Annotated in this window: 114 protein-coding genes and 1 tRNA gene (2 of these 115 running past the window's edge); 65 read left to right on the top strand and 50 right to left on the bottom strand. The window is 63.2% G+C overall.

Annotation, left to right across the window (positions count from 1 at the left end; translation table 11 throughout):
* Positions 1-221 carry the final stretch of an NAD-dependent succinate-semialdehyde dehydrogenase gene (locus tag QM716_RS02275; protein ID WP_283302116.1) on the top strand. 1,234 nt of this gene lie to the left of the window's left edge, so the window shows 221 of its 1,455 coding nt (coding positions 1,235-1,455); the start codon falls outside the window, past its left edge; the stop codon is at positions 219-221.
* A gap of 74 nt (positions 222-295) precedes the next feature.
* On the opposite strand, the gene QM716_RS02270 is transcribed toward QM716_RS02275, so the two are convergent.
* Positions 296-622, bottom strand: coding sequence for a chorismate mutase (locus QM716_RS02270; RefSeq protein WP_019744757.1), 327 nt, complete (start codon positions 620-622; stop codon positions 296-298).
* A 316-nt stretch (positions 623-938) separates the two neighbouring features.
* Here QM716_RS02270 and pcrA point away from each other — a divergent pair, with 316 nt between their 5' ends.
* A complete protein-coding gene (gene pcrA, locus QM716_RS02265) occupies positions 939-3,449 on the top strand; it encodes a DNA helicase PcrA (RefSeq protein ID WP_283302113.1) in 2,511 nt (836 codons plus the stop codon).
* A gap of 75 nt (positions 3,450-3,524) precedes the next feature.
* Here the strand turns inward: pcrA and QM716_RS02260 are convergent, their stop codons facing one another.
* Positions 3,525-4,415, bottom strand: a complete 891-nt coding sequence (locus QM716_RS02260; protein WP_502941934.1) for a M23 family metallopeptidase — start codon at positions 4,413-4,415, stop codon at positions 3,525-3,527.
* 361 nt (positions 4,416-4,776) lie between these two features.
* Here QM716_RS02260 and QM716_RS02255 point away from each other — a divergent pair, with 361 nt between their 5' ends.
* From QM716_RS02255 to sucD, 3 genes are all read left to right on the top strand, one after another.
* Positions 4,777-6,618 carry a hypothetical protein gene (locus tag QM716_RS02255; RefSeq protein WP_283302109.1) on the top strand — a complete coding sequence of 614 codons (1,842 nt, stop codon included), beginning with the start codon at positions 4,777-4,779 and terminating at the stop codon, positions 6,616-6,618.
* Positions 6,619-6,797: 179 nt separating this feature from the next.
* The gene (gene sucC / locus QM716_RS02250) at positions 6,798-7,967 is read left to right on the top strand and encodes an ADP-forming succinate--CoA ligase subunit beta (protein WP_003946426.1); all 1,170 of its coding nucleotides are present in this window, start codon (positions 6,798-6,800) and stop codon (positions 7,965-7,967) included.
* Positions 7,968-7,982: 15 nt separating this feature from the next.
* On the top strand, positions 7,983-8,885 hold the full coding sequence (gene sucD, locus QM716_RS02245) for a succinate--CoA ligase subunit alpha (RefSeq protein ID WP_283302108.1): 903 nt from the start codon (positions 7,983-7,985) through the stop codon (positions 8,883-8,885).
* A 42-nt stretch (positions 8,886-8,927) separates the two neighbouring features.
* Here the strand turns inward: sucD and QM716_RS02240 are convergent, their stop codons facing one another.
* Complete coding sequence (locus tag QM716_RS02240; protein WP_283302106.1) at positions 8,928-9,563, bottom strand: IMPACT family protein; 636 nt, start codon at positions 9,561-9,563, stop codon at positions 8,928-8,930.
* Positions 9,564-9,649: 86 nt separating this feature from the next.
* Here QM716_RS02240 and QM716_RS02235 point away from each other — a divergent pair, with 86 nt between their 5' ends.
* From QM716_RS02235 to purH, 4 genes are all read left to right on the top strand, one after another.
* Entirely contained in the window at positions 9,650-10,723 is a 1,074-nt protein-coding gene (locus QM716_RS02235) for a DUF5336 domain-containing protein (protein ID WP_283302104.1), read from the top strand.
* 121 nt (positions 10,724-10,844) lie between these two features.
* Positions 10,845-12,386: a cell division protein PerM gene (locus QM716_RS02230; protein ID WP_283302102.1), complete on the top strand. Its 1,542-nt coding sequence runs from the start codon at positions 10,845-10,847 to the stop codon at positions 12,384-12,386.
* Positions 12,387-12,392: 6 nt separating this feature from the next.
* Complete coding sequence (purN, locus tag QM716_RS02225) at positions 12,393-13,112, top strand: phosphoribosylglycinamide formyltransferase (RefSeq protein ID WP_502941933.1); 720 nt, start codon at positions 12,393-12,395, stop codon at positions 13,110-13,112.
* Entirely contained in the window at positions 13,105-14,664 is a 1,560-nt protein-coding gene (gene purH / locus QM716_RS02220; RefSeq protein WP_283302098.1) for a bifunctional phosphoribosylaminoimidazolecarboxamide formyltransferase/IMP cyclohydrolase, read from the top strand. The genes purN and purH overlap by 8 nt, the downstream gene beginning before the upstream one ends.
* Before the next feature lie 61 nt (positions 14,665-14,725).
* Here purH and QM716_RS02215 read toward each other — a convergent pair whose 3' ends face one another.
* The 3 genes from QM716_RS02215 to QM716_RS02205 form a co-directional block, all read right to left on the bottom strand.
* Entirely contained in the window at positions 14,726-14,947 is a 222-nt protein-coding gene (locus QM716_RS02215) for a hypothetical protein (protein WP_003946391.1), read from the bottom strand.
* A gap of 451 nt (positions 14,948-15,398) precedes the next feature.
* Positions 15,399-16,367, bottom strand: coding sequence for an alpha/beta hydrolase family protein (locus tag QM716_RS02210; protein WP_283302096.1), 969 nt, complete (start codon positions 16,365-16,367; stop codon positions 15,399-15,401).
* 27 nt (positions 16,368-16,394) lie between these two features.
* Entirely contained in the window at positions 16,395-16,967 is a 573-nt protein-coding gene (locus tag QM716_RS02205) for a DUF4126 domain-containing protein (protein ID WP_283302094.1), read from the bottom strand.
* An 84-nt stretch (positions 16,968-17,051) separates the two neighbouring features.
* On the opposite strand from QM716_RS02205, the gene QM716_RS02200 reads away from it, so the two are divergent.
* From QM716_RS02200 to QM716_RS02190, 3 genes are read left to right on the top strand one after another with little or no spacing between them, the layout of a single operon-like run.
* Positions 17,052-17,468 (top strand): VOC family protein, encoded by a 417-nt coding sequence (locus QM716_RS02200; RefSeq protein ID WP_283302091.1) that lies wholly within the window; start codon positions 17,052-17,054, stop codon positions 17,466-17,468.
* Between the two features lie 54 nt (positions 17,469-17,522).
* Positions 17,523-18,899, top strand: coding sequence for an ATP-binding protein (locus QM716_RS02195; RefSeq protein ID WP_283302089.1), 1,377 nt, complete (start codon positions 17,523-17,525; stop codon positions 18,897-18,899).
* A gap of 9 nt (positions 18,900-18,908) precedes the next feature.
* Positions 18,909-20,846, top strand: coding sequence for a VWA domain-containing protein (locus tag QM716_RS02190; protein WP_283302086.1), 1,938 nt, complete (start codon positions 18,909-18,911; stop codon positions 20,844-20,846).
* Positions 20,847-20,857: 11 nt separating this feature from the next.
* Here the strand turns inward: QM716_RS02190 and QM716_RS02185 are convergent, their stop codons facing one another.
* Both QM716_RS02185 and QM716_RS02180 read right to left on the bottom strand, forming a co-directional pair.
* Entirely contained in the window at positions 20,858-21,883 is a 1,026-nt protein-coding gene (locus QM716_RS02185) for an agmatine deiminase family protein (RefSeq protein ID WP_283302084.1), read from the bottom strand.
* Positions 21,880-22,827, bottom strand: a complete 948-nt coding sequence (locus tag QM716_RS02180; RefSeq protein WP_283302082.1) for a nitrilase-related carbon-nitrogen hydrolase — start codon at positions 22,825-22,827, stop codon at positions 21,880-21,882. Before QM716_RS02180 ends, QM716_RS02185 begins: the two co-directional genes overlap by 4 nt.
* A gap of 164 nt (positions 22,828-22,991) precedes the next feature.
* Here QM716_RS02180 and QM716_RS02175 point away from each other — a divergent pair, with 164 nt between their 5' ends.
* Positions 22,992-23,609 carry a TetR/AcrR family transcriptional regulator C-terminal domain-containing protein gene (locus tag QM716_RS02175; RefSeq protein WP_283302081.1) on the top strand — a complete coding sequence of 206 codons (618 nt, stop codon included), beginning with the start codon at positions 22,992-22,994 and terminating at the stop codon, positions 23,607-23,609.
* Here QM716_RS02175 and QM716_RS02170 read toward each other — a convergent pair.
* The 3 genes from QM716_RS02170 to QM716_RS02160 all read right to left on the bottom strand — a co-directional run bounded on the left by QM716_RS02170 (position 23,606) and on the right by QM716_RS02160 (position 27,547).
* Complete coding sequence (locus QM716_RS02170) at positions 23,606-25,132, bottom strand: APC family permease (protein WP_283302079.1); 1,527 nt, start codon at positions 25,130-25,132, stop codon at positions 23,606-23,608. The genes QM716_RS02175 and QM716_RS02170 overlap by 4 nt on opposite strands.
* Positions 25,129-26,028, bottom strand: a complete 900-nt coding sequence (locus QM716_RS02165) for a universal stress protein (RefSeq protein ID WP_283302077.1) — start codon at positions 26,026-26,028, stop codon at positions 25,129-25,131. Before QM716_RS02165 ends, QM716_RS02170 begins: the two co-directional genes overlap by 4 nt.
* An 88-nt stretch (positions 26,029-26,116) precedes the next feature.
* Positions 26,117-27,547 (bottom strand): gamma-aminobutyraldehyde dehydrogenase, encoded by a 1,431-nt coding sequence (locus QM716_RS02160; protein WP_283302075.1) that lies wholly within the window; start codon positions 27,545-27,547, stop codon positions 26,117-26,119.
* Between the two features lie 169 nt (positions 27,548-27,716).
* Between QM716_RS02160 and QM716_RS02155 the strand changes: the two genes are divergently transcribed.
* Positions 27,717-29,234, top strand: coding sequence for a PucR family transcriptional regulator (locus QM716_RS02155; RefSeq protein ID WP_283302072.1), 1,518 nt, complete (start codon positions 27,717-27,719; stop codon positions 29,232-29,234).
* 36 nt (positions 29,235-29,270) lie between these two features.
* Here the strand turns inward: QM716_RS02155 and QM716_RS02150 are convergent, their stop codons facing one another.
* The 7 genes from QM716_RS02150 to rpmB all read right to left on the bottom strand — a co-directional run bounded on the left by QM716_RS02150 (position 29,271) and on the right by rpmB (position 33,303).
* Positions 29,271-30,632 carry a flavin monoamine oxidase family protein gene (locus QM716_RS02150; RefSeq protein WP_283302071.1) on the bottom strand — a complete coding sequence of 454 codons (1,362 nt, stop codon included), beginning with the start codon at positions 30,630-30,632 and terminating at the stop codon, positions 29,271-29,273.
* A gap of 155 nt (positions 30,633-30,787) precedes the next feature.
* Entirely contained in the window at positions 30,788-31,252 is a 465-nt protein-coding gene (locus QM716_RS02145) for a hypothetical protein (protein WP_283302069.1), read from the bottom strand.
* Positions 31,253-31,271: 19 nt separating this feature from the next.
* A complete protein-coding gene (locus tag QM716_RS02140) occupies positions 31,272-32,210 on the bottom strand; it encodes an AEC family transporter (RefSeq protein WP_283302067.1) in 939 nt (312 codons plus the stop codon).
* A 112-nt stretch (positions 32,211-32,322) separates the two neighbouring features.
* Entirely contained in the window at positions 32,323-32,580 is a 258-nt protein-coding gene (gene rpsR / locus QM716_RS02135; RefSeq protein ID WP_003946414.1) for a 30S ribosomal protein S18, read from the bottom strand.
* 9 nt (positions 32,581-32,589) lie between these two features.
* Entirely contained in the window at positions 32,590-32,895 is a 306-nt protein-coding gene (gene rpsN / locus QM716_RS02130; RefSeq protein ID WP_283302065.1) for a 30S ribosomal protein S14, read from the bottom strand.
* A 2-nt stretch (positions 32,896-32,897) separates the two neighbouring features.
* Positions 32,898-33,062 carry a 50S ribosomal protein L33 gene (gene rpmG / locus QM716_RS02125; protein ID WP_283302063.1) on the bottom strand — a complete coding sequence of 55 codons (165 nt, stop codon included), beginning with the start codon at positions 33,060-33,062 and terminating at the stop codon, positions 32,898-32,900.
* A 4-nt stretch (positions 33,063-33,066) separates the two neighbouring features.
* Positions 33,067-33,303 (bottom strand): 50S ribosomal protein L28, encoded by a 237-nt coding sequence (gene rpmB / locus QM716_RS02120; protein ID WP_020908631.1) that lies wholly within the window; start codon positions 33,301-33,303, stop codon positions 33,067-33,069.
* 104 nt (positions 33,304-33,407) lie between these two features.
* Here rpmB and mrf point away from each other — a divergent pair, with 104 nt between their 5' ends.
* From mrf to QM716_RS02080, 8 genes are all read left to right on the top strand, one after another.
* Positions 33,408-34,649, top strand: coding sequence for a ribosome hibernation factor-recruiting GTPase MRF (gene mrf, locus QM716_RS02115; RefSeq protein WP_283302061.1), 1,242 nt, complete (start codon positions 33,408-33,410; stop codon positions 34,647-34,649).
* The gene (locus QM716_RS02110) at positions 34,646-34,900 is read left to right on the top strand and encodes a type B 50S ribosomal protein L31 (protein WP_019744731.1); all 255 of its coding nucleotides are present in this window, start codon (positions 34,646-34,648) and stop codon (positions 34,898-34,900) included. Before mrf ends, QM716_RS02110 begins: the two co-directional genes overlap by 4 nt.
* Positions 34,900-35,073 carry a 50S ribosomal protein L32 gene (gene rpmF / locus QM716_RS02105; RefSeq protein ID WP_283302059.1) on the top strand — a complete coding sequence of 58 codons (174 nt, stop codon included), beginning with the start codon at positions 34,900-34,902 and terminating at the stop codon, positions 35,071-35,073. Before QM716_RS02110 ends, rpmF begins: the two co-directional genes overlap by 1 nt.
* An 18-nt stretch (positions 35,074-35,091) precedes the next feature.
* Entirely contained in the window at positions 35,092-35,703 is a 612-nt protein-coding gene (locus QM716_RS02100; RefSeq protein ID WP_283302057.1) for a trimeric intracellular cation channel family protein, read from the top strand.
* Between the two features lie 70 nt (positions 35,704-35,773).
* Positions 35,774-36,460 carry a response regulator transcription factor gene (locus tag QM716_RS02095; RefSeq protein ID WP_283302055.1) on the top strand — a complete coding sequence of 229 codons (687 nt, stop codon included), beginning with the start codon at positions 35,774-35,776 and terminating at the stop codon, positions 36,458-36,460.
* 65 nt (positions 36,461-36,525) lie between these two features.
* Positions 36,526-37,905: a HAMP domain-containing sensor histidine kinase gene (locus QM716_RS02090; protein WP_283303022.1), complete on the top strand. Its 1,380-nt coding sequence runs from the start codon at positions 36,526-36,528 to the stop codon at positions 37,903-37,905.
* Between the two features lie 235 nt (positions 37,906-38,140).
* A complete protein-coding gene (locus QM716_RS02085) occupies positions 38,141-39,625 on the top strand; it encodes a S1C family serine protease (RefSeq protein ID WP_283302053.1) in 1,485 nt (494 codons plus the stop codon).
* An 80-nt stretch (positions 39,626-39,705) separates the two neighbouring features.
* On the top strand, positions 39,706-40,203 hold the full coding sequence (locus QM716_RS02080; RefSeq protein ID WP_283303020.1) for a MogA/MoaB family molybdenum cofactor biosynthesis protein: 498 nt from the start codon (positions 39,706-39,708) through the stop codon (positions 40,201-40,203).
* A gap of 252 nt (positions 40,204-40,455) precedes the next feature.
* Here QM716_RS02080 and mscL read toward each other — a convergent pair whose 3' ends face one another.
* The 4 genes from mscL to QM716_RS02060 form a co-directional block, all read right to left on the bottom strand.
* Complete coding sequence (mscL, locus tag QM716_RS02075; RefSeq protein WP_283302051.1) at positions 40,456-40,878, bottom strand: large conductance mechanosensitive channel protein MscL; 423 nt, start codon at positions 40,876-40,878, stop codon at positions 40,456-40,458.
* Between the two features lie 99 nt (positions 40,879-40,977).
* The gene (locus tag QM716_RS02070) at positions 40,978-41,709 is read right to left on the bottom strand and encodes an SAF domain-containing protein (RefSeq protein WP_283302049.1); all 732 of its coding nucleotides are present in this window, start codon (positions 41,707-41,709) and stop codon (positions 40,978-40,980) included.
* 77 nt (positions 41,710-41,786) lie between these two features.
* On the bottom strand, positions 41,787-42,098 hold the full coding sequence (locus QM716_RS02065) for an FmdB family zinc ribbon protein (protein WP_003946378.1): 312 nt from the start codon (positions 42,096-42,098) through the stop codon (positions 41,787-41,789).
* Positions 42,099-42,210: 112 nt separating this feature from the next.
* Positions 42,211-42,789, bottom strand: coding sequence for a 5-formyltetrahydrofolate cyclo-ligase (locus QM716_RS02060; RefSeq protein WP_283302046.1), 579 nt, complete (start codon positions 42,787-42,789; stop codon positions 42,211-42,213).
* Positions 42,790-42,848: 59 nt separating this feature from the next.
* Between QM716_RS02060 and QM716_RS02055 the strand changes: the two genes are divergently transcribed.
* The 5 genes from QM716_RS02055 (at position 42,849) to QM716_RS02035 (ending at position 46,981) form a co-directional block, all read left to right on the top strand.
* Positions 42,849-43,760 (top strand): UTP--glucose-1-phosphate uridylyltransferase, encoded by a 912-nt coding sequence (locus tag QM716_RS02055; RefSeq protein WP_019744725.1) that lies wholly within the window; start codon positions 42,849-42,851, stop codon positions 43,758-43,760.
* A gap of 124 nt (positions 43,761-43,884) precedes the next feature.
* Positions 43,885-45,144 carry a molybdotransferase-like divisome protein Glp gene (glp, locus tag QM716_RS02050; protein ID WP_283302043.1) on the top strand — a complete coding sequence of 420 codons (1,260 nt, stop codon included), beginning with the start codon at positions 43,885-43,887 and terminating at the stop codon, positions 45,142-45,144.
* Positions 45,145-45,165: 21 nt separating this feature from the next.
* A complete protein-coding gene (locus QM716_RS02045) occupies positions 45,166-45,801 on the top strand; it encodes a GNAT family N-acetyltransferase (RefSeq protein WP_283302041.1) in 636 nt (211 codons plus the stop codon).
* 267 nt (positions 45,802-46,068) lie between these two features.
* Complete coding sequence (gene sepX / locus QM716_RS02040; protein WP_095971057.1) at positions 46,069-46,803, top strand: divisome protein SepX/GlpR; 735 nt, start codon at positions 46,069-46,071, stop codon at positions 46,801-46,803.
* A gap of 102 nt (positions 46,804-46,905) precedes the next feature.
* A tRNA-Ala gene (locus QM716_RS02035) sits at positions 46,906-46,981 on the top strand.
* A gap of 290 nt (positions 46,982-47,271) precedes the next feature.
* Here the strand turns inward: QM716_RS02035 and QM716_RS02030 are convergent.
* Complete coding sequence (locus QM716_RS02030; RefSeq protein ID WP_283302039.1) at positions 47,272-47,469, bottom strand: hypothetical protein; 198 nt, start codon at positions 47,467-47,469, stop codon at positions 47,272-47,274.
* A gap of 2 nt (positions 47,470-47,471) precedes the next feature.
* Positions 47,472-48,116 (bottom strand): hypothetical protein, encoded by a 645-nt coding sequence (locus tag QM716_RS02025; protein ID WP_283302036.1) that lies wholly within the window; start codon positions 48,114-48,116, stop codon positions 47,472-47,474.
* Positions 48,117-48,294: 178 nt separating this feature from the next.
* On the opposite strand from QM716_RS02025, the gene QM716_RS02020 reads away from it, so the two are divergent.
* Together QM716_RS02020 and QM716_RS02015 are read left to right on the top strand one after the other, a co-directional pair.
* On the top strand, positions 48,295-48,795 hold the full coding sequence (locus tag QM716_RS02020) for a M78 family metallopeptidase domain-containing protein (RefSeq protein WP_283302033.1): 501 nt from the start codon (positions 48,295-48,297) through the stop codon (positions 48,793-48,795).
* Positions 48,792-49,793, top strand: a complete 1,002-nt coding sequence (locus QM716_RS02015; RefSeq protein ID WP_283302031.1) for a hypothetical protein — start codon at positions 48,792-48,794, stop codon at positions 49,791-49,793. The genes QM716_RS02020 and QM716_RS02015 overlap by 4 nt, the downstream gene beginning before the upstream one ends.
* Before the next feature lie 59 nt (positions 49,794-49,852).
* Here the strand turns inward: QM716_RS02015 and QM716_RS02010 are convergent, their stop codons facing one another.
* Positions 49,853-50,269, bottom strand: a complete 417-nt coding sequence (locus QM716_RS02010) for a helix-turn-helix domain-containing protein (protein WP_003946231.1) — start codon at positions 50,267-50,269, stop codon at positions 49,853-49,855.
* Positions 50,270-50,748: 479 nt separating this feature from the next.
* Between QM716_RS02010 and QM716_RS02005 the strand changes: the two genes are divergently transcribed.
* The 3 genes from QM716_RS02005 (at position 50,749) to QM716_RS01995 (ending at position 52,423) form a co-directional block, all read left to right on the top strand.
* Positions 50,749-50,904, top strand: a complete 156-nt coding sequence (locus tag QM716_RS02005) for a hypothetical protein (RefSeq protein WP_166813907.1) — start codon at positions 50,749-50,751, stop codon at positions 50,902-50,904.
* A 142-nt stretch (positions 50,905-51,046) separates the two neighbouring features.
* A complete protein-coding gene (locus tag QM716_RS02000; protein ID WP_283302027.1) occupies positions 51,047-51,892 on the top strand; it encodes an SDR family oxidoreductase in 846 nt (281 codons plus the stop codon).
* A gap of 48 nt (positions 51,893-51,940) precedes the next feature.
* Positions 51,941-52,423, top strand: a complete 483-nt coding sequence (locus QM716_RS01995; RefSeq protein ID WP_283302024.1) for a DUF2505 domain-containing protein — start codon at positions 51,941-51,943, stop codon at positions 52,421-52,423.
* Here QM716_RS01995 and soxR read toward each other — a convergent pair.
* Positions 52,409-52,888, bottom strand: coding sequence for a redox-sensitive transcriptional activator SoxR (gene soxR / locus QM716_RS01990; RefSeq protein WP_050654499.1), 480 nt, complete (start codon positions 52,886-52,888; stop codon positions 52,409-52,411). The genes QM716_RS01995 and soxR overlap by 15 nt on opposite strands.
* 5 nt (positions 52,889-52,893) lie before the next feature.
* Positions 52,894-53,382: a heme-binding beta-barrel domain-containing protein gene (locus tag QM716_RS01985; protein ID WP_283302021.1), complete on the bottom strand. Its 489-nt coding sequence runs from the start codon at positions 53,380-53,382 to the stop codon at positions 52,894-52,896.
* A 99-nt stretch (positions 53,383-53,481) separates the two neighbouring features.
* Between QM716_RS01985 and arcA the strand changes: the two genes are divergently transcribed.
* Positions 53,482-54,699: an arginine deiminase gene (gene arcA / locus QM716_RS01980; protein ID WP_283302019.1), complete on the top strand. Its 1,218-nt coding sequence runs from the start codon at positions 53,482-53,484 to the stop codon at positions 54,697-54,699.
* Positions 54,700-54,712: 13 nt separating this feature from the next.
* Here the strand turns inward: arcA and arsC are convergent, their stop codons facing one another.
* Complete coding sequence (gene arsC, locus QM716_RS01975; protein ID WP_283302017.1) at positions 54,713-55,066, bottom strand: arsenate reductase (glutaredoxin); 354 nt, start codon at positions 55,064-55,066, stop codon at positions 54,713-54,715.
* Between the two features lie 94 nt (positions 55,067-55,160).
* Between arsC and QM716_RS01970 the strand changes: the two genes are divergently transcribed.
* From QM716_RS01970 to QM716_RS01955, 4 genes are all read left to right on the top strand, one after another.
* A complete protein-coding gene (locus tag QM716_RS01970; protein ID WP_283302015.1) occupies positions 55,161-55,844 on the top strand; it encodes an SDR family oxidoreductase in 684 nt (227 codons plus the stop codon).
* A 40-nt stretch (positions 55,845-55,884) separates the two neighbouring features.
* Complete coding sequence (locus QM716_RS01965; RefSeq protein WP_283302013.1) at positions 55,885-56,244, top strand: GntR family transcriptional regulator; 360 nt, start codon at positions 55,885-55,887, stop codon at positions 56,242-56,244.
* A gap of 48 nt (positions 56,245-56,292) precedes the next feature.
* Entirely contained in the window at positions 56,293-56,724 is a 432-nt protein-coding gene (locus QM716_RS01960) for a DoxX family protein (RefSeq protein ID WP_283302011.1), read from the top strand.
* A gap of 84 nt (positions 56,725-56,808) precedes the next feature.
* Positions 56,809-58,443 carry a BCCT family transporter gene (locus QM716_RS01955; protein ID WP_283302009.1) on the top strand — a complete coding sequence of 545 codons (1,635 nt, stop codon included), beginning with the start codon at positions 56,809-56,811 and terminating at the stop codon, positions 58,441-58,443.
* A gap of 54 nt (positions 58,444-58,497) precedes the next feature.
* Here the strand turns inward: QM716_RS01955 and QM716_RS01950 are convergent, their stop codons facing one another.
* Positions 58,498-60,057 (bottom strand): dolichyl-phosphate-mannose--protein mannosyltransferase, encoded by a 1,560-nt coding sequence (locus QM716_RS01950; RefSeq protein ID WP_283302007.1) that lies wholly within the window; start codon positions 60,055-60,057, stop codon positions 58,498-58,500.
* Positions 60,058-60,080: 23 nt separating this feature from the next.
* On the opposite strand from QM716_RS01950, the gene rsmI reads away from it, so the two are divergent.
* The gene (gene rsmI, locus QM716_RS01945; protein ID WP_283302006.1) at positions 60,081-60,911 is read left to right on the top strand and encodes a 16S rRNA (cytidine(1402)-2'-O)-methyltransferase; all 831 of its coding nucleotides are present in this window, start codon (positions 60,081-60,083) and stop codon (positions 60,909-60,911) included.
* Here the strand turns inward: rsmI and QM716_RS01940 are convergent.
* Positions 60,908-62,155, bottom strand: coding sequence for a DUF2786 domain-containing protein (locus tag QM716_RS01940; RefSeq protein WP_283302004.1), 1,248 nt, complete (start codon positions 62,153-62,155; stop codon positions 60,908-60,910). The two genes, rsmI and QM716_RS01940, sit on opposite strands and share 4 nt — an antisense overlap.
* Positions 62,156-62,235: 80 nt before the next feature.
* On the bottom strand, positions 62,236-63,834 hold the full coding sequence (gene metG, locus QM716_RS01935; RefSeq protein WP_283302002.1) for a methionine--tRNA ligase: 1,599 nt from the start codon (positions 63,832-63,834) through the stop codon (positions 62,236-62,238).
* Between the two features lie 21 nt (positions 63,835-63,855).
* Here metG and QM716_RS01930 point away from each other — a divergent pair, with 21 nt between their 5' ends.
* Positions 63,856-64,683 (top strand): TatD family hydrolase, encoded by an 828-nt coding sequence (locus QM716_RS01930; RefSeq protein ID WP_283302000.1) that lies wholly within the window; start codon positions 63,856-63,858, stop codon positions 64,681-64,683.
* Positions 64,684-64,759: 76 nt separating this feature from the next.
* Positions 64,760-65,149, top strand: a complete 390-nt coding sequence (locus QM716_RS01925) for a DUF6578 domain-containing protein (protein WP_283301998.1) — start codon at positions 64,760-64,762, stop codon at positions 65,147-65,149.
* A gap of 37 nt (positions 65,150-65,186) precedes the next feature.
* Here QM716_RS01925 and QM716_RS01920 read toward each other — a convergent pair whose 3' ends face one another.
* A complete protein-coding gene (locus QM716_RS01920) occupies positions 65,187-65,954 on the bottom strand; it encodes an amino acid ABC transporter ATP-binding protein (protein WP_283301997.1) in 768 nt (255 codons plus the stop codon).
* The gene (locus QM716_RS01915) at positions 65,951-67,399 is read right to left on the bottom strand and encodes an amino acid ABC transporter substrate-binding protein/permease (RefSeq protein WP_283301995.1); all 1,449 of its coding nucleotides are present in this window, start codon (positions 67,397-67,399) and stop codon (positions 65,951-65,953) included. The genes QM716_RS01920 and QM716_RS01915 overlap by 4 nt, the downstream gene beginning before the upstream one ends.
* Before the next feature lie 236 nt (positions 67,400-67,635).
* Between QM716_RS01915 and QM716_RS01910 the strand changes: the two genes are divergently transcribed.
* From QM716_RS01910 to rsmA, 3 genes are read left to right on the top strand one after another with little or no spacing between them, the layout of a single operon-like run.
* Positions 67,636-68,760 (top strand): resuscitation-promoting factor, encoded by a 1,125-nt coding sequence (locus tag QM716_RS01910; RefSeq protein WP_283301993.1) that lies wholly within the window; start codon positions 67,636-67,638, stop codon positions 68,758-68,760.
* 33 nt (positions 68,761-68,793) lie between these two features.
* Positions 68,794-69,921, top strand: a complete 1,128-nt coding sequence (locus QM716_RS01905; protein ID WP_283301991.1) for a resuscitation-promoting factor — start codon at positions 68,794-68,796, stop codon at positions 69,919-69,921.
* A gap of 9 nt (positions 69,922-69,930) precedes the next feature.
* Positions 69,931-70,830, top strand: coding sequence for a 16S rRNA (adenine(1518)-N(6)/adenine(1519)-N(6))-dimethyltransferase RsmA (gene rsmA / locus QM716_RS01900; protein ID WP_283301989.1), 900 nt, complete (start codon positions 69,931-69,933; stop codon positions 70,828-70,830).
* A gap of 59 nt (positions 70,831-70,889) precedes the next feature.
* Here the strand turns inward: rsmA and QM716_RS01895 are convergent, their stop codons facing one another.
* From QM716_RS01895 to QM716_RS01885, 3 genes are read right to left on the bottom strand one after another with little or no spacing between them, the layout of a single operon-like run.
* Positions 70,890-73,151 carry a heavy metal translocating P-type ATPase gene (locus tag QM716_RS01895; RefSeq protein ID WP_283301987.1) on the bottom strand — a complete coding sequence of 754 codons (2,262 nt, stop codon included), beginning with the start codon at positions 73,149-73,151 and terminating at the stop codon, positions 70,890-70,892.
* The gene (locus QM716_RS01890) at positions 73,151-74,065 is read right to left on the bottom strand and encodes a DUF8832 domain-containing protein (RefSeq protein ID WP_283301985.1); all 915 of its coding nucleotides are present in this window, start codon (positions 74,063-74,065) and stop codon (positions 73,151-73,153) included. The genes QM716_RS01895 and QM716_RS01890 overlap by 1 nt, the downstream gene beginning before the upstream one ends.
* A 7-nt stretch (positions 74,066-74,072) precedes the next feature.
* Positions 74,073-74,282 carry a heavy-metal-associated domain-containing protein gene (locus tag QM716_RS01885; protein ID WP_003946267.1) on the bottom strand — a complete coding sequence of 70 codons (210 nt, stop codon included), beginning with the start codon at positions 74,280-74,282 and terminating at the stop codon, positions 74,073-74,075.
* 314 nt (positions 74,283-74,596) lie between these two features.
* Between QM716_RS01885 and QM716_RS01880 the strand changes: the two genes are divergently transcribed.
* Positions 74,597-74,800, top strand: a complete 204-nt coding sequence (locus QM716_RS01880; RefSeq protein WP_003946232.1) for a cold-shock protein — start codon at positions 74,597-74,599, stop codon at positions 74,798-74,800.
* 96 nt (positions 74,801-74,896) lie between these two features.
* Here the strand turns inward: QM716_RS01880 and QM716_RS01875 are convergent, their stop codons facing one another.
* Positions 74,897-75,865: a helix-turn-helix transcriptional regulator gene (locus tag QM716_RS01875; RefSeq protein ID WP_283301982.1), complete on the bottom strand. Its 969-nt coding sequence runs from the start codon at positions 75,863-75,865 to the stop codon at positions 74,897-74,899.
* Between the two features lie 97 nt (positions 75,866-75,962).
* Here QM716_RS01875 and QM716_RS01870 point away from each other — a divergent pair, with 97 nt between their 5' ends.
* The 4 genes from QM716_RS01870 to QM716_RS01855 all read left to right on the top strand — a co-directional run bounded on the left by QM716_RS01870 (position 75,963) and on the right by QM716_RS01855 (position 80,610).
* The gene (locus tag QM716_RS01870) at positions 75,963-76,958 is read left to right on the top strand and encodes an ATP-binding cassette domain-containing protein (protein ID WP_283301980.1); all 996 of its coding nucleotides are present in this window, start codon (positions 75,963-75,965) and stop codon (positions 76,956-76,958) included.
* Positions 76,959-76,996: 38 nt separating this feature from the next.
* Entirely contained in the window at positions 76,997-77,773 is a 777-nt protein-coding gene (locus QM716_RS01865; RefSeq protein WP_283301978.1) for an ABC transporter permease, read from the top strand.
* A gap of 93 nt (positions 77,774-77,866) precedes the next feature.
* Positions 77,867-78,802, top strand: a complete 936-nt coding sequence (locus QM716_RS01860) for a 4-(cytidine 5'-diphospho)-2-C-methyl-D-erythritol kinase (RefSeq protein WP_283301976.1) — start codon at positions 77,867-77,869, stop codon at positions 78,800-78,802.
* Positions 78,802-80,610 (top strand): ABC-F family ATP-binding cassette domain-containing protein, encoded by a 1,809-nt coding sequence (locus QM716_RS01855; protein WP_283301974.1) that lies wholly within the window; start codon positions 78,802-78,804, stop codon positions 80,608-80,610. The genes QM716_RS01860 and QM716_RS01855 overlap by 1 nt, the downstream gene beginning before the upstream one ends.
* Here the strand turns inward: QM716_RS01855 and QM716_RS01850 are convergent.
* Positions 80,607-81,026 (bottom strand): TetR/AcrR family transcriptional regulator, encoded by a 420-nt coding sequence (locus QM716_RS01850; RefSeq protein ID WP_283301972.1) that lies wholly within the window; start codon positions 81,024-81,026, stop codon positions 80,607-80,609. The genes QM716_RS01855 and QM716_RS01850 overlap by 4 nt on opposite strands.
* A 219-nt stretch (positions 81,027-81,245) precedes the next feature.
* On the opposite strand from QM716_RS01850, the gene QM716_RS01845 reads away from it, so the two are divergent.
* Positions 81,246-82,484, top strand: coding sequence for an HNH endonuclease signature motif containing protein (locus QM716_RS01845; RefSeq protein ID WP_283301970.1), 1,239 nt, complete (start codon positions 81,246-81,248; stop codon positions 82,482-82,484).
* A gap of 64 nt (positions 82,485-82,548) precedes the next feature.
* Here QM716_RS01845 and QM716_RS01840 read toward each other — a convergent pair whose 3' ends face one another.
* Complete coding sequence (locus QM716_RS01840; protein WP_283301968.1) at positions 82,549-84,039, bottom strand: acetyl-CoA acetyltransferase; 1,491 nt, start codon at positions 84,037-84,039, stop codon at positions 82,549-82,551.
* A gap of 139 nt (positions 84,040-84,178) precedes the next feature.
* Here QM716_RS01840 and QM716_RS01835 point away from each other — a divergent pair, with 139 nt between their 5' ends.
* Entirely contained in the window at positions 84,179-85,003 is an 825-nt protein-coding gene (locus QM716_RS01835; RefSeq protein ID WP_283301967.1) for an AraC family transcriptional regulator, read from the top strand.
* Between the two features lie 43 nt (positions 85,004-85,046).
* On the opposite strand, the gene QM716_RS01830 is transcribed toward QM716_RS01835, so the two are convergent.
* Together QM716_RS01830 and QM716_RS01825 are read right to left on the bottom strand one after the other, a co-directional pair.
* Positions 85,047-86,804, bottom strand: a complete 1,758-nt coding sequence (locus tag QM716_RS01830; protein ID WP_283301965.1) for an ABC transporter ATP-binding protein — start codon at positions 86,802-86,804, stop codon at positions 85,047-85,049.
* A complete protein-coding gene (locus QM716_RS01825) occupies positions 86,801-88,459 on the bottom strand; it encodes an ABC transporter ATP-binding protein (protein WP_283301963.1) in 1,659 nt (552 codons plus the stop codon). The genes QM716_RS01830 and QM716_RS01825 overlap by 4 nt, the downstream gene beginning before the upstream one ends.
* A gap of 258 nt (positions 88,460-88,717) precedes the next feature.
* On the opposite strand from QM716_RS01825, the gene QM716_RS01820 reads away from it, so the two are divergent.
* From QM716_RS01820 to QM716_RS01800, 5 genes are read left to right on the top strand one after another with little or no spacing between them, the layout of a single operon-like run.
* Positions 88,718-89,605 carry a siderophore-interacting protein gene (locus QM716_RS01820; protein WP_283301961.1) on the top strand — a complete coding sequence of 296 codons (888 nt, stop codon included), beginning with the start codon at positions 88,718-88,720 and terminating at the stop codon, positions 89,603-89,605.
* Positions 89,602-90,744, top strand: coding sequence for a Fe(3+)-siderophore ABC transporter permease (locus QM716_RS01815; protein WP_283301959.1), 1,143 nt, complete (start codon positions 89,602-89,604; stop codon positions 90,742-90,744). The genes QM716_RS01820 and QM716_RS01815 overlap by 4 nt, the downstream gene beginning before the upstream one ends.
* The gene (gene fepG / locus QM716_RS01810) at positions 90,741-91,790 is read left to right on the top strand and encodes an iron-enterobactin ABC transporter permease (RefSeq protein ID WP_283301957.1); all 1,050 of its coding nucleotides are present in this window, start codon (positions 90,741-90,743) and stop codon (positions 91,788-91,790) included. The genes QM716_RS01815 and fepG overlap by 4 nt, the downstream gene beginning before the upstream one ends.
* A gap of 23 nt (positions 91,791-91,813) precedes the next feature.
* Entirely contained in the window at positions 91,814-92,665 is an 852-nt protein-coding gene (locus QM716_RS01805; protein WP_283301955.1) for an ABC transporter ATP-binding protein, read from the top strand.
* Positions 92,662-93,702, top strand: coding sequence for an ABC transporter substrate-binding protein (locus tag QM716_RS01800; protein WP_283301953.1), 1,041 nt, complete (start codon positions 92,662-92,664; stop codon positions 93,700-93,702). Before QM716_RS01805 ends, QM716_RS01800 begins: the two co-directional genes overlap by 4 nt.
* A 1-nt stretch (position 93,703) precedes the next feature.
* Here the strand turns inward: QM716_RS01800 and QM716_RS01795 are convergent, their stop codons facing one another.
* Positions 93,704-94,678 (bottom strand): ABC transporter substrate-binding protein, encoded by a 975-nt coding sequence (locus QM716_RS01795; RefSeq protein WP_283301951.1) that lies wholly within the window; start codon positions 94,676-94,678, stop codon positions 93,704-93,706.
* 71 nt (positions 94,679-94,749) lie between these two features.
* A complete protein-coding gene (locus QM716_RS01790; RefSeq protein ID WP_283301949.1) occupies positions 94,750-95,388 on the bottom strand; it encodes a TetR/AcrR family transcriptional regulator in 639 nt (212 codons plus the stop codon).
* Between the two features lie 84 nt (positions 95,389-95,472).
* Between QM716_RS01790 and QM716_RS01785 the strand changes: the two genes are divergently transcribed.
* The 7 genes from QM716_RS01785 (at position 95,473) to QM716_RS01755 (ending at position 102,754) form a co-directional block, all read left to right on the top strand.
* The gene (locus QM716_RS01785; RefSeq protein ID WP_283301948.1) at positions 95,473-96,855 is read left to right on the top strand and encodes an MFS transporter; all 1,383 of its coding nucleotides are present in this window, start codon (positions 95,473-95,475) and stop codon (positions 96,853-96,855) included.
* A gap of 55 nt (positions 96,856-96,910) precedes the next feature.
* Positions 96,911-97,126: a hypothetical protein gene (locus tag QM716_RS01780; protein WP_283301946.1), complete on the top strand. Its 216-nt coding sequence runs from the start codon at positions 96,911-96,913 to the stop codon at positions 97,124-97,126.
* Positions 97,123-99,060, top strand: coding sequence for an ABC transporter ATP-binding protein (locus tag QM716_RS01775; protein WP_283301944.1), 1,938 nt, complete (start codon positions 97,123-97,125; stop codon positions 99,058-99,060). The genes QM716_RS01780 and QM716_RS01775 overlap by 4 nt, the downstream gene beginning before the upstream one ends.
* Positions 99,057-100,793 (top strand): ABC transporter ATP-binding protein, encoded by a 1,737-nt coding sequence (locus QM716_RS01770; RefSeq protein ID WP_283301942.1) that lies wholly within the window; start codon positions 99,057-99,059, stop codon positions 100,791-100,793. Before QM716_RS01775 ends, QM716_RS01770 begins: the two co-directional genes overlap by 4 nt.
* 21 nt (positions 100,794-100,814) lie before the next feature.
* The gene (locus QM716_RS01765) at positions 100,815-101,456 is read left to right on the top strand and encodes a TetR/AcrR family transcriptional regulator (protein ID WP_283301940.1); all 642 of its coding nucleotides are present in this window, start codon (positions 100,815-100,817) and stop codon (positions 101,454-101,456) included.
* A gap of 97 nt (positions 101,457-101,553) precedes the next feature.
* Positions 101,554-102,054 (top strand): nuclear transport factor 2 family protein, encoded by a 501-nt coding sequence (locus QM716_RS01760; protein WP_283301938.1) that lies wholly within the window; start codon positions 101,554-101,556, stop codon positions 102,052-102,054.
* Positions 102,055-102,079: 25 nt separating this feature from the next.
* A complete protein-coding gene (locus QM716_RS01755) occupies positions 102,080-102,754 on the top strand; it encodes a pyridoxine/pyridoxamine 5'-phosphate oxidase (protein WP_283301936.1) in 675 nt (224 codons plus the stop codon).
* Positions 102,755-102,832: 78 nt separating this feature from the next.
* Here QM716_RS01755 and QM716_RS01750 read toward each other — a convergent pair whose 3' ends face one another.
* The 3 genes from QM716_RS01750 to QM716_RS01740 form a co-directional block, all read right to left on the bottom strand.
* On the bottom strand, positions 102,833-103,141 hold the full coding sequence (locus QM716_RS01750) for a hypothetical protein (RefSeq protein WP_283301934.1): 309 nt from the start codon (positions 103,139-103,141) through the stop codon (positions 102,833-102,835).
* 355 nt (positions 103,142-103,496) lie between these two features.
* Positions 103,497-104,147, bottom strand: coding sequence for a nicotinamide riboside transporter PnuC (pnuC, locus tag QM716_RS01745; protein WP_283301932.1), 651 nt, complete (start codon positions 104,145-104,147; stop codon positions 103,497-103,499).
* A complete protein-coding gene (locus QM716_RS01740; protein ID WP_502941955.1) occupies positions 104,147-105,751 on the bottom strand; it encodes a peptide chain release factor 3 in 1,605 nt (534 codons plus the stop codon). Before QM716_RS01740 ends, pnuC begins: the two co-directional genes overlap by 1 nt.
* A gap of 355 nt (positions 105,752-106,106) precedes the next feature.
* Here QM716_RS01740 and QM716_RS01735 point away from each other — a divergent pair, with 355 nt between their 5' ends.
* Positions 106,107-107,741: a fatty acyl-AMP ligase gene (locus QM716_RS01735; RefSeq protein WP_283301928.1), complete on the top strand. Its 1,635-nt coding sequence runs from the start codon at positions 106,107-106,109 to the stop codon at positions 107,739-107,741.
* Positions 107,742-107,744: 3 nt separating this feature from the next.
* Here the strand turns inward: QM716_RS01735 and pth are convergent, their stop codons facing one another.
* Both pth and QM716_RS01725 read right to left on the bottom strand, forming a co-directional pair.
* Positions 107,745-108,317, bottom strand: a complete 573-nt coding sequence (pth, locus tag QM716_RS01730; protein ID WP_283301926.1) for an aminoacyl-tRNA hydrolase — start codon at positions 108,315-108,317, stop codon at positions 107,745-107,747.
* Positions 108,318-108,423: 106 nt separating this feature from the next.
* Positions 108,424-109,032: a 50S ribosomal protein L25/general stress protein Ctc gene (locus QM716_RS01725; protein WP_019744667.1), complete on the bottom strand. Its 609-nt coding sequence runs from the start codon at positions 109,030-109,032 to the stop codon at positions 108,424-108,426.
* Positions 109,033-109,322: 290 nt separating this feature from the next.
* Here QM716_RS01725 and QM716_RS01720 point away from each other — a divergent pair, with 290 nt between their 5' ends.
* Complete coding sequence (locus QM716_RS01720; protein ID WP_283301923.1) at positions 109,323-110,528, top strand: GAF domain-containing protein; 1,206 nt, start codon at positions 109,323-109,325, stop codon at positions 110,526-110,528.
* On the opposite strand, the gene QM716_RS01715 is transcribed toward QM716_RS01720, so the two are convergent.
* Positions 110,525-111,985, bottom strand: coding sequence for an FAD-dependent oxidoreductase (locus tag QM716_RS01715; protein ID WP_283301922.1), 1,461 nt, complete (start codon positions 111,983-111,985; stop codon positions 110,525-110,527). The genes QM716_RS01720 and QM716_RS01715 overlap by 4 nt on opposite strands.
* A gap of 82 nt (positions 111,986-112,067) precedes the next feature.
* On the bottom strand, positions 112,068-113,249 hold the full coding sequence (locus QM716_RS01710; RefSeq protein ID WP_283301921.1) for an aminotransferase class V-fold PLP-dependent enzyme: 1,182 nt from the start codon (positions 113,247-113,249) through the stop codon (positions 112,068-112,070).
* A gap of 14 nt (positions 113,250-113,263) precedes the next feature.
* Here QM716_RS01710 and QM716_RS01705 point away from each other — a divergent pair, with 14 nt between their 5' ends.
* Positions 113,264-113,674 carry the beginning of an APC family permease gene (locus QM716_RS01705; protein WP_283301920.1) on the top strand. Its footprint extends 864 nt past the window's final position, so 411 of the gene's 1,275 nt are visible here — the first part of the coding sequence; the start codon lies at positions 113,264-113,266; its stop codon lies beyond the right edge, outside the window.

Genomic DNA, 113,674 nt, shown 5'->3' with positions numbered 1-113,674 from the left:
CCGAATTCGGATTGGCCGCGTACATCTTCACGAAGGATCTCGACCGTGCACTTCGCGTTTCCGACGCTCTGGAATCAGGAATGATCGGCGTCAACCGCGGAGTGATCTCGGACGCGGCAGCGCCCTTCGGTGGTGTGAAGGAATCCGGATTCGGCCGCGAGGGCGGGACCGAGGGGATCGAGGAATACCTGAACACGAAATACATCGCGCTCGAGAGCTGATACACACGCGAACGGCCACATCGGGACTACCAGAGGCGTCCGATGTGGCCGTTCGTGAATGATCGACGTGTGCGCTAGTGGCCCAGGCGTCCGCGGCCCAGGCGCAGGAGCAGCATCGCGAGAGTATGGCCTTCTTGGCCGAGCTCGTTGAACCGTTCGAGGACCTTCATCTCCCGGCTGTGCACCAGACGCGGACCACCCGATGCCATCCGGGTGCGGCCGATGATCTGGGAAACCTCGGAGCGGCGTTTGATGGCCGCGAGGATCTCGGCGTCGAGACGGTCGATTTCTTTCCGGAGTTCGTCGATCTCCGCCTCACTCTGAGGGATCTCGACGTCTGTCGGAGCAGTATTTACAGTATTTACAGTATTTCCATTGGGTGCTGCGGCCTGGGTGCTCATTGCTATTCGTCTCCTCTTCCTACTGCGTGGATCGTGGTCTCGGCTCGGGTCGTTACCGATCCAGGCACACTGACGAAAATGCCCCGGATCCGATTCGGACCAGGGGCGGGTGAGCTGTTCAGATCACGTGCACCGAGGTCCGGGGCACGTAAAGTAACGCCACAGCGGACCGACGTGGTCGGCCGTGTTGTCGCGAACGGAAATGCTGAACATAGCGTCCAGTTTGCCATGTTCGACACGAGGAATCCAAGTGCCTCTACCAGCAGGTGGACGCACTGACGACCGTGTCGGTGGACGCCGGTAGCGTGGACAGGCGATGAACACGTACCCAGCACTCGGTGAGCACGACGGACATTCCCATCACGACGGGGGCGGCGCGCGGGGACACGACGCGGGTTCGGACGCCCTCCTCGAGGGGCTCAACCCGCAGCAACGCGAGGCCGTGGTCCATACCGGTTCGCCGTTGCTGATCGTTGCGGGTGCCGGCTCGGGCAAGACGGCAGTGCTGACGCGTCGCATCGCCTATCTGTTGGCCGAACGGGGCGTCACTCCTGGTCAGATCTTGGCCATCACCTTCACCAACAAGGCTGCAGCCGAGATGCGTGAGCGTGTGGCCGCGCTTGTCGGACCGCGCGCAAACGCCATGTGGGTATCGACGTTCCACTCGAGTTGTGTTCGCATCCTGCGGGCACAGGCGGCGCTCCTGCCCGGTCTCAACTCGAACTTCTCGATCTACGATTCCGACGACTCGCGTCGACTGCTGACGATGATCTCGAAGGACCTCGAGCTCGACACCAAACGATTCTCCGCGCGGCTTCTCGCCACGCACATCTCCAACCTCAAGAACGAACTTGTCGGACCGGAAGAAGCGGTTGTCGCGGCCGATCAGGATCCGGCGGAACTGCCGCGACTGATCGCCAAGGTCTACGGCCACTACCAACAGCGACTGCGTGCTGCGAACGCACTCGACTTCGACGACCTCATCGGTGAGACCGTTGCGCTTTTGCAGGCGTTTCCGCAGATCGCCGAGTACTACCGCCGCCGCTTCCGTCACGTGCTCGTCGACGAGTACCAGGACACCAACCACGCGCAGTACATGCTGGTGCGTGAACTGGTCGGTGGAGCCGGAGAGTCCGACCACGCGGTTGCCCCGGCCGAGCTGTGTGTCGTCGGTGACGCCGATCAGTCGATCTACGCATTCCGCGGAGCCACCATCCGCAACATCGAAGAGTTCGAACGCGACTACCCGGACGCCCGAACCATCCTGCTCGAACAGAACTACCGTTCGACCCAGAACATCCTCTCGGCCGCAAACTCCGTGATCTCCAAGAACACCGGACGACGAGAAAAGCGACTGTGGACCGATTCCGGTGAGGGCGAACTGATCGTCGGCTACGTTGCGGACAACGAACACGACGAAGCGTCCTTTGTCGCCTCGGAAATCGATCGCCTGGTGGACCAGGGCGAGACCAAGTTCGCCGACATCGCGGTCTTCTACCGAACCAACAACTCCTCGCGCGCGCTCGAGGAAATCTTCATCCGACTCGGTGTGCCGTACAAGGTGGTCGGCGGCGTTCGCTTCTACGAGCGCAAGGAAGTTCGTGACGTCGTCGCGTACCTGCGCGTCCTCGCCAACGAAGACGACACCGTGAGCCTGCGACGCATTCTCAACACACCACGACGCGGTATCGGTGATCGAGCCGAAGCCTGCGTCGCCGTGCACTCCGAGCACCGCAACATCAGCTTCGCCGCCGCACTGCGCGACGGCGCGGAAGGCAAAGTGGCGCTGCTCAATACGCGTTCACAGAAGGCCATCGCGTCGTTCCTCGAGATGATGGACGGACTGCGGGCCCTGCTGCCGACAGCGGCTGCCGACGAGGACGAACCCTTCGAGCTCGGTGACGTCGGTGAGGTCGCCGAGGCGGTGCTCGAGCGAACCGGCTATCGAGCCGAACTCGCGGCGAGCAGCGATCCGCAGGACGGCGCTCGGCTCGACAACTTGAACGAACTCGTCAGCGTGGCAAGAGAATTCAGTTCCGACGCACGAAACGCGGCGGGGCTGATAGATCCAGACGACGAGGAAACCGCAGCCATGCGTGAAGGTGAACCCGATCCGGGGTCGCTCGCCGCGTTCCTCGAACGCGTATCGCTTGTCGCCGACGCCGATCAACTGCCGGACTCCGACGACGGCGTCGTGACCATGATGACGCTTCACACTGCCAAGGGCCTCGAGTTCCCGGTCGTATTCGTCACCGGCTGGGAGGACGGGCAGTTCCCGCACATGCGCGCCCTCGGCGATCCTGCAGAGCTGTCCGAAGAGCGTCGACTTGCCTACGTCGGCATCACCCGAGCCAGGCAGCGCCTGTACCTGACGCGCGCGATCATGCGTTCGGCATGGGGGCAACCGATCCAGAACCCGGCGTCACGGTTCATCCAGGAGATCCCGGAGGACCTGATCAACTGGCGCCGCGAAGATCCGGGCACCGGTGGTGGATTCGGAAGTGGCAGGCCGGGTTACGGCAGCGGAAGCCGCTACGGCAGCCAGGGCGGCCAGGGCTATGGCGGCGGACAAGGCTATGGCGGCGGACAGAACTACGGGGGTGGGTCAGGCAAGGCTGCGTCGACTCCCAGTTTCGGAGCCGCGCGCGGCCGCAACAACGTTCTGGTCCTCACCACGGGTGACCGCGTCAGTCACGACAAGTACGGTCTGGGTACCGTTCTCGAAACCAAGGGCACCGGACCCACTGCGACAGTCACCATCGACTTCGGTAGCGCGGGCAAGGTGCGGTTGATGCTCATCGGCGGTGTGCCGATGGTCAAGCTGTAAAAGGCAGACAAAAACTTCCGGCCCGCACCTGAAAAGGTGCGGGCCGGAAGTTTTTCAGAAGTGTTGGGCTTGCGATCAGTCCTGCTCGATACCGAGGCTGATGCCGCGCGAGGCGAGCCAGGGGAGAGGATCGATCTTGTTCTCGCCGGCGAGGTGAACCTCGAAGTGAAGGTGCGGGCCGGTGGAGAAGCCGCGGTTGCCGACAGTGGCGATCTGGTCGCCGGCCATGACCTGCTGACCCACGGTGACGGTCGACGTGTCGATGTGGCCGTAGACGGTGATCGTTCCGTCCGCGTGCTGCAGGCGGACCCACATGCCGAATCCGGAAGCCGGGCCCGAATCGATGACCTTGCCGTCGGCGACTGCGACGATGGGCGTCCCGATCGGGGCAGCGATGTCGACGCCCGCGTGCAGGGTGCCCCAGCGGGTACCGAAGTTGGATGTGAAGGTTCCGACTGCGGGCAGGACGAACAGCGGGCGACGGGCAGCGGCTTCGCGTGCAGCGCGCTCGTCACTGAAACGCTGGCCCTTGGCAAGCAGATTGCTGAACTGGGAAAGATCGGTCGGCGCTGCGACGTTGAGGACCTGGGGAGCGTCGGCCTCGGTGGTGGCTGCCGTGGAGGTGGCCGGAGCGAATTGAGCGGCCTGCGGTTCTGCGGTGGTGCCGATCGCGGAGGACTCGTTGGCGAGTGCAACTTCCGAGTGGTCGGCGGCGGACGAGGAACCGTCGTTGATGACTGCCTGGCCCGCAGCGACAACTGCGCCGGCTGCAACGGCCAGAACGGCGGCGCGGCCCTTGAGAGCAGAGGGAGGAGTGGGGAGTCGGTGGGCACCGCTGCGGCGAACCGGAGATTCGACATCGACTGTCGGTGCGGAAGAGAAAGTGGGAGCGCTGATCACGTCGGACTCGACGAACTCGTGAGAGTCGGATTCTGACGACGTGGAGGATGAATTTCGAATGAACATATCGGTAGAGATCTCAGAACTTTTAGTCTCGGTGTAACGCCTGGCCGAGTGCGTTGGATAAGTGGTCGTGACCTCGTCTCGGGCTGGGTTCGAGAACCTACTAGCGGTGAACTGGCTGCGGTGATGCATATGCCGGTTCTCTCCTCGAGTTCGTGATCAGCCCGTGACTTAGACTGACTGACGGTAACGAAATGATTGCGATGGGCGCAAGCCGTAGCGGAAACCTGTCCGATTATGTGACGTGCCTCACAGCTTGACCTGGGAATATGTCGATACGGGCAAAACGGACGAATCATCTCGTTTCGTGATCAAGCGTGTCACAACCGGATCACCGGTCCACACAGGCACTACCGTCGATCGAGTGTCCACAACACCTGGAACTACGTCGCAGGCGCGTTTCGACGACCCCCGAGTGAAGTCCGGGGCGCCCCTCGCGGCGGCAACCGGACTGCTCGGAGCTGTCGCAGTGGCGGCCACTCCCGTCGTCGGAGTCGGGAGTGGCCGTGGGATCGACACGACGGGGGCTCTTGCTTCTGCAGCTCTCTTCGCCGCTGTCTGCACGATCATCGTGCCGCTGGTGGCAGTACTTGCTTCGGGTCGCAGGCCCGCTTTTGCCGGTGGACTCCTGGCAGGTATCGGCGCGGTGTCGCTCGGGGCGGCAATTCTGGACGTCCAGTTGTTCGTCGACGCAATCGATGCAAACCGCTTGGACCTTTTCCGTCCGGTTTCTGCGGGTTCGATCGATGCGGGTCCGGGTGCCTACCTCGCGCTCGCGGGCCACGGACTTCTTGTCGTGTCCGGTGTCCTCGGGCTCATGGTCGTCCATCGGGAATCGGAACGAGACGGATACGGCAGTGCTCGCGCCGCAGAATTCGACGGGCGATCGGTTGGCGGGCGGATCGGTGGGTGGCCGACAGCGCTACTGATTCTGGCCGCAGTGGTGTTCGTGCTCTCCCTGTTCGGTCCTTCCTTCAGCTCGCAGGATCCGATCTTCCTGGTGAAACCACTCGTCGACTCGGCGGCGGCCACCGCTGTCGGTATGGGTTTGGTTGGCGTCGCGGTACTCGTGGCGGTCGCGGCGGCATTGACGTCCATCTCGCTGCCGGTTGGCTGCGGCGCGCTGATCGGTGTCGGTCTCGGCGCACTGGCAGTCAGCGGCACCCGGGTGGTGGCGGGGTTCGCGGCAGGTGATCGGATCGGGGTCGGCTCGGGTTCCGTGGTCGGGGCGCTGGCAGCAGTGCTCATTGTCGTCATCGGAGTTTCGGCGCACTATCTGGCGGCCAGACGCGAAGCTGACGCGATTCCCGCCGCCAGCGCGGTCCGCGCTCCTGCGAAGACGACGAAGGGGGCCCTCAAAGCAGCCATGGCGGCTCAGTCCCGGGCAGCGCAGGCACGGGTGAACAGACTTCACAGCGTTGCCGGAACCGGCGCAGTTGTCACGGCAGCAGTGGCAGCCTTGGGCGCGGCCCTTCCGGTCCTGTCGTTGCCCGAGGGCATCCCGGAACCGTCCATGCTTTCGTCTCGACTTGTCCTGCTCGCCGCTGCCGTCCTGCTGGTCGCCGCGCTGGGTCTCTTTGTTCCGAGTCGCGCCGCCGTGGTGCGTCCGGCCGTCGGAGTGTTGTGGACCACGGTCGTGATGGGAGTCGCCGCGGTCATGCAGTCGGCGATCATCGCGACGGACGTACCGGGCGTCGGGTTGGGGTCCGGCGCCTTCGTCCTCTGCGGGGCGGCTCTCCTCGCTGCGGCCACGGGACTGCTCGTCTGGTTGGCGGGTAGCGCCGAACGTGAGGACGTCGACACGTCGGCAGACGGCGGTTCGAGAGGGCTGGTACTGATCGTCGGTGGGATCGGCGGCATCGCGGTCCTGATCGGAACCGCGCTTCCGCTTTATCAAGGCGACACGTACACCGCGGCGTCAGTTCTGGAGTGGCCGTGGGGAATTGACGTCTGGGGTCAACTGCTCGTCGGCGTCGCCGTCGTGATCGCCGCGGTGATCTCCGCGTCTGCGAGGCCGACACAGGGTGCAGTACTGCTGATCGGATCTGCCGTGGCAGCGCTGGTGTACGTCAGTGAGTGGCCGCTCACGTCATCGCGCATATCGGACGCAACCGTGGGGGTGGGTGCGATCACAGCAGCCACGGGCATAGTGTTGCTTCTCGTTGCAGCGTTCTCGAGCGCAAGAGTCAGTGAGACTGATGCTTGACAAATTCGGTGTGGTCACCTTGCTTAATCGGTGAGGTGTGCCTCAGTGGACATTTGCGCGTGACTTGGGCCACATAGCATCAATGCGGGCGCAAACCGAACGCGGCAACTGGCTAAAGTCCAGAACAGACCCGCTCCTACCCCTCGAGCGGGTGACAACGCAGACGAGACGGTGAGCAGATGGATCTCTTCGAATACCAGGCGAAGGAACTCTTCGCCAAGCACGGAGTGCCGACTTCGGCTGGACGTGTTACAGACACAGTCGCCGGCGCACGCGAGATTGCCGAAGAAATCGGTAAGCCCGTGATGGTGAAGGCACAGGTCAAGGTAGGCGGCCGCGGCAAGGCCGGTGGCGTCAAGTACTCGCCCGACGTGGATGCCGCAGTGGCAAACGCCGAGGCAATCCTGGGCCTGGACATCAAGGGCCATGTCGTCAAGAAGCTGCTGGTCGCAGAGGCAAGTGACATTGCCGAGGAGTACTACATCTCCTTCCTGCTCGACCGCACCAACCGCACCTACCTGGCCATGTGCTCGGTAGAGGGTGGCGTCGAGATCGAGGTCACCGCCGAGGAGAACCCCGACGCTCTCGCCAAGATCCCCGTCGACGCAGTCAAGGGCGTCGACCTCGCGTTCGCGCGCAGCATCGCCGAGGCAGGAAAGCTGCCCGCAGAGGTGCTCGACGCAGCGGCCGTGACGATCCAGAAGCTGTGGGAGGTCTTCATTGGCGAAGACGCACTCCTCGTCGAGGTCAACCCCCTCGTTCGCACGCCTGACGATCAGATCCTCGCCCTCGACGGCAAGGTCACCCTGGACGAGAACGCAGCCTTCCGTCAGCCCGGCCACGAGGCATTCGAGGATCGCGACGCTACCGATCCCCTCGAGCTCAAGGCCAAGGAAAACGACCTCAACTACGTCAAGCTCGACGGTGAGGTCGGAATCATCGGCAACGGCGCAGGCCTGGTCATGTCCACCCTGGATGTCGTCGCATACGCCGGCGAGAACCACGGTGGCGTCAAGCCCGCCAACTTCCTCGACATCGGCGGCGGAGCTTCGGCTGCCGTCATGGCTGCCGGCCTCGATGTCATCCTGAACGACGCGCAGGTCAAGAGCGTGTTCGTCAACGTCTTCGGCGGAATCACCGCATGTGACGCAGTTGCCAACGGCATCGTCGGCGCACTGAAGACCCTGGGCGACGAGGCCAACAAGCCGCTCGTCGTGCGCCTGGACGGAAACAACGTCGAAGAGGGTCGCCGCATCCTCGCCGAGGCCAACCACCCGCTGGTCACGGTCGTCGCAACCATGGACGAGGCCGCCGACAAGGCCGCCGAACTCGCTCACGCAGCGAAGTAAGGGACTCACAGAACAATGGCAATCTTCCTCACCAAGGATTCAAAGGTCATCGTCCAGGGCATCACCGGCGGCGAGGGCACCAAGCACACCGCCCTCATGCTCAAGGCCGGCACCCAGGTCGTCGGCGGCGTCAACGCACGCAAGGCCGGCACCACGGTCTCGCACGTTGCTGCTGACGGTTCCCCTGTCGAACTCCCCGTCTTCGCGACGGTCGAAGAGGCAATCAAGGAGACCGGCGCAGACGTCTCCATCGCATTCGTTCCCCCGGCCTTCTCGAAGGACGCCATCGTCGAGGCCATCGACGCGGAGATCCCGCTCCTCGTGGTCATCACCGAGGGCATCCCGGTTCAGGACTCCGCTTACGCTTGGGCGTACAACGAGTCCAAGGGCAAGAAGACGCGCATCATCGGACCGAACTGCCCCGGCATCATCACCCCGGGTGAGGCCCTCGTCGGCATCACGCCCGCCAACATTGCAGGCACGGGCCCCATCGGCCTGGTCTCCAAGTCGGGCACCCTGACTTACCAGATGATGTACGAACTCCGTGACTTCGGCTTCTCCACCGCCATCGGCATCGGCGGCGACCCGGTCATCGGAACCACCCACATCGACGCCATCGAGGCGTTCGAGAACGATCCCGAGACCAAGGTCATCGTGATGATCGGTGAAATCGGTGGCGACGCTGAAGAGCGTGCAGCCGATTACATCAAGGCCAACGTCACCAAGCCGGTCGTCGGCTACGTGGCAGGCTTCACCGCTCCCGAAGGCAAGACCATGGGCCACGCAGGCGCCATCGTCTCCGGTTCCTCGGGAACGGCTCAGGCCAAGCAGGAAGCTCTCGAAGCTGCAGGCGTGAAGGTCGGCAAGACGCCGTCCGCCACTGCTGCTCTCGCCCGCGAGATTCTTCAGAGCCTGTAAGGGGCTTCGCCCCCGTGCGTGGTTAGGGAGTCTCCGGACTCCTTAACCACGCACAGTGGTATCGACCCACATCGACCCGGCAGGTTCCAACTGCCCGGCACCGGATGTGATGGATGCGACGACCGATTCGAGATCGTCGGCATCACCGGCGGCGAGAGTCATGACCGCCTTTGATCCATACGTAGTTCCGAGCACCGAGACGCCCCGCGCTCTCAGTTCCGCTTCCACCCGACCGGCCTCTGAGTGTCGGATCGCCAAAGTGCGCAGGATCTTCCGCTCCCTGGCCACCAGTTCGGCCGAATCGAGAGCAACCGAGACTGCTCCCGAATACGCGCGAACTAACCCGCCGGCGCCGAGCTTGATTCCGCCGAAATAGCGCGTGACGACCACAATCACATCGACCAGATCTCGAGACTTGAGAACCTGAAGCATCGGCACCCCCGCAGTGCCGCCCGGTTCGCCGTCGTCGTGTGCACGCTCGACGCGCGAGTTCGCGTCGTGTCCGATCACGAAAGCCGAACAATGGTGGCGCGCATCGGGATACAGCGACTTCTGCTCCGCGACGAACTCCATGGCGGCTTCGGTGTCGTCGATCCGGCGAAGCGCGGCGATGAATCGTGAGTGCTTCACCTCGGTTTCGACGACATGGTCGGCGCCGGGCTTGAGGGTGAAGGGCATCTGCCCATTGTCTCCCGTCGGTGTTAGCGTGCGAAGTCGAGACACATACGCTGGTAACCATCGAAGACCGTCTACGAGGAGAAGTCATGACGTTCACGCCGCAAGGGCCCAACTTCGGGCCACCGAATCAGCCGGCAGCGGGCGGTGGAACCAAGAATCTCGGATTCATCCTGCTCATCGCCGTCGCGGCGCTCGGCCTGATCAACTTCCTACTCGGTTTTGCGCCCTTCACCACGATCAGTGGAAGCAGCAGCGGAATCGGCAGCGATCTGGACACCAGTTCGAGCTTCTTCGAATCGAGCATCTACGGCCTCGGATTCATCTTCGCCGGCGGTGTTGTCGCCGGGATCACGCTGCTCCCGAAGCAGTCGTATGCAGGCATTGCCGCAGCGCTCTCACTCACGGGTTTCTTCTCTTTGGTGTTCGCAGCGTTCTCGGTCGGTACCAGCGACTACATCGAGATCGGGCTCGGTTGGGGCCTGATCATCGTGCTGATTCTCTCGTTCGTGCAGACCGTCGTCGCAGTTGCCGCGTTGCTGTTCGAGATCGGAATCCTGAAGGCTCCCGCGCCGCGTCCGGTAGCCCAGCAGTACGGTCAGCCGCAGGGCTATGGTCAGCCCCAGGGGCAGCAGCAGGGTCAGCCCCAGGGCTATGGACAGGGCCAGTACGGTCAGCCCCAGCAGGCTCAGCAGCAGCCTCAGCAGGGTCAGTACCAGCAGAATCCTCAGTACGGGCAGGCGCAGCAGCAGGGATACGGGGGAGCGCACGCCGCCCCCGCCGACCCGACTGCTTCGCAGCAGCCTTATGGACAGAGCGCATCTCCCTACGGCCAGAACCCGGTGCAGAATCCCACGCAGACCCCGACCGACTCGTCGTCCGCAACGACGTCGTCTTACTATCCGCTGACCTCGCAGCCCGGTGGCCAGCCGAACCCGAGCTACTCGTCGGACCAGTTCACGGCTCCGCGTGGTTACGGCCAGCCGTACAACCAGCAGCAGACCGGCTCGACGGAGCAGCCGACGGGCTTCGAGCCCCCGACTTTCGAGCCCCCGACTTTCGAATCGCCGACGCCGCCCGTGGAACCTGACCAGGGAAGCAGCGATTCCGCGGCCGAGACCAAGGTCTTCGGTTCCCAGAATCCTGAAGAGCGTCAGCAGTAGTACTTCTTCGTTTCACGAGCATGAATGTGGCCTCCGACCCGCTGCGGGTGGAGGCCACATTCCGTGAGCCCGACGGCGCGCCTGAGTGCGCGGCGCACTATCGAGTGAAACCCTCGAGGGGATGAGTTCTTTGATTGATGGCACCCGGTCCCGTCCCGCGTCCGCACGACCCGGACGTGGTCGTACCGGCGGCGGCCGCGCTGGCGGCGGTCGCCCGGCACCCAACCCGGACCTGGCACGCAAGCTGCTGACTGTCGCGTTCCGACCGTCGGGCCTGACGATGCTGCTGATCGCGGCCGTCGTTGTGGTCACCTTGGTATCGGCGAGCAGCGACTTGACCGGAACCTTCGGCGCCATTGCCACCACATGGTTGGTCATCCACCAAGTGCCGGCGACTGTCAGCGGCGTCCAGCTCGGTGTACTGCCATTGCTTCCGACGGCCGTCATGATGTGGGTGGTCGCACGCCGATGCGCGTCGACTGCGGTGCACACCGACTCCCGTGACGACACCCTCCGCCTGGTGGGGGCAGCGATCGCCGGACCGTTGACGATCACGGCGATCGCGCTCGCTGTGGTCGCCGACGCTTCCGCGGCGATTCCGCTGTCGAGCCCCAACACGTTGGCCGCTTTCGGCTGGGTCGCCGGGATTCATCTGATCGCCGCGTCCGTCGGTGTTGCTGCGGCGCACTGGGATCGCGTCGTCGCCGAGATTCCGCCGTGGGCATCTGCCGCTGTTCGACCGGCAACGGCTGCGTCGGCAGCGCTGTTGGCTGCGGGCGCCGTGGCCGTTGTGGTGTCACTGCTCGTGTCGTGGTCGACGGTCGGTGACCTACTCGCGCGCGGCAACGGGTTTGTCGGCGTTCTGGGATTGACAGTGTTGTCGCTCCTCTATCTACCGAACCTGGTTGTCGGTGCTGCCGCGGTGATGACGGGATCGACGGCCGATTTCGGCAACGTCTCCATCAGTGTGTTCGGCAACATCGGCGGAGACCTGCCACCGCTGCCCCTTCTCGGTGCGATTCCGGAAGGCGTCGCCGGCGGAATCTGGCCGGTGTTGTTGATCGTTCCGGCGGCGGTGGGGGTGATGCTCGGCCGCGATTGCGCTCGACGCATCCCCGGGCAGGACAGTGTCCTCGCGGTGCTGACGGCAGCTGCCGGTGCCGGCGTCGTCATGGCGCTACTTGCCCTTGCTGCCGGGGGAGACCTCGGGCAGTTCGGCACCGTCGAGGTCCTGTGGTGGGGCTTCGGTCTTCTGACTTTTGCGTGGCTGGGATTGTTCGGAACCGTCTCGGCGCTGATCGCGATGTGGTTCTCACATCGCGGACACATGAGGGACGAAGTTGCGCCGCCGGCGTCTGAACCGGCTCGAGCATCCGAGCCCGAACTCGAAATCACGGCCGCGGCCACTCCGGAAGAGGCAGACGAGAACATCGGCGAAGTGCTTGCCCAGGAATCTGCGGTAGTTGTCACCAAGGTCGTCGAAGCCGAAATCGTCGAGGAATCAGGCGAGCCTGTGCCGGTCGTGACAGAGGAAATCGTCGAAATCGAAGTAGTCGACGCCGAGGTTGTCGCAGCACCCGAGACCGACCCCGCAGCCGGACCCGAGACAGAGTCCGAGCCGGAGACCGACCTGCCCTCGAAGCCGCAGGAGTCCAGCGACTAGGCTGTCATGCGGCCGATACTCCGGCCGCATCATCTTCCAGTTCTCAGGAGTAGTGCGCTGACTGCCTCGGCCGACAATCCGCAGCCGACAATGCCCGACAGGGTCCAATTTCGCGACTCGATCGCGCGGGTAGTCGTACTCGCTTCCGGCGTGGGAACCCTGTTGACTTCGCTGATCGACGCTTCGCATGCCAACGGATACCCGGCCGAGATCGTTGCCGTCGGTGTAGATCGTGACTGCCTCGCTGCCGAGCACGCCGCGGATTCGAAGATTCCGTCCTTCAAGGTGTCGATCAAGGCCTACGAAGATCGCGCCACTTGGGACGACGCGCTGACGGCAGCGGTAGCCGAGCACGAACCCGACCTGGTGGTCAGTGCCGGTTTCATGAAGATCCTCGGCCCCACCTTTCTCGCGCGTTTCGGCGGCCGAATCATCAACACTCATCCCGCGTTGCTGCCTGCCTTCCCCGGCGCGCACGCGGTTCCCGACGCTCTGGCGTACGGCGTGAAGGTCACCGGTTCCACGGTGCATCTCGTCGACGGCGGAGTTGATACCGGGCCGATCTTGGCGCAGGAAGCTGTGCCGGTGCATGACGACGACACCGAGTCGTCGTTGCATGAACGCATCAAAATTGTGGAGCGACGGTTGTTGGCGGACGTCATCGCCGCTGTTGCTACGCGCGGAGTGGTTTCCGATGGACGAAAGGCCGTGATCCCCAGTGAGTGAACGCAAGGCTGTGCGCCGTGCACTTGTCAGCGTCTACGACAAGAGTGGTCTGATCGAGCTGGCCACCGGCCTGCACGAGGCCGGTGTCGAGTTGGTCTCGACCGGTTCGACCGCGTCGAAGATCGCCGACGCCGGAATCCCTGTGACCCCGGTCGAGGCTCTGACCGGATTCCCGGAATGCCTCGAAGGCCGTGTGAAGACGCTGCATCCGCGCGTCCACGCCGGTGTTCTCGCCGATACCCGCAAGCCGGATCACCTCGCTCAGCTCGAGGAACTCGGTATCGCGACTTTCGAATTGGTCGTTGTGAACCTGTACCCCTTCACGGAGACGGTTGCCTCGGGCGCGAGCCCGGACGAGTGCGTCGAGCAGATCGACATCGGTGGCCCGTCGATGGTGCGCGCTGCAGCCAAGAACCATCCGTCGGTTGCCGTCGTGGTCGATCCGGCTCGTTACGCCGATGTTCTGACTGCCGTCGCCGGTGGCGGATTTACCTTGCGTGAGCGCACTGTGCTTGCGGCGCAGGCGTTCCAGCACACTGCGTCGTACGACGTCGCTGTTGCAAGCTGGATGACGAGCACGATTGCCGCCGACGAAGACGGTTCGCTGTTCCCGGCCTGGGTCGGTGCCACGTGGAACCGCAGCGCTGTCCTGCGCTACGGCGAGAACCCGCACCAGGACGCTGCGTTGTACGAAAACCCCGCAGCGCCTGCAGGTTTGGCTCAGGCAGAGCAGTTGCACGGCAAGGAGATGTCGTACAACAACTACACGGACTCCGACGCCGCGTGGCGCGCAGCGTACGACTTCACTGATCCGGCAGTGGCAATCATCAAGCACGCCAACCCGTGTGGCATCGCCATCGGCACCGACATCGCCGACGCTCACCGCAAGGCGCATGCGTGCGATCCGGTCAGTGCTTTCGGTGGTGTGATCGCAGCCAACCGTGAGGTCAGTGTCGAACTGGCAGAGCAGATCGCCGATATCTTCACCGAGGTTGTCATCGCACCCTCGTACGAAGACGGAGCTGTCGAGGTTCTGCAGCGTAAGAAGAACATTCGTGTTCTGAAGGCTGCCGCTCCGACCGCTACCGGAATCGAACTTCGTCCGATCTCCGGCGGCACTTTGCTCCAGCAGCGCGACGTCCTGGACGCTGACGGGGACAACCCGGCCAACTGGACTCTCGCCAACGGTGAGGCTGCCGATGCCGAGACTCTCGCAGACCTCGAATTTGCTTGGCGCGCCAGCCGTTCGGTGAAGTCCAACGCGATCCTGCTGGCCTCCGGCGGCGCCTCTGTCGGTGTCGGCATGGGCCAGGTCAACCGCGTCGATGCAGCGCATCTTGCGGTCCAGCGAGCCGGTGACCGCGTCGTAGGTTCGGTTGCGGCCTCGGACGCGTTCTTCCCGTTCCCCGACGGTTTGCAGGTACTGCTCAACGCCGGCGTCAAGGCTGTTGTGCAGCCGGGTGGTTCGGTTCGCGACAACGAAGTGATTGCTGCGGCCAAGGAAGCCGGCGTCACTCTCTATCTGACCGGTGCGCGCCACTTCGCGCACTGATTCCTGCTTCGGTAGCGGGCCTCGACTTCCTCTTCGTAAGGTTGTCGGGGCCCGTTCTGCTTCAGGCAGCGCTGCTGTGGGTGCCCTGGAGTTCGCGTGGTGAGCCGGTGATGACGACGCGTGAGGCTCCGCGACTGCGGATCTCGCTGATCAGTGCGCCGAGGGTGGCTTCGTGGGCAGCATCGGAGTGCGAAAGATCCAGGGTGACGGCGTATCCGGTGAGGTCACCGGGCAGATCGACATACGGCGGCGCGATGGACAGTTGGTTGACTCGAAGTTTCATGTGGTGCTCCTGCGTGTGAAAGGTAAAAGAAAAGGCACCCGAGGCGTTTGCCCTGGGTGCCCGAGAACGAATCCGGTGAAACTGGGGATCATTCTCGGGGTACACCGCGCTTGTTGCCCATGTGCTTGGCCGACATTGCGGCCGAAAAAATGTGCTTGCCTGCGGTGCAGCTGCGCCACGAAAGTACGGATACGACGTTCGGGTGTAGCGACATGATGTCCGTTCCTTTCTGTGTGGCGTTGCTGGTTAATGGATGACCGTACAGCACGGATCGAGGGTTCGCACCAATAAAAAGCGCCACGAACGTAAACTCCGCGTGACTTCTGTCCCCGGATTCGTGGGATGGAAAGAGCCTGCGTTGCAGGTCAGGCGTAGAAAGCAGAAGTCCCTCCGTGATGCTTCGCGGAGGGAACTTTCTACCTCGAGAAAAGGACGTTCGGTCTGTACGTGATCAGGAAAACGATCGGACCCATGCTGTGAAGGGCTCCGAGAACTCTGCCGAGTACGGGAGCGGCGCGACGTAGTCGGCTCCGGTCGACTGTTCGTCGCCGATGTCCTTGAGTACGAAGTTGGCGTTGCGCATCCGCACGGAAGTCAGCGCGGTATGCGAGAGCGCGGAGTCGAGTGCCGCGACATCGGCGGGAATGACTTGGATGTCCTTGTCCGAGCAGCTGGTGAGAACGGGCATGCCCGCCGGCAGCGCCGCCACGAGTGCAACCGGGTCCAATGCGTCTTCCTCGGCGAGTGCCTTGGCGTTGGCGTGCACGAGTCCCGCATTCTGCAGTGGCTCGGGCAGATCATCCGGAACTGTGCCCTCGGATCGCAGGGACTCGACGGCGTCGGCGAGCGCGACGCGCAGTTCGTCAGCCAGTTCGACCGGCAACTGGCCGGCGCTGACGACGGTTTCGAGCTGGCGGTGAATCTGCGTCGTGAGTAGATCGAGAAGCCTGACGCTCAGTGGCTCGAGCAGCGCGAGGGCGCTGACTCTTGTGCCCTCGTTCGCAGTGGCGAGAGCCAGTGCGACGACGGCGCCGTCGCTGTGTCCGACCACGAACAAGCGCTCGGGATCAACACCGGGTTGCTCGGCGAGGTAGTCCAGTCCGTCGGAGGCGGCGTCGACAAATGTGTTGAAGCCGAGATCGGCGATGTCTTCGATATCGTAGTCGCCGAGTGCGGTTTCGCCGCTGCCGAGCTTGTCGTAACGCAGACTTGAAATGCCCTGATTCTCAAGGAGATCCGCGACGAAGCGGAGGGTTCCGATATCACCTTCGAGGAGTGCGCTGTCGCCGTTGCGGTCGGTGGGGCCGCTGCCGGCCAGAATCAGCGCGGCGGGGGCAGGGGCGTCGGGTGAGGCGGCCAGGCGAAGACTCCCGTACAGGGTGACGTCGCCGGATTGGAACGAGATCTCGGTGTCGGACATGACGACTTGTCTACCAGGTCCGTACGTTCAGGCGGTGCGCAGACTCCGTACACGGCGCCAGCCACGCCAACTGAACCACAAGAGTGCGGCGAGCAGCGGAATGATCAGGAACGGCAAGATCATCGCGATCAACGAGGTGAAGAAAGTCAGTACATCCTCGATGACGGAAACGACGGGATTTGCCAGCCCACCGGTAGTGGCCGTACTGACAGCGCGAGTACCGGTCTGGGCGGCGCTGAACGTCAGTGCTGTCGGTGCACCGACGATGATGCCCGCGAGCGCGGCTATCGCAGGATCGAGATGGCTGAAAGCCGCCCAGGCTGCGATCACTCCGGCGATGGGTCCGGTGACGTTCCCGATCACCGACAAAGCGTTGTCCACGAAGGGAATGAGGTCGGCACCCAGTTCGACCACGGCGGCGATTCCCAATGCGACCAGTGCGCCGGTGGATCCGATCCACCGCATCGACTCGCCGACGGTGACCCCGAACAGTTCGAAATGCACCGCAGCGCTCAGCATCAACAGCGGCAAGAAGGTTCGCATTCCGGACGCTGCGGCGAGTCCGAGGCCGAGCATGGCGGGCAACACCCAGGTATCCATGGGTGGAGTTTAGGTCTACTGTGCGCCTTTATTAACCGCCGGCGGTTAACAAAGGCGCACAGCAAGCACTCGGAAGGGCCTTCCATGGCGACAAACCCGCAGCCGATGTTCTTCCTCAACCTGCCCGTCAAGGACCTGGGCAAGGCCACCACCTTCTACGAGGGCCTCGGATACTCCAAGAACACGCAGTTCTCCGACGAGAACGCGTCGTCGATGGTCATCAGTGACACCATCGTCGTGATGCTGTTGGCCGAGCCCTTCTTCCAGACCTTCACCACCAAGGGCATCGCCGACACCTCGACGTCGACGGAAGCACTTCTGGGACTCTCGGCCGAGACGCGCGAGGCAGTCGACACCCTCGTCGACAAGGCGCTCGCGAGCGGCGGTTCCGAAGGAAACGCGACGCAGGATCACGGCTTCATGTACAGCCGCAGTTTCCAGGATCCCGACGGCCACATCTGGGAAATCATCTGGATGAATCCCGAGAACATCGAGGGCTGAGCGACCGAACTTCCTCGGCGAGAGGCGAAACCCCGCAAACACTCGTAGCGTGGAGTGGTGACTGTCGCAAAAACCCTCGGAGAGCTACGCGCCTCCGGACACGTACAGCGAAGTGTCAAGGAAGAACTACGAGAGAACCTTCTCGCCGCGTTGCGGGACGGCCGTGACCCCTGGCCCGGAATCGTCGGGTTCGAGGACACGGTCGCCCCGCAACTCGAGCGGGCGCTGATCGCCGGCCACGACGTGGTTCTGCTCGGCGAACGAGGTCAAGGAAAGACGAGGTTGCTTCGCACTCTCGGGCTCCTGCTCGACGAGTGGACGCCCGTCATCGAAGGCTCCGAATTGGGGGAGCACCCGTACGAGCCGATCACACCGGCATCGATTCGCCGGGCCCGCGAACTGGGGGACGACCTTCCGATCGCCTGGCGACACCGCAGCGAGCGGTACTCCGAGAAGCTGGCGACGCCGGACACCTCGGTCGCCGACCTGATCGGCGACGTCGACCCCGTCAAGGTGGCCGAAGGTCGGAGCCTCGGTGATCCGGAGACCATTCACTTCGGTCTCGTGCCCCGCGCGCATCGCGGAATCGTGGCCATCAACGAGCTCCCCGACCTGGCCGAGCGCATCCAGGTCTCGCTGCTCAACGTGATGGAGGAGCGAGACATCCAGGTCCGCGGATACACGCTTCGGCTTCCGTTGGACGTCCTTCTGGTCGCGAGCGCGAACCCCGAGGACTACACCAACCGTGGACGCATCATCACACCGCTCAAGGACCGCTTCGGCGCCGAGATCCGCACTCACTATCCGGTCGAGTTGGCGGGCGAGATCGCGGTGATCGAGCAGGAAGCGCATCTGGCCGCCGAGGTGCCCGACTACCTCCTCGAAATTCTTGCCAGATTCACACGCCTGCTTCGTGAATCCACTTCGGTGGACCAGCGATCGGGTGTGTCGGCACGATTTGCCGTCGCCGGCGCCGAAACCGTCAGTGCAGCCGCGGTACGACGCGCGGCGGTGCTCGGCGAAGCCGATCCTGTTGCACGGCCGGTCGATCTCGAGTCCGTGGTCGAGGTTCTTCGCGGAAAGGTGGAGTTCGAATCCGGCGAAGAGGGCCGCGAACTGGAGGTGCTCGAGCACCTGTTGCGTCGCGCGACGGCCGATACCGTTCGGGTACGTCTCGGCGGAATCGACCTGGGAACGCTGGTTGCTGCTGTGGAGATGGGCAACACGATCGTCACCGGTGAATCTGTCACGGCCAAGGCGTTTCTCGACGAACTTCCGGACCTCGAAGTTCTGGACGAAGTTGCCGAACGCCTCGGCGCGCAATCCGACGGTGAGCGTGCCGCCGGTGCCGAACTTGCCCTCGAAGGGCTTTACCTCGCGCGCCGGATCTCCAAAGATCAAGGCCCGGGCGGCCGCTCGGTGTATTCGTAAGGGGCAGTGATGATTCACAATCCGCGGTACGGGCCGTACGACGGTGGTCCCGATCCGCTCGCGCCTCCCGTGGATCTGCGCGAGGCCTTGGCAGCAATCGGCGACGACGTCCTGTCCGGCACGTCACCGCGCCATGCCCTGCGGGAGCTGCTGCGGCGAGGCAATCGCGACATGCGCGGGCTCGACGACCTTGCTGCCCAGGCGAATCGGCGTCGACGTGAGTTGCTGCGCCGCAACAATCTCGACGGAACGCTCGACGAGGTTCGTAAGCTTCTCGACAAGGCGGTGCTCGAAGAGCGCAAAGAACTGGCACGTGCTCTCGACGACGACGCACGATTCAACGAAATGCGGATCGAGGAGTTGCCACCGTCGACAGCACAGGCCGTGCAAGATCTGGCCGACTACAACTGGCGCAGCGAACAGGCTCGCGCGGATTACGAGAAGATCCGTGATCTGCTCGGACGTGAGGTCCTCGATCAACGATTCTCGGGCATGAAGCAGGCGCTCGAGGGCGCCACCGACGAGGATCGCGAGCAGATTCGTCAGATGCTGGCAGATCTGAATCAACTGCTCGACGCGCACTCTCGGGGCGTCGACACTCCGGAGCAGTTTGCAGAGTTCATGGACAAGCACGGGCAGTATTTCCCGGACAACCCCCGCAACGTCGAGGAACTTCTGGATTCCTTGGCGCAGCGCGCAGCGGCCGCACAACGATTGCGGAACTCGCTCTCACAGGAGCAGCGTGACGAATTGGATGCGTTGGCGCAGCAGGCTTTCGGTGATCCGAGCCTGATGAGCGAGCTGGGGCAACTCGACCAGTACCTTCAGGCAGCTCGGCCGGGTGAGGACTGGGAAGGAGCGCAACAGTTCCGCGGCGACAACGGAATGGGTTTGGGCGAGGGGACCGGCGCACTGCAGGACATTGCCGAGCTGGAATCGTTGGCGGACCAACTGTCGCAGCAGTATGCAGGCGCAGCACTCGACGACATCGACCCCGAGCTACTCGCGCGGCAACTCGGCGACGAAGCCGCTGCTGACGCCCGCACCCTGGCGGACCTCGAAAAGGCTTTGCAGGAACAGGGTTTCTTCGATCGCGCACCGGACGGTCAATGGCGCTTGTCGCCCAAGGCCATGCGGCAGCTCGGGCAGACTGCTCTGCGCGACGTCGCCGGGCAACTGTCGTCGCGAACCGGTCAACGCGACACGCGTCGGGCCGGTGCGATGGGAGAACCGACCGGAGCTTCCCGCGAATGGGAATTCGGGGACACCGAACCGTGGGACGTCACGAGAACCATCACCAACGCCGTCCTGCGTGACCCGGGCCGAATGCCGGTGCGGCTGAGCGTCGTCGATGTCGAAGTTGCCGAAACCGAACAGCGAAGTCAGGCTGCCGTGGCTCTGCTGGTGGACACGTCGTTCTCCATGGTCATGGAGGATCGCTGGGTGCCGATGAAGCGCACCGCACTGGCGCTCAATCATCTGGTGAGTACACGGTTTCGCAGCGACGAGCTGCAATTGATCGCCTTCGGACGCCACGCACACGTATTGAGCCCGTCTGAGCTCGCCGGTTTGGACGGCGCGTGGGATCAGGGGACCAACCTGCACCATGCACTCTTGTTGGCGGCCAGGCACCTTCGACGCCATTCCAATGCGCAACCGGTGGTGCTGATCGTCACCGACGGTGAGCCGACGGCTCATCTCGAAGCGGACGGAGAAGCCAGGTTCGACTACCCGCCGAGTGCACGAACCCTCGGTTTGACGGTTCGCGCACTCGACGCGGTTTCCAGGCTTGGCGCCAAGGTCACGTTCTTCCGACTCGGTAACGATCCAGGCCTGGCCAGGGTGGTCGACCGGATGGCGCACCGGGTGGGTGGGCGCGTCATCGCGCCGGACCTGGACGGCCTCGGCGCTGCCGTCGTGAGTGACTACATGCGAGGTCGCCGTTAGGTCTGTCGCTGCTAATTCTGTTCAGCGGGCTGATGCTGGGTGATGCAGTGGATGCCGCCGCCGCGTTCGAACAGCGGTCTGGCGTCGACGGTGACGACTGTGCGTCCGGGGTAAGCGGCTGACAGGATCCGGGCCGCTTCGGCGTCGGCCGGATCGTCGAAGCTGCAGGCGACCACTCCCCGATTGACCACGAGATGGTTGATATAGCTGTAGTCGACGAATCCCTCGTCGTCGCGCAGGATTTCGGGAGCGGGTACCCGAATGACCTTCCACGGCCTGCCGCCGACGTCGGTCGAGCGTTCGAACAACTCGATGATCGTCTTGCTGACGGCGTAGTCGGGGTGCACCGGATTGCGTTGGTCGTGGACCAGTACCACTCCGGGGGAAGAGATTGCCGCGACGATGTCGACGTGTCCGCGCGTTCCGTAGGTCTCCTGATCGCGGGTCAACCCGCGGGGAAGCCAGATGACGTGTTTGGCTCCGATAGTGCGGGCGAGTTCGGCCTCGATGTCCGCCTTCGTCAGGTCGGGATTGCGCCCCGGATCGAGTTGGACGGTCTCGGTGACCAGCACGGTGCCGAGACCGTCGACCTGAATGCCGCCGCCCTCGTTGACGATTGGTGAGTCGATCAACTGGGCACCGGATTGTTCGACGACAAACCTGCCGATCTTCGAGTCCTTGTCCCACTGTGCCCAATCCTGTGCGCCCCAGCCGTTGAACACCCAGTCGACTCCGCCGAGACGGCCTTCGTCGGATAGAACGAACGTCGGCCCGATGTCGCGCATCCATGCGTCGTCGAGAGGTGCCTCGACGATGTCTACCTTCTCGGACAGGTACTTTCGCGCTTCTTCGACCTCGGCGGGATCGACGACGACGGTGACCGGCTCGAATTCGGCGACGGCGTGTGCAACTGCAGCCCACGTCGAGCGAGCTTCGTGTTGTTCTTCCTCGGTGTCCCCGAGGGAGTATCCGGCGCTGGGGTACGCCATCCAGGTACGTTCGTGCGGTTCACTTTCCGCGGGCATGCGCCAGGTCATCGCTTGGCTCCCGCAGTGTTCACCGGTGCGGTCAGAGCCGAGTAGGTGTCAGGACGACGCGTTGCCAGGAATGGGAACAGTGCCAGCCAGTCTTCACGGTGCTGCAGGTCGAGATCGGCGACCAGCACGGCTGATTCGTCGCGGGGAGCCTGAACGAGGATTCGTCCGTACGGGTCCGAGATGAAGGAAGAACCGTAGAAGGTGATGAGGCCTTCACTGCCGTGGCGATTGGGGACAACCATGAACGTGCCGTTCGCGATCCCGTTTCCGACGATCACCTGCTGCCACAGTGGCTGGGTGTCGAAGTTCGGGTGATCGGGCTCCGAGCCGATCGCCGTCGGATACACCAAAACCTGTGCACCGGCGAGGGAGTAAGCCCGAGCGACCTCGGGAAACCACTCGTCCCAGCACGTCGGGAGTCCGAACTTGGCGCCGAGCGCCTCGTGGACGGGGTATGCGTCCTCGGACGGACCGCCTCGGAAGTACGTGTCCTCGTAGTACCCGGCCGTCACCGGAATGTGGAGCTTGCGGGTTCGGGCGAGAAGCTCACCTCCGGGGGAGACGAGGATCGCGGTGTTGAATCCCAGTCCGTCCTCGGCTTCACTGCGCTCGTACAGCGACGCATGAACGAGTACCTGGTTCTCGGCGGCGGCCTCGGCAGCGAACGAGAGAGTGGGTCCGGTAAGCAGGTCCTCCGCTTCGCGTCCGGGATTGTCCCCGGCAGGAGTGGAGGCGGGGTAGCGGCTGAGCGTCAACTCCGGAAGGAACACCACCGCCGCTCCCAGCGTCGCTGCGGCCGCGATGCCCTCACTCAGTTCGGCGCGGAGGTCGTTCTGGTCCTCGTGCCAGCGATGTTGCACGAGACCTACGCGCAGTGGGGCAGACGTGGAGGGCGATGTCCCGGCCAGAGACTCGGGTGGAGTGAGGGCGGTGATCGTCAGCATGGGGTTTCCTCGGTGCTCGGATATTCGACGTTCAACGTAAAACGAATGTGATTCGTTAAGTATGGTGGGTGAGCGCTGATTGATCAAGGACTTTCGAGGAATTGTTTTCCGGCGCCAGCACCAGCGTTCGAAAAAGAACGGTTCGGCCCACCACAGGAGGACACATGCCGCGGCCACCGCAACGACTGCTCTCACCGGAGATCATCACCGAGGCAGCGATCGAGTCGGTGGACGAGTCTGGCGACTTCACGATGCCTGGACTCGCCACGAGGCTGAAAGTTCGACCGTCGTCGCTCTACAACCACGTTTCCGGACGAGCCGAGATCGTCGAACTGATGAGGGCTCAACTGATGGCAGGAATCGACGTGAAGTCGACCTCGGGGACCTGGAGTGAGACCGTCGCGGCGCTGGCAGCCGAGTACCGGCGAAGCTACGCCACGCATCCTCGTCTGATTCCGCTCTTCACTGCGCAGACCGTGCAGGCCGGTGTTGCATTCACCCTGTACAACGCGTTGGCGCAGGCATTTGCCGATGGTGGCTTCGACCCGGCTGAAACACTGCACGCGATCACGACCGTCGACAGTTTTGTTCTCGGTTCGGCCTTGGACCTGGCGGCGCCGGATGTCCAGTGGGCGTCGGGGCCGGAGGCCAACGACGCGATGAAGGCGGCGTTGGCAACGTCCGGGAAAAATCCCGAACGTGCCGACGCCGCCTTCGAATTCGGCTTACGCGTGTTGATGGCGGGCCTGATCGCGCAGGCTCCCGAAACCGCTGTCTCCTAAGACACGCTGAGGTCGTTCTCGTCGCGCAGAGCCTCCGTGTCGCGGTTGAGAGTCTTGCCCTCGAAGAACTCGGGATTGCGCACTCGCATGACCATCATCAGGACCGCGCCGAGGATGAGGATTCCGAAGCCGAGGAAGAAGACCAGGCCGATACCGCCGATGGATGCTCCACTGGCGTTGTCCGGATTCATGCTCTCCTGGACCGAAATGACGAACACCGCGAACAGCATGAGCCCCCCGATGAGCGGGAACGCGAGCCGGAAGACGAAGTTCCGCACGCTGTCGAACACCGTCTTGCGGAAGTACCACACGCACGCGAATGCCGTGATGCCGTAATACCAGCAGATCATGATGCCGAGCGCGGCGATCGTGTCGAGCAGTGCACTTTCGGACAGGAAGGTGACGACGCTGTAGAACACGGCGGTCACAGCGCCGGCCACGACGGTGGCGTACGACGGCACCAGGAAGCGAGGGGAGACCTCGGCGAGCTTCTTGGGGAAGGCTCCGTACGCGCCCATGGCGAGCATGGTTCGTGCGGCGGGCAAGAACGTGGTCTGCAGGCTGGCGACGGAAGAGACGAAGACGGCGAGGAACAGGAGCATTCCGCCCCAGTTGCCCAAGACCGGGTCGGCCAGAGCGCCGAAGACGTTCTCGGAGTTGTCGGGATTGCCGAGGCCGAGGCCTTCCTCGCCGACGCCGGCGTACATCATCGCGGCCACGGCGACGAGCAGGTAGGTCAGGAGAATGGTTGCGACACAGAGCAAACCGGCGCGACCCGGGGTCTTCTTGGGGTTCTTCGACTCCTCGCCCAGTGTGAGACAGGTATCCCAACCCCAGAACGCGAAGATCGATCCGGTGAGTCCGATGACAAATGCGCCGATGGCGAGTCCGCTGAACGGGTTGAACCAACTCAGGTCGAAGGACAATCCGGCCGGGGCATCGCCGGCACCGACGTGAACCAGTGCAACGACGGCGAAGACGACGAGCAGCACCATCTGGAAACCGACGAGTGCGAACTGCACGCGCTCGCTGGTGGTGATTCCTCGACTGGCAATCCAGGTGGCCAAGGCGATGAACACCAGCGTGGTGCCGACGTTGACGAATTTGTTGCCCGGTAGATCGGCGATGGAGGGATTGTCGACCACCCGCGCTATGAACAGATAGAAGAAGTCGACGGCAATGGCAGCGAGGTTCGAGAGCACGATGATGGTGGCGATCACCATGCCCCAGCCGCACATCCAGCCGACGTACGGTCCGAATGCCTTGGTGGACCACGTGAATGACGCCCCGCAATCCGGAGTGTCGGAATTCAGTTCGCGGTACGCGTACGCGGTGAGGAACATCGGGATGAAGCCGGCGATGAAGATGGCGGGCATCTTGAGGCCGACCGCGGCGACGATCAATCCGATGCTGGCCGTCAGGGTGTAACCCGGTGCCACGGAGGAGATTCCCAGTACCGCGCCGGAGATCATCCCGATCTTGCCGGTGGCGAGGCCTTTGGAACTCAGTTCGGTGCTGGTCATGACAGTGCCTCCGGCTGGGTGAATTCGTGCTTGGGCACTACGACCATGGGAACGGGCAACACGCGCAGCATCTTGGCGGCGGTGGATCCCAGGAAAAGTTTGCGGGGTTGTGCGAGGCGGCTGGAACCGACCATCACGAGATCGCCGTCCTGCCAGTCCAGTTGACGCACTGCCGATTCCACGGTGGATCCGTCGGCGATGATGACCTCGATGGGAAACTCCGCGGGGAGCGCGGCTCTTGCGATGTCGAGTGTGTCCTGAGCGTGATTTCGTGCACGCTCCCTGGCCGACTCGGCGGTGTCGCGATGATCACGCAGGTCGTTCTGGGGGTCGAGCGCCACGAGCGAGACCAGTCGCAGCGGAACCTCCATCAGTTCGCTGGTGCGTACTGCCGTGTTCAAGACGATGTCGGCGCCGACACGGGTGCCGAGTGCACAGGTGACTTCTCGTATTGCGGTAGCCGACGAGTGCCGCGTTCCGCGAGGAGCCAGTGCTACCGGGACATGGGCGGAGTGCAGCAGTTCGGTCGAGACCGAACCTATCGCGTGACGGCCGAGCAGACCGTCGCCGGAAGCGCCCACCACGATCGCCACTGCGTTCAGTCGGTCGACCTCGTCGAGCAGGCCCTGAGCAAACGACTCGTGGAAGCTCAGGTGGACTTCCACCTGGATGTCCTCGGGCACCGACGCTTTCGCTTCGGCGAGCCAGTCGTGTGCACGTGCGGCGAGGATGTCGTCGTAGCCGGCTTCCGAGGGGACCTTGGCCGGCAGCGTCCGATCCGGTGGGAGGACCATGCAGATGTCGAGTTGCGCGCCGAGACTGCGCGCGAGCTGGGCCCCGAGGACCAGCCCGTCTTTACCACTGGGTGTGGCGAGGTATCCGACGATAAGGCGCATGGTGGCTCTTTTCCGGATTGGAGGAATCTGCTGTGCGCCTTTGTTAACCGCGGGGGGTTGACAAGGCGCACAGCAGGAGGGCGGCGACTCAGTCGTGCGAACTCATGACGTGCTTGAGACGGGTGTAGTCCTCGACTCCGTAGGCCGAAAGATCCTTGCCGTAACCCGAGTACTTGAAGCCGCCGTGCGGCATCTCGGCGACGAGCGGGATGTGGCAGTTGATCCACACCGCACCGAAGTCGAGAGCAGCGGAGACGCGTTGCGTGACACCGTGATCCTTGGTCCAGATGCTCGAGGCCAGGCCGAACCGAACGTCGTTGGCAAGCGTGATTGCTTCCTTCTCGTCGGAGAAGCTCTGGACTGTGAGGATAGGACCGAAAGTCTCTTCCTGCACGATGTCGTCCGATTGCGCGACGCCGGTGACGACGGTCGGTTCGAAGAAGAATCCGGTTTCGCCCGAACGCTTTCCGCCGGTAACGATCTTGGCCGACGCCGGCAGGTTCGCGATCTTGTCGCTCACGGCGTTGAAGTGGTTGATGTTGTTGAGCGGGCCGTAGAAGGCATCAGGATCGGAAGGTGCGCCGGGGCGTAGCTTTTCGGCGTTACGCACGAGTGCTTCGACGAGCTGATCGTGGATGGATTCGTGGACGATCACGCGGGTGGCCGCGGTGCAGTCCTGGCCACCGTTGAAGAACGCTGCCTCGGCGATGCCGGTGGCAGTCTTTTCGATGTCGACGTCGCCGAAGACGATAGCCGGGGCTTTGCCGCCCAGCTCGAGGTGTGCGCGCTTGAGTTGCTGCGCCGCGGACACGGCGACAGCGATGCCTGCCCGTACCGAACCGGTGATGGAGACGAGACCGAGCGCCGGGTTCTCCACCAACGTCGCGCCGGTTCCGCCGTTGCCGAGCACGACGTTCAACACACCATCCGGCAGGATGCCCTTCGAGAGCTTCGCCAGGACCAACGTGCTGCCCGGTGTGGTGTCGCTGGGCTTGAGGACGATCGTGTTGCCGGCCGCGAGCGCGGGCCCGATCTTCCACAGCGCCATCATGAACGGGTAGTTCCAAGGAGTGACCTGACCGACGACACCGATGGGCTCACGACGGACGTACGAGGTGAAACCTTCCATGTACTCTCCGGCGGCCTTGCCCTCGAGGAGGCGTGCGGCTCCGGCGAAGAACCGCATCTGATCGGCTCCGACCTTGACCTCTTCGTCGGCGATCATCTGGTGGGCCTGGCCGGTGTTGGCGCTTTCGGCCGCGACGATTTCGTCGCTGTGCGCTTCGATGGCGTCGGCGAGTTTGAGGAGTGCGGCCTGCCGCACGCTCGGAGTGGTCTTGCCCCAGGTCTCGAATGCACGCTGCGCGGCTTCGACGGCGGCGTCGACGTCTTCCTTGGTGGAGACCGGCGTACGCCCGACCACACTCTCGTCCACGGGGTTGATCAGGTCGAGCGTTTCCGTCGCGGCTGAGGCGACGAATTCACCGTTGATGTAGTTCTCGAGTACGACGATCGACATCGGTACCGGTTCCTCTCGAGGTCGAACGAGTTCCGGCCGAGGTGATCGGCACGGAACTCGCACTTTGTGGGGCGTGTGTGAGCAAGTGTGCGCTGACTCACAGGTAAAGACAGCTGCCAAAAAGGTGAAATCTTTGATCACCAACGCGCCGAGTTGTACAGTCCAGCCCATGACGATCGCTGTGCGGTGGATGTTGGCGCAGCCGGACCTCGCGCTGGAACTCAAAGGTGGGCCGCAGGGTGTCGGTCGCGAAATCACATTTGCGCACGCCACGGAGTTGCTCGACCCGTTCCGATGGTTGACCGGCGGCGAATTCATCCTCACCACCGGCATTCGATTGCCGTCCACTCAGCAAAAGCGCGGCCGTTATCTCCGGATGCTCGACGCGGCGGGTGTGGCGGCGGTGGGGTTCGGGACCGGACTCTCGTACCCCGAGGTCCCGGCCGATCTGGTGGCGGTCGCCGACGAGATCGGACTGCCGCTGATCGAGGTGCCGCTGCCGACACCGTTTGCGGCCGTCGTCAAGCGCGTGATGAGCCGGTTGGCAGAGCAGGAATACGAAGCTGTCCTTCGGGCGTCACGGGCGCAACCGCGGATGACGCGCGCAGTAATTTCCGGCGGAACTGCTGCGACCGTGCGTGAACTGGCGATCGCGACTTCGGCGACGGTGCTCCTGCTCGACGTCGCCGGACGGGTTCTCGAGAGCTCACCTCAACTGCCGACCCAAGACGTGATCGACGAATTGCGAGCGACTCTCGGGGGCGGCGCGTCCAGCAGCGTGACGCTTGCACGTTCCGGCGCATCCATCGCCGTGCAGCAGATCAGCGTCGGGCGAACGCCGTACGGATATCTGGCGGTCATCAGTGCGTCGGCGCTCAGTTACGTCGATCAGATACTTCTCGGTCACGCGAACTCACTGTTGGCGTTGGACTTCGAGAAACCCGCCCGCCTGCGGGCGACGCAGGATCAATTGAATTCACAGGCACTCGGCCTCCTGCTCACCGAAGACCGTGACCCGGCGCCGGCGTGGCAACAGATCCGGCAAGCCGCCGACGGAGAGGGAATGATCCGTGGCCTGACAGTTCTTGCCGACACGTCCGACGTCGCGGGACGCGTCGTAGTCGAGATTGCCGAGTTCATGAACAAGGCAGGCCGGCAGTTGTTTTCGCGGATCAACGACAGTCGCGTCACAGTGCTGCTGCGAGGAACCGACGACGTGGAGTTCGCCCGAGAGTTACTGAGCGGGGTATCGAGGTCGGATCTTCGCTCACTTCGCGCCGGCCTGAGCGCGCGACGCGTGGTCGCGGCGCTGGCGGTCGCCGTCGAACAATCTCAGTTGTGTGCGTCTGCGGCGGAAATCGGCGGCGAGCCTTTGGAATTCGCGGCACTGACCGGAAGCGTGCTGCTGTCTTTCGATTCCACCCGTGAAGTGCTCAACACGCTGGCGGAAACGATGATCACTCCGATCGAGGACTACGACCGTGACAACGGCACTGAACTGTTGGCGTCGTTGCGGGCATTTCTCGAGGCCAACGGGCACTGGGAAGCGGCAGCCATCACGATGGGCGTTCACCGCCACACGCTGCGAAGCCGAATGGCGAAGGTGGAGAGCCTGATCGACTGTCGGCTGGAAGTGGCGAGAGTTCGTGCGGAACTGCTGCTCTCGATCATTGCCCGGCAGTCGTGACTGCCGGGCAATGATCGAGACTTGGCAAAGCGGCCGTCAGGCCTTACTGCGGGCGATGATATCGGCGGCGGTTCGCTGACCCATCCGAACGGCACCGTCGACGTGCTGGTACCCCTCGGCCGCGATGTCGGAACACGAGAAGTGAATCGGGCCGACGGGCGTGCGGGAATCCGCGCCGTAGCGGTGCAGGCCGCCGAGGTCGAAGCTCGCCGCGTATGCACCGCGAGTCCATTCCTCCGAGCCCCAGTCGGATTCGTAGTACACAACCGGCTCTTCAGCTTTCGGGCCCAGGTAGCGGGCGAGTGAGGCCAGAATCGTGGCCTTACGCTCCTCGGCGGAAAGCTCGAACATCGCGTCGGCCTTCTCGTCGGAGATGAAAGCGACCAGGGTGCCGCGATCGTCCTCGTGGTTGGTGTTGTCGTAGACCTCCTGCACTACCTCGGACGCACCGAAGCCGGTGCCGGACAGGCCGTCTTCACGCCAGAAGGGTGTCTCGTACACGGCGTGCACCTTGATTACGAGGCCGAGGGACTGGTGCTGGTGCATCTGGTGCTGACGGCGCGGCAGCGGGGGATCGTAGGAGATCCGGGAGTAGAGGTTGGGCGGTACAGCCAGGATGACCCGGCTTGCCTCGACACGAACGTCGCCGTCCGCCAACACCGTTACGCCGGATTCGTTCCACTGCACCGTACGCACGGGCGCGTTGAGGAAGACGTCGTCACCGAGCGCTTCGGCCATGCGGATGGATACCTGCTGCATTCCGCCGACAACTCGCTTGTCGAGGATGAAGTCCTCGTCGACGAGGTGGGAGAACGAACCAGCGGAGGCGGCCATCAGGACTGCCTGCAGAGCGGAGAACGAGTGGGCGGGCTTGGTGAGCATGCCGCCGGCGATGAAGAGGCCGATGTTGTCGCGGGCCTCGGCGTCGTCGGACTGGTTGATCAGCCACTGCTTGAACGAGACGGTGTCGAGATCGCGGGCGAGGGGGTGTGCCCACGGCTCCTCCGCGCCGATCTGCGCTGCGAGATCGTCCATCTCGTCGATGAGACGGTCCATCTCCTTCTTCGTGGTCTCGTTCGTGGGGAAGGAATCACCCGTGTATTGCGTCCGCTCACCCGCTGACGAGATGTAGACGGATTCGCCCTCGCGGTAGCGCTCGAACGTCGTGAGGCCGAGTTCGTCGAGCAAGGAGATCAGCGCGGTCTGGTCCGGGGAGACCCACTGGCCGCCGATTTCCAGGATTGCGCCGTCGATGGTGTCGGTCCACGTGCGGCCGCCGACACGATCGCGTGCTTCGATCACGGCGACGGACAAGCCGGCCTTGCGCAGCGCGGTTGCCGCTGCCAGGCCAGAGGGGCCGGCGCCGACGATTGCAACGTCTCTCTGGAGAGTAGGCACTTGCGAGCTCCTTCAGGTTGAGCACCGCTCGAGTCGAAAAGCTGCCGACGAGCGAGTGAACGGGTGTCGGTTTTCAGTCTGTCCTGAGGAGACGCACGCCACACCTGACGAAACGGAGTGTCCGATCGTCGAACTTGTGCCGTTTAGGCGCGCGGCTAGCCGTTGATGACGTGACGATCGCCGAGCGGTCGGCTCAGCGGGACGTCCAAGCTGCCGAATACGGCAACCAGAATGCACATCTTGTCCGCGGCCTCGGGCAGTGCCCCGGTTCGCAGAGTGACGATCACCGTCGTATCAGTCTCTTCGACGGCTGCGTACGCGCCGTAGCACTCCGGAGTGCCGGTCACGAAGTGGACGGCCACCGTGTGATCGTCGACCTCGGACCACGATTCGAACATCGTGGCCGTCGCACCCACGATGTCGGTGCGACTGTCGAACTCCGTGCCCATCTCGCTGTCGTCGACCTCGTCGGGAACGGGGCTTCCGAGCGACCAGTCGGCGGGACTCGCTTCGTTGGCCGCCATCGGATTCGGCGCGGCAACCGGCCCGGTTGTCTGGGCCCCGACGGCGCATCCGGCCAAAGCAAGGCAGGCCAGAACGGCGAGGGTTAGTACACGCATGAATCCACCGTAACCCTGCTCAAGCGAGTAGTGCCGTGACCAGCGCAATTGCCGGGATCGACGCCAAAGTGGTGACAAAGGCGCTGTCTCGGGCGAGGACCATTCCGCGCCGGTAGCGGCTTGCGTAGATGAAGACGTTCTGCGCCGTCGGCAATGTCGAGACGACCACGATGGCGAACAACTGATGGCCGTCGATGCCGAGGAGAAAATGCGCCATCAGATAGGCCAACACAGGTTGGACGACGATCTTGAGCGTCGACGCCAACGCGACGTCGCGGCGCGGACTCGAGCCCTTCTCCAGCACCCGCACGCCGTACAGAGAGAGCCCGAATGCCAACAGCGCTCCGGGTACCGACGTGGCGCCGATCAATTCGAAAGGCTGCATCAGCGGCCGGGGCGGTGCCCAACCGATCAACGCGACGATCAATCCCGCTGCGCCCGCGAGCACGATCGGGTTCTTGAACGGGGCAGTGACGGTGTCGATCAACGAGAGCTTCTCGGCATCCGCGCCGCGAAGCGCCGTCAGATCGAGGATCGTCAAAGCGATCGGGGAGTAGACGACAATCTGGAACAGCAGGAGCGGGGCAACGAACGTGGCATCGCCGAGCACGAATACCGCGATCGGGATTCCGAGGTTGGCCGAATTCACGTACGACGCAGAAAGCGCGCCGATAGTCAGTTCGGGCAGTGGACGGTCGAGCCAGATCTTTGCGACGACGACGTACAGAGCGCCGACGGCAAACGCAGTGGCCGACGCAACCGCGAGCGTCGGCGAGAAGATCACCGACAGATCGGACGACGCGAGGGTGGTGAACAGTAGGGCGGGCGTCGCGACGAAGAAGACGAGTCGACCGAGAACGAACTGTCCCTGGCTACCGAGGGTGCCGAGGCGACCGAGGAGATACCCGACCGCGATGACGACGAAAATGACGGTGAAACCCGCAACAACTCCCGACACGCTGCGGGCACCTCTCGACTGGAATGAACGACTCCGGAAAATCTTAGTCCGGGCAACAAAAAGGCCGCGCAGTCGAGTGACTGCGCGGCCTCTTCGGTACTTCTACGTATGACTACCGTGCGGCGGTGAAGGGGAGCAACGCCATTTCGCGTGCGTTCTTCACTGCAACGGCGACCTGACGCTGCTGCTGCGGGGTCAGGCCCGTGACGCGACGGCTGCGGATCTTGCCGCGGTCCGAGATGAACGTGCGAAGCAAGTTGATGTCTTTGTAATCGACATGCGTGATCTTCGCTGCGAACAACGGGTTCTTCTTGGGCTTACGACCCTCTACGGGGCGTGGCTTCTTCGACGGTGAACGCTTGACTGCCATCCGACTTCCTTACCAGCTCGACTTGTGTACGCCAGGCAGTTCCCCACGGTGCGCCATTTCTCGCACGCGAATCCGGGAGAGCCCGAACTTCCGCAGGTGGCCGCGCGGACGTCCATCCGCAGCGTCTCGATTGCGCAATCGTACCGGACTGGCGTCGCGCGGTAGACGTTGCAGGGTCGCTTGGGCCTTCGTGCGCTCCTCGGGCGAGCTTTTCGGCGAGCGGATCGTCTCCTTGAGAGCGGATCGTTGCTCCGCGTACCGCTCGACGATGACCCGTCGCTGGTTGTTCTTGGCGATCTTCGATTTCTTGGCCATGCCTACTTCTCTTCTCGGAAATCGACGTGCTTTCGCAGCACCGGGTCGTACTTCTTCAGTACGAGTCGATCGGGGTCGTTGCGACGGTTCTTGCGGGTCACGTACGTGTACCCGGTGCCCGCGGTGGACTTGAGTTTCACGATCGGGCGGACCTCGTTGCGCGCCATCTGCTCAGACCTTCTCGCCGCGTGCGCGGATCCGGGCGACGACGGATTCGATGCCGTCGCGGTCGATCGTCTTGATCCCCTTGGTCGAGAGAGTGAGCGTGATGCGGCGACCCTCGCTGGGCAATACGTAGGTCTTGCGCTGGATGTTCGGGTTCCAGCGACGGTTCGAACGCTTGTGGGAGTGCGAGACGGATTTTCCGAACCCCGGCACACGTCCGGTCACTTGGCAGTGAGCCGACATGGATGTTCCTTTCAACTTGCAGATGACAATCATTTTCGACAACGCGGTGAGATCAATGTAGCGTTCATCCACGGTAATGACAATCATTCCCAGAAAGGTCCGCTGTGAACACGATCCTGGACGGCAGGACTCCGCTGGTCCTGGTCGCCGGTATGAGCGAATCCACCCCACACACCGCACGAGCGTTGCTGCGAACCGGAACTGTTCTGGTCCATCACGACCTGAGTCACGTCCGTGAGGGAGTCGTTCGGCGGACGGTCACCTCGATGACGGGGAACAGCACTGTGTCCGAGCGCGAAACGATTCTCGAGCTCGCCCACGGCTGCGTCTCCTGCACCCTGCGGGAAGACCTGCTGCCGCTGCTGCGCCGGCTCCACTCGCACAGTTCGGTCCAGCGGATCGTCTTGTTGCTGGACCGCCAACTCGAACCCGAAGCGCTGTGCTGGGCGATCGAGCACGTCGTTGTGACCGGCGTCGTCGGCCAACTCGACGGACCGGCACAGCGCGACGTCCGCGTCGATGCCGTCGTGACGTGCATCGACGCGCAGACCTGGCTCGCCGACGCCACCGGGGACGAAGCTCTCGACGACGACCGCACTCTGGCTCAGGTCGTCGTCGGGCAGGTCGACTTCGCCGACGCGCTCGTCCTGCGCGGGTCCGATGAACTCGACGGCTGGCAGCGGTCCCGCCTGAACGCGGTTCTCGCGCGCATTGCTCCGCGGGTACCCGTCTTCGATGAGGGAGACGACATCGAGGAACTGCTCCTCGAGGTGCCGACGGATGCGCGACGCGGTGAACTGGCCGACGCACACTCACCGTTGCTGCGTCGCCAGCCGCCGCTCGACGACGACGGTGGAGTGATGCTCGTCGAGTTCACCGCGAACCGGCCGTTCCACCCCGGGCGTCTGCACGAGGCGATCGACGTCCTGCTCGAAGGCGTCGTGTACTCCCGGGGGCGAGTCTGGGTGGCAACGCAACCGGGTGAAGCGCTCTGGCTCGAATCTGCGGGCGGTGGCTTGCGAGTTGCCAGCGCAGACACCTGGCTTGCCGCGATGACGCCGGAGCAACGAGAGCGCGTTCCGGCCGAACGCCGTGCGCTCGCGGCTCTGAAATGGGACGAGCGTTTCGGTGATCGCGACACCTCGATGGTCATTCTGACCTGCGGTGCGAACCCGCTCGAGATCGACCGAACACTGCAGCACGCGTTGGTCACCGACGACGAATTGGCGGACGAAACGTCGTGGGCCACCTGGGAAGACCCGTTCGGCGAGTTCCACGAAGACCCGTGTGACGAATCCGAATCACCTTATGCCGAAACCGAATCAACGCGAGAGGGAAACGAATGAAGAAGCAGATGCACCCCGACTACCATCCTGTGGTGTTCCAGGACGCCAGCACCGGCAAGAGCTTCCTGACTCGATCGACCGTGACGAGTGACCGCACCGTCGAATGGGAAGACGGCGGCACGTACCCGCTGCTGGTCGTCGATGTCACGAGCGACTCGCACCCGTTCTGGACCGGAGCGCAACGCGTGATGGACACGGCCGGACGCGTCGAGAAGTTCGAGCGTCGCTACGGAAAGCGCAAGGCACTCTGATGGCCGTTCCGAAGCGGAAGATGTCCCGTTCCAACACGCGCAGTCGCCGTGCTCAATGGAAGGCGACGGCGCCCGATCTGGTCGAGGTCACGGCCTACGGCCAGACCCACCGGGTTCCTCGGCGACTGGTCAAAGCAGTTCGACTCGGGGTGATCGACCCGAGCCGCATCTGACCGTGCGATCCTTGGCCGGTGCTGCTGAGGATCCTCGAACTGGTGGGCATCGTGGCGTTCGCGGCCTCGGGTGCCCTGGTGGGCGTCACCAAGCGACTCGACATCTTCGGGGTGTGCTCGGTGGGAGTGTTCACCGGTATCGGCGGCGGTATCGTCCGCGACGTTCTCCTCGGCGTCCATCCGCCCAGCTCGCTGAGCAGTTGGCCGTACTTCGGAACGGCCGCCGCCACCTCACTCGCCGTGTTCTACCTACATGAGCCGCTGAATCGACTGCGTCGTGAAATCCTGGCACTCGACGCACTGGGAATGGGCCTGTTCGCGAGCACCGGTGCCGTCATCGCGCTGGACAACAACGCCAGTTCGCTGGCTGCGACGTTGATCGGTGCGACCGCTGCGATCGGCGGCGGAGTGATCCGCGACGTCCTCGTCAACGAGGTGCCGCTGCTCCTGCACAAGGACCTGTACGCGGTTCCCGCACTGCTCGGCGCTGCGTTGGTGGTCACAGTCTCGCAAGCCGGACTGTCCACCAACGCAGCGCTGGTATCCGGCACCGCCTTCGCCGCGGTGTTCAGACTGCTTGCGTTGTGGCGTCATTGGAGCCTGCCCGGGCCGAGGCGAACCCGGGACTGATCACGACACGCCGGAGCCGAGAATCGGACCCTCTCAGCCGCATCTCAGCACTTCAGTCCAAACTGTCGGTATGCGTATTTTGGTGGTCGACGACGACCGGGCGGTTCGCGAGTCGCTTCGGCGGTCGCTCAGCTTCAACGGCTACACGGTCGAACTCGCGGTCGACGGGCTCGACGCTCTCGAGAAGATCCTCGCCAACCGGCCCGAGGCCGTCGTCCTCGACGTCATGATGCCGCGACTCGACGGACTCGAAGTGTGCCGCCGACTGCGCAGCGCCGGCGACGATCTGCCCATCCTGGTACTGACGGCTCGCGATTCGGTCAGCGAGCGAGTCGCCGGCCTCGATGCCGGAGCCGACGACTACCTGCCCAAGCCTTTCGCCTTGGAGGAACTGCTCGCGCGACTGCGTGCTCTGCTGCGTCGCACAGCACCCGATCTCGACGCCGATTCCGAGATGATGGCGTTCGAGGACCTCACCCTCGACCCGGTCACCCGCGAGGTCAAGCGCGGCGAACGATCGATCAGCCTCACCCGAACCGAGTTCTCCCTCCTCGAAATGCTCATGGCCAACCCACGCCGCGTGCTGACTCGTGGACGCATTCTCGAAGAGGTGTGGGGATACGACTTCCCGACGTCCGGCAATGCGCTCGAGGTGTACGTCGGCTACCTGCGTCGTAAGACGGAGGCCGACGGCGAACCGAGGTTGATTCACACCGTCCGCGGAGTCGGCTACGTCCTGCGGGAGACGCCTCCGTGATCACCGCTCCGTTCGGCAAGAACGCCGAACCGAAGAAATCCTCCACCACCCAAGCATCCGTCGAAATGCGCCCGCCGATGCCACTGACCCGTTCGGTGTCGCTGCGTTGGCGCGTGACACTGCTCGCTGCGTCGGTGGTGGCCATCGCCGTCGCAGTCATGGCGATCGCGGCGTACGCGGTGGTTTCGCGTGCGCTCTACGCGGACGTCGATCACCAACTGCGGACCAGAGCAGCGGTGCTCATTGACAGTAATGTCGTGCGCTTCGACCCTCGCTACATCTCCGGCGCAACGCTGTACACCACCGACATCAGTGTCGCCCTGATCTTCTCGGATCTGAGCACGTACCAGCCGCCCGGTTCCGACGTACCGATCGGTGAAGCCGAAGATGCAGTTGCGCGGGGCGAATCGGATTCCTCGCTGCGAACCGTCGACGGCCAGCGCGTGCTGGCCCAACGAACCCATGACGGAAGCACTTTGGTGATCGGGCAACGGCTCGCGCCGACCGTTGTGGTGCTGGATCGGCTCGCCTGGGTTCTCTTCGTGGTCGGCGGGTGTGGTGTCATCCTTGCAGCGGTGGCGGGTACTACCGTGGGCCGCACCGGTTTACGGCCTATCGCCAGGCTGACTGCAGCCACCGAACGCGTCGCCCGGACCGACGATCTGACGCAGATCCCCGTGACCGGCAGCGACGAATTGGCGCGCCTGACAGAGAGTTTCAACACGATGCTGCGGGCACTCGCCGAGTCTCGCGAGCGTCAGTCGCGTCTCGTCGCAGATGCCGGACACGAGTTGCGCACACCGTTGACTTCGTTGCGTACCAACATGGAATTGCTGATCGCGTCCAGTCGACCAGGTGCGCCGCAGATTCCCGACGAGGACATGGCCGAACTGCGCGCCGACGTCGTCGCGCAGATCGAGGAACTGTCGACTCTTGTCGGCGACCTCGTCGATCTGGCCCGCGAAGACGCGCCCGAAACGGTGTACGAGCGCGTAGACGTCAGCGATGTCGTCGAGCGGGCACTCGAGCGAGCACGGCGCAGGCGCAACGAAATCGAGTTCGAGGCGGTCACCACTCCGTGGTACGTCTACGGAGACCAGGCGGGCCTGTCGCGTGCCGTGCTCAACGTCCTCGACAACGCTGCGAAATGGAGTCCGAAGGGCGAACAGGTACGCGTCGAAATGCGTCCAGTCGGTCAAGGATTGTTGGAGTTGACCGTAAGTGATGCGGGACCTGGCATTCCGGAGGAGGATCGGGAGTTGGTGTTCGACCGTTTCTACCGGTCGACTGCGGCTCGCTCCATGCCGGGATCGGGCCTGGGACTTGCGATTGTGCGTCAGGTGGTCGTCAAGCACGGCGGCACCATCGCGATCGACGAATCCGATCGTGGGGGAGCGCTGGTTCGAATCGTGCTTCCCGGCGAACCGGGTCCGAGTGCCGAGTAGCGTGTTCCGGCGGCCTCCGCGGCCTGTCGGTCCCGAGTATCGGTGACCGAGGTCACGGGGTAATGCGTTCGCGCCGAGAGTATTTCGTGCTGAGCCGGCAACACCGGTTTTTCACGTCGAACTCTGGGTAAAGTGACAGGCACGTCTCAGCGCCTTCTCAGCAGCGCAAGGCAGCATTGTCGGCAGAACAGTTGTGACTGCCCGTCCGGTGGTCACCGTAGACGAAAGCGAGCCGATGACCGAGGACCGTAATGTCGGGCCGACCCGGCCCGAGCAGCCCAACAGCGAGCCCACCACGCAGGCGCAGCCGACAACACCTCAGGCGCAGCCTCCGGTGCAGCCGCAGCAGCCCCAGGGGCAGGCGCCCCAGCAGCCGTACCAGCCGACCGAATCCTTTGCCCGGCCCACCGAAGGTCGACCCACTGAAGGCTTCGGGCAGGCGCCGCAGCAGCCCACGCAGGCTTTCGGCCACCCGCACGGTGCTCATGAGGCGGCGTACCAGCAGAACGCTCCGTACGGCGCACCCAACCCTGGTGGCCCCGGCGGCCCGAACGGTCCGGGCGGCCACAATCAGATCCCCGCGCCGCTGCAGGGGCCGAACTCCGGTTCGACCACCACCAAGCCGAAGTCGGGTCGCATGGCGCTGGTCGCCGGCGCTCTCGCCCTGGTTCTGGTCAGTGGTGGTGTCGGTGGCGTGGTCGGTGCCGTCGTAGCGGACCGCAACGGTGGAACCGCGACGGTCACCAACTCCCTGAACGCTCCGAAGCCGACTGCGACCAACACGTCCAACGCTCCTGCCGGCTCGGTTCAGGCAGTTGCCTCGAAGGTGGTGCCCAGCGTCGTGCAGATCGAGGTGGCCACCGCACAGGGACAGGGCGGTGAGGGTTCCGGTGTCATCCTGTCCTCTGACGGACTGATCTTGACGAACAACCACGTTGCCGGTGCTCAGGGAGCGCAACTTCGCGTCGCGTTCTCCGACGGAACCAAGGCCTCGGCCACCCTGGTCGGTGCCGATCCCGTCTCCGACATCGCCGTCATCAAGGTCGACGGCCGCAACGACCTCACGCCCATCGATCTCGGCAACTCCGGCGACGTCCAGGTCGGACAGCAGGTTGTTGCCGTCGGGTCCCCGCTCGGTTTGGCCGGCACCGTCACCGAAGGCATCATCTCCGCACTCGATCGTCCGGTGTCCACGAGCGGCGAATCCGGCAACCAGAACACCGTCATCGACGCTTTGCAGACCGACGCAGCGATCAACCCCGGCAACTCCGGTGGCGCCCTTGTCAACATGGACGGCCAGCTGATCGGCATCAACACGGCGATCGCCTCGCTCGGAGCTTCCTCGGGTACCCAGGGTGGCTCTATCGGCCTCGGTTTTGCCATTCCGATCGATCAGGCACGCCGCGTCGCCGACGAACTGATCAAGACCGGCAAGGCGACCCAAGCCATGATCGGCGTGACCGTGCCGTCGCAGGACAACGCCGACGGCGCAACCGTCATGGATGTCACTGCTGACGGGCCGGCTGCCAAGGCCGGTATCCCGAAGGGTGCAGTCATCACCAAAGTTGACGATCGTGTTGTCGCAGATGGTGATTCGCTGATCGCCGCAGTGCGTTCACATGCTCCCGGAGACAAGGTCTCGATCACGTACAGCGACGGTGGGCAGACCAAGACCGTCGACGTCACGTTGGGAACCGCGGCGGCGCAGGGCGGCCGATGATGTTCGGCGATCAGCAGACGATCGACCCGATCTTCGGCCAGATCGCAACAGCGTCGGGAGCGGACACTACGGTAGGTGTCATGGAACTCGAAGCCACATCGGCCGGCCGCGCTCTGGTCGTCATCGTCGACGATCGCACAGCCCACGGCGACAACACCGACTCCATCGGTCCACTGGTCACGGAGCTGCTGAACGAAGCGGGTTTTCTCGTCGATGCGACGGTTGCCGTCGCCGCCGACGAAGTGGAAATTCGCAACGCTCTCAACACCGCAGTCATCGGTGGCGTCGACCTCGTCATCTCGGTCGGCGGCACCGGGGTGTCCCCTCGTGACGTCACTCCCGATGTGACCGCCGAGGTTCTCGATCGCGAGATCCCGGGAATTGCCGAAGCACTTCGCGCTTCCGGTCTTTCGGCCGGATCACTCGATGCGGGCTTGTCCCGCGGCCTCGTCGGGGTTTCGGGCAGCACGTTGGTCGCCAACCTGGCGTCGACCAGGCCGGCAATTCGCGACGGCATGGCAACCCTGACGGCATTGGCGAGCCACGTCATCGCCGAGCTGTCCAGCCTCGAGGGCTGAGACGGTTTGCCTGAGCAGCCAGATACCCCGAAGAAGCCGCCAGTCGACAAGAAGCGCCTGGCGCGCATCTTCGGGGACGTCTTTCCCGAGACGACGTCGGACGAGCGGGGTCCGGAAGGATCATCGCGATCCTCGGACGACGATTGGTTGCGCAGCCAGCGGCCCCCGCACCACGGTGGGTGACAAGATCCGCAGCTGAAATCAGGCCCCGGACACAATGTCCGAGGGCCTGATTTGTTCTGTGGGCACTGCCTATTCGAGGGTCTTGGCGTGCGCTCCCGTGTCGGCGCCACTGGCATTGGCAGAGAGGATGTCGCGGATCTGGATGAGCAGATCGGTTTCGCTGGCTTCCTTGTCCTCGGGCTCGGAGACGAACTTCTTCTTCGCCGCATTCGCGGGAACGATGAGCACGAAGTAAACGACCGCTGCGATGATGACGAAGTTGATGATCGCGGTGACCACTGCGCCGAAGTTCAGGAACGTCTCAGAGGTGTCACCCGTCAGCTGAATGCCCCACCCGTATTCGTTGCCGCCGCCGATCGAAGCGATGAGTGGGTTGATGATGTTGCTGGTGAATGCCGTGACGATGGCGGTGAAGGCTGCGCCGATGACCACTGCGACGGCCAGGTCGAGCACGTTTCCGCGAAGCAGGAAATCCTTGAATCCCTTGAGCATGTCGGTGTCCCCTCGAGTCTCCGATGGCAAGTGCCAGATGGTCCGTTGATACCGAACCGACTGGAAAAATCCTAGAGGAGCTTCGGCGGCTTTGTGTGGTCAGCGGAATGTCACGGTGATCGCATTGGACAGGGACGCCGCGGCTACGACGTTGGCTGCCGGTGTCGGCAGAGCCAGCAGAATCACCTGTTCCTGCTGGTTACGTGTACTTTCCGACGTGGTGACCAGCGCGACGACCGCCCCCGCGGCAAGAATCTGCGGGGCCTTGTCGGCAATTGATTCGTTGGGTGTGTCGGGGTGGGGTGTGTCTGGGCCGACAGTCAGGACGTCGACGACATCGCCGCTGCGCAAGATGTCTGCAACGGCCGCATCGGCGAGTCGAACGGGAACGATGCGGGCGTCGTCGGTTCCTACCGACAACCCGGCCAGCCGTGGGCTGAGAACGCGGACGTCGGTGACGGTTTCTCCGGAGCGAATCGGGCCGGCAACGGTTCTCCCGACTACCAGGTCAGTATTGGAGACAACTCCTTCGGGAAGGTGATTCGAGTCGATCTCGCGGATCTCGACATCCGAATCCGCGATCACACGCCCCGGAGTGAGATCGCGACTCGAGACAACTACGGCGACGGTGTCGGTCGCGGGATCGCCTCGAAAGAAAAGAACAACGCCGAGTGCGGCCAGGACAACGGCTGCGATCTTGCGGATGGTCGCCGAGCGCAATCGTGTGCCGCGTGTCAGTTCGACGACGCGATCGAAGGTGTTCGGCGTGAGATCGAGCTGGGCGCGCAATGGATTGGAGCGCCTCGGCGAACGAGAGCGTACTGACGGCATTCATGCACGTTAGGGCCGGAAGCGGTGCTTCCGGCCCTAACGATGTGAACCTGTGGACAACCCGGAGGTTGTGGAAATCAGCTTGCGGCAGCCTTCGCGGGCGCCGGCGTGCTGGTCGACGAACTCGAGGTCGAAGAGGAATCCGACTTGGACTCGGACTTCGCGGCGGGTGCCGAATCACTCTTGGCAGGCTCGCTCGCTGTTCCGGAGCCGCCGCGGCTGTCGGTGCGGTAGAAGCCGCTGCCCTTGAACACGATGCCAACAGAGTTGAACAGCTTGCGGAGCTTGCCTGAGCAGGCTGGGCAGACCGTCAGCGAATCTTCGCTGAAGGACTGGACGATGTCGAAACGGTTGTCACATTCCGTACATGCGTATGAGTAGGTGGGCACCGGGCTTCCTCCGCACTGTGATGTTCGAGCAGCCGCGTATTTACACCGCAGCCTTTAGCACTCTACAAGTGACAGTGCCAACAGTGCTAATCAGGGATCTATTCCCCCCAGATCACTGGTGTTGAAGCCGTGTGAGGCCGCCGCCCGGCGTCAATGCCCAGCCCATGGGAATGTCGTGGTCGTCTGCCGGCAAGGTCTCGACGAGTTCGGAGTCCCTGACGAGGGCCACCAACCGAGTCTGCAGGCCGACCGACCCGAGCGTGCGGTCGTAGAAGCCTGCGCCACGGCCGAGGCGTGTTCCGCGAAAGTCCACCGCAAGTGCAGGGATCAGCATGCATTCCACCTCGGACAGGGTTTCCGGTGGCAGGACGGGTCCGACGGGCTCCCGAATTCCGTACTTCGCCGGGCGCAAACCGTCGGCGCCGCTGTACTGCACCCAGGACAACGGTCCGGGCTCCCCGGTGATCGGAAGTAGTACACGCTGGGCGATCTCGGCAACGGCGTCGAGCAAGTCGGTGGATCCGGGTTCGGTGCGAGTGGGGACGTACGCACACACTGTTGACCCTTCGACGATCACCGAACGTAGGTGCGTGATCAACGCCGCAGTTTCCGTGTTTCGAGTGTGCTCCGAGACTGCTTCACGGGCTGCGAGTGCGATTTGTCGCCATTGCGCTTTCGTCCGAGGTGTCACCCCGCAACGATATTCGTCTTGCTGACCGAGCGGTAACAAGCGGCGGCTAAGGTGTTGGCATGACAGACGTTGTCGCTAGCAGCACGAGGGCCTTCCGTACGGCCGTGGTTCCCGCAGCCGGGCTTGGTACGCGTTTCCTGCCTGCCACCAAGACGGTTCCGAAAGAATTGCTGCCGGTCGTGGACACACCGGGTATCGAACTGGTGGCAGGTGAAGCCGCGGACTCGGGAGCCGAGCGGCTCGTCATCGTGACGTCCCCGGGCAAAGACGGAGTCGTTGCTCACTTCGTCGAGGATCTCGTGCTCGAAAGCAAGCTGGAAGCAAGCGGAAAACTTGCTGCCCTGGCAAAGGTGCGCAAAGCGCCCGGTTTGCTCGAAGTCGATTCCGTGATTCAGGAACAGCCCCTCGGGCTCGGGCATGCAGTCGGTTGTGTCGAGTCGGTTCTCGACGACGACGAGGATGCCATCGCGGTCCTTCTGCCCGACGATCTCGTACTACCGCGTGGAGTTCTGGAGATCATGGCGCGAGTTCGGGCCAAGCGCGGAGGGTCGGTTCTCTGTGCAATCGACGTCCCCAAAGATGCGGTCAGTGCTTACGGCGTCTTCGACGTCGAGATCGTTCCCGACGCGGTCAATCCCGATGTACTCAAGGTCGTCGGCATGGTCGAGAAACCGGCTGTGGAGGATGCCCCGTCGACCTTTGCCGCGGCGGGTCGCTACCTGCTCGACCGTGCGATCTTCGACGCACTTCGTCGCATCAAGCCGGGAGCCGGCGGTGAGTTGCAACTCACCGACGCCATCGCGCTCCTGATTTCCGAGGGCCATCCGGTTCATGTGGTTGTGCACCGCGGAACACGTCATGACCTGGGCAACCCCGGCGGGTACCTCCGCGCTTCGGTTGACCTGGCGCTCGACAGTGACGACTACGGCCCGTCCTTGCGCAAGTGGCTCGCGGATCGGCTCGACCGCTGAGCGTGTCGCCACGGTGGTTGATCGCCCGATAACGCAGTATCAATGTGCTTGTCCTTTTTCGAAGGCAGGCATCATGAGCTGACGGATATCACCGAATTTCCAGACACAGGAGGACGCGGACCAGATGCGGTCGGTTGAGGAGCAGCAGACCAGGGTTACCGCTGCTGCAGTGGCACCCCGTCCGGTTCGGGTCGCCATCTCTGAGGCGCAGGGACTGCTGTGTGCCGAGGAAGTGGTGACCGAACGCCCATTGCCAGGATTCGATCAAGCTGCCATCGACGGTTACGCGGTTCGCAGTGTCGATGTCGCCGGCGCGGGAGCCGATCTCCGAGGCGAGGACGGCGAGCCCACGGACCTCAGCTTGCCGGTGGTCGGCGAGGTGACGGCGGGCTCACGCCAACCGATCCGGCTGCAACCGCGTCAGGCCGTCCGAGTCGACACCGGCGCGCCGTTGCCCACGCTGGCCGACGCAGTTCTTCCGCTCGAGAACACCGACGGTGGTCGCGCTCGCGTTCGGATCTTCGAGCCGGTGCGTTCGGGCGATTACGTTCGCCGTGCAGGTGACGACGTCCAACCGGGTGATGTCGCCGTTCGAGCAGGCACCATCATCGGAGCCGCACAGGTCGGGTTGCTTGCCGCGGTCGGCCGCGACAAAGTGCTCGTCCATCCGCGTCCGCGCCTCTCCGTCATCAGTGTCGGTGGAGAGCTCGTCGACGTGGATCGCACGCCGGGGCCTGGTCAGGTCTACGACGTCAATTCGTATGCTCTCGCCGCCGCGGCGCGCGATGCTGGTGCCGACGTCAACCGCGTGGGAATCGCAGGCAACGACTCGCGTCGTCTTCGTGAAGTAGTCGAGGGTCAGCTGATTCGCTCGGAAATCGTTGTCATCGCCGGTGCAGTGGGCGGCGGAGCGTCCGACGAAGTTCGTGAGGCGCTGGCCGATCTGGGGACACTCGAAGTCGAGCGCGTTGCCATGCATCCGGGATCAGTCCAAGGCTTCGGCCAGCTGGGACGCGACGAGGTCCCGACCTTCCTCCTGCCGTCCAACCCGGTCAGCGCACTGGTGGTATTCGAAGTCATGGTTCGCCCGCTGATCAGAATCGCGCTGGGACGCCGCCAACCGCTGCGACGAGTAGTGAAGGCGCGCACGGTGGGAACGATCACGTCGATTGCCGATCGCAAGGGTTTCCTGCGTGGTCAGCTGATGCGTGACGAAGCGACGGGTGAGTACCTGGTGCAGGCCCTCGGCGGTGCACCCGGCGCGTCCTCACATCTCCTCGCGACCTTGGCGGAAGCCAATTGCCTGGTTCTTGTCGATCGAGACGTCACCGAAGTGCACATCGGTGAAGAAGTCGACGTAGCCTTTCTCGCCCAACGTGGGTAACGCCGACCCGAGTGGGGTGTGATGTCAGTCCATCCAGGATGGCCGGAAGATCTCGGCCCGCTGCGAGTGCCCGCGGGAGTGGTGACCGTCCGCCCCGTCAAACTTCGTGACGCTGCTGTGTGGAGTCGCCTCCGAATTCGCGATCGCGAGCACCTCGAGCCGTGGGAGCCCACCGGAGAATCGCCATGGGATGCTCGCCACCACATGACTGTCTGGCCGTCCCTGTGCGGAAATCTTCGCTCCGAAGCGCGCAAGGGCAGGATCCTTCCCCTGGTGATCGAACTCGACGGGAAGTACTGCGGGCAGGTGACCATCGGAAATGTGGTGCGCGGCGCTCTGCGGTCCGCCTGGGTGGGCTATTGGGTCGCCTCGCACGTCACCGGTGGGGGCGTTGCCACAGCGGCCGTTGCGCTCACACTCGATCACGCATTCTCGAAGGTCGGTCTGCATCGAGTGGAGGCCACTGTTCGCCCGGAGAACGCTTCGAGTCGCGCAGTCCTACGAAATGTGGGGTTCCGGGAGGAAGGTCTCCTCAAGCGCTATCTCGATGTCGACGGCCAATGGCGCGATCATCTTCTGGTCGGAATGACCATCGAGGAAGTACCCACCACCGTCGTCGACAGATTGGTGCGGTCCGGACGCGCTTCGTGGGTGTGACGAAGACGGCGTCAAGAGCGTGAGAAACGCGAGCTAAACAGCAGTTACCGCTGAGTAGTCCTACTTTTGGTCGGAAAATTGTGATATTTGATTCAACTAGAACTTGAGACTTTTGGGACTGAACCGGAAGTTCAGTTCGGTACGCGTGTGACACATGAGTATGGTGGGGTTCGGCGCGTCGGCAACGATGCGAGGGCGTCGGCCGTTAACCTTGACTCGTCAACGGCTGGCATAGGTGCTGGTAGGTGATCGGGAGGAGGCCGCGGCATGCCTAGCTCATTCGTGTGGATCGGGCTGGTGGCCGTGTGGCTGTTCGTCCTGGTGCCGATGCTTGTCAACAAGCGTCCCAGGATCCGGCAGACGAGTGACGCGGCGCTCGCGACTCGAGTACTCCACCGCGGCGACAGCAACCCTGTTCAGCGCGGGCCGGCAGCAGGACATCGAAGCGATCCGAACTGGCAACCAGAACCAGTGCGCAGCAGCTACGACGCGGAGGACCAGATGGACACTCACGCAGAAGACGATTACGCCGGCGGTCGTGCACCGGTGGGAGAATTTGTTCCCGTCAGGCGCGGCCGAGGCGGGTTCGACCCCGAAGCGGATGCCATCGCACGGGAGGCGCGGTATGCCTTCCGTCAGCGGACATTGCTGGGACTTGCGTTCGTCGCAATTCTTTCGGGCGCTCTCGCATTGATCATCTCGCCGATGGTGTGGTGGTTGTTTGCGCTGACCGTGTGCGGCCTCGGCGGGTACATGGCGTACTTGCGTCGGCAGGTTCGGATCGAGCAGGAGATTCGCCGCCGTCGCACCGAACGCCTCAACCGATCGCGACTCGGGGTTGAATCGCACACCGACGAAGAGTTGCGACTGATTCCTGCGCGACTGCGTCGGCCCGGAGCGGTTGTCCTCGAGGTCGACGACGAAGATCCGGTGTTCGATCACTTGGACCACTACGAAGAAGAGGTCAGGCACACCGAGATGCGTCGCGCATCCGGTCAGTGATCTTCTGGGTCGATCTTGTTGGGCCGAAAGTTCGTGTCGGGTGATTCCAGCGGGAGTAATAGTTCCTGTTAGAGTTGCCGAGCACCGCTGAGGCGGTGGCACGGGGCTGTGGCGCAGTTGGTAGCGCGCTTCGTTCGCATCGAAGAGGTCAGGGGTTCGATTCCCCTCAGCTCCACCAAGAAGTACCAGGAAAAAGGGTCTTTCAACGAAAGTTGAACGACCCTTCCTGCATTTTCAGGGCCTGCCCGAATTGCGAAGATTCGGTCTGAGTGTGCGCCGTTTCATACGATTGCGACCGCTGATCTGGACCGTTGAGCTTCCAAGTGAGGGATGATCCTTGGGCGGATACATGTTTGCCGGAAATGTAACGAGGGTCTGTCCGCTGCGATAGGCACGGTGAGTCCGCTGCAGTTTCCGCAGGTGGGACGTATATGTCGGGGAGGAACGTCGATGAGCCAGCCACGACGGCTAGCGATGATGCTTGTTGCTGTGATGTGCCTGATGGGAATCGGCGTCCTTGCCGTATCGGTCTTCCCCGCCATCGTCGCCGCCCAACCCGGTGGCAATAACGGCGATGGAAACAACGGCAACGGCAACGGCAATTACGGCAACAACGGCGGCGGCAACGGCAACAACGGTGGCGGCAACGGCAATTACGGCTGGCATTGTCACCACCACAACTGCGGAACGACGGTAGTACCGACGACCACGACGACTGAGCCGACCACGACGACGACCGAGCCGACCACGACGACGACCGAGCCGACCACGACGACGGCCGAGCCCACGACGACGACGACTGAGCCGACCACGACGACGACTGAGCCGACCACGACGACGACCGAGCCGACCACGACGACGACTGAGCCCACGACGACCGAGCCGACCACGACGACGACTGAGCCCACGACGACCGAAACCTCCGCCAGTTCCTCGGTGTTTCGGCCAAGCGACACTTCCTCGGTCACGCCTGCGACCTCGCCGGCTGAAAATTCTTCGAGTGAAGCACCCTCCGAGACGCAGTCTCCCTCCGATACGCAGTCTCCCTCCGAATCGCAGCCGAGTTCCGAGCAGTCGCCCGCGGTAGCGGCTCCGCCGGCGGGGCCGTCTGATCCGCAGGGACCGTCAGCGGGTGGCGGAGCACCTGCACCCGCTTCCGGTGGACCGGCGAACGCAGCGCCGGGCGCAGTCGAAGCACCATCGGTCCCCGAGATCCTGGCCGCACCGGCACCCGTAGCTCCCCAGGTACCGTCGAATACTCCGAACGTCGCGACTCCCAGTGACAACCCGCAGGCATTTCCGACGGCGTTCACTCAAGGGCTTCCACCGATTCTCAACGCTGCCGCCGTCGCCGGCGGTGTGGGCGGGATGGCGGTCGTTGCGGCTGGTGCGGGAGCAATGACTTTCCGCGGAGCATCGCTGCAGAAGGCGCGTATGGCTGCCGCACGTGCCGAGTTCTTGGCACCCGGATCACAGGGAGGTGCGTGAGTCGTGCCGGACAGACGTTCACATCGCCGCGTTCTGGCTGCGGTGGATGCCGTATGTGACGCAGCAGCGTCGTCGGAGGCCGTGTCACTGCTGACGGTGGTGCAGACAGTCGCCCGCGAGCGTGGTCGCCCGATCGAGATCGATCTGGAAACCCCGCTCGCCACCGGAGTGTGCGGTCAGCGTCGAGCCTACGACGATCACGATGTCATCGTCTTGGCTCCCGGACTGCCCAATGTCGAGCGAACCCTGGCACACGAGTTGGGGCACATAGTGTTTCGTCACGAGGGCGCCGAGATCGCCGAGGCGACGCTCGAAGTCAGTGACGATTTGATCGCGTACATGCTGAGCCAACGCTCTTTGCGGCGCAACGAGCCCGTGCCGGTGGATGACATCGCGGAGTGGGAAGCCGAAACGTTTGCGTCCATGTTGATCATGCGTCTGCGAACGATGAGTGGCCGTGGAACACCCCTGTCGGTGTTGCGGTACGACGAGGCGATCGGATGATCTTTTGGGCTGTGGCCCTTCTCGTCTGGGTTGCAGCCGGCGCGAGACTGGGGCGAGTTGTCGCGCGCACCGCTACGCCTTTGCGAATGTCGATGGTCTTTGCAGGCTTCTCGGTCGCGTTGTCCTCGACGGTCATGGTGCCGGCGGTGTGGGACATCGTCGATCGCATTGCGCCGGAGCAGCATGCCGCGGCGATGATCGTCATCGTCTTGTGGACAGCGTTGTCTGCGTCCAGCGCAGTCGGCGCCGTGTCTGCTTGGCCGGTGATGTCGCGTCCAGCGATGCGCGGTCTCGCCACGGTGCTGTACTCGGTGGGGCTGCTGGTGGCGATCGCGGTTCTTTTCGGTTACCCGGCGCCGGCTCTGATCTTTGTCATCGTCGCTCTGTCCCTTGTTATTTCGACGGGTCTACGACACGTCGCGTGGGCGCCGTTGGGTCGCGGTATCGCATTGATCGTGACGGGTTCGTCGATCCTGCTTGTCGTGGTCGTCGTGATGCTGGTCGAATCGATCGGTGGCACAGGGGCACTCGAATCGGATGTCTGGACGGGCGCAGGTGTTTGGTTCATCGCTGCGTCGAGTGTTCTTATAGCGCTGGGCATCACGTGGGTGCTTCTCGAGACCTGGTTGCGCGCACGACGGGATTTGTATCGTCTGCGGCGGATGCACGCGCTCCTCGTCAAGCGATTCCCCGAGGTTGTCGACGCGGACAGTGCTGGAAGTACGTCTGTGCTGCGAGCATCGGACATGATCGCCCAGATCATGGATGCAATGTACATCCAGTCCGGCGCCGGTATGTTCGACGTCGGTGGACAGGAACCGCCACGGGCGGTCACTGCACATGCGGGAATACTGGCAGGGTGGATCGCGGATCCGTTGGCCTCGGATGTGTTGGACACCAGATGGATTGCACCACCGGAGAAGATGTCGGCGCGCCGCTGGGTCTTGTTGTTGGCGAAAGAACTCGATGAAACGACAAAAGTAGGTCGACGTTCATAGTCGACCTACTCCATGTCATTTCGGTATTTCAGCGCTCTCGCCACTTCAGTACTTTCGCATCAGCGTGACGCGTCAGGCGGAACCTCTGGCAATCCTTCACTCGCGCGAAGCTTTTCAGCCATCGTGGTGAGCAGATTCTGCGATTCTTCCGAGAGGTCGAATGCACGGCTCGAGAGGCGGCGAAGACCGTAGCCTTGGAGCTGCGAGAGCAGCTCGAGGTCGTGATCGATCTTGGCTGCGTAGATGTCGTTGAAGAAGTAGTCGGGCTTCACCTTGAAGAACCTGGCGAATGCTGCGACTGTCTCGTCGGACGGATTGGTGCGCTGTCCCGAGCGGAGCTGCGAGATGTACGGCTTGGAGATCTGATGGCCGTCTTCGATAAGCGCTGCCGCAACCTCGGCATTGGTGTGGGGTTTGCGCCCCGGAGGATGAACACTGTCGAACAGTTTGTTCAATCGTTCTGCAAAGTCAGCCATTGTGAACCGCCCCGTAATCCTCTCTAGCTAGCAATTGTCCGTTCAGTGAATCCTACGGTATCACGCGGATAACCGATCGGTAGCTCACCGTAGTCTGTTTAGTAGAGTAGTTGTCAAATATGTCCGAGATTCGATTCATAGGGTCATCGAGTGCTCAGCTATGTCTCAGCGCACATTGGGTATCCGCCGCATGGAAATACGCAGCTACGGTTGCGCTATTCGAACCTTTCAGTACTTGGCTAAGATGACCTTTATCAAACCATTTGCCTGTTTTTGCGATATTAGCTAAGCGTTAGCCTGGTTTTTCGAGAGTGTTTCGGTTGAAAAACTGCAGTTCAGGCAGGGTTTGAATGATTGGGGTCGCAATTTGGCTGCTTCTTTGTGATGTCGTGGGGGTCACTTCCGAGTTGAACCTTGAACGGTTTGCCGGAACGTGATCGGTGCTAGCTAAACCCTCTGGGCAGGTGCAGAATTGTGATATGAAACACACGATGAGCGATGACGAACTGCGCCGCGCAATCCGTGAAATTCAGGATCGCGCCCACGACGCGCGCAAGCGTGGGGACGATGTAGCGGCGGAAGAACTCGACCGTACGGTCAGGGGCTATCAGGAGCAGATGATGCAGCGTCTGTAGCGCTGTGTGCGGTCGTCCCCACCGAACATTTGTGGAGTGCGGCCGCACTCGCTGGTCGCCTTGCGAGTTTCGAGGCGGCCGCACCGTGCGTGCGTAGACTTTCCCGCATGTCCACAGTACGAGTGCGGGGGAGTGTTCATCCATGTCTGTAAGGTCGCTCGACGGCAAGAAGTGTCTGATCACCGGCGCTGGTAGTGGAATTGGACGCGCAACCGCGCTGCGTGCATCCGAGGCTGGTGCCGAATTGTTTCTCACCGATATCAATGAGCTCGGATTAGGGGAGACTGTCGCGATGGTCGGTGCCGTCGGCGGCACGGTCAGCATGGCGAAGGCGCTCGATATCTCGGACTACGACGAGGTCGTGAGATTCGGTACCGAGATTCACACTCAATTCTCTGCGATGGATGTCGTCATGAATATCGCCGGCATTTCAGCTTGGGGAACTATTGAGAACCTCGAACATCGGCATTGGAAGTCGATGGTGGACGTCAATCTGATGGGGCCTATCCATGTCATGGAGACGTTTGTTCCGCCGATGATTCGTGCAGGCAGGGGTGGGCACCTGGTCAACGTGTCGTCGGCCGCGGGGCTCTTGGCCCTGCCGTGGCACGCTGCTTACAGTGCGAGCAAGTTCGGCCTTCGCGGGGTCTCCGAGGTGCTGCGATTCGATCTGAAGCGGCACGGCATCGGCGTCAGTCTTGTTGTGCCTGGTGGGGTGAAGACGCCTTTGGTGGGAACCGTGGAAATCGCGGGTATCGACAGGGATGACCCGCGGGTCGAAAAGCTCACGCACCGATTCGAGAAGCGCGCGGTGTCGCCGGAAAAGGTAGCGTCGTGCATTGTTCGGGGGATCGAGAAGAACAAGTATCTCGTTTACACATCCAATGACATCCGTTTCGGATACTGGTGGGCGCGCAAGTTTGCCCCGCCTTACGAGTTCGTGATGCAAAAAGCGAACGACCAGTTCGGTAAATTGCTCAAGCGGTGAGCATTAACCCAGTCGGGACTGTTATCTAATCAAATAGGGACCAAGGTCATGCCGAAGAGCTTCCACTTCGATATCGAATTCAATTATCCGATCGACGACGTTCATCGAACTTTGACAGACCCGAGTTATTGGAAAGTACGACTGGGTGATCTGTATGCCACCTCGGACATCGCAGCAGTGGACGGATCCATCGAAGTATCGGTGTCCGAGGAAATAGACTCCGCCTCCCTCCCGAGCCTGGTTGCGAAGGTTGCGCCGAGTCGACTCGGTCTGCAGCGGATCGATCGGTGGGGACCCCTGTCGGACGGACGTGCGGCAGGATCGGTGACTGGAATCGCGCAGGGACTGCCGATCCGAATCGAGACGACGCTCGATCTCACCGCCGCCGAGTCCTGCACGCGGTTGGTCGTCGACGGAACGGCTGAAGTGAAGATGCCGATTATCGGCGGCCAGATCGAGAAGTTGCTGAAGAAGACCGTCGAGGACTTACTCGGGCGCGATCGGGACGCCGTGGAGTCATTTCTCGCCTGAATCGGCGCCGAAATCGACCTCCAGAACGCGCGCACCCGGGCCGGCGGACGCGAGTTGATCGTGAGGGTTGGCGAGGGCGCACCCCTCCAGCGAGAGACACCCGCAACCGATGCAACCGGTGAGGTTGTCACGCAGGCGTTCCAACTGCTCGATGCGTAGATCGAGGTGGCGCCGCCACCCGGTCGACAACCTTTCCCAGTCTGCGCGGTTGGGGGTCCGGCCTTCAGGCAGTGTGCCGAGGGCCTCCCGGATTTCCGACAGCGGAATGCCGACGCGTTGCGAGATTCTGATGAAGGCGACACGTCGAAGCGTGTCTCGTTGGTATCGACGCTGGTTGCCGCTGGTCCGGCGACTGACGATGAGGCCTTCCCGTTCGTAGAAATGCAGGGCAGAGACGGCCACACCGCTGCGCTCGGAGAGCTGGCCGGGCGTCAGTTCCTTTGCCTTCCACGACGGCATCTCCATGACGACTACCGGTCCGTCGCCCGATGAAGAGTGGCGTGGAGGTGATGCGTCAGCGGGGTGTCGCCGTGCGCCATCCACAAGTCGTATGTCAGCGTGTCGCCCTGGACCCGCATGACGCGTCGGACGTCGCGAACGGGCTTTGCGTCGGGCGATGCTGCGAGCGTGAGACGGGTCAAGGCGAGAGTGCCTTCGGAGTCGAGGGTGCCGCGGTGGATCTCGACAAATCCGGTGGGTTGACTGACGAGCAGTTCGAGCTCGCCACCAGGTGTTGGGCGCAGGTATCCCGATTCCATGTGAAGCGGTCGGCCGTCGGGGAGCCCGCGAGTGCGAGACGAGTAGGTGACAAACGGTTTCGGAGTGGCCGCGAACTCGATCTCCTCGGAGTACTCGAAGTCGTCGATGGTTGGGAAATGTCCGGCTCCAGCTCCGACCCAGCGTCCGGTGAACCTGTCGATTCCGGCGCCGCTCAGCGCCGCTTGATCCGTACTGCCCATTCCGTAGTCCTCTCGCCTGCGTCGGATTAGACGTTACGCGGGCCGGTAAGGCTGCTGCTTCTCCCTGCCGGGTGGGGCCCACGGGATTAGTGTTCACTCATGAACGCTTCTGGCTCCGTCCCCCTCGGTGTCGATTCCGAGGTGGGCCGCTTGCGATCGGTCATTCTTCATCGGCCTGGCGACGAGTTGAAACGGTTGACCCCGCGCAACAACGACGAGCTGCTGTTCGACGCGTTGCCGTGGGTGGACCGTGCGCAGGAAGAGCACGATCAGTTTGCGACCGTCCTTCGTGAGCGCGGCGTCGAGGTACTGCTCTTGTCCGATCTCCTCACCGAGGCACTCGAGGTCAGTGGCGCAGCCAGGATCCAGGGAATCGCGGCTGCCGTCGATGCACGCAAGATCGGGCACGCGCTCGGACAACACCTGGCCGCGTACTTGCGACAGGTCGAGCCGGGGGAGCTGTCGTCGATCCTCACTGCCGGAATGACGTTCGACGAGCTGCCGATCGATGCCGACTCGACCTCGTTGGTGCGCAGGATGCATCACGGCGGTGACTTCGTGATCGACCCCCTGCCCAATTTGCTCTTCACCCGCGATTCGTCGTTCTGGGTCGGGCCGCGGGTGATCATCACGTCCTTGGCGTTGTCGGCGCGAGCTCGCGAATCCTCGATCACTGATCTCGTGTACGCCCATCACCCTCGATTCAAGGGCGTGCGCCGCGCGTACGAGTCCCACACCGCTCCTGTCGAGGGAGGGGACGTGCTGCTTCTCGCACCGGGGGTGATCGCAATCGGCGTCGGTGAGCGGACGTCACCCGCTGGAGCAGAAGCATTGGCGCGCAGTGTCTTCGACGACGGTCTCGCTCACACGGTGTTGGTTGTGCCAATCGAGCAACGCCGAGCGTCGATGCATCTCGACACGGTCTGCACGATGGTCGAGGCCGACGCGGTCGTCATGTACCCGGCCATCCAGGACACATTGTCGGCGTTCACCCTGCGTAAGGAAGACGACGGTGTGAGTATCCGCGGTGCGACGCCGTTCCTCGAAGCGGCGGCCGACGCCATGGGAATCGGAAAACTTCGTGTGATCGACACCGGACTCGACACGGTGACGGCCGAGCGTGAGCAGTGGGACGACGGCAACAACACGTTGGCCGTCGAACCTGGCGTCGTTGTCGCGTACGAGCGCAACGTCGAAACGAACGCCAGGTTGGAGGCCTCGGGTATCGAGGTTTTGCGGATCGCGGGTTCCGAACTGGGCTCCGGTCGTGGCGGACCGCGGTGTATGTCCTGTCCGATCGCCCGCGATCCGCTTTGAGTAGTAGACGCTGTCAGAGAACCTCTTCCACCTTGGCTGCCGGACGCGCGAGCACGGTGCCCTTGTCAGTGACGACGAATGGGCGTTCGATCAGAATTGGGTGCTCGATCATCGCGTCGAGGATCTCGGATTCGGAAGCGTCGGCGAGTCCGAGTTCCTTGTACTGCGTTTCGCGCTTGCGAACCGCTTGACTGGGCTCGAGGCCGGCGTCGGCGAGGAGTTTTTCCAGCTCGGATCGGGTAGGCGGAGTATCGAGGTACTTGACGATGGTGGGTTCGATTCCGGCATCCCGGATGAGCCCGAGAACAGTCCGCGAGGTGTTGCACCGTTGATTGTGGAAGATGGTTGCAGATGCCATGTTCGTCATTCTGCCTCTGCGTCCGAACTCGCGGGACAAACAGGGGAACAACGAGCCGCTCCGGCGTGCTGCACTTGAAGTACCGACGTGTGAGGAGAAAACGATGACGGAACATCGAAGTGTGGACGAACGACGCGTAGTCATTGCCGGTGGGCACGGCAAGATTGCGCAGCACCTGACGTACCTGCTGGCTGGGCATGGTGATCGGCCGGTAGCGCTGATCCGCAATTCTGCGCACGAGGGTGCGGTCCGCACGCTTGGAGCGTTCCCCGTGGTGATCGACCTGGAATCGTCGACGGTCGAAGAAGTTGCGAAGGTACTGGGCGGTGCCGACGTGGCAGTCTTCGCCGCGGGCGCCGGACCGGGTAGCTCGATCGAACGCAAGGACTCCGTCGACCGAGCCGCGGCGGTGCTGTTGGCCGCTGCCGCCGAGAAAGCGGGAGTGCGTCGGTTCATTCAGATCAGCGCCATGGGTGCCGGTGACGAATTACCCGAGGGCACCGACGAGGTTTTTGCCGCGTACCTGCGGGCGAAGACTGCGGCGGAGGAAGACCTCCAGGCAAGGACTTCGCTGGACTGGACGATTCTTCGGCCAGGCCTTCTGACGGACGACGACCCGACCGGTGAAGTATTGCTTGCGCAGCCGCCCGTCGATCGCGGCTCTGTGTCGCGTGCCGACGTCGCCGCCGTGGTCGAGGCGCTCATCGATGCGCCGTCCAGCGTTGGCAAGATATTGGTTCTGACCTCTGGCCCACATACGATCCGCGAAGCGATCGAGGGCTTGTGAGAGAAGATGCTGTGACCGAGAAGATGCGACGAGGGTGACGATGAAGATCGCGATCGAACACGATTCCTCCACGGCTCCGTACGACCAACTGCGGCAACAGATTATCGAGCAGGTTCACGGCGGCGGATTGATCGCGGGAACCAAGATCCCGACGGTGCGGGCGCTCGCCTCGGAGTTGGGTTTGGCAGCCAACACCGTCGCGAAGGCTTATCGCGCGCTCAGCGATCAGGGCGTCATCGAGACGCGGGGAAAGCAGGGGACCTTCATCGCTTCGGGGGCCGATCCGGTGCAGGCGCAGGCCGAGCTGGCGGCGACCGCGTTTGCGCACAGCGTCCGCTCGCTCGGGTATTCCGACAGTGAGATCGTCGCCATGGTGGAGTTGGCATTGAGAGGTGCGTGACACAATGATTAAGTTGACGCTTCAAGTTAAAGCTGTCAGTCTTGGCTCATGAATTCGTCGATTGCTCGTGACCTCGGACTCCTCATCGCCCGTGTCGGCCTCGGGATCATCTTCATCGCCCACGGTTGGCAGAAGTTCTTCACCTACAAGATCGCCGGAACGCAGGCCGCATTCGAAGGGATGGGCGCCCCGCTCCCCAAGATTTCCGCAGTTCTGGCCGCATCCATCGAACTCGGCGGCGGAATCCTGCTCATCGCAGGTCTGCTGACCCCGCTCGTCGGAGCGCTCTTGTTTCTCGACATGGTCGGCGCGTTCTTCATCGCGCACGCGGACAAGGGTGTCTTCATCGACAACGGTGGCTACGAACTCGTCGTCGCTCTCGGTGTCGGATCGCTCTTGATCGCCGTGATCGGCGCAGGACGCATCAGCATCGACGGATTGATCGGCAAGGGCAACGGTTGGGTTAAAACCCCAGCTTGATCGGGGTGAGAAGGCGGGTTCAGCGGACGTTGAGCCCGCCTTCTGGCTTGCTTTTGGGCCACAAAGTGACGAACGTAGTCATCTATGGTGACGAAATCTGATCGATCCGAACAAGATTCCGGGGCCAACGAGGAGCGCCCGGAGACGGGCTTTACTCGGGTAGGCGTTCGGACCGACTACGTGGTGTTTTCCGTGGCTGCCGCAGCGGTGTTGGCCATTGTCGTGTGGGGTCTCGTAGCTCCCGACAACCTCGACTCGGTAACCGGAAGTGTTCTCGGCTGGTTGGTGACCAACATCGGCTGGCTCTTCGTACTCGCAGCTTCGGCTTTCGTGCTGTTTTCCATCTACCTCGCAGTGAGCCGGTTTGGCGACATTCCGCTGGGTAAAGACGGCGAGAAGCCCGAGTTCCGCACCGTCAGCTGGATCGCCATGATGTTCAGCGCCGGTATGGGGATCGGCCTGATGTTCTTCGGTGTCGCGGAGCCGCTTGCGCACTACGTGACTCCGCCTCCCGGCACCGACGGCGGCGTCGGAACTGCCATGGCTACCACCATGTTTCACTGGGGTCTTCACCCTTGGGCTATGTATGCCGTTGTGGGCCTTGCCATTGCGTACGGGTCGTACCGCCGAGGACGCAAGCAACTGTTCAGTTCGGCCTTCATCCCGTTGCTCGGTCGCAAGGCTGAAGGGCCGATCGGCAAGGTCATCGACATCCTGGCAATCTTTGCGACACTTTTCGGAACCGCAGCATCCTTGGGGCTCGGCGCACTGCAGATCGGCTCCGGTTTCGAGGTAGTCGGCTGGATGGAAGAAGCCGGTGTATTCCTGCTCGTGGCCATCGTTGCGGTGCTCACCCTGGCGTTCGTCGCTTCGGCGGTGTCCGGTGTGGCCAAGGGGATTCAGTGGCTGTCCAACATCAACATGGTGCTCGCGCTGATCTTGGCCCTGTTCGTGTTCGTTCTCGGGCCCACCGTGCTGATTCTCAATCTGCTCCCGACGACCATTGGTGCATACGTTTCCGACCTTGCCCAGATGTCCGCCCGCACGGGTGCGTCGTCGAATCCTGAAACGGGCGCGTGGCTTTCGTCGTGGACGATCTTCTACTGGGCATGGTGGGTGTCCTGGACGCCGTTTGTCGGCATGTTCCTGGCGCGCATCAGCCGTGGTCGCACGATCCGTCAGTTCATTGTCGGAGTCATCGCCGTTCCCACGACTGTCAGCTTGCTCTGGTTCGCGATCTTCGGCGGCGCCGGCATCGGGGAGGAACGCGATGGAATCGGCCTGTCCAGCCGCGGCTCGGAAGAGGCTCAACTCTTCGGCATGCTCGACAATCTGCCGTTGGCCGGAGTGACGACTGTCCTGGTCATGCTGCTCGTCGCAGTGTTCTTCGTCTCCGGCGCCGACGCCGCGTCGATGGTGATGGGGACGCTCTCGCAGCGCGGAACGCTCGAACCGAGTCGCTGGGTCGTGGTCTTCTGGGGCATGTTGACCGGTGGCGTCGCAGCACTTCTGCTGTGGACCGGTGGTTCCGAAGCGCTCGACGGCTTGCAGACGATGACGATCATCGCTGCGGCGCCGTTCGTGCTTGTCATGATCGGACTGTGCTTCTCGCTGTACAAGGATCTTTCGCACGACCCGATCATCGTTGCGGCGAAGGAGCAGAAACGTGCTCTCCTACGCCCGCGGCGGGGGCGTCGCGTCGGCAACTCGGCGGAGTAACCGTGAAAAGAAGGAGGCACCGAACCCAGTTCGGTGCCTCCTTCTTTTGTCCGGTTACTTCCAGCTCGGCAGCCACAGATGGTTCTGCCACGATTCCGGCGTGATCGGCATGGCGGTGAGTATCGGCCAGAGGTAGACGAAGTTCGCCACGACCAGACCGATGTACAGACTGACTGCAAGAAGTCCGGTGGTACGACGCTCGACGGACGCGCTTGCCTTGCCCAGAACGTCGCCGAGGACGAGCGCAAATCCCATGACCATGAACGGGGCGAGCGCAACGGCGTAGAAGTAGTACATCTGGCGGTCCAGCGTCGCGAACCACGGAAGGTAGGCGGCACCGTAACCCGTCAGGACCACTGCGTATCGCCAATCCCTGCGCACGAACGTCTGCCAGATCGCCCACGCCAGCATCGGCAGGGCCAGCCACCACATCGCCGGTGTGCCGATCAGCATCACGGCCTTGACGCAGCTGGCGGCCCCGCAACCGGTGACCTGCTCACCGTCGGCGTAGTAGTAGAGCATCGGTCGCAGCCCCATCGGCCACGTCCACGGTTTCGACTCCCACGGGTGGTGGTTTCCGGCGGAGTTCGTCAGACCGGCGTGGAACTGGAGAACGTTTCCGCTGTAGTACCAGAGTGAGCGCAGCGCGGAGGGAATGAAGCTCCACGTGCCGCCCTCACCGATCTCGTTACCGACGGCGTGACGGTCGACGCCGGTCTCGCTGGTGAACCAGGCCCAGTAGCTCGCGAGGTACACACCGAGCGGAATGATCACCAGCGCGTACAGAGCCGGACCGATGTCGCGAATGGCGGTGCCGACCCAGGGGCGCTGCACGCGGTATGCGCGGCGCGCTGACAGGTCGAAGGCAACACTGAGCAATCCGAAGAACAGAATGAAGTACATGCCGGACCACTTGGTTCCACAGGCCAGACCGAGCAGGATTCCAGCGCCGAACCTCCACCACCGGAAACCCAGCCGCGGACCCCAGGCAGAATCGCCGATTCGGCCTTCTTCGTATACCTTCGCCATCCGTTCGCGGACTTGGTCGCGATCAACCACAAGGCATCCGAGAGCGGCGAGAACGAAGAAAGCCAGGAAGATGTCGAGCATCCCCAGGCGTGAGGAGACGAAGGTGACGCCGTCCACGATGAGCAGGATTCCGGCAATGGCGCCGATCAGCGTGGAGCGCGTCATGCGGCGCACGATGCGGATGATCAGCAAGACCATCAGCGTCCCGACCAGGGCCGACGAGAATCGCCACCCCCAACCGTTGTAACCGAAGAGTGCTTCTCCGATCGCGATCATCTGCTTACCGATCGGCGGGTGTACCACCAATCCGTAGCCGGGGTTGTCCTCGATGCCGCCGCCGGTGAGAACCTGCCAACCCTGCGGAACGTAGTGCTTCTCGTCGAAGACCGGAGTGCCGGCGTCGGTCGGATAGGCGAGCATCGTGAAGCGTGTGATTGCCGCGATGGCGGTGATGAAAGCGGTGACGATCCAGCCGCGCAATCTGTCGGTCGGGCCGAAATCAGGATCCGGTACCAGCGGCCCGGGACTACGCACTACCCGATCGCTCGTGGCGGGCGTTGGCCGCTCGTCCGTCTGCACAGTCACCTGGCAATCGTAGGCTGTCAGGTATGACTGGTCGTTTGGTACTCGCCGCAACACCCATGGGAGATGTCGGTGACGCGTCTCCGCGTCTTCGGTCTGCTCTCGCAACCGCCGACGTCGTCGCTGCGGAGGACACACGACGCACCAAGTCTCTTGCGTCCGCGCTCGACGTCGCCATCACCGGAAAAATAGTCAGTTTCTACGATCAGGTCGAGATTTCGCGGCTGCCCGCACTGGTCGCCGACGTCGCCGAAGGCAAGACCGTCCTTCTGGTCACGGACGCAGGCATGCCGTCGGTCAGCGATCCTGGATACCGCCTCGTTGCCGCCTGCGTAGCCGAGAACCTCGCCGTCACGTGCCTTCCCGGCCCGTCGGCGGTGACGACAGCGCTGGCACTCTCGGGTTTGCCGGTGGAGCGGTTTTGCTTCGACGGATTCCCACCGCGCAAGCAGGGGCAGCGCAAGACATGGCTCTCGGCCTTGGCAACCGAGCAGCGAGCGTGTGTGTTTTTCGAAGCACCCCATCGCCTTGCCGACTGCCTCGCAGATGCGGTGGAAGTTCTCGGGCCGGATCGGCGCGCGGCCGTGTGCCGGGAATTGACCAAGACTTACGAGGAGGTCAAGCGCGGCACTCTCGGGGAGTTAGCTGCCTGGGCGGCCGAGGGTGTTCGCGGCGAGATCACGGTGGTGCTCGAAGGCGCCGTGCTGGTGGCATCTGATCCTGCCGATCTTGTCGACGAGGTGGAAAGGCTGGTCGAGGGGGGAACGCGCTTGAAGGACGCGTGCGCACTGGTCGCAACGGCCGGAGTCTCCAAGCGTGAGTTGTACGAGACGGTTCTGGCTGCGCGCAAGGACTAGCGGGAGCGGTGCACTGCGGGTGCACCGGGACGCAGGTTGGCGTCGTCGGCCGCGGCCTGGCCGGCGTGCCAGCCTTCAGCGTCGACGGACCGTCCGCGAGTCTTGCGGGTTGTCGGGAACAGCCGATCGAATTCGGCGTCGACAGCCTCGGATGTGGTGGCGAGGATCGGGAGAAGATCCGCGACGTCCATCGATGCTGCGTCGGCCGCTTCGGCTGTGGCTTTGGTGCCTGCGTCGCGTAGGCGGTGTCCGATTCGGCTGGCGAAACCGGCCAGGAATCCCTTGCGGAACGATGTGGTGCGGGAGCCTCCGCGATTGCTCGAATCGGCGAATTGCATTGCACGGGTTGCTTGTACGAGCAGTGAAGTGAACAGCATGTCGACCTGCTGAAGGTCGACCGGAGTGCCGACGGCGGTCGCGAGCGCGATGTCGCTGAACCACACCGTCCTGACACGATTCGATTCGCCTATCTCGGTCAGGAGGTGAACTTTTTCCTTCACGTACGGGTTCTCGATGTGAATGCGTCGTGCATTCACGGACGTGTCGGTGACCCCGGCGCGACTGTGGAGCAGTGCGGAATCGATCGCGTATCGAGTCATCAACTCCTGGGCCTTCGCGGTGAAGATCTCGGCTTCTTCCGCGAAGTTGGTGGCTTCCGCTTTGGCGAGTAGCCCACGAATTCGCTTGAGTACCTTGGCGTCGACCTCGGTGTCACCGACGCCGGCATAGCTGGTGTCGGTGCGTTGCGACGGCCAGGTGGATGGTGGCGCGAGCAATACCGTCCACTGAGGTAGGCGCATCCACGATCGTGTGACATCGACGATCTGCGAAACAAGGAAGTAGGGGTCCTGGAACAGTAGGCCGGCTGCGAGGGAGCGGAAAGCGTCGTCGTCCACGGTGATTCGAGAGGCGACGTGCCGAGACTTCGGGTACTGCTCGCCGATCGTCTGCAACTGCCCCACCCACTCGAGTGGTGCGCGATCCGACGCGTGGGACGCGGTCGCGTCGAACAAGATGGTGGTGGCAGCGAGATCGGCGTCGGACGCGTCTTTGCTTCGGCGCGCCAGATGAATCAGGTCTGCTGGTTGCCATCCGCGTTCGTAGGCCGCGGCCAGTTCGCTGACGAGACCCTGAGCCGCAGAGACGGATTGAGGGCTGACCTCCTGAGTGGACACCCGTGCTCCGTTCCAAGGCAGCGTCTGCGCCGAAGCGCTGGTTCGAATGTATGTTCTATTCGTAGTCATGGCTGGAGTGTGCACGTGGGGTCCGACACATCCGCCTGTAGCCGGATATTCGGACCCCACGTGTGTCGCTCGCGCCTAGGTCATTCCTCGACGAAGCGGGGGAAAACCGGTGCCGGAGCAGGCAGTTTCCGGTTCGCGTCGATGCGAACCGCGATATCGGTGAACTGACGGTTCTCTTCGCTCTGACCAAGCAGATCGAGGATGCGTGACGCCGCGTCGGGCATGACCGGCTGAACGAGAAGGCCGACGATACGGACAACTTCGATGGTCACGTAGAGGACCGTTGCCATCCGTGCCGGATCGGTCTTGCGCAGAACCCACGGTTCCTGCTTGGAGAAGTACCGGTTGGTCTCTCCGAGGACGCCCCAGATGGCTTCCAGCGCGAGATGCAGAGCTTGCACGTCGAACTCGCTGCGGCACTTGGCAAGCAAGGCATCCGCCGACGCCAGCATCGCCAGGTCGTCCTCGGTGAACTCACCGGGGGTGGGGACCTGGGCGTCGCAGTTCTTCGCGACCATCGTCAGTGAACGCTGCGCGAGGTTGCCCAGTTCGTTGGACAGGTCTGCGTTCATACGAGTCACGATTGCTTCGTGGCTGTAGCTGCCGTCCTGGCCGTACGAGATCTCGCGGAGCAGGAAGAAGCGGACCGCGTCGAGGCCGTACTGATCGACCATCGCGATGGGGTCGACGACGTTGCCGACGGACTTCGACATCTTCTCGCCCTTGTTGTACAAGAACCCGTGGACGAAGACTCGCTCCGGCAGTTCGATGCCGGCAGACATGAGGAACGCCGGCCAGTACACGGTGTGGAACCGCGTGATGTCCTTGCCGATGATGTGCAGGCTCGCGGGCCAGAACTTCTTGAACTCCTCCGAGTCGGCATTCGGGTAGCCCACGCCGGTCAGGTAATTGGTGAGGGCGTCGACCCAGACGTACATGACGTGGTCGGGGTCGCCGGGAACCTCGACGCCCCAGTCGAACGTGGTGCGCGAAATCGACAGGTCCTTGAGGCCACCCTTGACGAAGCTGACGATCTCGTTGCGGCGAGTCGTGGGGGCGATGAACTCGGGATGCTCTTCGTACAGTGCGAGGAGACGGTCCTCGTACGCCGAGAGGCGGAAGGTGTAGTTGGCCTCCTCGGTCCACTCCACCGGCGTACCGGTCTCGGTGGACTGACGGGTGCCGTCCTCCAGAAGCGTCGTCTCGGCTTCGGTGTAGAAGGCCTCGTCACGAACCGAGTACCACCCCGAGTACGTGTCGAGGTAGATGTCGCCCGATGCGGCCATCTTCTCCCAGATCGCTTTGCTGGCGACCTGATGATCTGCGTCAGTGGTGCGGATGAACCGGTCGTACGAGATGTTCAGGACCTTGTCGAGGTTCTGGAACACGTCGGAGTTCCGAGCCGCGAGTTCGCGGACGTCGATGCCCTCTTTGATCGCTGTCTGCTGCATCTTCAGACCGTGCTCGTCGGTGCCTGTCATGAAGAACACTTCATGCCCGTCCAACCGCTTGAAGCGGGCGAGCGCGTCCGAGGAGATGTACTCGTACGCGTGGCCGATGTGCGGAGCGCCGTTGGGATACGCGATCGCTGTCGTGATGTAGAACGGCGGTCGTTCCGCGCCTTCCGAGGCGGCGGAGTCCGGGCGCGGGGTCTGGGAGGGTGAGGCAGGCACAGTCATGGTGCGCTTACTCTATCGGGCGTGAGCAAAGACCGTCCCGCCCCCGATGCCCCTGAGCCCTTGTCGCCTCTGATCGACGCCCATACGCACCTCGACGCGTGTGGTGCGCACGACGCTGCAACCGTGGCTGCGATAGTCGATCGAGCCGAGGCCGTCGGCGTCGGACGAGTCGTCACGGTGGCCGACGACCTCGACGCCGCGCGATTTGCCGTCGACGCGGCTCATTGGGATTCGAGGGTCTACGCAGCCGTCGCAATCCATCCGACCAGGGCAAACGTTCTTGATGCCGGCACCCGAGCCGAGATCGAGCGTTTGGCGTCCGATCCGCGAGTCGTTGCCGTGGGGGAGACCGGGCTGGATCTCTACTGGCCCGGCAAGCTGGAGGGATGCGCCACCATCGAGGAGCAGGTCGAAGGTTTTCGGTGGCACATCGACTTGGCGAAGCGACTGGGCAAGACGTTGATGATCCACAACCGCGAAGCCGACCAGGACTTGCTGCGGGTGCTGGACGAGGAAGGTGCACCGGAGACGGTGGTCTTCCACTGCTTCTCCTCGGATTCGGAGATGGCGCGGGAGTGCATCGACGCCGGGTACGTGCTGAGTTTCTCGGGAACCGTCAGCTTCAAGAACGCGAAAGCATTGCGTGAGGCCGCGCTGCTCGTGCCGTCGGATCAGCTGATCGTCGAAACGGATGCGCCGTTCCTGACGCCTCATCCGTTCCGCGGTGCGCCCAACGAGTCGTACTGCCTGCCGTACACAGTGCGTGCACTCGCAGACATCCGCGGCGAGGATCCGCAAGCGCTGGCGGCAGCGTCCACGGCGACAGCGGAGCGCGTCTACAAGCTCTGACGCTATTGTGGTCTGACAGGTAACTCCGCGCCCGGGACCGTCGTGTCCCGGTCCGTCTACTGCGCGGGGTATTCAGATGAATGACTACAACGTGGTCACAGTCCGCATCGAAACGTGGGAATTCGAGTGCTGCGCACCGTTGCCGGTGGTCGGCGAAGAATCTTCCTGGGCTTTGCACCCGATCCATGAGTCGCTGTGGTTCGAAGGGTCGGTCCATGGAGGAATCTATCCCGACGACGTGGAACCTACAGCCGGGATCGTTCTCGCGATCCGACTCGAGCGCGGCGAGTTTCTCGAACAAGAGCCCAGGCGCTGGGTGTTGGTACCTGGGAGTACCGATCACGTTCGAGTCGAGAAGGTCCCACCACATTTTCGCGGCATTTCGTCGCTGGTTGCCGGTCGGCGCGGCTGGATGGAGACGGCCGTTGTCGTCGAATTGGCCACCACCCGTGCGCCTTTCCGGTAGTCCCGACTACCAAAAAGGCGCACAGGGGGCTTGCCCCCTAGAGAACTTTCGCCAGGAAGTCCTGGGTGCGCTGCTGCTGGGGGTTGCCGAACAAGTTCTCCGGCTTGCCTTCTTCGACGATGTACCCGTCGGCCATGAAGATGACTCGGTCGGAAACCTCACGGGCGAAGCCCATCTCGTGGGTTACGACGACCATGGTCATGCCCTGCTTGGCGAGGTCGCGAAGCACCTGGAGAACCTCGCCCACCATTTCGGGGTCGAGGGCGCTGGTGGCCTCGTCGAACAGCATGATGTCGGGGCTCATCGCCAGCGCGCGGGCGATGGCGACACGTTGCTTCTGCCCACCGGACAGGCTGGCGGGCTTGGCATCTGCCTTCTCTGCGAGGCCGACCTGGCCGAGCAGTTTGACGGCGATCTCGCGAGCCTGTTCCTTGGACGATCGCCCGGTCTGCACCGGGGCGAGCATCACGTTTTCGACGACGCTCATGTGTGGGAACAGGTTGAAGTGCTGGAACACCATCCCGATGTGCTGGCGCACCTTGTCGATGTCGACGTCCTTGTTCGTGAGATCGAACTGGTCGACGCGCACGGAACCGGCGGTGATGTCCTCGAGGCGGTTGAGGCAGCGTAGGAAGGTGGACTTGCCCGAACCGGAAGGCCCGATGACGCAGACCACTTCGCCGCTCTTGACGTCGACGTCGAGGCCTTTGAGGACCTCGTTGTCGCCGAACGACTTCTTCAGTCCCTGGACCGAAATCTTGACCTCGGTGTCGGACTTGCCCATGTTGACGGCTGTTTCGGTCACTTGTTGATCCTCTTCTCGAGGCGGTTCGACAGCTTGGTGAGCGCCATGATGATGATGAAGTACATGACGCCGATGATCAGCCACATGTTGAACGACTGGAAGTTGCGCGCGATGATGATGCGCCCCGTCTGAGTGAGCTCGGCGAGTCCGATGACCGACAGGATCGACGTGTCCTTGAGGGTGATGACGAACTGGTTGATGTACGACGGGATCATCGTGCGAATTGCCTGCGGCATGATGACTTTTCGCATCGACTTCATGTAGCTGATGCCCAGGCTTCGCGACGCTTCCATCTGTCCCTTGTCGACGGACAGGATGCCGCCGCGGACGATTTCAGCCATGTACGCGCCGGCGTTGAGCGAGAGCGTGATGATGCCTGCCGTGAAGGCGGACATCTGGAAATGCAGGGCGGCAGGGATGCCGAAGTAGATGAAGAACGCCTGCACCAACAGTGGTGTGCCGCGGAAGATGTCGACGTACGCGGTTCCTATGCCTCGGACGAATATGTTGGTCGACACCCGGCAGAGGCCGAAGATCGCGCCGAGTACCAGGGCGATCGCGATCGAGACGACCGAGAGGACGATGGTCAGCCACAGACCCTTGAGGAGCTGGGGGTAGGTGCTCTTGATCAAGCCGATGATCGAGTTGTCCGACGTCGATGCACCCTGACCGAGGTAGGTCGAGACGATTTCGTCGTACTGGCCGTCGTCGCGCAGGTTCTGCAGACCGGCGTTGAACATCTGGAGCAGTTCGGCGTTCTGGCCCTTGTTGACTGCGAAGCCGTAGCTCGCGCCCACCTCCTTTTCGGTGACGGTCTTGAGGCCGTTGCCCTGCGTGATGCCGTAGGCGAGGACGGGATAGTCGTCGAAGACGGCGACGGAGTTCCCGGTGCGGACCTCGTCGTACATGCTGGCGGAGTCAGCGAAATAGACAGTGGTGAAACCGTATTGGTCCTTGATGGACTCGGCGAAGCTGGCGCCCTCGGTGCCGTTCTTGACGGCGACGCGCTTGCCCTTCAGGTCTTCGTACGACTTCACGTCGTTGTCGGTCTCGAGGACCGCCATCTGCACGCCCGACTCGAAGTACGGGTCGGAGAAGTCGAAGACCTGCCTGCGGGCGTCGGTGATGGACATGCCGGCGATGACGCCGTCGGCCTGCCCCGCCTGCACGGCCTGAAGGGCCGCGTCGAAGCCGAGTTGCTTGATGTCGACCTTGAAACCTTGGTCCTCGGCGATCGCGTTGAGCAAGTCGATGTCGATGCCGACGAGTTTGCCGTCTTCGTTCTCGAATTCGAACGGGGCGAATGTCAGATCGGTGGCGATCGTGTAGGTGCGACCGGGTTGCGCGCTCGCGATTCCGGGGGCGAACAGCGCTGCGATCAGCGCCAGCAGGATGGCCAGGATCGGCCACCTGGCATTACGTGGTCTGTCGAATCTTCTTCGCACTATCGCCCAGCTTTCTTCTGTCGCGCCCGGGATCGCCGGACTGCTTTGAACCAGACGAGAACATACTGCGCCCAGCGCTGAATCGATACACGGGTATCGGAGCCGGAAAGTGCAGAACACACGACACGCCGTTGCCTTTCCGTGACAAAAGTCGCATTTCGTTGTGATTTGGTTGCCGATACAACGCTCGGTCGTTACCGTATTGTGATCGAACGTCGTCTGCCTTGGGATTTCCTGTGTCGCCTTTTGCCAAGATCAACTCCACGAAGTCACCACTTCTCTATTCAGTGGTGGGTGCGTTGCTTCTGACGCTCATCGTCGGGGGTGCGCTCGCCGTGGTTCGGCACAAGACGATCACCCTCGATGTCGACGGCGACATGATTTCGCTGTCCACGATGTCGAGCAGCGTCGGTACCGCTCTCGAGGACGCCGGATACCCGGTTGATCCCAAGGACGCTCTCGCTCCCAGCGCCGATTCCTCCCTGTCCGACGGCGATACCGTCGTACTGCGCCGTGCCCGTGAGTTGGCTCTGACCGTCGACGGCCAGCCGACGACGATCTGGACCACCGCATTGACGGTCGACGAGGCATTGAAGCAGGTAGATGTTTCCGACGACTTCGCAGTCTCGGCTTCGCGCTCGCATCGTCTGCCCCTCGAACGGACCGAACTCGACGTCGTCAGCCCGAAGACGGTCAGCGTGAGCGACGGCGGCGCTCCCGCGTCGGAGATCAAGCTCGCCGCCGTGACCGTCGGTGATCTTCTCGCGGCGAAGAATGCCCCGCTCGAGCAGGCCGACTCGGTTGTTCCCACCGCTGACACACCCGTTACCAACGGCCTGACCATCCAGGTCACCCGCGACCGCACGGACACTCGCGTCGAGACGCAGCCGATCGCGCCGCCCGAGAACAAGATCGAAGATCCCGAGCTCGAGAAGGACAAGACCGTCGTCGAAAACCCGGGTGTTGCCGGCGAGCGCACGGCCACCGTCGAGGTCAAGACCGTCAACGGCGTCGAGGCCGGACGAACCGAACTTTCCGCGTCCGTGATCAAGGAACCGGTCGCAGCAGTAGTGAAGGTCGGCACCAAGCAGACCTCCGCGCCCGCCGTGTCCAACGCGTCGACGTGGGACTCCATTGCTCAGTGCGAAGCGACCGGAAACTGGGCCATCAACACCGGCAACGGCTTCTACGGCGGACTTCAGTTCACCCAGAGCACCTGGGAAGCATTCGGCGGCGGTCAGTACGCGGCTCGCGCCGACCTCGCATCACGTGAACAGCAGATCGCGATCGGCGAGAAGGTCCGCGCCGGTCAGGGCTGGGGTGCGTGGCCGTCCTGCACCAGCAAATTGGGCCTGCGCTGACCCGCCCTCACTCCACACAGAACTCAGGAACCCATGTCACCGTTCGCCAAGATCAACTCGACCAGGTCGCCGTTGTTGTACTCGGCGATCGCCGCGCTCCTTCTGACCGTCCTCGTGGGTGGTGTTCTCGCTGTCGTCCGGCACAAGACCATCACCCTCGACGTCGACGGTGAGCAGATTCGCCTGAGCACCATGTCGACCAACGTCGACGGCGCTCTCGAGGACGCGGGTTACCCGGTCGGTGACAAGGACGCAGTTGCGCCCGCGGCCGACGCTTCACTGTCCGACGGCGACACCGTGGTGCTCCGTCGCGCTCGAGAGATCACGCTGACGGTCGACGGGCAGCCGCAGAAGCTCTGGACCACCGCGTTGACCGTCGACGACGCGTTGAAGCAGTTGGATGTCGCAGCAGATGTGCACGTGTCGGCTTCGCGCTCGCAGCGTCTCCCGCTCGACGGCGCCGCGCTCGACGTGCTGACACCGGTTGTCGCAAAACTGGTCGACGGCGCAAACGCGGCAGCAGACGTGCGTATTGCGGCTCCGACGGTCGGGGAGTTCCTCACTGCCAACGGAACCCCGCTCGAGCAGTCGGACACGGTTGTTCCAGCCGCAGATGCTCCGCTGACCGAGGGCCTCGAGGTCACGGTGACGCGTAACCGCACCGAGAACAAAATTGAGACCTTGCCGCTCGATCCGCCGGATCAGCGCATCGAGGATCCGACGATGAACCAGAGCCGTACGACCGTCGAGAACCCGGGCGTTCCCGGCGTGCGCGACGTGACGTTCGCCGTGAATCTCGTCAACGGTGTCGAGGCCGGACGCACGCAGGTGTCGGAGACGATCACCACACCGGCTCAGCCGAAGGTCGTGCGTGTCGGAACGAAGCCGGGTACCGAGGTGCCGCCCGTGGAGAACGGTTCGACGTGGGACGCGCTCGCACAGTGCGAGGCCACCGGCAACTGGGCCATCAACACCGGCAACGGTTTCTACGGCGGCGTGCAGTTCGATCAGAACACGTGGGAACGACAGGGCGGGTTGAAATATGCGCCCCGCGCCGACCTCGCCACCCGTGAAGAGCAGATTGCGATTGCGACACAGACCCAGCGCACTCAGGGCTGGGGCGCATGGCCGTCGTGCTCGGGTCGCCTCGGACTGGGATAAGTTCTACTGGTGTCAGACGCCGAACAATCGAACGAACCCATCGCAACGCCGCGCGGGCAGGCAGCCCTGCTCGGTCCGGTCGAGGTGCGCGCTCTTGCCGAGGAATTCGGTGTCCGACCCACGAAACAGTTGGGGCAGAACTTCGTTCACGACGCCAATACCGTGCGACGCATCGTCACCACGGCAGGCGTCACTCGTGACGACGTCGTTCTCGAGGTAGGGCCTGGTCTCGGTTCGTTGACGATGGCGCTGATGGACGTGGTCGATCGGGTTATCGCGGTCGAGATCGATCCCAATCTCGCGGCCCGACTCCCCAAGACGGTGGCCGAGCGAGCGCCGGAACTCGCTGATCGCCTGACTGTCGTCGAAGCCGACGCGATGCGTGTGTTGCCTTCGCAGATCCCCGGCGAGCCGACCGCGCTGGTCGCAAACCTTCCGTACAACGTCGCGGTGCCGGTGCTGCTGCACCTGTTTGCATCGTTGCCGAGTCTGCGGACCGCACTCGTGATGGTGCAAGCCGAGGTTGCCGATCGCCTGGCGGCTGATCCGGGAAGCAAGATCTACGGCGTTCCCAGCGTCAAGGCCAACTTCTTCGGCGAGGTTCGCCGCGCCGGTGCCGTCGGACGCAACGTCTTCTGGCCGGTACCCAAGGTGGAATCAGGTCTGGTTCGTATCGACCGGTATGCGGAGCCGCCGTGGCCGATGGACGAGAAGCACCGCAAGCAGGTTTTTGCGGCCATCGACGCCGCATTCGCGCAGCGCCGCAAGACTTTGCGTGCCGCGCTCAGTGGTTGGGCAGGTTCGCCTGCCGAAGCCGAACGACGACTTCTCGCTGCCGGCATCGAGCCGCAGATGCGTGGTGAGATGCTCGACGCAGCAGCCTTCGTTCGGCTGGCCGGAGGCGAATAGCCCCGTGCGCGGTTAAGGAGTGCAGGAACTCTCGAACCGCGCACAGGGGGCTTGCCCCCTTACTTGAACCGCCGCAACCTCAGGCTGTTGCTCACCACGAACACACTGCTGAATGCCATCGCGGCACCGGCGAGCATCGGGTTGAGCAGACCGGCCGCAGCCAGCGGGATCGCTGCCGTGTTGTAGGCGAATGCCCAGAACAGGTTGCCCTTGATGGTCTTGAGCGTCTTGCGGGACAGTCGAATTGCGTCGGCTGCCGACCGCAGGTCACCGCGCACCAGGGTGATGTCGCTGGCCTCGATTGCAACGTCGGTACCCGTGCCCATCGCCAGACCGAGATCGGCCTGAGCCAGGGCTGCCGCGTCGTTCACGCCGTCGCCGACCATGGCCACGACGCGTCCTTCCGCCTGCAGTTTCTTGACGGCGTCGACCTTGTCGGCCGGCATGACCTCGGCGAAGACGGTGCTGATCCCGACCTGATCCGCGACTGTGCGGGCAACGGTGGCGTTGTCACCGGTCAGCAGAACCGGTTCGAGGCCGAGTGCCTTCAACTGCGCGATTGCTTCGGCGCTCGTGTCCTTGACCGCGTCGGCGATCACGAGGATTCCGCGTGCCTTGCCGTCCCAACCGACCGCGATTGCGGTGCGCCCGGCCTTCTCTGCTGCAGCCTTCGCCTCACGGAGATTCTCCGGCAACGGCATCGACCAGTCGGCCAGCAGCGCGTCTCGGCCGGCGACGACGGCATGACCGTCGACCATTCCCTGCACGCCGCGTCCGGCGACGTTCACGAAATCCTCGACCGAAGGCAACTCGCCCACGGCTTCGGTCGCGCCCTTCGCGATTGCTGCGGCGATGGGGTGCTCGGAGCGATGTTCGAGGGCGCCGGCCAGTCGAAGCACCTCGTCGACGGTTGTCCCTTCGCTGATCACGGTGTCCAGCAATGTCATCTGACCGGTGGTGACGGTTCCCGTCTTGTCGAGTACGACGGTGTCGACTGCGCGGGTCGATTCGAGTACCTCGGGTCCCTTGATCAGGATTCCCATCTGGGCTCCGCGGCCGGTGCCCACCAACAGGGCTGTGGGCGTTGCCAATCCGAGGGCACAGGGGCAGGCGATGATCAGGACGGCGACTGCGGCGGTGAAGGCCGTCTCGATGGGGTTGCCGGTACCGAGCCAGTAGCCCAGTGTCGCAACGGCGATCGCGATGACAACCGGAACGAAGATACCGGCGATGCGATCGGCGAGGCGCTGAACTTCGGCCTTGCCGTTCTGTGCGTCTTCGACCAGCGCCGCCATCTGGGCGAGCTGGGTGTCGCTCCCGACGCGGGTGGCCTCGACGGTCAAGGTTCCGCCGACGTTGACGGTGGCGCCGACGACAGTGTCCCCGATACCGACTTCCTCCGGCACGGATTCACCCGTCAACATGCTCATGTCGACGGCTGAGCGGCCTTCGGTGATGATGCCGTCGGTGGCGATCTTCTCGCCAGGCCGAACGATGAAGGAGTCGCCCGCTGCCAGTTCTTCGGCGGGGATTCGTACTTCGACGCCGTCTCGCAACACCGCGACGTCTTTCGCACCGAGTTCCATGAGCGCGCGTAGTGCGGCACCGGACGTGCGCTTGGACTTGTGCTCGAAGTAGCGTCCGGCCAGTACGAACGTGATGACGCCCGCGGCAACCTCGAGGTAGATGTTGGCGCTGCCGTCCATCCGGTCGACCGTCAGTCTGAACGCGTGTTTCATTCCCGCTTCGCCCGCGGTGCCGAAGAACAGTGCGTAGAGCGACCAGACGAAGGCCGAGATGGTGCCCAGGGAGATGAGCGTGTCCATCGTGGCGGCGCCGTGACGCAGGTTCACCCAGGCGGCACGGTGGAAGGGAAGGGCCGCCCACACGATGACCGGCGCGGCCAGCGTGAGGGAGAGCCATTGCCAGTTGTCGAACTGGAGCGCAGGAACCATCGCCATCGCGATGACCGGTACGGAGAGCAGAGTCGAGATGATCAGGCGGGTGCGAAGCTCGCGCAGATCGCGATCCTGCGGAGTTTCCGCGTCCGGGTCGACGGTGTCAGGCGCGCTGGGCGGCTTGGGGAGCGAGGCGGCGTAGCCGGCGTTCTCGACGGCTGTGACCAAATCTTCGACGGGTACCCCGTCCGGGAAGGTGACCTTGGCCTTTTCCGTCGCGTAGTTGACGGTGGCTGTGACGCCGTCGATCTTGTTGAGCTTCTTCTCGATTCGTGACGCGCAGGAGGCGCAGGTCATTCCGGTGATCGCGAGTTCGACGCTACTCGAGTTGGCAGCATTGTCGACCGCAGTCGGTGACGTCATCAGTGCCCTCCCTCGTGATTGTCTGGAACTGAAGCTGCGGAAGTGCCTGCATCTACAGTGAATTCGGCGGTGCGAACCACGCCCTCGTGTTGGAAGTCGAGGAAAAGGCGATACGTGCCTTCACTCGGCGCCTGTGCATGGAAGGAAATGTCGGGACCGGGAGCAGTGACGCCGTCGCCCGGTTCACCCTCGGGGTGAACGTGCAGGTAGGCGAGGTCGCCGGTGCGCAGAGCAACAAGATGGCCGTAGGCACCGAGGTACGGGTCGAGATCGGTGACCGGGGCTCCGTCGCGAGCAACGCTCAGCGTGATCGGGCCGCCGGCAATGGTCAGATCACCGTCGAGAGTCACCGTGTATCCGTCGACCGTTGCGGTCGCACTCTTCGCAGGCAGCGGAGCAGGAGCGAATTCGCCTGCCACGTCGAAGTTTCGACCGAGAGTCAGTTGGGTGCCGTCGGTGGGGTCGAAGTCGGCGAAGACTCTGTAGGTACCGGCGACGGGCCAGGTCCAGTCGATCGACCAGGTGCCGTCTGCAGCGAGCGAAGGATGCACGTGGCGGAATTCGCTGGTGTCGTTTCTGACGACGATGAGGTGGAGCTTCTTCTCGTGCAGAAGGTCGAAATCGACGACGGGCTTGTTGTTGCTGTCGAGAATCCGGAAGGCCAAGGTCCCCGGCTCCCCAGCCCGATCGGGTGCGGTCACTTCAGTGAGTGTGTATCCGCCGGAAGAGACTTCGAGCCCTGCGGGTGTTGTCGAATCCATGCCTGGCATCGATTCGGTGGTTGGTTCGTGGGTGCTGTGCTGGGTAGTGGACATGTCTATCGGGCTTCCGATTGCGGCCCCCACGCCGAGGGCGGCGCCGAAGACGGCGACCAGCCCTACGGCGTAGGCGGCAAGTGTTGTCGAGGTGCGCACGGCTGACTCAGCTTGGTACGACTGCGTAGCCGGCTTCGTCGACTGCTGCGACGACATCGGCTGCGGAGACGGGAGCATCGCTGGTGACAACGACGCGTCCGCTCGCCAATTCGACATCCACTGCGGTTACGCCCGCGATGTTGCCGATCTCTTCCTTGACGGATCCGACGCAGTGTCCGCAGGTCATTCCGGAAACGGTGTATTCGGCGGTGGTCATCGCAGATCCCTTCGGTTGTGGAAAACTCATTTTACGGATACCCGGTGTAGGTATCTCTCTGCAGTTGAAGGTACCCCCAGGGGGTATACCTGTCAACGGGTTGGGCAGTGACGAAGGCCTCAGGGAAGACAACACGGCGAATGTGTGGTCTACTTGTGTTGGTCGTAAGTGTTTGTGTTTGTGTTTCCACGCTCGCAAATAGTTAGGTTGCGAGCGTTTGGACATCCTCCACGGATTTGTCTCAGAACGGTCGTAGTAAGTGACCCGGGCGGTCGAAGCGACTGCCTGTTGACACTGTGTTAGAGGAGATTTACATGGCAGAGGGCATCGTGAAGTGGTTCAACTCCGAGAAGGGGTTCGGCTTCATCGCTCCCGAAGACGGCAGTGCTGACGTCTTCGTTCACTACTCCGAGATCCAGAGTGGCGGCTTCCGCACTCTCGAGGAGAACCAGCGCGTGGCGTTCGAGATCGGTCAGGGCAACAAGGGCCCGCAGGCCACCGGCGTTACCATCGTCTAAGACGTCCATGTGAGTCGGGTAACCGACGCATGACGTACTGACAAGACCCCAACTCTTCGGAGTTGGGGTCTTGTTGCATTTGGGTGAAAAGCGCTGTCACGCATCGAGATACCGCTGAGTGGCGACTGCCGTTTCCGCCGCGATCGTCCGGCACTCTTCGCGGAGTTCAGGCGGATTCACTACGGTGAAATCGACGTCGAAAGCCCTGAGCCACTGTGCGATCGACCGCAGGGAAGTGCCCGAAAGCGCTATGACGCAACGCCCTTCGTCAGTGGACTCCACTGATCCCCACTGTTCGCTGACCATGGGTGCTATCTGCTCGATGGGTGCATGCAGTAGAACTGTTGCGCGCGTGGAGGAATAGGCTCGCGCGACACCGCGGGAAACGAAGTCTGCTGCACCACCGGCAGGTAGTTCCCGTGGCGTGAATCGTGGGCCGGTGGGGATCTTGGGTTCCATCCTGTCTACGCGAAATGACCGCCAATCTTCGCGAGCGAGATCCCAGGCCACCAGATACCACCGAACACCCGACCTCACGAGCCGGTACGGTTCCACCTCGCGCCGGCTCTGTGTGCCGTCGTGCGTGCTGTAGTCGAATCTCAAGCGTTCGTGGCTGTGGCACACTGACGCGATGGCGGTCAGGACCGACGCATCGACCGCGCTCGCGGCCGGTTCGCGCGGCACGACGTCGATCGACAGCGACTCCAGACGGTGCCGCAGCCTCGAGGGCATGATCTGACGCAGTTTCGCCAGCGCGCGCATCGAGGCCTCTCCGATGCCGACCACGGAGCCGGTCGCTCCGGATTGCAGTGAAAGTGCCACCGCGAGCACTTCCTCGTCATCGAGCTGTAGCGGGGGCATCTCCGCGCCGGCACCCAGGCGATATCCGCCGCCGACGCCGACCGTTGCGTCGACTGGGTAACCGAGATCGCGGAGACGGTCCACGTCACGTCGAACCGTGCGCGGGGTGATCGCGAGTTTGTCTGCGAGTTCGGCACCGGACCAGTCTCGACGCGTCTGGAGCAGTGACAGCAACCGCAGTAGGCGAGCCGATGTCTCCTTCATGGCAAGAAGTCTGCCAAACATTTAGGACCGTATGAGTCCTCAATTGAATTTAGGTTGGTCCACATCCGACCAGTCGAGAAGAAATTGGGGCCACATCATGAGTCGCAGCAATGACGGCAGACCGATGATCGAGACGAAGGCGCTCACCAAGCACTTCGCTCAGGGCAAGAAGCTCGTGGAAGCAGTCAAGGGAGTCACGCTCGACGTAGCGGAGGGCGAATTGGTCGCCTTGCTGGGACCGAACGGTGCCGGAAAATCGACGACGTTGCGCATGTTGACCACCTTGCTCGTACCCACGTCCGGCAGCGCGCGGATCGCAGGATTCGACATCTCCGCGGCACGGAACGAGGTGCGATCGAGCCTCGGATACGTCGGACAGGGGAACGGTGCCGGTCACAACCAGCGGGTTCGCGACGAGTTGGTGACGCAGGGGTTGTGCTACGGAATGCCCAAGGGCGACTCGCAGGTCCGGGCCGACGAATTGCTGCGTGATCTCGAACTCACCGAGTTGGGTACTCGAAAGGTCAGTACGCTGTCCGGCGGGCAGCGCCGGCGGCTCGATATCGCCCTCGGCCTGGTCCATCGCCCACCTCTTCTGTTCCTCGACGAGCCGACCACGGGCATGGACCCGCAGAGTCGGGCCAACCTCTGGGACCACATCCTCCGCTTGCGGCGAGAGATGGGCACGACGATCGTGCTGACCACGCACTACCTCGAAGAAGCGGATTCGATGGCAGAGCGGGTCATCGTCATCGACGAAGGCACTGTCATCGCCGACAACACCGCTGCCGCACTCAAAGCCGATCTTGCCGGAGATCATTTGTTGCTCACTTTCGACAGCGCCGAAGCGGCCGGCATCGCGGCGTCGGTGGCCGAGCAACTTGTCACAGTGCGTGACGTCGCCGTCGAGGCAAGTTCGGTGAGTATCCGCGCCGGCGAGGGTGATTCGACGCTACCGGTGTTGCTGCGTGAAGCGGATGCCCGAGGTGCCCGCGCTCTCACCGCCGACATCACGCGACCGACTCTTGACGACGTCTTCCTCACCCTCACCGGCCGCAGTCTGCGCGAGAGCGCCGCCGCGGTCGCTTCCTGAAACCCACGACAATGAACTTCGACGAACAGGAATCTGCCATGACAATCGCTCTCGATACTCCACGTACCGTGCACGGCAACATCGTTCGAGACAGCGCAATAGTGATGGGCCGTGAACTGCGACCGATGTTGCGCGACCCGGTGAGCGTTATCTTCAGTCTTGTTCAGCCGCTGATCCTGTTGGCGTTGTTCGGGCCTCTGCTCAAAGGGGTCCCGGGTACCGGTGACGGCGTGTGGAATTGGTTCATTCCCGGTGTGTTGGTGATGATCGCGATCTTCGGAACGACGATGACCGGGTCCAACCTCCTGATGGAGATGCAGCAGGGATCGCACGAGCGAATGTTGGTGACTCCGCTCAGACGCTCGTCCTTGTTGATCGGGAGGGCGTGCAAGGAGATGGTTCCGCTTGCCGCGCAGGCGATTCTGATCATTCTTGTTGCGCTTCCGCTCGGGTTGGACGTCAACGCAGCGGGCGCCGCGCTCGGGATCGTTCTGCTCGGAGTGTTCGGCGTCGGACTCGGTGCGCTCTCGTACGCTCTCGCTCTGGCTGTGCGGGAGCAGGATTGGATGTTCTGGGTCGTTCAGCAGACGCTGATGTTTCCGCTCCTGATCCTGTCGGGAACCATGCTTCCACTCGATGATGCGCCAGGTTGGATGAAGGTCCTCGTGAACGTCAATCCGCTGGGCTATGTCGTCGATGCCGAACGGGCACTGTTCGCCGGTGACTTCGCGTCGGGCAGCGTTCTGGCAGGAATCGTGGCCGCTGTGGGCGTTGCCGTCGTCGGTCTAGGAGTAGGTGTGCGCGCGGTGAAATAGCGTGGGTGTGCCGGCCGTCGGACGGGGCGCGACGGCAGGTGCCCCGGTCGCAGGTTTTCGCCCAGGTGTTCGCAGCGCCTATTGTTGTTCCTTGTGCTCTCCGTCGTTCCTCGCCCCGTAGTCGTCCGGGCCCCGTCCAAGGTGAATCTCCACCTTGCCGTCGGGGACCTGCGCGACGACGGCTATCACGAACTGACGACGGTGTTTCAGGCATTGTCGCTGGCAGACACCGTCACGGTGGCGCCTGCGGACACCCTGACCGTGCGGGTTATCGGTGACGACGCCGCGGCCGTGCCTACCGATCGCACCAATCTCGTGTGGCGTGCCGCCGAGATGCTCGCGGTCGAGGGTGGCGTGGCCGCGAACGTCGAGATCGTCATCGAGAAAGGCATCCCCGTCGCAGGCGGAATGGCCGGCGGGAGCGCCGACGCGGCCGCCGCGTTGGTTGCGCTCAACTCGTTGTGGAAGCTCGACTTCTCACGACCTGATCTCGACGCCTTCGCGGCACGCCTCGGGAGCGACGTTCCGTTCTCCCTGCACGGTGGAACCGCCCTCGGGACCGGCCGCGGCGAACAACTTGTCACCGTCTTGACCCGCCACACCTTTCACTGGGTGTTGGCGCTGGCCAAGGGCGGCTTGAGCACACCGGTCGTGTTCCGCGAACTGGACAAGCTTCGGGCCGAAGGCTCCCCGAAACGGTTGGGTAGTGCCGACGCATTGATTCAGGCGCTCACCACCGGCGACGCTCATCTGCTTGCGCCGCTCCTCGGCAACGATCTGCAGGCGGCAGCACTCTCACTCAACCCGGATCTACGACGGACGCTGCGAGCGGGCGTCGAAGCCGGAGCTTTGGCCGGCATCGTCTCCGGCTCCGGACCGACATGCGCCTTTCTCTGCGCCGACGCACAGTCCGCGGTGGAAGTGAGCGCAGAACTTGCGGGAGCGGGGGTGTGCCGCACCGTTCGCGTGGCGAGCGGACCTGTTCCCGGAGCACGAATACTCGACAATGCGGCAAAGGGACAGCACTGATGGCGAATCTGATCAATCTGGAAAACGTGTCGAAGTCTTTCGGCGTCAAGCCGTTGCTCGACGGGGTCTCCCTGGGCGTCGAGGAAGGCGAGCGCATCGGCGTCGTCGGCCTCAACGGTGGCGGCAAGACAACGATGCTCGAGGTCCTCGCGGGCGTGGAGCAGCCGGATTCGGGACGCGTGAGCCGCGTCGGCGGATTGCGTATGGCCGTCGTGACACAGCGCGGTGTACTGCCTCCCGGCTCCACTGTCGGTGAAGTGGTCCTTGGGCCGCTCGGAGTAGCTCAGCACGAGTGGGCCGGCGATGCGCGCATCCGTTCAGTGCTCTCGGGTATCGGGATCGACAACCTGGGTGCCGGTGGCGAACGGTCCGCATTGGACGCCAAGGTCGACGGACTGTCCGGCGGCGAGCGCCGCCGCGTCGCGCTGGCTGCAGCTCTTGTTCAGGACCTCGATCTGCTGGTGCTCGACGAGCCCACCAACCACCTCGATGTCGAAGGTGTTCAGTGGTTGGCCGAGCACCTCGTCTCACGTCGCAGTGCGCTTGTTGTCGTGACCCACGATCGCTGGTTCCTCGACACCGTAGCCACTCGCACCTGGGAGGTTGTCGGTGGCGGCGTCGAAAGCTACGAGGGTGGCTACAACGACTGGGTGTTCGCCCGCGCCGAGCGTTCCCGTCAGGCCGATGCGTCCGAAGAGCGTCGACGCAACCTTGCGCGCAAGGAACTGGCGTGGCTGCGCCGCGGTGCTCCCGCCCGTACGTCCAAGCCGAAGTACCGCATCGAAGCAGCAGAAGCCCTGATCGCCGACGTTCCGGCACCTCGTGACGCGGTGGCGCTTGCGTCGTTCGCGCAGCGTCGGCTCGGCAAGGTCGTCATCGAACTCGAAGACGCTCGTCTGGAAACCCCGGACGGCCGCGTACTCGTCGAGGATCTGACCTGGCGGCTGGCGCCGGGCGAGCGTGTCGGCCTGGTCGGCGTCAACGGCTCGGGCAAGACGACTTTGCTGCGGACGCTGGCCGGCGAACTCGAGCCTGCAGCCGGAAAGCGCATTCAGGGACAGACCGTCCACATCGGTTGGCTCAAGCAGGAACTCGACGACCTGCCGACCAATATGCGGGTACTCGACGCAGTCAAGGACGTTGCCGAGCGAATCACGTTGGGCGACAAGGACGTATCGGCCGGTCAGCTCGCGGAGCGGTTGGGCTTCACGCCGGCCCGTCAGCGCACACCGGTCGGAGATCTCTCCGGTGGTGAGCGCCGCCGCCTGCAGTTGACGCGTGTCCTGATGGCAGAGCCGAACGTCCTTCTGCTCGACGAGCCCACTAACGATCTCGACATCGATACGCTGCAGCAGCTCGAAGATTTGCTCGACGGCTGGGCCGGCACCATGGTCGTCATCTCGCACGACCGGTACCTGATCGAACGTATCTGTGACACCACCTGGGCGCTCTTCGGTGACGGCAAGCTCACCAACCTTCCCGGCGGTATCGAGGACTACCTGCGTCGACGCGCAGCGATGGGTGACGGCGACAATCCCTCCGTGGCCTCCACCGCAAGCGGGGCGTCGAAGAGCAAGCAGGTTCGCGACGGTGCTGCCGATCGCGCTGCACGCAAGGAACTTTCGAAGCTCGAGCGATCCATTGCGAAGTTCGACGACCGCGAGAAGAAGCTGCACGCTTCGCTCGCCGACGCGGCCACCGACCCGGACAAGTTGCAGAAGCTCGGCGCCGAACTCAAGCAGGTCATCGCCGACAAGGAAGCCGCTGAAGAGCAGTGGATGGAGCTGTTCGCCGAGCTGGACGGCTAGGGGAACTTCGCCCCGAACTTCTTGACGATTCGCTCTGGATCCAAGGTCTCCGGCGCCAGCCTACGCAGCAGAGCGTCCAGAACGAGCCCGTCCAGTGCTGCGACCAATTCCGCTGCATCGGACGAAGTCATGCCGCGTTCGATCAAGATGGCAACAAATCGATCCCGACCACGCACCAGTTCCACTGCGAGGTCGGGATCGTGGAATGACGCGATGATCAGTTCGTAGCGAGCACGAGTGCGACCGGACTCGGGCCCCAGCCACCGGGCAACCTGTTGCTTCGGCGTCTCGCCCGGGCGAGGAAGATCGCCGTCCAGAAGGTGTCGCACCACTTCGACTATCAGTCCACGTTGGTTCGCGAAGTAGTGCCGTGCGCTGCCGTGTGGCACGCCGGCTTCGTCCTCGACACCCCTCATGGACCAAGCCCGAAACCCAACCCGGCCCGTCTTTTTCGACATCCTGCTTGTGCTGTGCGTTGTTGCGATTGTGTGTTTCGCGGGATATGTCCTCTATCGCGTGGTGTTCGACGGTTAGGTGAATGTTGATGTACTTCAACAAGTCTCGGGTCGTGCACCTTCTTGAAGTTGTCCGTTATGTCTCTGGTTATCGAAAGTATGTTCGATTAAACTTTCGGTATGGACAGTCGGGAAGCGTGGCAGCTGGATGGTGAGGATCTCGAGAGTGAGGTTCTGGATCTGGTGCGCGTCCGGCACGAGTTGCAGTCGCGGATGGTGTTGCTGATCGTGGAGATGTTTTCCCGGGAGACTGTGGTCGGGAAGGGTTTTCGGGCGATTGCGCAGTGGTTGCATGGTTCGACGAATTTGGAGATCGGTGAGTGCAGTCTGCTGGTCGGGTTGGCGCGGTTGCTTCTGCTTGAACCTGTTGTGGCGGATGCGTTTCACCGCGGGGAGGTTGATGCGTTGAAAGCCCGCCAGGTGGCGTCGTTTTGTCAGCATCCGCCGAAGAACATGACGCCGGCGGATGTGGACAAGGCCCGCGGGATCTTGTTGGGGTTGGCGTCGAAGAACATTGCGGATTGTGATGTGGTGCGGGCGGCGATCCGCCGGATCGAGAAGCAGTACGGAAGACGCGAGGACGGCGTTCCGGTGGGGGAAGACTCGGAACGAAACGAGTTCTACGCGTCGAAAGGCTTGTACGGGCGTGTGTCGGTGAAGGGTGATTTGGATGCCGTGAACGGTGCCCGTCTGATCACGTTGTTGTCGAGTTTGTCGGCGCCGACGCCGGAGAAAGACGGCGTGAAGGACGCTCGTACTCCGGCGCTACGGCGGGCGGACGGGTTCTGTGAGTTGTTGCGGCGGTACGAGCGGGCGGGGTTGGGTCCGATCGAAGGCGGCGTGAAACCGCACATCACGGTCACCGCGTCGGCAAAGGACATGACCGACCTCAAAGCGTTGAAAGATCTACTACCTTCTACTCAAGAGCTCGGGTTTGCATGGACCGACTGGGTGGGTCCGATCAGCATCGATACCGCCCGGATGTTGGCCTGCGACTGCACCATCACTCGGATTCTGTTGGACGAGAACGGTGTTCCGCTCGAGTGCGGCAAGGAAGCAAGAACGGCGACGGTTCCGCAAAGGCGGGCGTTGGCGGTACGCGATGGCGGTTGCGCATTCCCGGGTTGCGGGACACCATCGGGGTGGTGCGATGCTCATCATATTGTTCACTGGAGTGATGGTGGCCCAACGGATCTCGATAATCTGATCTTGTTGTGTGGTCATCATCATCGGACGATGCACCACACGGAGTGGCGAGTGGAGATCGGCCCCGATCGGAAAACAGTGTTCTATCCACCCATGTCGATCGACCCGTATCAACATCCGATCGGCGGGAACAGCCCACCCACAGCGGCGTGACCATCGCCAATCGAATAGTGAGCACCGGGGCATCACCATGCCCCGGTGCTACGGCTGTCTAGTGTCAGAACGTGAGCGTGAGTCGCCCGTTCTCGTCGCTGATGTGAACGGTTCGCCCGATAGCCGGCGGGTTGTTGCCGCGAAGTTGGGTCAACTCGGCGGCATTCTCGGGACCAGTGTGACCGGCGACGCGGTGGCCGTCTGGCGTTGTTGCGATCACGAACCCGATCTCAGGCTCGCCAGTGCGGCCGTATTCGACAGAGGCAGTGACTATTTCCGCAGTGCCCTTGTAATCAGTGATCAGTTCCGGAGCCTCCGCAGTTAACGCGCGTGCGTCGGGTTCGCCGACGTACCCGTCAGCATGAGCAGCGGCGGACAACAGTACGCAGTGCTGGTAGGTGAGGAATCCACCGTTTCCGTGGACGAGGGCAAGGTTGGCGCCGTCACGAATTCGCCTGGTGACCTCGGCGACAGAATGCAGGGTGTAGCTGTTGAGTGGCCCACCGAAGAACGAGTGACCCCCGGTGACGCTCGGGATCGCGGTATCTGCGAGCCCGAGTTCGCGGATCAACAGCTTGGGCACGATCGGGAAGCAGCTGTAGGCATCGACGATGTCGAGTGCTTCGGCGCCGACTCCGGCACCATCGAGTGTGCGATGCACGGCGTCGTGCATCGCGGCTGAATTGTCGAAGCCGTTGCGGCTGAGGATGTCCAACGGATCACTGGCACCCGCGCCGCCCCAGAGGTAGACCAGTTTGCTTTCGTCGATACCGAATTCGATGGCCGTCGACAATGAGCAGACGACAACGGCCGCAGCCTGATTGACGAAGGGCATGGCGTTGAGCATCAGTGGGTACGGCTCGGAGACCATCCGATTGCGGGGGCCGACGGTGCCGATCTCTTCCGCCGATCGGATCTCCGACGTCCAGGAAGCGGGATTCTTCGACGCCAGCTCCGAGAACGCGGCGTACATCCTCGCGGACCAGGCGAGCGATTCGCCGGCGCCGTGGCCCTCGGCAGTACTGAAACAGTTGTCGAAGAGCGGGTAGACGCGCGTCGGCACGATGAAACCGGCGCGCTGCATTTCGGGGCTTCCCAGGTCGGTCGGATCAAATCCGGGAGGCCCACCCGGCGCTGCTGTCCACCCGATCGAGTCGGGGGTGACTCCCGACTTTCGCAGCGCAGTGCTGCTGGCGTGCGATTCTCCGCCCACGAGCAGAGCAACCGAGGATTCACCGCGGGCGATGGCCGCGCCGATCCGATCGAGGATCGCCGCGGGCCAGTGACCACCGATCGGAGAGGTCGAGGTGATCGTGGGAGTCGCGCCCAGTCGTGAGGCGAGCAGTCCGGGGAGATCGTCGTACGACCAGCTGACGGTTTTGACCGCGTACACGGAATCGATCTGTGTTCCCAGCTCAGTGCGTCCACTGTCGTTCAAGGCGGCGACCGTGGCGTCGTGAATCAGATCGAGAGGTTCGCGGTGCCCGTCGGCTGGGTTCCAGCGCAGATCGCCGACGCCGACGATGACCGGGATTCGTGATGCGTCAACCATCATGTACCTCTCGTTGCCGGCCCGTAGCCGGGAGTTGCAGTCACGATATCGGGGCCCGCGGTATATGTAACTCGCGGGTGACACTCAACATTTTTCAGGATCCTATTTAGGTATGCCTAACGAAAGTCCTATACTCGTCATCATGACAGCTGTGGCAGAGAGAATTTCGGTGCCCGTGGGGCCGCGTTCCATCGATCACCCTTACTCGATGACAACGGTGACTCTGAAGCTCTCTCACCAGCGGCAATGGGCACCGCACCGCCACCCCGAACATGAGCTGATCTGGGGAAACTCCGGCGGAATGCTCACGGTTGTCGCTGACGGCATCACCTGGGAGGTTCCGCCTTCGGCGGGGCTGTGGTTGCCTGCCGGCGCGCTGCACGCGGTGAAGGCGGGTCCGGGTACCGAATTCTTCTGTACCTACTTCCGGCCCGAGGCTCACGCCGCGCCCTCGGGCGTTCCGGGCCTGTTCGGTGTCAGTGCTCTCCTGCGTGAGGTACTCCTGCACATGCATCGGCGGAACATGCCCGACGAGGCGCGTAGTCGCGCCGAGCGGGTGGCATTCGACATGCTGCAGCCGCTCGAAGTTGCTGCGGTGGAGGTTCCGATGCCGACCGATCCGCGGGCGCTGTTCGTTGCCGAAGCGTTGGTCGCCAATCCGGCAGACCAGCGGTCGCTGTCGGAATGGGCACTGACGGCTGGCGGCAGTGTCCGGACGTTGACGCGCGTGTTCGCTCAGGGCACGGGAATGACCTTTGCACAGTGGCGAATTCAGATTCGAGTCCGCGCAGCACTGACGTATCTGGCTGCTGGAGTGCCGGTTTCGGTTGTCAGTAGGCGCGTCGGGTATGAAACCCCGAGCGCGTTTGTTGCAGTGTTCCGCCGGGTCACCGGCCGTACGCCCGGCAGCATGATGAACAAGGGGAGTGTGGCACCCGAATCGGTGCCGTACCTTCTGCACGCTTGAGATAGGTCGCACCGGACGGAAGTGCCCGGTGCAACCGTCGCGGTCAACGCCGCGGCGTGGACCATGCTTCCCACAGCTCCGCGTACCGACCCCCGAGGTTGACCAACTCGTCATGAGAACCTTGCTCGACGACGCGGCCGTCGTCCATCACCAGGATCTGGTCGGCGTCGACGGCCTGTGAGAGTCGGTGCGCCACTGTGACAGCTGTGCGACCCCGGGTCAGAGCGAGCGCGGCATCGTCGAGGACCCTGGCTCCGGCGCTGCCCGCTTCGGCGGTCGCCTCGTCGAGAATCAGCAGTGGCGGATCCAGCAATTCGATTCTCGCCAACGCGAGTTGCTGTGCCTGTGTCGCGGTCAGTCGATGTCCACCGTCCCCGACTACGGTTTCGAGTCCGCCCGGCAGTGCCCGCAGCCAATCCGACGCGCCGACGGTTTCGAGCGCTGCGCTGATGTCGTCGTCGGTTGCGGAGGGGTCGGCCAGCCGTAGATCCTCGGCCAACGTGCCGGCAAAGACGTGGACCTCCTGCGTCACGAGGGCCACCGCGCTTCGAGAAGTCGACCGTGGCAATTCGTTCCGAGGAACATTCCCGATCTTCACGACGCCTTCGGTCGGCTCGTAGGTTCCCGCGATCAGTTTTGCCACCGTCGATTTTCCGGCTCCGGTTGCGCCCACGAGTGCTGTGACGGTCCCTGCCGGAATGGCGATGTCGATGTCGCGCAGAACAGGAGCATCGCCGCTACGGTACGAGAATGTCACGCTTTCCAAAGATGCTGAGCTGTCGACAGGTTCATGTGGATCGGACGGCGCGGGTGGCACAGGCGCAAGCGTGACTCCGACCAGCCGAGCCAACGCGATTGTGCCTTCCTGCAATTCGTCGAACACGCTCAGAACCGCGCCGACCGGATCGAAGAGACGGTGGAAGAACAATGCTGCGGCGGTGGCGGCGCCGATGCTGATCTGACCGTCTCTCACCAGCCAGAAGCCTGTGATCAGCACGGCGGACAGGCCGATGAACTCGGCGATGTTGAGCCGGCCGAAGAACCTGGTGCGTAGACGCGTGGTCAACAAGCTGAGCCGGACGGCCGCCATCGATCGAGATTCGATCTGTTCCAGGTGGGGCTGAGCCAGACGTAGTGACCCGACGGTGTCGGAGTTGCTCAGTGAGTCCAGGAGCTGTTGAGCACGTGCACCTTCCGCCTCTCGCTCCTCTCGGTAGACCGGTGCCGACCTCGAGAGATACCAGCGCAGCGCCTGGATCTGGATTGGCGCCGCGATCACCGCGGCGACGGCGAATCGCCAATCGAGGCTACCCAATCCGATCAGGGTCAACACGATGGTCAGTGCCGCGGTGGCAAAAACCGGAAGTGCTTCGGATACAGCGCGGGTCACCAAGCGGACGTCCCCGGTGATACGGGAGACGAGATCTCCGCGCCCTGCTCGTTCGACGTCGCTCTGCGGAAGATCGAGAACCCGGACGACAACTTCTTCGCGTAGGTCAGCGACAACACGTTCGCCGACACCGGCGAGCAGATAGTTGCTGACTCCGACGAGGAGGGAGGAGGCAACCGCGATGGCGACCAACGCGAGAGTCAGTGTGCCGATGCGCGAGACAGTGTCGCCGTCTCCGTCTGTCACGACGTCGACCATCGCACCGAGGGCCAGTGGCGTGAGCAGGCCGATCGCGGTCGCAGCGGTCAGAGTGACGCCGGCGGCGATGGCGGATATCCGGTGTGGACCCATCAACCGAAGTGCTGCGCGGCGTGCCTGTTTCGGTGTTGCGGTGGGGAGTAGTTCGTTCACAGCTCGATCACCCGATCGCAGATATCGAGCAGCACGGGGCTGCTGGTCAGAAGAAGAGTCGCGTGAGTACCGCGCACCTCGGCGATCCCGCGTGCAATTCGCGCTTCGGTGACGGAGTCGACGGCAGTGGTGGGATCGTGCAGCACCAGGACCGGAGCTTCGCTCGCCAGTGCCCTCGCCAAAGCGATGCGTTGTCGCTGACCGCCGGAGAGCGAATTTCCCTGCTCGGTAACTCGTGTGGCGAGGCCGAGTGGAAGTGCAGAGATCACCTGATCTGCGGCAGCGGCGGCGATGGCCTCGTCACTGCGGCTGCCGATCGGTGCGAGTGCCTCGATATTGTCACCGACTGTGCCGATGAACAGGGCTGCGTCGTGCGGTGCAGCCAGAACATGGGTCCGGAGCTCATCGATGTGCAGTTCGTGAATGGCATTGTCGCCGAGATGAATCGTTCCGCTCGAAGGCTCGATTCGACGAGCCAGTGCGTCTACCAATGCATCCGCCCACGCGGCGTTCTCGGTGACGATGCCGATGATCTCGCCACGTTTGACGTCGAGATCGACCGGTGACATTCCGGCCAACACGACGTCACGCAGCGCCAGGAACTCCGAGTGGTGCAGGCGTACAGGTTCACTCGCGGGAATGACAGCCTCGCCGGTCCCGAGAAGCGCTGCGACGCGGTTGGCGGAAGCGCGGGCCCGTGCCAGGCCGGCGCCGAAGTAGATGATGTCGATCAACGGACCGCGAAGGAACTGTGCCAGACCCACCACGGCAACGAATTCACCGACCGAGATGCTCCCGGATGCTGCCATCCGCCCACCTACGTACGCGATGACGGCGAGGAAAGCGCCGGCGATCGCCACGTTCGCGGCGGAGTACATCGCTTGGTATCGCTGTGCGCGAAGGGTTGCTTCCAGCGAAGTCCGGCTGGCTCCCCGATAACGCTGCGCTGCAGCGTCTCCGGCGCCGATTCCGGACAGGATTCGAAGGCCCGACAATAGGTCCGCGGCCAGTGCACCGGCCTTGGCGCCCTGCCATTGATCGGTTTCGGCTCGGCGTTCGAGCGGTCGGCTGACCACCTGCATGAGGGCCAGTACCGGGGGAGTGCCCAGGATGACGAGCAGACCGAGTGGTGCCGAGATCACGAGCAGCGAGATCGCTGCGGTCAGTACTCCGCAAGCAGCGGCGAGTTTTGTGCTCAGCGTGTGCGTGAATCCGGCCACCGAACCCGCGTCGGATGTTGCGATCGAATAGACCTCGCCAGGCATGCGCCGCGGTGACATTCCGTGCGGATCGAGGCTTCGGCGCGCGATGTCCATCCGCAAGCGGTGTGCTCCGTGCTCGGTAACGGAATCGGAGATGCGCGCAGCAAAGCGCCAACTGAGCAACAAGCCGGTGAAGAGAATTCCGAGAACCAGGATCCACTTTCCGAGTGCTGCCGCATCGCTGGTCGCCACAGCTCGGTCGATGACCGCACCGATCACCACCGGCACCAACGCTTCCGCGACCTGGTGGCCCGTGAATCCGACGGACGCGGCCGCCAGCTTGGTTCCGCGTCCCTCGGAAGCGATCGCGCGTGTGATTACCTGGCGCGGCGTGATCGCCGGGCTGGTTGGGGGACCGTTTGTATCGGCCGAAAGGAGTGGTGTCGAAAGCACTGGGTCCACGCTAGGGACCGTGGGCGGTAGTCAGAAAGTCACACAGGTGCCAATACTTGTCGTGAACAGGCCATACGTCTGGCGGTGGCCGAATCGCGATAGTAGTTGGCCCCGTTGCGGCGGGGAAGGCGTCGACTCATCGACAACACTGCAATAAATTAAGGTCTACCTTACTTAGCGCGGGTTAACTATGTCCGGAAGTCGGATTGATCCTCGTGTTCGAGTCCGGTTCATGTTCCATCGATGTTGGAGATTGTTGTGAGTCTTGTGTTCGGCGAGGTACTTCACAAGGAGTACGTGACCCCGGGAATGGTTCGTATCGTGTTCGGTGGGGAGGAGCTGACCGCGTTCGAAACCACCGGCACCGGTGACGAATACCTGCGTCTCCACTTCCCGGTCCCGGCCACGGGCAAGTTCGTTCTGCCGGCGGAAGATCCGGACGCGCCGCGCGGTTGGCGGTACCCGGAGGGCGAGGAACCGTCCCCGTGTCAGCCGTACACCGTGCGACGGTTCGATTCCGAAGCCAGCCGCATGACGATCGACTTCGTCGTTCACGAGGGCGGCATCGCCAGCGACTGGGCGCAGAAGGCCGAGATCGGCGACAAGTTGGCGATCGGCGAATCTCGCGGGCTCTACGAGCCGCCGGCCGACGCACGCTGGCAGGTATTCGTTGCCGACGCGACTGGACTCCCCGCCCTCGGGCGCCTGATCGAACAGTTGCCCGCCGGCCTGTCCGCGAAGGCAATCGTCGAGGTGGTGGACGAGTCTCACAAGCAGCAGATCACCTCCGCGGCCGACGTCGAGTTCATCTGGCTTGTCGGTAGCGGCAACGGTGTTGCACCGTCGAAACTCCCGGACGCGGTTCGCGCGATGAACCTGCCCACCGATCTCGGATACGTGTGGGTGGCCGGCGAAAGCACGATGCTCCGTGACATCCGCAAGTACCTTCGCCACGAACTGAAGTTGCCGGGTGAGCAGTACAAGGTCATCGGCTACTGGACCTACAAGGCCGAGGTGTGGAACGCGAAGTACGAGGCCCTCGACGAAAGTGTCCGCGCGGCACTCGATGCGGCGTGGGAATCGGACCGCGACGAGGAAGAGATCCGCGACGAGGTCGAGAAGACTCTAGAGAGCGCCGGCCTGTGACCGTTGGATTCGACAAGAGTGCTGTCGACAAAAGCACTCTCGACACGAGCGTGGCCGACAAGAGCGCAGTCGACAAACACACCGAAGAGCTGATCGACGAGTCGCTGCAAGAGAAGCAGAAGCAACCGGACGGGCTGGTATCGACCAACTCTCGTCGTATGGCAGGTCTTCTGGTGTGCCTGGTGGTGCTCGGCGCCGTGCTCCTTCTGAGTATCGCGGTGGGATCGAAGACCATTCCGTTCGGCACCGTGATCGACGCGCTGCTGAACTACGACGACTCCAATGATCACGTGATCATCCGTGACCTGCGGCTACCGCGTACTCTGCTCGGTCTGATAGTCGGTATGGCGCTCGGTGTGGCCGGTGGCCTCATCCAGGCGATGACACGAAATCCCCTGGCTGACCCCGGAATTCTCGGTGTCAATGCCGGCGCGGGGTTCGCGATGGTTGTTGCCGTCGCGGTCTTCGGATTGACCAGCATCTGGTCGTACATCTGGTTCGCTTTCCTCGGAGCGGTGATTACCACGGCGATCGTCTACACCCTGGGGTCGATCGGCCGAGGTGGTGCGACGCCCATTCGGCTGACCCTGGCCGGTGTTGCCATCGGCTCGGTGCTCGGCGGCATCTCTTCCGGCATCACCCTGCTCAACCCGACTGCCTTCGACCAGATGCGTCAGTGGAATGCCGGCTCACTCAGCGGACGTTCGCTGGAAATCGTTCTCGCCGTTGCCCCCTTCATTCTCATCGGGCTCTTCCTGGCGCTCGCATTGGCGCGCCAACTCAACGCCGTGGCCTTGGGTGACGATCTGGCTCGTTCGCTCGGTGCCAACATCACCCGTACTCGTATCCTCGGCGTCATTGCGGTGACCTTGCTGTGCGGCGCGGCGACAGCTGCGGCCGGGCCGATCGGATTTGTCGGTCTGATGGTTCCCCACGTCGCGAGATGGTTCGTCGGGCCAGATCAGCGATGGATTCTTCCGTACACGTTGGTGTGCTCGCCGATTCTGCTCCTCTTCTCCGACGTCGTCGGCCGAATCGTGCTGCGCCCGGGTGAACTTCAGGTTGGTATCGTCACGGCCTTCATCGGTGCTCCGGTACTGATCATGCTGGTGCGTCGAAGCAAGGTGAGCGGCCTGTGAGCATCGACTTCGGGCGCCCCACCACAGTGGTGCGCTCACCCAAAGAGGGTTGGTCCGCGCGGATCGACGTCCGTACGGTCACGGTCTGCCTCATCCTCGTTGCGCTTGCCCTGGCGATCGGTGTCATCGCCCTCGGTAGTGGTGACTACCAGGTGCCGATCGGGGACGTCCTCGGCGCACTGTTCGGCGAAGCTCCCGCGCGTATCCACATGGTCGTCGTGGAATGGCGTCTGCCCCGAGTTCTGTTGGCGCTGGTGCTCGGTGCGGCACTGGGCATGAGTGGTGCGATCTTCCAGTCGCTCACCAGGAATCCGCTCGGTAGCCCGGACATCATCGGCTTCAATTCCGGTGCGTACACGGGCGCTCTGGTGGTCATCCTCCTCATCGGTGGCACTTACTACGAGATCGCAGTCGGCGCTCTGGTGGGCGGAATCGCCACCGCTGCAGTCGTTTACCTGCTTGCGTACAAGCGTGGTGTGCAGGGGTTCCGGCTGATCATCGTCGGTATCGCCATCAGCGCGATGTTGGGCTCGGTCAACACCTGGATGATCCTCAAGGCAAAGCTCGACGACGCCATGGCTGCCGCAGTGTGGGGTGCCGGTTCGTTGAACGGTCTCGGCTGGACTCAGGTGTGGCCGGTGGTTGTCGTGCTGGCCATCCTCATTCCGCTGATCCTGGTGTTGGGCAGGCGGATGCAGATGCTCGAGATGGGCGACGACGCCGCCAAGGCGCTCGGCGTCCGGGCTGAACCCACCCGGCTTTCCCTGGTTGTTCTCGGCGTCGCACTGACAGCCATGGTGACAGCTGCTGCCGGGCCCATCGGGTTCGTCTCGCTGGCCGCTCCGCAGTTGGTCAGACGATTGACCGGTAGCGCCGGAGTGACCCTGCTGCCGTCGGCGGCGATGGGTGGAGCGCTGCTGATGGTCAGCGACTGGGTGGCGCAGCGAGCTTTTGCACCGACGCAGTTGCCGGTCGGCGTCGTCACCGTCTCCATCGGTGGCATCTATTTTGTTTGGCTTCTCGCGCGAGAGGCCCGTAAGCAGTGATCGGTGAAGGAACGAGGAACAGCGTGAACGAGACAAGTACGGCCGCCGTCGTGGCTGAAAGGACGAATCGGCTTCGCGCCGAGGACGTCACGATCGGTTACGACAAGCGTGTCATCTCGGAGCACCTCGACGTCGAGATCCCCGACGGTGGCTTCACCGTCATCGTCGGTCCAAACGCCTGCGGCAAGTCGACGCTTCTGCGTGCGTTGTCGCGGTTGCTCAAGCCGACTACCGGCAAGGTCCTCCTCGATGGCAAGGCGATAACGTCGTACCCGGCCAAGGAAGTTGCGAGGCGACTCGGGCTTCTACCGCAGACGTCGATCGCGCCGGACGGTATCAAAGTCGCCGATCTGGTTGCGCGAGGACGTTATCCGCACCAGAAGCTGATCCGCCAGTGGTCCAGGGAGGACGAGGCCGCCGTCATCAAGGCGATGGAGGCAACCAAGGTCACGGATCTGTCGGCCAGGCCGGTCGACGAACTGTCCGGCGGTCAGCGTCAACGTGTCTGGGTCGCTATGGTTCTCGCGCAGCAGACCCCGTTGGTGCTGCTGGACGAACCGACGACCTTCCTCGACATCGCGCATCAGATCGAGCTGTTGGAGCTGTGCCGCGATCTGAACGAGAACGACGGACACACGCTGGTGGCCGTGCTTCACGATCTCAACCACGCGTGCCGCTACGGAACTCACATCATCGCGATGAAGGACGGCGCAGTAGTCGCCGAAGGCCAGCCTGCGGAGATCATCACCGAAGAACTGGTGGAGGAGGTGTTCGGCATGGCATGCCGCATCATCGACGATCCGGTTTCCCACACACCGCTGGTCATTCCGCTGGGACGCGAGCGTCAACGAAACATCGAAGGAGCAAGGGTATGACACTCGTTCTGGATACGCAGGTTACCGACACTGAGTGGGCTCAGATCGTCGACCGCATTTCACGACGCCGATTCTTCGGTGGCGCTGCCGGTGTGGCTGCAGCACTGGCGCTGAGCGCCTGCGGAAGCTCCGATGGCGAATCCGACTCGGCCAGTGACACTCTCCCGTACACGTGGGCCGAGTTCAGTGGCGACGTTCCGCGCGACCCCAAGCGTGTGGTGGTGCTCGACGGCCGCGTCGACCTCGAATTCGCGATGATGATGGACTACCCGATCGTCGGTTCGGGCAACTTCTGGTTCCCCGACGCCAAGGCGGGATTCCAGTTTCCCGGCCGCGCCATCGAGGGCGCGAGCTTCGTCAACGTCGCCGGCGACTTTTCCACCAACTTCGAGGCGTTGCTCGCTCTCGAGCCCGATCTGATCGTCATCACTGCGATCGGATACACCAGTGACTGGTACGGCACCGAGCGGTTGTCTTCCATCGCGCCGCTGTTGGTCGTCGGCGACGACGTCGAACCGATCGCCGGACACCCGGTCGACTGGCGAGGTGCGCTGATGGCGCAGGCGAGCCAGCTCGACCGGGTGGCGATCGCCGAGGCTTCCATCGCGGAGTACGACGACAAACTCGCGAGACTGCGTCCGATGTTGCAGGAGAAGCTCGGCGGAAAGAAGATCGTTTTCGGCGTTCAGACGCCGACCGGATTCCTGGTGCACCAGCGGAATCTGCGGATCAGCGTCGCAATCGATGCCGGCCTCGACGTGCTTTTCCGCGACGACGACAATGCAGAAAACTCGTTCGAGTTGTCTTTCGAGCAACTCGACACCTTGGCTCCGGCGGATGTGATCATCGCCCAAGCACGCGATCAGGAAGCACTCGACGCGATCAAGACGCAGCCGACGTGGCAGCGATTGCCTGCAGTTCAAGCAGGCAACGTGTTGACCAGCGACGCGCGATACAACCAAGGATTTGCGCTCACCGCGGCCACCTTCCTCGACGTTCTCGAGGAAGCGGCCGGGCGAATCACCGCTGGACAGTAATTCAGGCGACGTTGCGGGCCTGGTCGAGTAGTTGTGCAACCTGCTCGAACCAGGCGCCGTAATTGGCGTAGGTGTTCGGACGCTTGTCGTCGAAGTCGATCACCTGGTTCGCGGTCACCGCGGGTAGCTTGACGAACACGGGTGATGCTGCGAACGCTTCTGCCGACTTCGCGAACTGGAAAACGATGTCCGCCGGATAATCCGGGACCTGCTCCCAGCTGAGGTCGGCCCAGCCTTTGTCGCCTCCCGGGCCGGTGAACTTCACGCCGAGTTCCTTCAGGTAGCCGAACTGAGCGAGAGCCGTTGTGCCTGCGTACAACTCGGAGCCGTCACCGTTCAGGGCGAGCACTTCGATGTCGTCAACCTTGCCCGCGGCGGTTCGGATGCGCGCTGCCCCGGATTCGAATGCTTCCTTGCCCTCGCGTGCCGTTGCTGTGTCGGTGTCTCCGCCGAGCGCTTCGGCGAGTGAGGCGTATTCGCTCAACACGTCCGGCGTCGACGCGCCGGAGAACTTGACACCGACAAACGGTGCAACATCGTTGACGGTCTTGCCCATCGGCTCGTCCCACCAAGTCCATCGGGTCGGGTCGTCGCTGTTTCCGTACCCGATGACCAGGTCTGCGTCCAGCGCCGCAAGGGCTTCCGCGCTGAGTTCACCTTCACGACCGACGACGGTCATCGTCGACTCGTCGGCGTGATCGGTGACGTCGGGATTGCCGACGCCGTAACCGAAGATGCCGACCGGACGAATGCCGTAGTCCCACAGCGCAGCAGCGGAGTACGCATCGACGACGATCCGCTCCGGGGCGTGATCGAGGGTGATCGTGTTTCCGTATCCCGTTGTGTAACTCCAGGACTGGTCGGTAGAACTGGTTTCGGTAGAAGATGATGCGTCGCTGCTTCCGCAGCCGGTGAGTAGGAGTGCGGCAACGGCGGGTAGTGCGGTGAAGCCGGCGAGCCTGCGAGTGATTTTCATGAGAACCTTCCGAACATGGCGAGCTAAACTAGGTAAGCCTAACCTGACATGTCGTTCGGGTGTCCTCAGGGTCAGTTGCCCTGCCACATCTGAAGCCATTCGCTCCAGGATGGGTGAGTGGTCGACGGTTGAGGTCTTCCGTGACGAAGTCCGTCGAGCATGAACTCGAGATAGCGCGTGTGGATTTCGGTGGCGCGGACCCCCTCGATCGGCAGGGTCGGCCGTAGATGCACCGTCATGAGCATGACGTCTGCAGAAGTGAAGTCGGGCGGGACTTCGTGAGTGTCGATGCAGATGTCGACCATCGATTGCAGCGCGGCCTCCAATTCTTCGGCGGCGCGGGTAACTTCGGCGTGTTCGGGCAACCTGCCGCCGAGGACGGGAATGAGCGGTCCCACCGATTCGGCAAGGTATCGCGAGAAGAACGTCTTCAGTACGGCTTCATCGTTGTCTGCGTTGCTCACGCACTCTCGCGCCAGGGTGGCGAGGTGGTCGATCGCCCAGACGCGTAGGGATTGCGCCAGTTCCTCTTTGCCGCGGTAGCGGCGATAGATGCTGCCGACGCCGACCCCGGCCCGGGTGGCAATCGCCGATACCGGTGCATTCCAACCCTGTTCGGCGAAGATCTCGCGCGCTGCTCGCAGTACGGTGACGTCGTTGTCTGCGGCTTCTCGGGCGCGTCCGGGGAGGCTCGCATTCTCTTTCGCCATTCCCACAGGCTAGCAATGCATGGTTTACTCAATCGGAACGGAGTGGTCCGTTCCGATTGAAAACGTGATTGGAGGAAGGTGTCGATGACAACCTTGGCGGAGGCGCCCACGCGATCCGGGAGCCGGGTGATCGCCGCGCTTGCGGGGGCGGTGCTCGTTTACTCGCTCATGCAGACCATGCTGGTGCCGGCGTTGCCGGTGTTGGGTGAGCATTTCGATACGTCCGTGGCGGTGACCGGCTGGATCCTGACGGCGTACCTATTGGCGGCCGCGGTGATGGCTCCGATCGTCGGGGCGATGGGTGACCGATTCGGCGACAAGCGAGTCCTGGTGGTCGTCCTGATCATCTTTGCTCTCGCAACATTTGCCGCGGCGGCCGCCCCGAATATCGGGGTGCTGCTTGTCGTTCGAGCTGTCCAGGGGGTGAGTATGGCGAGCTTCCCGCTCGCCATGGCAGTACTGCGGAGAACTGTGGCTGGCCCCGAGTTGTCTTCGGGGATAGGTTGGCTCGCTGGGACTTTGGGAATCGGTGCCGGAAGTGCGCTGGTGATCGGCGGTGTCATTCTCGAGTACCTCAGTTGGCAGTGGTTGTTCGTGATTACCGGGATCCTGATCGTGCTTGCTTTGGTGGCCGTAGTGGCCGTAGTGCCGGGTTCGCATCGCCGGCCGGGTATGCCGACGGACTGGGCCGGTGCCGGCGCTCTGGCGTTCGGATTGGTGAGCCTGCTCCTGGCGATCACCAAAGCCTCCGACTGGGGAGTTTTGTCGCTCGGATTCTGGGGTCTGATCGTTATCGCGTTCGTCTCGTTCGCAACTCTGATTGTCGTCGATTCCCGCCACGACGCTCCGATCGTCGACATGCGAGTTTTTCGGGACAGGCCGATGATGATCACCAGCGCACTGACCCTGGTGTTCGGGTTCGTGCCGTACATCTTCTACCTCTGCCTGCCGCGGATCCTCCAGGCGCCGGAAACGTCCACGTATGGAAGCGGATTCACTGTTGTGCAGACCGGATTGGCGCTCTTGCCCGCCGCCGTCCTCGTCTTCCTCGGAGGTCGTTTGACGCCGACTCTCGCGCGTCGATACGGGCCGCGAGTGCCTGCGGTCATAGCGCTGGCACTCATGGCGACGGGAGCGGTCGGTCTCGCGATCTGGCCGAGCTCGGTGGTTGCGATCGTGTTGTTCTTCTCCCTCGTCGGATTGGGGAACGGCGTGGGGTTTGCGGTCTGTGCTCTGCTGGTTGCTTCGATCGTCCCGCCGTCGGAAATGGCAGCAGCCAGTGGTGTCAACAGCGTGATCAGAACGGTCGGTTCGGCGGTGGGTGCCCCGGTGACAACAGCGGTCCTGGCGATCGGCGCTTCGGGCGATTCGTTCGCGGTGGCGTTCGTAATGGGTGCCGTCATCAGTGTTGTTGCGTGTCTGCCGGCGATTGCACTTCCGGTGATGAGGGCTGCACAAACGGCTTGAGTTATTGTAGGCTCCCCTAATTGAGACAGTGTGTAACTAAAGCCGGGAGAGATGGATGCGGCAGCAGTGGGGCCTACGAGCAACGGCACTCACGCTCGGGGTCAAGCCCGATACGGGCTTCGCCACCCTGCAATCACAGGCGGCGAAGGAGATCTTGCAAAGCGAAGACCTCGAGGCTCTTGCCGATCGCACACTCACCGGCGCGGAACTCCAAGGCCGCATCGCATCCGACGCCGACGCAGTCACCCGAGGGAAGGCGTTCTCGAAATGACGACAACACAGGACAAGACAACAGACGTTCAACCCGAGGAGGCCGGCGCACCGCATGGGTCTGCGGCCGAAGCCTCACAGGCCAAGGCCGAAGCGGCGGCGCAGAAGAGCGCGCTACGTGTGCTCCTTGCGCCAGTTCGCACACGGACGACTATCGCGATGGTGATGCAGGTTATCGCCGCGGTCGCTGCCATCGTGCCGTACGTGGCCATCGCCGAACTGGGTAAGACGCTGATCGTGGGTGGTGACATCGACTCGTCCCGCGTCTGGACGATCGTGTGGGTGGTCGTCTTCGGCTTGGGCATGCGTGCGTTCTTCGGTGGCGGTGCGTTGATCGTCACGCACTTTGCCGACGTGAATCTCCAAGCTGTGCTCCGACGCCGAATCGCAGCGACGCTTGGCCGACTTCCTCTGGGCTGGTTCACCTCCCACTCGTCCGGAACCGTGCGCAAAGCTGCGCAGAACGATATTTCCGATCTCCACTACCTTGTTGCGCACAGCGCCGTCGAGACCACCGGAGCCATCGCGGTGCCGCTGGTCGGACTCGGCTACGTGATTTCGATCGACTGGCGTCTGGGATTGGTCGCGATTGCCACGCTCCCGATCTACATGATCGCCTATGCGACGATGACGAAGGACATGGCCGTCAAGATGAGCCGGATGAACGAGGGCATCGCGGCTATCAGCAACACGATCGTCGAGTTCGTCACGGGCATCGCAGTGGTCAAGACTTTCGGTCAGGACAAGCAGTCACATTCTCGATACCGCGATGCCGCCAAGGCTTTTGCCGTTTCGTACGAGGGTTGGGTTCGTCCGATGCTTCGGACCGAGGCGCTGGCCTCGATTGCATTGAGCGCACCGGTAGTGCTGGTGGTCAACCTTGGTCTCGGCTCGTGGTTCGTTCACTCCGGATGGGTGTCGCCCATCGATGTGCTGACCAGTTCTCTTGTCGCGATGGTGATTCCGGTGTCGGTGACGACCATCGGTTTCGGTATGCAGGCCCGCCGTGAGGCTGCTGCCGCTGCGGCGCGGCTGATCGAGCTGTTCGCAACCGACGCGCTGCCGGAAACCGATCATCCGAAAAAGCCTGCGGGGAACGAAGTTCGATTCTCCGGAGTCTCTTTCGCCTACGACGACGGGGCAGACGTTCTGTCCGGCATCGATCTGACGCTGCCGGAGGGCACGGTGACGGCGTTGGTCGGACCTTCGGGTTCGGGTAAGTCGACGCTGGCAACGCTCGTTCCCCGATTCCATGACGTGCGTACCGGATCAGTGGCCATTGGCGGTGTCGACGTCCGGGACGTCGCTACCGACGAGCTGTACCGCCACGTCGGATTCGTTCTGCAGGACGTGCAGTTGGTCGAAGCGACTGTGCTCGAAAACATTCGGCTTGCCCGCCCCCAGGCGTCGCCGGCCGAGGTGAAGGCTGCTGCCGCAGCCGCACAGATCGACACCCGCATTGAAGCCCTCCCGAGAGGGTACGACTCCGTGGTCGGGGTCGACGCCAGGTTCTCGGGCGGTGAGGCGCAACGAGTCTCCATCGCGCGGGCAATTCTCGCGGACACTCCCGTTCTCGTGCTCGACGAGGCAACCGCGTTTGCGGACCCGGAGTCCGAAGCTGATATCCAGGAAGCATTGTCGCGTTTGACTGTGGGGCGGACCGTGCTGGTGATCGCGCACCGGTTGGCTTCGATCGTGAGTGCCGATCAGATTGTGGTCCTCGACGCCGGGCGGATCGTGGAGAAGGGCACGCACGATCAGCTCGTGGCGAATGGTTCAACGTATGCCCGGATGTGGGCGAGCCACAGTCGGGCCGACTCGGTTGAAAACAGTCGGGCCGGCTCGGTTGAAAACAGTCGGGCCGACTCGGTTGAAAACAGTCGGCCCGACAGCATCGAGGGAAGCTCCGAAGCAGTAGGAAAGGCCAACTCATGATTCGCGACCTCTTCCGGATACTCGGCCCGCAGAATCAGGGCCGCTATCGCGAGTTCCTGGTGTGGGCAGTGTTGTACGGCGTGATGCAGGGTTTGGCAGTGGCATTGCTCGTGCCGACCGTGCAGGCACTGTTCGAGCAGGACTGGGGCAGTTTCGGTCGGTGGCTCGCCGCCATGGCCGTCTGCGCCGTGATCAGTTCGATTGCGCATTACCTGCAGGCCATCAAGGGATTCGAGTCGGCACTCACCCTGCTGCGGACGATGCATCTGCGACTCGGTGATCACCTGGTCACGCTCCCGCTCGGCTGGTTCGGTGCCGGCCGACTCGGTCAGGTATCGCAGGTCGCTAGCAAGGGCACCATCTCGGTGATGGGGGCGGCCGCGCATCTGATGACACCGATCATCTCCGGAATCGCCAGCCCGGCAACCATTGTCGTGTGCATGCTGTTCTTCGATTGGCGACTCGGGCTCGCACTGGTGGTCAGCGTTCCGATTCTCTTCGCAGCAGCACGCTTTGCTTCGGCGATGACCGCCAAGGCCGACGATCAGGCCCATGCCGCGGCGGTCGAATCGAACAATCGGGTGCTCGAATACGCGCGTTGCCAACCGGTCCTGCGTGCTTTCGGACGCACCCACGGGGTGTACGAACCGCTCGACGACGCGATCGAAGCTCAGCACACCGCGGGTCGTTCACAACTGTGGTTCGTGGTGATCGGTTCCGTGGTCAACGGGATCGCCCTGCAATTCGTGTTCTCAGCCGTGATCATCCTGGGTGCTTTCCTCGCGCTCGGCGGCGACATCGACCCGGTCACGTTGATCGCGCTACTCGGGCTCACCGCACGGTTCATCCAACCGCTAGGTGAGATCGGCGAGTTCGGCGGTGCAATCAGAATGGCGCGCAACGATATCCGTCGGATGTCCGAGATCCTCGAAGTTGAACCACTGGTCGAACCCGATGCCAGCGGGCCGGCGACGGGGGAGACGGCCGTGCAGTTCGACGCCGTCGACTTCGGTTACGCCGACGGCGGGCAGGTTCTGCGGAACATCTCCTTCGACGTGCCGCGGAAGTCGCTGACGGCGTTGGTCGGTCCGTCAGGGTCGGGCAAAACCACCGTCACCCGGCTGATCTCGCGCTTCTACGACGTCGACTCCGGGGTGGTTCGTGTCGGCGGCGTCGACGTCCGGGATCTCACGAGTGCCGATCTGATGTCGCAGCTGTCCCTGGTCTTCCAGGACGTGTACCTCTTCGACGACACGTTGATCGCGAACATTCGTCTCGGCCGTCCCGAAGCCACGGACGAGGAAGTCTTCGACGTTGCTCGGATCGCCGGAGTCGCAGAAATCGTCGAGCGACTTCCGCGGGGTTGGGACACCCGTGTCGGTGAGGGCGGGACGGCACTGTCCGGTGGGGAGCGCCAACGGGTCTCCATTGCGCGTGCACTCCTCAAACGCGCACCCATCGTGCTGCTCGACGAGGCGACGGCCGCGCTCGATCCCGAGAACGAGGCACACGTTCAGCGTGCGATGCAGGAACTCGCCAGCGAAAGCACACTGCTCGTGATCGCTCACAAACTGTCGACCGTCGTGGCCGCAGACCAGATCATCGTGCTCGGTGACGACGGATCAATCGTCGAAGTGGGAACCCACGAAGTTCTGCTCGCGGCCGGTGGGAACTACGCCGCGTTCTGGAATCAGCGCCACCGTGCGTCGGGATGGCGGTTGGTAGCAGGCTGAGCAGATGGCAGGCTGAGCAGAATGCAGACCGGAAAGAAGGCAGGGCGACCGCCGACGTTGTCGAGAGTGGATATCGTCGAAGCCGCCCTGGCTGGTGATCTGAGTGAATTGACCATGCCGAGTGTGGCAAAGCGTCTGGGCGTCAGTCATTCTGCACTTTATCGCTACTTCGCCGACCGTGAAGCGCTGCTGCGGGCCTGCTCGGATCACGTTGTGCGTCAGACTGTGTGGCCGGACACGGATCGTCCGTGGCGTGAATTTCTGAAGGACCTCTGCGACGTTCTGTGGTCCTCGTTCGAGCGCTATCCTGGCCTCGCCCAGGTCGGTCTCGCTGTTCCGGGCACGCCGCCGGCGATAATCGAGATCGTGGAGAAACTGGTCGGTTCGTTGACTGCGCAAGGCTTCACACCACACGACGCGGTACTGGCGGTGGACTTCATCTCCGAGGTGACGATGACTCAGTTCGCGATGATGGCGGCACTGGACAAGACCGTCAGCTCCGCGGATTCGCGTTCTGCACGCCAGGCGTATCAGGAGAGTTGGAATGCGTCGGAGTCGTTGATCGAGGGGATCGGTGACGAATCGACGTGGCACGGACGCGGTTGGTTGGACGAGAAGATCACGATCATGCTCGACGGCCTGGAAAAGCGTGTTATCGGCTGACATTTCTACTAGCTTTGAGAGTAATGCCCGTTTCTGCGTGATACAGGCTAATGTGCACGCATAGGACGGGTGGTTGCTGCACCGGGAGGCGGGGATCATGGATCTCGAAGCGATTGTTCTCATCCAAAGACTCAAGTACCGATACGCACGCGCCTTGGACACCAAATCGTGGGTCGAATTCGCCGACACTCTGACCGTCGACGCCACCGCGATCTACGGAGAACAACTCAGTTTCGATTCTCGAGATTCATTTGTCTCCTTTCTCGAGAACACCCTCGGCTCACACATCATCACCGAACATCAATGTGGGCAACCCGAGATCGACGTCGACGGAGACACCGCAACCGGGATCTGGTGCCTTGCGGACACGGTGGTCATCCCCGAAGACGGCATGCTGCTTCGTGGATCGGCTTTCTATCACGACAGATACACCCGCTGCAGCGACGGTGAATGGCGAATCTCCCACACGAGCTACGAGCGCACCTGGGAATCGGTGGTGGCGCTCGCCGATATGCCGAGTTTTCGTTTGACGTCCAACAAGTGGGCACTGCTGCAGCAACCCTCGTTCGGTGACTCGATCGTTCGCAACGTCTCCTGAGGCCGCCCGCGATTAGAGTCGGCTCATGGTTGACGCAGATTTTTCGCTGCCGGACGTCCGGGCATGGATTCGCGGTATTCCCGCACTGACCGGAACTCCGCCGCCCGCGCCTGAACGTTTTCCGGAAAACCCAGGAGAGTTGTTCCTCGACTGGCTCCGTGCGGCCGTGGCCTTCGGCGTCGTCGAGCCACACGTGTGTGCGCTCTCGACTGTGGGCGACGACGGTATACCCGATTCCCGCTTCCTCATCCTCAAGGACGTGACCGAGGGCGGGTTCTGGTTCTCGGGTTCGGACGCATCGCCGAAAGGTATTGAGCTGAAAGAAAATCCGCGAGCATCGCTGGCGTTCTACTGGCGTGAGACAGGCCAGCAGGTCCGGATTCGCGGATTGGTGTGCGAGGGTGACGAGGCACTTCGAAGCCGAGACTTCGTCGAACGCTCCGTCACTGCGAGAGCGGTGGCGACGGCAAGTAAGCAGAGTGAGGTGCTCGAAGACTTCGATGCGTACGAGACGTCGGTGGCCGCTGCGGAAGCAAGAATCAGCGACGACCCAGGGTTCGTGTCGAAGGACTGGCGTGCGTGGTGCCTCGAGCCGGAGTCTGTCGAGTTCTGGCAGGCAGACTCCGGGCGTCGGCATCAGCGGTGGTTGTACCGTCGCGGCTCGAACCGAGCATGGAGACGCGAAGTGCTGTGGCCCTGAACAGCTGGGCCCTGAACAGCTGGGCCCTGAACAGCTGGGCCCTGAACAGCTGGGCCCTGAAGAACAGTTGGGCCCAGATCAGCTGGCGCTGATTTCCGGCGACACGAGGTTGACGACGATCGACTGTCCGCCGAGTTTGGCGTGAATTTCCGGATGTTCGAACCCCGAGGACAACAGGTAGCTGCCGAGCATCGTGAGCAACTCGTCCAGATCCATCGTGGGATCGGAAGAATGCGTGCTCGAGGGTGAGGCCTGATTTGCGATGAGTTCGGTGTGGGTGAGTCGCCCGGCTACTCGAACGGCGGCTACGCCCATCGCGTCGCGCCGTACGACGGTACGACTCCGAGTCTCGAGTGTCCTCGATGATTCGCGTGTTGAAGCTGGCACTGAAAGGTCCTCTCCGCTGCTGTGTGCGGCCGTGGTTCGGGTGGGAAGCGGAAACGTGAATGCATCCGATTGCTTGGGTGCGGTCGACAGAAAATCCGCTGTGGCGGTGGCGCTGCCGGAACCGTTGCTAGTGGAAAGGTTGCTCGCAGAACCATTACTCGCAGAACCGTTGCTAGTGGAAAGGTTGCCCGCGGAACCATTACTCGCGGAACTACTGGCTCTCGATCCGTTTCCGGAACCGTTGGGACCCGTTATTCCGTGAGAATTCTTGTCTTCCATTGTTTCGCTCCTGATGCCCGTAAACAGACCGTCGGTTTGCTTAATCGACGTAAACATACCAGGAGTTCGTTTACGGTTACACCCCTTGCGGAGTTCGACGTTGAATGCGCAGCCACATTGCGAAACCCCACAGTACGAAGAATGCGTAGACCAGATAGAGGATCGCCGACGGGTAGTACCCGGCCCGGAAAAGAAGGGGAACACCGACGGCGTCGACGCCGATCCAGATGAGCCAGAACTCCGTCCAGCCGCGTGCCATGCCGTACGTCGCGAGGATGGAGCCGGTGAAAATCCAGGCTTCCGCCCACGCCCCGTACGAGCCGAGAAGGTCGAAGATCCAGGCGAAAGCGATTGTGCCGCTTGCCATGACGGCGATCATGGCGACGCGCTCGCGAGTTGTCGCCCAGTGGGGCAGGACTGCGCGACCGGAGTCGCGTGCCCGGCGTCGCCACTGAGTCCATCCGTAGACGCTGACGGTGATGAACAACAACTGACGTCCGGCCTGGCCGTAGAGATTGAGCTCTTGCGGCGTGTGGAAAAGCGCGCCCATGAACACCGTGAACAACAGGGCATTTCCGGCTATACCGACAGGCCACGCCCATACAGAGCGTCGTGCGCCGGCGATCGCGGACCCTATTCCGAACGCGTTTCCGATGATCTCTCGCCAGAGAATCGTGGCGCTGCCGATGTGCAGTTCGGCGTCGAACAGCGCCTCGATCAGGCTCATCAGTCCGCAGCAGCGACGAGGGGTTCGAGCGTCAGATCCGGAAGTTCCTTCTGGATGTACTGCAGGCGCCACTTGTCACTGACAAGAGCGAGGAGAACACCGTCGGATCGGGTGAAGACCTCCACACCGCGTTGGCGGTTCAGTTCGACCTCGGACGCGGCGTCGGTGCGACGGGCCAATGCATAGCCGAGCGGTTCCATCTTGGCCTCGACGTTGAACTCGGCCTTCATGCGCGCTGCGACAACTTCGAACTGCATCGGGCCGACGGCCGCCATGACGGGGGAGGCGTCGCCGCGGATGTCGTTGCGAAGAATCTGGACGACGCCCTCGGAGTCGAGTTGGTCGACAGCGCGGCGGAACTGCTTGTACTTGCCTGCGCTTTCGGCACGCAGGATCGAGAAGTGCTCCGGCGCGAACGACGGGATCGGCGGGAACTCGACCTTCTTCTCGGTGTACAGCGTGTGGCCGGGCGCAAGGGCGGTGGCGTTGACGAGGCCGACGACGTCGCCGGGGAACGCGGACTCGACAGTGGAACGTTCGCGGCCGAACACCGTCTGCGCGTACTTGGTCGTGAAGGGTTTCCCGGTTTGGGCGTGCGTGACGACCATGCCGCGCTCGAACACGCCGGAGACGATGCGCATGAATGCCAGACGGTCACGGTGCGCGGTGTCCATACCGGCCTGCACCTTGAAGACGACCGCACTGAACGGATCGGTGACCTCGCGTGGCTTGCCGCTGAGGTCTTCGCGGCCTCGCGGCGGCGGCGCCAATTCGACGAGGGTGTCGAGGATCTGGCGGACACCGAAGTTGAGCATCGCAGACGCGAAGATCACCGGGGACGTTTGACCGGCGAGGAACATCTCCTGATCGTGGTCCTGACCCGTAGCGGAGAGCAGTTCACTCTCCTCGGCCGCGGTCTCCCACTCGGAGCCTTCCTTGGCAAGTGCGGCTTCGGCGTCCATGACCTCTTCGGGGGCGATCTTCGCACCGCCGGCGGTACGGGTGAAGCGGACGTACTCGCGGGCCCCGCCGTCTTCGCCGCGCCGCAGCAGTCCGCGGAAGTCGCCGGCGATACCGACGGGCCAGTACAGGGGAGTGGGTGTGAGGCCGATCCGTTCGCTGATCTCGTCGAGCAGTTCGAGCGGAGTCTGGCCGGGGCGGTCCCACTTGTTGATGACCGTGATAACCGGGATGCCGCGGTGACGACACACCTGGAACAGCTTGAGCGTCTGCGGTTCGAGGCCCTTGGCAGCGTCGATGAGCATGACGGCTGCGTCGACTGCGGTCAGGACGCGGTACGTGTCCTCGGAGAAGTCGGAGTGGCCGGGAGTATCGACGAGGTTGATCACGTTGATCTGCTCGTCCGGGGTCTCGGACGAGTGGTAGTTGAACTGCAGTGCGGTGGAACTGACGGAGATGCCGCGGGCCTTCTCCATCTCCATCCAGTCCGAGACCGTCGACTTGCGGCCTGCTTTGCCGTGGACGGCACCTGCCTCGGAGATCTTCTTCGCGTGCAGTGCCAGCGCTTCGGTGAGCGTCGACTTACCGGCGTCAGGATGCGAGATGACGGCGAAGGTGCGGCGACGCTCTGCCTCAGCTGACAAGCCCTTGGTGGTCGTCGTGACCGCGACCGACCCACTCTCGGTGGAATCGGGGCCTTCGGTGTCGGACTGGACAGTCGAGTCGGAAGGGACGGTCGAGTCTGACGGGGTAGTCAACGAAGAACCTCTCGAAGTGGGCGTCAGTGCCGGCGACGTGCCGGTGCGCGGACAGGTGGAGAGTGCGGCAGCACAACAGAGAAAGGATACGCGCCGACCACTGCGACGTAGTAACCACTGCGACGTAACACTCGGCGAACGATCGCTGATTATCCAAGTATGTGTGTGTTCGAACACACAGCCATTTGTGTCCTGCGAAGAGTTGCACTGATCGAAGAGTGACACTGACCGAGGAGTTGCGTTGAGCAAGTTCACCGAAGAGATGTATGCGACCGCCGCAGTCACCGACCGCGGCCTGGTGACGGGAGAGCCCGACAACGCTTTCCGTCAGACCTGGGGCGACATCCACCAGGAGGCTCGGCGCATGGCCGGCGGCCTGGCCGAGGTCGGTATCGACCGTGGCGTTGCGATCGGCATTCTCGCTGGACAGCCCGCCGACATCGCGCCTGCCTGCCAGGCGACGTGGATGCGCGGTGCGTCGGTGACGATGCTGCATCAGCCGACCCCCCGAACGGATCTGGGTGTCTGGGCTCAGGACACCGAGACGGTGATCGACATGATCTCGGCAAAAGCCGTGATTCTGGGCGCACCCTTCGATGCGGCCAAGCCGCTACTCGAAGAGCGTGGCATCACCGTTGTGACGGTGGACGAGCTTCGTGGCGGAGCGTCGATCGATCCCGTGGAGACGGTCGAATCGGATATCGCACTCCAGCAGTTGACGTCCGGTTCCACCGGTTCACCCAAGGCCGTGCAGATCACGCACGAGAACTTCTACACAAATGCCTACGCGATGATCAACCGCATCAAGTTCTCCATCGAAGACGACGTGATGGTGAGCTGGCTTCCTCTGTTCCACGACATGGGCATGGTCGGGTTCTTGACGGTTCCGATGCAGGTGGGCGCCGAGGTCATCAGCATCACGCCGATGGATTTCCTCCGCACCCCGGTGCTGTGGGCGGAACTGATGGGCAAGTACGGCGGAACTGTCACGGCCGCACCGAACTTCGCATATTCCCTCTTGGCGCGTCGACTCGCACAGGCAGAGGACGGGGCAGTCGACCTGTCCAGCGTCCGATACATGTGGAACGGCGCCGAACCGGTGGATCCCGACACGATGGATGCCCTCGCCGCGGCCGGCGCGCGTTTCGGTTTGAACCCGACTGCGCTCGCTCCCGTGTACGGAATGGCGGAAACCACCCTGGCGGTGTCGATTCCGGATCCCGATCAGGGTCAGGTTCTCGACTACGTCGATCCCGATTTCCTCGAGTCGATGTCCCGCGCGGTGCCGTCCAATCGTCCCAATGCGCGCGCCCTCGCCACGTTGGGAAAGATGGTGCCCGACCTCGAAGGACGCATCGTCGACCGCGACGGCCAGGTGCTCCCGGCTCGCGGCGTCGGAATCATCGAGGTTCGCGGCAAGGCAGTCACCCCCGGGTATGTCACCGTCGACGGACACAAGCCGGCTCAGGACGCCGACGGTTGGCTCGACACCGGTGACGTCGGTTATTTCACCGAAGAAGGCCTGGTTGTGGTGTGCGGGCGAGTCAAGGACGTCATCATCATGGGCGGCCGGAACGTGTATCCGACCGACATCGAGCGGGCGGCCGGAAGCGTTGCCGGTGTGCGCCCGGGAAATGCAGTCGCCATTCGCCTGGATGCCGGCCAGAAGCGTGAGAGCTTTGCCGTCGCCGTCGAGACCAACGCCTTCGAGGATCCGGAGGAGGTCAAGCGTATCGAGCGCGAAGTGGTCCACGCCGTGGTTGCCGACGTCGGCGTGCGCCCTCGTGCCGTTGCGGTCCTGGGTCCCGGCAGTATCCCGAAGACGTCGTCGGGAAAGCTTCGCCGCGCCAATTCAGCTGCCCTGCTGGGTAACTGACTGTCAGTGCAGGCGGTTCTGTGCTGTCTCCAGTCCGAGTTCGAGAAGTAGCTCCACTGCATCCGCAGCGTCTTCGCACACGAGATCGAGTTCTTTTCGCTCCGTGGACGAGAACGGCTTGAGAACGTAGTCCGCCGGGTCCATGCGGCCCGGCGGGCGGCCGATCCCGACGCGCGTGCGCAGGTAGTCCTTGGTGGTCAACGAACTCGAAATGGACCGCAGCCCGTTGTGGCCGCCTTCGCCGCCGCCGAGTTTGAGCCTGATGGTCCCGAAATCGAGATCCAGTTCGTCGTGGACGACGATGATATTCGCGGCATCGACCGAGAAGAATCGAGCGAGACCGGCGACCGCGCCGCCCGAGAGATTCATGTACGAGCGTGGTTTTCCGAGGATCACGCGTCGGCCGGCGAGGCGACCTTCGACGATCTCGGCGCCACTCTTCTTGTGTACGTTGAACTTTCCGCCCATTCGTCCGGCAAGTGTGCCCGCGACCATGAAACCGACGTTGTGCCGGGTCTTCTCGTACTGCGGGCCGGGATTACCCAGGCCGATGACGAGGGCGGTATCTGTGCTCAACGGACACTACTTTCTGGCTTGTTCTTTCCTGCTACGCGCGAACGGCGCGTCACTCCGAATCGGAATGACGCGCCGCGCGCAGTGAGTTCTGTAGAAACCGAGAGGATCAGGCCTCTTCTGCAGCCTCGTCGGCGGCGGGAGCTTCTGCGCCCTCTTCGAGGTCAGCCTCGGTCGGTGCAGCAACGACGTTGACGATCAGGGTGTCAGCGTCAGCCTGCAGGACGGAGCCGACGGGCAGTTCGAGCTGGCTTGCGAGGATCTGGGTGCCGATTTCGAGGCCCTCGACCGAGACCTCGATCTGCTCAGGAATGTGGAGGGCGTCTGCCTCGATGGAGATGGTGGATGCATCCTGCGCGACCATGGTGCCTGCAGCAGCGTCACCGACGACTACGACGTGAACGTCGATGGTGACCTTCTCGCCCTTCTTGATGACGAGCAGGTCAGCGTGCTCGATGTAGCTGCGGATGGGGTGCACGACGACCGACTTGGTCAGTGCAACCTGCTCCGTGCCCTCGATGTCGAGGGTGAGGATGGCGTTGGTGCCCTGTGCGCGGAGGATGCGAGCGAAGTCGCGAGCCGGCACGTTGAGGTGGCGGGGATCTTCGCCGTGGCCGTACAGAACCGTGGGGACCTGGCCGTCGCGACGTGCACGGCGAGCCGCGCCCTTGCCGAATTCGGTGCGGACGACGGCGACGAGGTTGTTTTCTTCAGACATGATGAAACGGCTCCTACAACTCACGGGGTTCGTGCTCGGTTTACTGACGTGTGGTTTTGCCTGCGACAAGGGGGACAGGCGCGCACACGGCCAGGAGCGAAACGCTCGAGCTGAGCCGTAGCCGCGTCGATCACGGTAAACCTGCAACGTGTGGAACTGCTGCGATTCACCCTCGCCGAGACAACTTTGGATACGTTACCGGAGTTTGCTCCTCGCCGCTAATCGCAGGTGGTGACGACCTGGCCGTGTGGACGTGGTTCGCGTCACATCGAAAGCGGTAGCCTGACGGAGTGACCACCGTGGGGAACGCTCCCGAGGGCAGTCGGCTCGGTGCCGTCGTGCCGGGTACCGACCTGTCGCAGCATGCGCGCCTACTCAGTCGGGTGCACGACGCAGTTCTCTCCGGGCAGGAACCTCCGGCGCAGCCGCGGACCGTCGTGGCACGGTCGTGGTCGAGAGTGGCTGCGGGCGGGCTCACGCCGGATCACTGCGGCGCGTCCGCTGTCGCTGATTTCTCCGAGTTGGAGTCGAGGCGTTCGCGGACCGCACTGCGCGCCGTTCTGCCCGAGTTGCGAACCACTCTGACCGAGGTGGCCGAGGACGCCAACTTCATCGTGGTCGTTGCCGACGCCGATGGTGTCCTGCTCTGGCGCGAGGGCGCGAAGGCAGTCAAGCGTGCGGCGGACGCACTCGGGTTCGCCGAAGGTGCGCGCTGGTCGGAGCAGTCGGTCGGTACCAATGCGATAGGTACCGCGCTGATCGAAGATTCTGCGGTGCAACTCTTCTCGGCTGAGCACTATGCGCCGACTCACCACAATTGGTCGTGTACCGGCTCACCCGTGCACGATCCGCGGACGGGCGAGATCCTGGGAGTAGTGGACATCAGTGGGTCAGCAGCCTCGGTGCATCCCACCACCGTCGCGTTGGTTCGCACCGCGGTTCGCCTCGCGGAGGCGACGCTGTGGCGCGAGCACGCAGCTCAGCTCGAGCGTCTGCGCTCGCGGGCAGCACCGTTGTTCGCGGCCGGGACCGGTCCGGCATTGGTGGTCGACGAGTTCGGTTGGGTGGCCGGCGCCAGCGGGATAGCCGCGCCCGACCGCGTGGCCGCGCCGAGCGCGGGAAAGCCCGTCATCGTGCCAGGGCTGGGGATGTGTCTGCCCGAGCCGCTCGGGGACGGCTGGCTGTTGCGCACCGGCCTCGGCGGGCCGGTGATCGAGCTGGAGCTGTCCCTCGGCGCATCGCCGCAGGTGACGGTGCGTGGTGACGCCAACTGGACGCGAGCGCTCTCGCCGCGTCACGCTCAGATCTTGAGGGCCCTGGCAGCGGTCGGTTCGGCGGGCGTGGATGCCGCAGGCCTGAGCGAAGTGCTCTTCGGTGATCGCGAGCATGTGGTGGCAGTGCGCGCCGAGGTGTCCAGACTGCGGAAACACCTCGGCGCGGTCCTGCAGACTCAGCCGTACCGCTTTGCCGACGGCGTGCGGGTGGTGGTGATCTAGCGCGCTGCGCTGATTCCGGCACGTCGTCCGAAGAAGCTGCCGTCACCGAGGCTGGTTCCACTGGCGTAACCACCCGCGCACACACCGGAAGTGCACCGGCCCGCCGCGAACAATCCCGAAATCGGCTCACCGGAGACGTGCAGAACCTCGGAGTCGACGGTGGTCTTCAACCCGCCGAGCGTGAATCCGCCCGTGCGTCCGCGCAGATCGATTGCCGCGAACGGGCCGACAATCGGCTTCACCCACTCGCCCTTCTTCCCCAGCACCGGGTCCGACCCTTCAGCCGCGTGCCGGTTGTAGAGGTCGACCGTCGATTGCAACGATCCGGCGGGCAACCCCATCTCGGCTTCGAGTTCCTCGACGGTTTCCGCCACCCAACTCGGCTGCGCCCGCAACTGCGCACTGGACGACTCGGCATTCATGCCTTCCTCGTATGCAGCCTCGTCGATGACGAGGAATGCCTGGTTGTCCTGCTGGAACAGCGTTGCCTGGCCGATGCGGCCGGGGTAAGTGTCCTCGGGGATGTATCGCTGACCGCGGCCGTTGACAAGAATGCCGCGCACCATCAACTGCGGGTCGCAGAAGAACGCGACCTCGGTGGCGTCCATGTGCGCGGTGTCGGCGCCGAGTGCCTGACCGATCTGGATTGCGCGGCCGTCGTGCGCCTCGATGGAGGCCGCCGGGTGGCCGAAGATACGCGGTGCGTTCGAGCGCACCATCTCGTTGTTGTACGCGAAGCTGCCCATCGCCAGCACGACGCCCTTGCGTGCGCGAATCGTGACGTCTTTGCCGTAGCGCTTGGCGACTACGCCGACAACCCGATCGCCGTCTACCACCAGAGTTTGGACGCGCAGATCGTATTCTGCTCGGACACCGAGCTTTTCGGCCGTCTCGACGAGTGGCTTCATCAGCATGTAGCCGCCGCCCCGCTCACCGGTATTCTTCTCGGACATCTGCGGAACGTGTCCGCGGGGCGCGGGATCGACGAGGGTGTTGAACGGCGCGGCGTTCTCGCCTCCCGAGTACATCAGGCCGTCGTCGTACGGCGGTTCCCAGCCGGGTTGACCCCAGAAGGACTCCTTGAACGGAACGCCGGCATCGACGAGCCAGTTGTAGTGATCGACACTGCCCTCGCAATACGCGTCGATCTTTGCGTCGTCGGTTCCGGGGCCGAGCGCTGCCTTCATGAACGTCTTCATGTTCTCGACCGAATCCTCGAACCCACACGCCTTCTGTAGCAGCGTTCCACCGCCCAGGTAGATGAATCCACCCGCCAGCGATGCTGCTCCGCCCCAGCCACCCGTTCGCTCCAGGACGAGGACCTCAGCGCCGGCCCGCGCCGCTTCGATCGCAGCGGTGACGCCGGCGATGCCGTATCCCGCGACGACGACGTCGGCCTCGTAGTCCCAGGTGGTGATATCGGCAGCGGAGATCGGTCTGACGGTGGGGTCGGCCATGCGAAGCGTCCTCTCGGAAGGCGAAACTACTGGTGACCACACAGTTGCAGTTTCGACTTCCGCAGATCAGGCATGGTCCCGGTCAACGGGAGGTTTGTAATCTCCTGACCGCGCCCAGAAGTGTGTCCAGGTCGGCTTCGTCGACGAAGTAGTGCGGCGATGCGCGAACCACGGCGTCGAGTCCGCGGGCATCCATGTCGAGGAGCGTGGACCCACGACCGCTGACGGTGACGGTGATGTTCTGTGCTGCAAGCTGATCCCGCACCAGGTGCTCGGAAATACCGTCGACGGTGAAGGAAACGATACCGCTCAGATGGGTTCCTCGATCGCGGACTTCGACTCCGGAAATCGTGGCCAGACCGTGCCTCAGTGCGACTGCTCGGGATTCGATCTGCTCCCACGCCGTGTCGGTGCCGATCGAGTGCAGATAGTCTGCAGCGACGCCGAGACCCAGGCGCGCAGCGACACTCGTTTCCCAGAGTTCGAATCGTGTTGCGTCCGGCGCAGGGACGAAGCTGTTCTCGCTGGTCCATTCCGCTCCGTGCAGGTCCATCGCAGCGGGTTCGAGCGCGTCGACGAGTCCGGGGCGGACGTACAGGAATCCGGTTCCGCGTGGCCCGCGCAGCCACTTGCGGCCGGTGGCGCTGAGCGCGTCGACGCCGAGTTCGGTGACGTCGATGGGCAGCTGGCCGACGGACTGGCACGCGTCGAGCAGGACGAGAGAGCCGTGGGCTCTGGCCAATTCGACTACCTCACGGACCGGATTGATCAAGCCGCCGTTGGTGGGGACGTGTACGACGGAGACGAGTCGAACCCGATCGTCGAGCATGTTCTCGAGTGCGTCGAGGTCGATGCGTCCGTACTGATCGCTCGGAATGACCTCGACGCCGGCGCCGGTGGAACGCGCCCGCCCCAGAGCGGCGATTGCGTTGCTCGCGTATTCGACTCCGCTGATGAGGATTCGATCACCAGGTCCGAGTGGAACGGCAGCGAAGAAGTCGTTCCACGCGCGGGTTGCGCTGTCCGTCAACGCGATATCGGTTGCCTGGGCGCCGATGACCCCGGCCAGTGAATGCGGAACAGCAGCCAGTGCGCCGCTCTGGCGAGCAGCGGCGACGTACCCGCCGACGTCGGCTTCACGTCGCAGGTGCTCGATCATGGTGGTCAGCACCGGCTCGGGCGGGAGCGAAGATCCCGCGCTGTCGAGGAACACCTTGTCGAGGCATCCGGGAGTGTCGCGGCGGATCGTGTCGAGATCGAACATGGCACCTTCCGTTCATGTCGGTGTGGTTCAAACTACCTGTGAACGAAGCTGTCCCGATGGAGCGAAGACTGGGCACGGCCGATGCCGTGGTGATCGGCCTCGGCGCGATGATCGGCGCCGGAGTCTTCGTGGTGTTCGCGCCCGCTGCCGCAGTGGCCGGTACCGGGTTGCTGCTCGGCCTGGCGATCGCAGCGTTCGTCGCCTACTGCAATGCGACGTCGTCGGCGCAGCTTGCGGCCAGATACCCCACGTCAGGTGGGACGTACGTCTACGGACGTGAGCAGCTCGGACCCTGGTGGGGGTTTGCCGCAGGCTGGTCGTTCGTGATCGGGAAGATCGCGAGTTGCGCGGCAATGGCTCTGACCTTCGCGACGTACGTTGCTCCTGCGGCCTGGCGTGTTCCCGCCGCGGTACTGGTGGTGGCG

The organism is Rhodococcus sp. IEGM 1409 (genome assembly GCF_030056735.1).
Taxonomy (GTDB): Bacteria; Actinomycetota; Actinomycetes; order Mycobacteriales; family Mycobacteriaceae; genus Rhodococcus_F.
The sequence above is the reverse complement of the archived record's forward strand: the minus strand, read 5'-3'. Positions and strand labels throughout refer to the sequence as shown.

Coding starts and splice junctions, on each gene's coding strand:
- QM716_RS02270 (WP_019744757.1), bottom strand. CDS start 622: ATGAGCACCCAGGCCGCAGCACCCAATGGAAATACTGTAAATACTGTA.
- pcrA (WP_283302113.1), top strand. CDS start 939: ATGAACACGTACCCAGCACTCGGTGAGCACGACGGACATTCCCATCAC.
- QM716_RS02260 (WP_502941934.1), bottom strand. CDS start 4,415: ATGTTCATTCGAAATTCATCCTCCACGTCGTCAGAATCCGACTCTCAC.
- sucC (WP_003946426.1), top strand. CDS start 6,798: ATGGATCTCTTCGAATACCAGGCGAAGGAACTCTTCGCCAAGCACGGA.
- sucD (WP_283302108.1), top strand. CDS start 7,983: ATGGCAATCTTCCTCACCAAGGATTCAAAGGTCATCGTCCAGGGCATC.
- QM716_RS02240 (WP_283302106.1), bottom strand. CDS start 9,563: ATGCCCTTCACCCTCAAGCCCGGCGCCGACCATGTCGTCGAAACCGAG.
- QM716_RS02235 (WP_283302104.1), top strand. CDS start 9,650: ATGACGTTCACGCCGCAAGGGCCCAACTTCGGGCCACCGAATCAGCCG.
- QM716_RS02230 (WP_283302102.1), top strand. CDS start 10,845: ATGAGTTCTTTGATTGATGGCACCCGGTCCCGTCCCGCGTCCGCACGA.
- purN (WP_502941933.1), top strand. CDS start 12,393: ATGCGGCCGATACTCCGGCCGCATCATCTTCCAGTTCTCAGGAGTAGT.
- QM716_RS02215 (WP_003946391.1), bottom strand. CDS start 14,947: ATGAAACTTCGAGTCAACCAACTGTCCATCGCGCCGCCGTATGTCGAT.
- QM716_RS02210 (WP_283302096.1), bottom strand. CDS start 16,367: ATGTCCGACACCGAGATCTCGTTCCAATCCGGCGACGTCACCCTGTAC.
- QM716_RS02205 (WP_283302094.1), bottom strand. CDS start 16,967: ATGGATACCTGGGTGTTGCCCGCCATGCTCGGCCTCGGACTCGCCGCA.
- QM716_RS02200 (WP_283302091.1), top strand. CDS start 17,052: ATGGCGACAAACCCGCAGCCGATGTTCTTCCTCAACCTGCCCGTCAAG.
- QM716_RS02190 (WP_283302086.1), top strand. CDS start 18,909: ATGATTCACAATCCGCGGTACGGGCCGTACGACGGTGGTCCCGATCCG.
- QM716_RS02185 (WP_283302084.1), bottom strand. CDS start 21,883: ATGACCTGGCGCATGCCCGCGGAAAGTGAACCGCACGAACGTACCTGG.
- QM716_RS02180 (WP_283302082.1), bottom strand. CDS start 22,827: ATGCTGACGATCACCGCCCTCACTCCACCCGAGTCTCTGGCCGGGACA.
- QM716_RS02175 (WP_283302081.1), top strand. CDS start 22,992: ATGCCGCGGCCACCGCAACGACTGCTCTCACCGGAGATCATCACCGAG.
- QM716_RS02170 (WP_283302079.1), bottom strand. CDS start 25,132: ATGACCAGCACCGAACTGAGTTCCAAAGGCCTCGCCACCGGCAAGATC.
- QM716_RS02165 (WP_283302077.1), bottom strand. CDS start 26,028: ATGCGCCTTATCGTCGGATACCTCGCCACACCCAGTGGTAAAGACGGG.
- QM716_RS02160 (WP_283302075.1), bottom strand. CDS start 27,547: ATGTCGATCGTCGTACTCGAGAACTACATCAACGGTGAATTCGTCGCC.
- QM716_RS02155 (WP_283302072.1), top strand. CDS start 27,717: ATGACGATCGCTGTGCGGTGGATGTTGGCGCAGCCGGACCTCGCGCTG.
- QM716_RS02145 (WP_283302069.1), bottom strand. CDS start 31,252: ATGCGTGTACTAACCCTCGCCGTTCTGGCCTGCCTTGCTTTGGCCGGA.
- rpsR (WP_003946414.1), bottom strand. CDS start 32,580: ATGGCAGTCAAGCGTTCACCGTCGAAGAAGCCACGCCCCGTAGAGGGT.
- rpsN (WP_283302065.1), bottom strand. CDS start 32,895: ATGGCCAAGAAATCGAAGATCGCCAAGAACAACCAGCGACGGGTCATC.
- rpmG (WP_283302063.1), bottom strand. CDS start 33,062: ATGGCGCGCAACGAGGTCCGCCCGATCGTGAAACTCAAGTCCACCGCG.
- rpmB (WP_020908631.1), bottom strand. CDS start 33,303: ATGTCGGCTCACTGCCAAGTGACCGGACGTGTGCCGGGGTTCGGAAAA.
- QM716_RS02110 (WP_019744731.1), top strand. CDS start 34,646: ATGAAGAAGCAGATGCACCCCGACTACCATCCTGTGGTGTTCCAGGAC.
- rpmF (WP_283302059.1), top strand. CDS start 34,900: ATGGCCGTTCCGAAGCGGAAGATGTCCCGTTCCAACACGCGCAGTCGC.
- QM716_RS02095 (WP_283302055.1), top strand. CDS start 35,774: ATGCGTATTTTGGTGGTCGACGACGACCGGGCGGTTCGCGAGTCGCTT.
- QM716_RS02090 (WP_283303022.1), top strand. CDS start 36,526: ATGCGCCCGCCGATGCCACTGACCCGTTCGGTGTCGCTGCGTTGGCGC.
- QM716_RS02085 (WP_283302053.1), top strand. CDS start 38,141: ATGACCGAGGACCGTAATGTCGGGCCGACCCGGCCCGAGCAGCCCAAC.
- QM716_RS02080 (WP_283303020.1), top strand. CDS start 39,706: ATGGAACTCGAAGCCACATCGGCCGGCCGCGCTCTGGTCGTCATCGTC.
- mscL (WP_283302051.1), bottom strand. CDS start 40,878: ATGCTCAAGGGATTCAAGGATTTCCTGCTTCGCGGAAACGTGCTCGAC.
- QM716_RS02070 (WP_283302049.1), bottom strand. CDS start 41,709: ATGCCGTCAGTACGCTCTCGTTCGCCGAGGCGCTCCAATCCATTGCGC.
- QM716_RS02055 (WP_019744725.1), top strand. CDS start 42,849: ATGACAGACGTTGTCGCTAGCAGCACGAGGGCCTTCCGTACGGCCGTG.
- glp (WP_283302043.1), top strand. CDS start 43,885: ATGCGGTCGGTTGAGGAGCAGCAGACCAGGGTTACCGCTGCTGCAGTG.
- QM716_RS02045 (WP_283302041.1), top strand. CDS start 45,166: ATGTCAGTCCATCCAGGATGGCCGGAAGATCTCGGCCCGCTGCGAGTG.
- sepX (WP_095971057.1), top strand. CDS start 46,069: ATGCCTAGCTCATTCGTGTGGATCGGGCTGGTGGCCGTGTGGCTGTTC.
- QM716_RS02030 (WP_283302039.1), bottom strand. CDS start 47,469: ATGCCAGCCGTAATTGCCGTTGCCGCCACCGTTGTTGCCGTTGCCGCC.
- QM716_RS02015 (WP_283302031.1), top strand. CDS start 48,792: ATGATCTTTTGGGCTGTGGCCCTTCTCGTCTGGGTTGCAGCCGGCGCG.
- QM716_RS02010 (WP_003946231.1), bottom strand. CDS start 50,269: ATGGCTGACTTTGCAGAACGATTGAACAAACTGTTCGACAGTGTTCAT.
- QM716_RS02005 (WP_166813907.1), top strand. CDS start 50,749: ATGAAACACACGATGAGCGATGACGAACTGCGCCGCGCAATCCGTGAA.
- QM716_RS02000 (WP_283302027.1), top strand. CDS start 51,047: ATGTCTGTAAGGTCGCTCGACGGCAAGAAGTGTCTGATCACCGGCGCT.
- QM716_RS01995 (WP_283302024.1), top strand. CDS start 51,941: ATGCCGAAGAGCTTCCACTTCGATATCGAATTCAATTATCCGATCGAC.
- soxR (WP_050654499.1), bottom strand. CDS start 52,888: ATGGAGATGCCGTCGTGGAAGGCAAAGGAACTGACGCCCGGCCAGCTC.
- QM716_RS01985 (WP_283302021.1), bottom strand. CDS start 53,382: ATGGGCAGTACGGATCAAGCGGCGCTGAGCGGCGCCGGAATCGACAGG.
- arcA (WP_283302019.1), top strand. CDS start 53,482: ATGAACGCTTCTGGCTCCGTCCCCCTCGGTGTCGATTCCGAGGTGGGC.
- arsC (WP_283302017.1), bottom strand. CDS start 55,066: ATGACGAACATGGCATCTGCAACCATCTTCCACAATCAACGGTGCAAC.
- QM716_RS01970 (WP_283302015.1), top strand. CDS start 55,161: ATGACGGAACATCGAAGTGTGGACGAACGACGCGTAGTCATTGCCGGT.
- QM716_RS01965 (WP_283302013.1), top strand. CDS start 55,885: ATGAAGATCGCGATCGAACACGATTCCTCCACGGCTCCGTACGACCAA.
- QM716_RS01960 (WP_283302011.1), top strand. CDS start 56,293: ATGAATTCGTCGATTGCTCGTGACCTCGGACTCCTCATCGCCCGTGTC.
- QM716_RS01955 (WP_283302009.1), top strand. CDS start 56,809: ATGGTGACGAAATCTGATCGATCCGAACAAGATTCCGGGGCCAACGAG.
- rsmI (WP_283302006.1), top strand. CDS start 60,081: ATGACTGGTCGTTTGGTACTCGCCGCAACACCCATGGGAGATGTCGGT.
- QM716_RS01940 (WP_283302004.1), bottom strand. CDS start 62,155: ATGACTACGAATAGAACATACATTCGAACCAGCGCTTCGGCGCAGACG.
- metG (WP_283302002.1), bottom strand. CDS start 63,834: ATGACTGTGCCTGCCTCACCCTCCCAGACCCCGCGCCCGGACTCCGCC.
- QM716_RS01925 (WP_283301998.1), top strand. CDS start 64,760: ATGAATGACTACAACGTGGTCACAGTCCGCATCGAAACGTGGGAATTC.
- QM716_RS01905 (WP_283301991.1), top strand. CDS start 68,794: ATGTCACCGTTCGCCAAGATCAACTCGACCAGGTCGCCGTTGTTGTAC.
- QM716_RS01895 (WP_283301987.1), bottom strand. CDS start 73,151: ATGACGTCACCGACTGCGGTCGACAATGCTGCCAACTCGAGTAGCGTC.
- QM716_RS01885 (WP_003946267.1), bottom strand. CDS start 74,282: ATGACCACCGCCGAATACACCGTTTCCGGAATGACCTGCGGACACTGC.
- QM716_RS01880 (WP_003946232.1), top strand. CDS start 74,597: ATGGCAGAGGGCATCGTGAAGTGGTTCAACTCCGAGAAGGGGTTCGGC.
- QM716_RS01875 (WP_283301982.1), bottom strand. CDS start 75,865: ATGAAGGAGACATCGGCTCGCCTACTGCGGTTGCTGTCACTGCTCCAG.
- QM716_RS01870 (WP_283301980.1), top strand. CDS start 75,963: ATGAGTCGCAGCAATGACGGCAGACCGATGATCGAGACGAAGGCGCTC.
- QM716_RS01865 (WP_283301978.1), top strand. CDS start 76,997: ATGACAATCGCTCTCGATACTCCACGTACCGTGCACGGCAACATCGTT.
- QM716_RS01855 (WP_283301974.1), top strand. CDS start 78,802: ATGGCGAATCTGATCAATCTGGAAAACGTGTCGAAGTCTTTCGGCGTC.
- QM716_RS01850 (WP_283301972.1), bottom strand. CDS start 81,026: ATGAGGGGTGTCGAGGACGAAGCCGGCGTGCCACACGGCAGCGCACGG.
- QM716_RS01845 (WP_283301970.1), top strand. CDS start 81,246: ATGGACAGTCGGGAAGCGTGGCAGCTGGATGGTGAGGATCTCGAGAGT.
- QM716_RS01840 (WP_283301968.1), bottom strand. CDS start 84,039: ATGATGGTTGACGCATCACGAATCCCGGTCATCGTCGGCGTCGGCGAT.
- QM716_RS01835 (WP_283301967.1), top strand. CDS start 84,179: ATGACAGCTGTGGCAGAGAGAATTTCGGTGCCCGTGGGGCCGCGTTCC.
- QM716_RS01800 (WP_283301953.1), top strand. CDS start 92,662: ATGACACTCGTTCTGGATACGCAGGTTACCGACACTGAGTGGGCTCAG.
- QM716_RS01795 (WP_283301951.1), bottom strand. CDS start 94,678: ATGAAAATCACTCGCAGGCTCGCCGGCTTCACCGCACTACCCGCCGTT.
- QM716_RS01790 (WP_283301949.1), bottom strand. CDS start 95,388: ATGGCGAAAGAGAATGCGAGCCTCCCCGGACGCGCCCGAGAAGCCGCA.
- QM716_RS01785 (WP_283301948.1), top strand. CDS start 95,473: ATGACAACCTTGGCGGAGGCGCCCACGCGATCCGGGAGCCGGGTGATC.
- QM716_RS01780 (WP_283301946.1), top strand. CDS start 96,911: ATGCGGCAGCAGTGGGGCCTACGAGCAACGGCACTCACGCTCGGGGTC.
- QM716_RS01775 (WP_283301944.1), top strand. CDS start 97,123: ATGACGACAACACAGGACAAGACAACAGACGTTCAACCCGAGGAGGCC.
- QM716_RS01770 (WP_283301942.1), top strand. CDS start 99,057: ATGATTCGCGACCTCTTCCGGATACTCGGCCCGCAGAATCAGGGCCGC.
- QM716_RS01765 (WP_283301940.1), top strand. CDS start 100,815: ATGCAGACCGGAAAGAAGGCAGGGCGACCGCCGACGTTGTCGAGAGTG.
- QM716_RS01760 (WP_283301938.1), top strand. CDS start 101,554: ATGGATCTCGAAGCGATTGTTCTCATCCAAAGACTCAAGTACCGATAC.
- QM716_RS01755 (WP_283301936.1), top strand. CDS start 102,080: ATGGTTGACGCAGATTTTTCGCTGCCGGACGTCCGGGCATGGATTCGC.
- pnuC (WP_283301932.1), bottom strand. CDS start 104,147: ATGAGCCTGATCGAGGCGCTGTTCGACGCCGAACTGCACATCGGCAGC.
- QM716_RS01725 (WP_019744667.1), bottom strand. CDS start 109,032: ATGTCTGAAGAAAACAACCTCGTCGCCGTCGTCCGCACCGAATTCGGC.
- QM716_RS01715 (WP_283301922.1), bottom strand. CDS start 111,985: ATGGCCGACCCCACCGTCAGACCGATCTCCGCTGCCGATATCACCACC.
- QM716_RS01710 (WP_283301921.1), bottom strand. CDS start 113,249: ATGTTCGATCTCGACACGATCCGCCGCGACACTCCCGGATGCCTCGAC.